Origin of the sequence: Deinococcus taeanensis, from assembly GCF_020229735.1 — a bacterium.
GTDB classification, from domain to species: domain Bacteria; phylum Deinococcota; class Deinococci; order Deinococcales; family Deinococcaceae; genus Deinococcus; species Deinococcus taeanensis.
The window spans coordinates 344,804-442,500 of record NZ_CP083456.1 but is presented as its reverse complement, the minus strand read 5'-3'; the positions used below and the strand labels follow the sequence as shown (position 1 = coordinate 442,500).

Genomic DNA, 97,697 nt, shown 5'->3' with positions numbered 1-97,697 from the left:
AAAACGTCTGGCACGTCCTGGGGTATATGCGGACGTCCCTGGAGATCCTGCCTGTGATTGATCCGACCAATCCCAACAACGTTATCTCCGACACGATGACCGCGCAGCAGAAGCAGGCCGCCGCGGCCGCCGCCGTTCATTCACGTCACGCGGAGGACTGGACCCACGTTCTCTGGTGATTACCATGGGGCGCCACACCCTCCGTCATGAGTATTCGCGGGGAACTGCCACATCTGGTTCAGACCTCTGAGACCTGACGGTCTGGTGTGTTCCACTTCATCCTGACGGCCCATCTGAAATGAGGTCTGGCCTGGGGCAGAGGCAGCGCTCTGTCACGGAACAGGAGAGGCGGTCGCCCGGCCGGAGGGCCGATGCTGAACGGCCGGGGGCTGGGCGGCGGGCTGAATAAACGGCGGTGATTTCAGGATGTCCCCCGCCGACAGCCGGCCGTCTTGCGGCGGCACATCCCTGCGGCACGCCTGCAGCACCTTGCAGTACCAGGACACGCGGCATCATGGCGGCACCAGCGTCTTCATGAGGGTGATCGCCCGGAACCCACGCCTGCAGGATTTGCGTACTGACTGCCAAGGTCGGCCGGGGGACCTGGGACGGCGCTGGCCAGCGTCCCTGGGTTCCCTGTTTTTTAGCTGGACCTGCCGCTTGATGGGGTTGGGATCGGAACTGCAGTCTTGGACATGCGGGAGGCACGTGTGCACGTGTGTGGCGCCGCCCATGGTCAGGGGTGTGGGGCCAGAGGGTTTCAGGCTCAGGGCAGGTGCCCGCATCAGCCTGGTGCGCAGCGGCTGTGCGCGGCGCTGGGGCACACCGGGCGGCGCAGTCTGAGCCGGACGGCCTGGAACGTCGTTTCACGCACCGGGGGAGGTTCGCCGTGACGTTGGCGCCCTCAGGACGGACGGCACCACGTCACTTCTGAGGGCGCCCGCTTCAGGGATGCTCAAGGCGGCCTGGCTGCGCTGGGTGATCCGCCTGACTGCCTGCGGCATATAGCCGTGTAGCAGCAGGGAAGGAAGTGTCCTCATCTGACTCTGCCGGAGGGTACTATGCGATTTTCCCCAGAACTTCACGGCCGGTCATCGTCGCGCACACCCGTTCAGAAGGGGTCTGAGTTTACGGCAGCCTTCAATCTGTATGAAGCCCGCCTTGTCGGCTGGTGGGCCAGGCACGGGATTACGCTGCTGCGTCTCTCGCTGGGACTGATCTTCTTCTGGTTTGGGGTGCAGAAATTTTTTCCAGGCATGAGCAGCGCCGAAGGCCTGGCAACCCACACCATTTCGGTCCTCACGTTCGGGCTGGTTCCTGCGCAGGCCAGCTTGCCTCTCCTGGCCACCTGGGAATGCGCGATCGGGCTGGGCCTGCTGAGCGGCAGGTTCCTGCGGGTCACGGTGCTGCTGCTCCTGCTGCAGATGGCCGGGACGTTCCTGCCCCTGATCTTTTTTCCCGAGGAGACCTTCAAAGTCTTTCCGCTGGTGCCGAACCTTGAAGGCCAGTACATCATCAAGAATCTGGTCCTGATCTCGGGTGCCCTGGTCGTGGGGGCCACCTCACGCGGCGGCGCCCTGATCGCGGATCCCAAAGCGGCCCGTTCAGCCGAGAGGATGCAGGCCGTGCATGCACGCTTCCGTCGCCGGTTCCACCGCGAACCTTAACCGCCGCGCCCAGCCTGCCCGGACCCTGCCCCGGGCAGACTGGACGCCCTGGGCGCCTCAGTGGGGTCACGGTTTCGTCTTGCGTTTCGGGGCGCCGCGCGGTTTGTGCGGCGCCGCTTTCATGCTCTTGCGTGGGCGGGCAGCCTGGCTGGTGTCCGGGTGCGCGGCGCCGCGCGGACGGCGCTGTTTGGGCGGGGTCCAGCCACCCTGCATGATGGCCACTGCCTCCGCTTCGCTCAGGTCGGCGGGAATCACCTCGGGCGGCAGGGGCGCGGCCTGCCCTCCGCGGACCAGGTGGGGGCCGGACGCCGCGGCGCGCAACCGGGTGCCCTCCAGGTGCGGCAGGGGCAGGCTGGGCGCCTCATGGGACGCCCGGCCAATGATGGGGGCGAGGCCTTCGGTCCAGAAGCGCGTGAGGTAATCCACGCGGGTGGTGTGTCCGGCGGCGACGTCATCGAGTCCGGTTTCCATGGTGGCCGTGAAGTCCCTGTGCATGACCGGCGGCACCTGCCGGGCGAGGTAGGTGGCGACCAGGAGACCGACGGCGGTGACCGCGAGGTGCCGCCCGGCGAGGCGGGCGTACCCGCGGGTCTGGAGGGTGCTGACGGTCTGGGCGTAAGTGCTGGGGCGGCCGATGCCGGCTTTCTCCATGGCCTGCACCAGCGTGGCTTCGGTGTAGCGGGTGGGGGGGGAGGTGGTTTTCCCCTCGGGCGGCCGGGCGCGCAGCGGCACCTGCTGACCGGGCGTGAGGGCCGGAAGGTTCTGGTCATCCGGGTCACCAGCGTCGTCCTGAAGGAGGCGGAGGTACCCGGCGTCTTTCAGGACGCGGCCCTGGGCACTGAGGGTGGCGGCGCCGCAGGTAAGGGTCACGACGGTTTTGTCGAAGACGGCGTCGTGCATCTGGGAGGCCACGGTCCGCTGGTAGATCAGGGTGTAGACCGCCAGGGTGTCGCCGGTGAGGCCCACGGTGTCAGGGGCGCGCCAGGTGGTGCCGGCGGGCCGGATGGCTTCATGGGCTTCCTGGGCGTTCTTGTTGCGCGTAGCGTACTGCCGGGGCTGTGAGGGCACGGCGCCGGGGCCGAACAGCCGGGCGGCCTCCCGCCGGGCTTCGCTCAGGGCCTCGTCCGACAGGGCGGGCGAGTCGGTGCGCATGTAGGTGATGTACCCGCCCTCGTAGAGCGTCTGGGCGACGTCCATGACACGCCTGGCGCTGAGGTTCAGGCGGCTTCCGGCCTGCTGGAGGGTGCTGGTGATCAACGGCGGGGCCGGGCGGGAGCGGGTTTCGGTGAGGTCCACCCGGGTGACCGTGGCGTCCTTTCCGTCGAGGTAGGCGCTCAGGGCGCTCGCCTGCTCGCCGGTCATGACGAGCACCTGCGCGCCTTCTTTCAGCACGCCAGCCTGGGTGTAGTCGCTGGCTTTGGCGATGGGCCGGCCGGCCGGGTGGTCCTTGCTGCGGACGTGCGTCACGGTGGCGGTGAAGGCCGGGCGGGTCTGCGCGGCCGCGCGGATCACCCAGAACGTGGCGGGGCGGAAGGTCATGCGGGCCATGTCGCGGGCGGCGAGGAGCATCAGGGCGGCGCTCTGCACCCGCCCGGCGCTGAGTTTGCTGCCGACGCTGTTCCACAGCAGCGGACTGACCCGGTAGCCCACCAGCCGGTCGATGACCCGCCGGGCTTCCTGCGCGGCCACGAGGCGCAGGTCCAGCGGCCGGGTGGTCTGCAGGGCGCGCTGCAGGGCGTCCTTGGTGATTTCCGTGAACACCATCCGCACCGGCTGGTCGACCCCCAGCAGCCGGCTGAGGTGGTAGGAGATGGCTTCGCCTTCGCGGTCCATGTCGGAGGCGAACAGCACCGCGTCGGCCGTCCGGGCCAGTTGCTGGAGTTCGCGGACGGTCTGGCGCTTGGCGGGCGGCACGACGTAGATGGGCGTGAAGGTCGCGGGGTTCACGCCGAGGGCCGCCCAGGGTTCCTGGCGGTAGCGCTCGGGGATCTCCCCTTTCGAGCCCGGCAGGTCGCGCACGTGCCCGAGGGAGGCGCAGACGACGTAGCCCTGACCGAGGTATCCGGCGATTTTTTTCGCTTTCGCCGGGCTCTCGACGATCACCAGGGTGGCCATGGCTTCAGGGTAGCGGCAGACGGGCGCGGCAGTGGAAGACAGGGCGCAATTGGGGTGGGGCGCCGTGAAGCCGGGCGGGCCAGCAGTGAAGCGTGCCCTTCCGGGCGGGGCTCAGCGGTCGTCGCCGTAGCGTTTTTCGAGCAGTTCGGCCAGCGCGTGCCACTCGTCCTGTTTGGCGGGGGGCAGCTGGCGGGCGAGGCCCTGCAGGTAGCGGCCCAGATGCTGGCGGGTGAGGCTGTCGGGGTCGAGGCCGAGTTCGCTGGCAGCTTCGGGAATCAGCACGTCGGCCATCGGGCCGATCAGGCGGGTGAGGTTCCAGTGGAGGTCCTCGAGGAAGTCGGCGCCCAGGGGCGGTTCAGGCTCGGCGGGCCGGCCCAGGGCGCGTTCCAGGGTACCGCCTTCGGTGGTCTGGTCGAGCATCCAGTCAAACGCCTGAATTGCGCCGGGGGCGTCACGGCGGATGATGCCGTGAATGATGTCGCGGTGCGTGTCGTACAGGGCGGGGAAACGGCCGCTGGTCAGCAGGTCGGTGCTGATGGCGCGCAGCAGGTTCGCCAGGGGCATGTGAATGGCCCGCAGGAGGCGGAGCACCACCGGGTTGCCGGCGGCCTGGGCGACCGCGAGGTGCAGGGCGAGGTCCGCCTGAATGAATCCTTCCGGGTCACCCTGAACGTCGCGCATGCGGTGCAGGTGCCCGAGCAGTTCGGCGTGCTGTTCGGGGGTGGCGACCCGCGCGGCCTGGGCGATGGTGTAGTGCTCGAGCACCTGGCGGGTGTCCAGGAAGGCGCGCGCTTCGGTTTCGTCGAGCACCGCCCCGAGCCACAGGTTGATGCTGGGGGCCTGCTGGGTGACGGGCAGCACGACCGTGCCGCGTCCCGGGCGGGCGTCCACGACGCCGCTGGCCGACAGGATGCTGATTGCTTCACGGACCGCGGCCACGCTGGTGCCGTAGCGCTGGGCGAGTTCGCGCTGGCTGGGCAGGGTGTCGCCGGGCCGCAGGTGCCCGTCGAGCAGCAGCGACTGAAGGTGGACCGCGATGTGTTCGCCCAGGGAGCGTTTCTCGAGCGGACCGGCGGGAAAGGTGTCACCGGGGGGCGTGGCGGTGCTCACCCGCGGCCTCCGGGCCGCAGGCGGCTCAGGGCCAGGTGCAGGCTGACCCTCAGCCGCTCGATGGCGCCGACGAGGTCGGTGAGTTCGTCGGGCCGGCCGCGGGTGCGGATACGGATGGGCTCACTGAGTTGTCCGAGACTGGCCTGCTGCGCGGCGTCGGTGATGGCGAGAATTACGTGCACCAGGCGGCGCACGGCGTGGTAGGCGAGCAGGGCGGCAGTGAGAGCGGTGACGGCGCAGGCCAGCAGGACCAGCAGCAGTTGACGCTGGAGGTCGGTGTTCAGGTGACCGAGGGTGACGCCGATGGCCACGTGGAACAGCCGGGTGCCGCGCGGGGCGGTTTCGCCGGGCAGGCGCAGGGCGCGGGTGCCGCCGGGCGTGTCGTACACGTCGAGTTGCGTGACTTCGTAGGTCTGCTGCTGGCCGAGTGTGGCAGACAGGGTGCGGATGGCTTCCTGTATGTGCTCGCGGACACTTTGAGGAGCGCGTTCGTCCAGGACGGCCTCGGCGGCGCGGTAGGCATCGACATGGGTGTCGCGCAGCGCAAAGTGGGTTTGCCCGGGCTGGTTGCGGAAGAAGGCGTCGAGTTGCGCGCGCAGCAGCCAGTCAGTCTGCGGGGTGTCGCTCGTGAAGTAACGCGGCGCGTCCCCGGCGGGCTGCACGTCGATGAAGGCGACGCTGGGTGAGGTGACGGCGGCGCGCAGCTGGGTGTTCACCTGGGTCAGGTCGGTGACGTCCAGCGTGCTGGCCAGGACGCTCGCTACTGAGGCGCTCAGTGAGCGGGAGATGGCGCGCAGTTCGGTGTGCCGTTGCGCCGTGAGGATCGCGCTCACCATCACGCCAAGAAGCAGGACGGGCAGCACGGTGATCAGCAGGGCTTTCGTGCGCAGGCCCAGGCGGCGCGGGGGGCGCCGGGCAGTGGGAACGGTGGGGGTGGTGGTCGCGGTCATGCGTTCTCCAGGGTGACACGTCACCGTGAATGAGAATCTTGTACCCGGTCTATTGATCTGACCATTCAAACAGTTGACTTGATCGGACGCTCAGCCTACACTCACGCTGTCCCACAACACAAGTCCGCCGCCCGGAGCGCCGCGGACCGGCGATGCGCCCTCGGCCGGAGACACCGGCGACGGCGGCACATCCCAAAGGAGCTTTGATGGCACGGATTTCCCTGAACGGCGCCCTGTGCGCCACCCTGAGCCTCACACTCGGCCTCGCCCACGCCCAGAAAGTCGACACCATCACCATCGGCGTGGCGGTGGCCCAGACGAGCAACACCGCCCTGCTCGGCCAGGAACAGGTCATCGGCGCCCGATTCGCCGAGAAGTACCTCAACGCCCGCGGCGGTATCAACGGCACGCCTTTCAAACTGGTGTTCCAGGACACCGGCGGTGACGAGGCCGGCGCCATCAACGCCTTCCAGACCCTGATCACCAAAGACCGCGTGATCGGAATCGTCGGACCGACCCTCTCGCAGCAGGCCTTCGCGTCCGACCCCATCGCCGAGCGCGCCAAGGTGCCGGTGCTCGGGCCCAGCAACACCGCCAAGGGCATTCCGCAGATCGGCAACTTCATCGCGCGCGTGTCGGCGCCCGTGGCTGTGGTCGCCCCGAACGCCGTGCGCCAGGCCCTGAAACTCGACCCCAAGATCAAAGACGTCGCCGTGCTGTACGCGCAGAACGACGCCTTCTCCACCAGCGAGACCGGCACCTTCCAGGAAACCGTCAAGGCGCAGGGCCTGAACCTCGCCACCGTACAGAAGTTCCAGACGACCGACACCGACTTCACCACGCAGGTCACGGCCGTGCTGAACGCCAAGGTGGACCTCGTGATCATCTCCGGCCTCGCGGCCGACGGCGGCAACCTCATCAAGCAGCTGCGCCAGCTCGGCTACAAGGGCCTGATCATCGGCGGCAACGGCATGAACACCTCCAACATGTTCCCGGTGTGCCAGAAACTGTGCGACGGCGTGATTATCGCGCAGGCCTACAGCCCCGCGCAGTCCAGCGCCGCCAACCAGGTGTTCGTCAAGGAATACAGCGCGCAGTACAAGAAAGCGCCCCCGCAGTTCGCCGCGCAGGCCTACGCCGGCGTGCAGGTCATGGTCGAGGCCCTGAAGGTCATCGACCGCAAGAAGAAGCTCAACACCTGGGACCTCGACGACCTGCGCGTGGAACTGAACAAACAGATTCTGCTCGGCAAGTACAACACGCCCCTGGGCCTGCTGGCCTTCGACAAAGAAGGCGAGATCATCCAGAAAGAGTTCTACGTGGCGCAGATCAAGATGAAAGACGCCAAGACCGGCTCCTTCGTCTACCTGAAATAACCTCCCGCCCGACCGCCGCCGTCAGCCTGCACCACACGCTGGCGGCGGTCGGCTGAAAAGGACTCCCATGGAACTGAGCGCACTTCTCCAGAACCTCCTCAACGGCCTGGCGATCGGCAGCGTGTACGCGATTTTCGCGCTGGGCTACACGCTGGTCTTCTCGATCCTCGGCATCATCAATTTCGCGCACGGCGCGGTGTTCACCCTCGGCGCGTACTTCACGTACACGCTGGTGGTCGGTCAGTTCGAGAACAACGGCCTGTTCAAGGGCGTCAACCTGTTCCCGGGCGGCTCGCCGCTGTCCGGACACCCGGTGACCTTCGCCCTGGCCACCCTGGTCGGCGCCGCCCTGGCCGGCCTGGTCGCCGTGCTGATCGAACGGGTCGCCTTCCGCCCCATGCGCTCCCGCGGCGCCGACCCGCTGCTGGCGCTGGTCAGTTCCCTCGGCGTGGCGCTGGTGATCGTCAACCTGATCCAGCTGCTCGTGGGCGCCGAAATCTACAACTTCCCCTCCGACGCCTACGGCGAGGTGCGCCCCGCACTGTCGTTCACGCTGGGCGGCAACGTGGTCATCATCCGCACCGTGCAGGTCGTCATCTTCGCTGTCAGCCTCGTGATGCTGGCCGTGCTCGGCTTCGTGATCGGGCGCACCAAGATCGGCAAGGCCCTTCGCGCCGTGGCCGAGAACCCGACCACCGCTTCTCTGCTGGGCATCAGCGTGGACCGCTTCATCGTGATCACCTTCTTCCTTTCGGGTTTCGTCGGCGGCCTCGCCGGAACACTGGTCGGCACCGCGTTCGGTGTGGCCGGACCCTACTTCGGCGTGGCGTACGGCCTCAAAGGACTCGCTGTGATCGTCCTCGGGGGGCTAGGCAGCATTCCGGGCGCCGTGCTCGGCGGCCTCGTGATCGGCCTGGCCGAGGCGTTCGTGCCGGCCGACTACTCGGCGTACAAGGACGCCGTGGCGTTCGCGCTGCTGTTCATCATTCTTCTCGTGCGTCCGCAGGGTCTGCTGGGGCGCAGCGCCATCCAGAAGGTGTAACGTGAGCGACTTCCTCTCAACCTACGGGTTCCTGATCGCCACGATGCTGCAGGCCAGCCTGCTGGGCCTGAGCCTGTACTTCCCCCTGCAGGCAGGCCAGCTGAGCCTCGCCAGCCCCGGGTTCTACGCCCTGGGCGGCTACGCCGCCGCCATTCTCCTCACCAATCCTGCCTTCGGCGGCCTGCGTGACGCGCTCGGCAACGGCATGTTCCCTCTCACGTGGCTGGCCGGCGCACTGATCGGCGGGCTGATGGGCGTCGTTGTGGGCGTACCCGCCCTGCGCCTGCGCGGCATCTACCTCGCGCTCGCCACCATCGCCTTCGTCGAAATTCTGCGCGTGGTGTCCCTGAACCTCACGGTGACCGGCGGCGCGGTCGGCATTTTCGGCATTCCGCAGACCTTCGGGTTTCAGGACCGCTGGCAGTACATCTTCCTGTTCGGGCCGCTGCTGGCCCTGACCCTGCTGTTCGCCCGCCAGCTCGAGCGCTCCCGGGTGGGCCGCGCCCTGCGCGCCCTGCGCGAGGATGAACTCGCCGCGGACGCCATGGGCGTGCCGCCCACGCAGTACAAGGTGCTGGCCTTCGTGATCGGCGCCGTCCTCGCCGGCCTGGTCGGCGCCATGAGCGCGCCGTTCCTGAACACCTGGAACGCCAAGCAGGGCACCTTCGATTCGAGCATCACCATTCTCGCGGCCGTCCTGATCGGCGGAAGCCGCAACATCTGGGGCCCCGTGGTGGGCGGCGCGCTGCTGGCGGCCATTCCCGAGGTCCTGCGCTTCCTGGCCGACTGGCGGCTGGTGCTCAACGGTCTGGTGCTCGTCGTCGCCAGCCTGTACCTCCCGCAGGGCATCGTGGGCGCCCTTGAGCGGCTCGGCCGGCCCCGGCCGCCGCAGCGGCCCGCGCCGCAGGGCCCGGCCGCGGCCGCCAAGGTGAACCCATGACGGCCGCTCCCTCCGCCCCGCCTGTGCTGGAGGCGCGCAACATGACCCGGCGTTTCGGCGGGCTTGTGGCCGTGAACGACGTGAGCTTCGACGTGTACGAAGGCGAGATCTTCGGCCTGATCGGCCCGAACGGCGCTGGCAAGACCACGCTGTTCAACCTCATGACCGGCCTCACGCCGCCCTCAAGCGGGACCCTGACCTACCGCGGCCAGCGGGTCACGGGCCTGCAGCCGCACCGGGTGGCTGCGCTCGGCCTGAGCCGCACCTTCCAGAACATCCGGCTGTTCCGCGGCCTGAGCGCCCTGGAGAACGTTCAGATCGCGCAGCACGCCCGCACGCACGCCGGCCTGTGGCGCGGCGTGTTCGGCGCGGCGCGCGCCGAGGAGGCGCAGGTGAACCGGCGCGCCTGGGAACTGCTGGACCTCGTGGGCATGGGCGACCGCGCCGGTGAACTGGCCGGGAACTTCAGCTACGGCGACCAGCGGCGCCTCGAGATCGCCCGGGCCCTCGCCACCGAACCGCGCGTCCTGCTGCTCGACGAGCCGGCCGCCGGCATGAACACCGCTGAGAAAGGCCAGCTGACCGGCTTCATCCGGCAGGTGCGTGACCAGTTCGACCTCACCGTGCTGGTGATCGAGCATCACGTGCCGCTGGTCATGGACCTGTGTGACCGCGTGGCCGTCCTGAACTTCGGGCAGCTGATCGCAGTGGGCGACCCCGCGGGCGTGCAGCGCGACCCCAGAGTGATCGAAGCGTACCTGGGAGGCGAGTGATGCCACTGCTCGAGATTGAGAACCTCAACGTGAACTACGGCGCGATTCAGGCGGTGCGCGGCGTCTCCCTGTCGGTCGAGGAGGGCGAGGTGGTGACCCTGATCGGCGCGAACGGCGCGGGCAAAACCACCACGCTGCGCGCCGTGTCGCGGCTGATGCGCCCCGCCGCCGGCCGCATCACCTTCGCCGGGCGGGACATCACCCGTGCGCCCGCCGATGAGGTCGTCCGGCTGGGCGTCGCGCAGAGCCCCGAAGGGCGGCAGGTGCTGGCCCGGCAGAGCGTGCAGGACAACCTGGAGCTCGGCGCGTACACCCGCCGGGACAACATCCGCGCGGACCTGAACCAGATGTACGAGCGCTTTCCGCGCCTGGGTGAACGCCGCGATCAGCTGGCCGGCACGCTCTCGGGGGGCGAGCAGCAGATGCTCGCGATTGCCCGGGCCCTGATGAGCCGGCCCCGGCTGCTGCTGCTGGACGAACCCAGCCTGGGCCTGGCGCCGATCATCGTGCGGGAGATTTTCGGCATCATCCGCGAACTGAACGAGCAGGGCGTCACGATCCTGCTTGTGGAGCAGAACGCCCGGCTCGCCATGAACGCCAGCCACCGCACGTACGTTCTTGAGGCGGGCCAGCTGACCTTCAGCGGCGTGAGTGCCGAACTCGTCAACGACGAGCGGGTGCTGCACGCCTACCTGGGCGGCTGAACAGACCGGAGAGCGGGCACGCGGTTCACGGGGACGGTCACGCGGCGTGACCGTCCCCGCGTGCGTCTGAACGCCGCGCCGGCCAGGGGGCCGCGGCGCCGGGGCGGGCCGCCCCTGCTGCTGACCTCCCTGTTCCCGGCCCCACCGCGCGCGGGAAGAGCCGTGCCCCCGGTCCATCCCGGCACGGGGCGCGCCCCGCCGGGTCACCGGCAGGGCGCGCCCCGTGCACTGATCAGAAGTTGAATTTGTCGATGTTGCTCTTGTCGAACACCGTCAGCGGCCCGAGGATGACGACGCCGTCCTTGCCGACGATGCGCTGACCGAGTTTCCCGGCGCTGAACTTCTCGCCTTCCTTGCCGGTGATCTGCCCGCTGACCAGCGCCGCGGCGGCGTAGGAGGCGAGGTAACCGAGGTCTTCGGGGTTCCAGAGGGCGAAGCCCTGCACGGTGCCGTTCTTCACGAATTCACGCATCTGGTTGGGCGTGCCCAGCCCGGTCAGGGCGACCTTGCCCTTGTAGGGGCTGCCCGACAGGTAGCGGGCGGCGGCGCTGATGCCCACCGTGGTGGGCGAGATGACGCCCTTGAGGTTCGGGTAGGCCTGCATCAGGCCCTGCATCTCGGTGAAGGACTTCTGGTCGTCGTCGTTGCCGTAGGCGATCTTGACGAGTTTCATGTCCTTGTACTGGGGTTTTTTGAGTTCGTCCTGCATCACCTTGATCCACGCGTTCTGGTTGGTGGCGTTGGGCGTGGCCGACAGGATGGCGATCTCGCCTTTGTTGCCGATCTGCCGGGCCAGCAGTTTGACCTCGTCGCGGGCGATGGTGTCGGCGCTGGCCTGACTGACGAACAGGTTGCGGCCGTCTTTGGCGACGTCACTGTCGTAGGTCACGACCTTGACACCCTGGCCCATGGCGCGCTTGAGGTACGGCACGAGGGCGTTGGCGTCGCTGGCGGACACCACGATGGCCTTCTGCCGCTGGGCGAGCAGGGTGTTGATGTAGCTGACCTGGCTGCTCGCACCCGCGTCGGACGGCCCGACCTGCTTGCCGACCCCGGCGAATTCCTTGATGGCGGCCTCCCCGCCCTTCCAGGCGGTGGTGAAGTAAGGGTTGTTCACCTGTTTGGGCAGGAAGGCGATGGTGATGCCTTTTTGCAGGGCCGGCTGGGCGAGCGCGGCGGCGCCGAGGGCGAGGGTCAGGGCGGCGAGCAGGGCTTTGCGGTGGGGCATGGGGGTTCCTCCAGGGTGAGGGGCGGCGGGGGCAGGGCGGGCGCGGCGGGGGGTAGGGGTCAGGGGGTCACGGCGCGCCTCCTCTGGCCGCAGCGGCGTGACGCTGCCGCTCGCGTGAGGCTTTGACCTGCGCGGCGAGGTTCGGCCCGAGGACCGAGAGAATCAGGAGCAGACCGGTCACGATGGTGAGAATCTCGTTGGGGACGTCCGCGAGGGTCAGGGCGTTCTGGATGATGCCGATCAGGAACACCGCGCCGATCACGCCGGTGACGCTGCCACGCCCGCCGAAGATGCTGACGCCGCCCAGCAGCACGGCGGCGATCACGGCAAGTTCGAGTCCAGCGGCGTTGTCGGCGCGGGCACTCGAGAAGCGGAAGGTGTAGATCACGGCGGCGAAGGCGCTCATCAGGCCTGACAGGGTGAACAGCAGCAGCTTGGTGCGTTCCACGCGCAGTCCGGCGAAACGCGCGGCGAGTTCGCTGGCGCCGATCGCGTACAGCGACCGGCCGAACGGGGTAGCGTGCAGGGTCACGGCGGTGACGACCGCCAGCGCGGCGAACGCCACGATGGGAATGGGAATCTGCGTGCCGGGCACGAGGCCGAACCCCAGGTTGGTCCAGAACGGCGGGAAGTCTGCCACCGCCCGGTCGCCGAGCAGCGCGTACGCCAGGCCGCGGTACAGGGCGAGGGTGCCGATCGTGACGGCCAGGGAGGGCAGGCCGAGGCGGGTGACGAGCCAGCCGTTGAACAATCCGGCGAGCGTGCCCAGGGCGAGGCTGGCGAGAACCGCCAGGGGCATGGGCACGTGCGCGGCCCACAGCACGCCGAGCAGGGCGCTGCACATCCCGGCGATGGACGCCACGGACAGGTCGATTTCCGCTGCGATGACGATCAAGGTCATGGTCAGGGCAATCAGGGCCACCTCAACGAGATTCGACGACAGGTTCGAGAGGTTCGCGCCAGTCAGGAACGCGTCCGAGAGGGTCGAGCCGATCAGCAGGGCCACGATGACCAGCGCGAGAATGGTGGTTTCCCAGCCGAGCAGGCTGCGGGCGGGCTTCTTGGAAACGCTCACCGGTGGCTCCTTTCCTGCAGCGCGCGCTCGGCGCGCCGGGCGAGAATGATGTCGATGCTGATCGCGAGCAGCAGCAGCGCGCCCTGGATGGCCTGCTGCCAGAAGGCCGGGGCGCGCAGGGCCACGAGGGCGCTGCCGATCACGCCGAGCAGCAGCGCGCCGATGCCGGCCCCGGCGATGGTGCCGACCCCGCCGGTGATGGCGACGCCGCCCACGACGGCCGCGGCGATCACCTGCAGTTCGAGGCCGGTGCCGGCCGCGGCGTCCACCGTGCCGAAGCGCGCGAGGTACAGCACGCCGGCCAGGCCGGCGATCGCGCCGGAGAGGATGAAGCCGGTCAGGACCCGGCGGCCGACGTTGATGCCGGCGAGGTTGGCGGCCTCGACGTTGGAGCCGACCGCGTAGTACTCACGGCCGGACCGGTAGCTGCGCAGGTACACGCTGAAGCCGACCATGACGGCCAGGACCAGCAGGACGAGGGTGGGCACGCCCAGGACGCTGCCACTCGCGAAGGCGCTGAAGGCAGGCGGGAGGTTGCTCGCGGTGATCTGCCCGCCGTGCACGACCGCGTAGTCCACGCCGCGGAACACGTACAGCGTCCCGAGGGTGGCGACCAGCGCCGGCACCTTCCCGTAGGCGACGAGCAGGCCGTTGACGGCGCCGAGCGCGGCGCCGATCCCGAGACCGGCGAGCAGGGCGAGCCAGACGGGCATGCCGGGGTGCGCGACAAACAGACTGCCTGACAGGAAGGCGGTAAGGCCCAGGACGCTGCTGACACTGAGATCCACGTGCTTCATCAGCAGCACCAGGGTCTGGCCGACCACCACGAGCGCGATGATGGCGACGTTCAGCGCGAGGTCACGCAGACTCTGGGCGCTCAGGAACCGCGGGTTGGCGGCGGTGGTGACGGCCACCAGCGTGAGCAGAATCAGGATCAGGCTCGCTTCGCGGGCGCGCAGGAGCCGCGCGAGCAGGTTCGGCGCAGGCGCGGCCGGCGTGCTGGAGGACGACAGATCGGTGGTCACGCCACGCCTCCCAGGCTGGCGGCCACGCGCCGGGGCACGCCCTGGCCGGTGGCGAGGTACATCACGCTTTCTTCGGTCGCGGCCGCGCGCGGCAGTTCGCCGACAAGCTCGCCTTCGCGCATCACGAGGATGCGGTCCGCCATGCCAAGCACTTCCGGCAGATCCGAGCTGATCATGACGACCGCGAGCCCGGCGGCGGCCAGGTCGGCCAGGGTGCGGTGCACTTCGGCTTTGGCGCCGACGTCCACGCCGCGGGTGGGTTCATCCACGATCAGAACGGCCGGGCCGGTGGCGAGCCACTTGGCGAGCACCACTTTCTGCTGGTTGCCGCCGGACAGGGTACTGACCGGGTCAGTCAGGCGGTGCGCCTTGAGCCGCAGGCGGCTGGTCCAGTCGCTGGCGGTGCGGTGCTCGGCGGCGCGGTCCATCAGCAGGCCGCGGCGCAGGCGGGGCAGAACCGCGAGGGTGGCGTTGCGTTCAATGGACATGTCCATCACCAGGCCCTGCTGCCGGCGGTCTTCCGGCACGAGGCCGATGCCGGCGCTCATCGCGGCGATGGTGTCGCCGCCGGGAATACTGCGGCCCTGCACCTGCACCACGCCGCCGTCACGCGGATCGATGCCGAAGATCGCGCGGGCGACCTCGCTGCGCCCCGCCCCGACGAGGCCGGCGAGCCCGACGATCTCGCCGCGGCGCACCTGGAAGCTGACGCTGCGGAACACGCCCCGGCGCGTGAGGTCGCGCACGTCGAGGACCACCTCGCCGGGCGTGACCGCCTGTTTGGGGTACAGCTCGCTGACGTCGCGGCCGACCATGCTGCGCACGACGCTGTCGATGGTGAACTCCGAAGCGGGGCCGGAGGTGACCCAGCGGCCGTCGCGCATCACCGTGAAGCGCTGGCATTCCGCGAACGCCTCCTCAAGGCGGTGCGTGATGAACAGCACGCCCGCGCCGCGGGCACGCAGGGTGCGGACCACCCGGAAGAGCCGCTCGGTTTCCTGGCCGGTGAGGGCGGCGGTGGGTTCGTCCATGATCAGCACGCGCGCCTGGAAGGACAGGGCCTTGGCGATCTCCACGATCTGCTGGTCGGCGATGGACAGGCCGCGCACGGGGCGGTCCGGGTCGAGCGGCACGCCCAGGTCACGCAGAAGCTCGCCCACCCGGGCGTTCATGGCGCGCCGGTCGATGCGCCCACCGCCTTTTAGGGGCTGGCGGCCCATCAGGACGTTTTCGGCGACGGTGAGGTCCGGGAACAGGGTGGGTTCCTGGTAGATGATGGCGATGCCGGCGGCGCGCGCCTCGGCGGTGGAGTGAAAGGTGCGGGGCTGCCCGCCGACGTGCAGGGCGCCGCCGTCGGCGCGGTGCACGCCGGCCAGGATCTTGACGAGGGTGCTTTTGCCTGCGCCGTTCTCGCCGAGCAGGGCGTGCGCCTCACCGCCGTGGAGGTTCAGGCTCACGTCGACAAGCGCGCGGACCGGGCCGAAGCTCTTGCTGGCGTGATGCAGGGCCAGGATGGGCTGGTCAGTCAAGGTGGAAGACCTCCTCCAGGGGCGTGAAGCCCTCGTCGGGGGTCTGCCCGCCGAGGCCGTCGAAGAAAGGAGCCATGGTGGCCTGCCAGCGGGCGTTGACGTCGCGCCCGGCCATGCCCTGCCGGGCGGCCTGCAGGTCGGGCGTCTCGAAGTAGCCGACGAGCAGGCCGTCGTGCTGCAGAAACAGTGAGTAGTTGTGCCAGCCGGTGTCGCGCAGGGCCTGGAGCATCTCGGGCCAGACGCGCTGGTGGTGGGTGCGGTACTCGTCGAGGCGGTCGGGGCGCACACGCAGCAGAAAGCAGACGCGGTGGTGTGGGGCAGCTGGCGGCATAGGTTCTCCATGGGGGTGCGCCACCGGGTCGGTCCCTGGGGCAGGTCAGGTTGGGTTTGTCTTCGTCATCTAACACGATCACTCAGAAAAATGCAAGCTCTTGTAATTTTTTGTTCGTATGGTGTTAGATTTAGGCATGACCACCGACCTGCCCAAGGTGAGCAGCGAGCGCCAGCACCTGATCCTGCGCCGCGCGCTGGCAGAGCGCGTCGTGAAGATCAAAGACCTGTCCGCCGAACTCGGCGTACACGAAATGACTGTCCGGCGCGACATCGACCAGCTCACCGAACAGGGCCTGCTCGAGCGTATTCACGGCGGCGCGCGCATCCTTGAGAAGACCAGCGAGGAAGTCGGGCACCAGCTGCGCGCCACCAAACACACCGAAGCCAAGGAAGCCATCGCCCGCGCCGCCCTGAACCTCATCGACGACGGCGACGTCGTCGCCCTCGACGCCAGCACCACCGCCCTCGCCCTGGCCCGCATCCTGCACGCCCGCAACGTCAGCGCCATCGTCAGCGGCCTCGACGCCGCGAACGTCCTGGCGGCCAACGGCGTGCCCTTCCTGATGGTCGGCGGCAACTTCCACGCGCCGGCCCGGTCCTTCGTCGGGGCGTTCTTCATGGACACCATGACCCGCCTGCACCCCGACAAGGTGTTTTTCTCCGCCAAGGCGTTCACGCCCGACACCGGCTTCACCGACCCTCACCTCCCCGAAGTGGGCGCCAAGCAGACCCTGATCCGCTCAGCCGGCACGGTCGTGGCCCTGCTCGACCACTCCAAGTTCGAGCGCCGCGCCCTGGCCACCATCGCCACCCTCGACCACGTCGACGTGCTCGTCACCGACCAGCCGCTCCCCGAGCGCATCCGCACCGCCGCAGAAGCGGCCGACATTCAGCTGATCGTCACCCAGGAGGCACCATGAATCCGGACCTGTTTTCCGCCCTCAGCGCCCAACGTATCGAAACGCCGTCGTGGGGGTACGGCAACAGCGGCACGCGCTTCAAGACCTTCAGCGCGCCCGGCGCGGCCCGTGACATCTACGAGAAGGTCGCCGACGCCGCCGAAGTGCACCGCCTGACCGGCATTGCGCCCAGCGTCGCGCTGCACATCCCCTGGGACGAGACCGGTGACTACGCCGAACTGCGCCGCTTCGCCGAGGAGCGCGGCGTGACGCTCGGCGCGGTCAACCCGAACGTCTTTCAGGACGACGCGTACAGGCTCGGCAGCATCGCGCACCCGGACGCCGCGGTGCGCCGCCAGGCCCTCGACCACCTGCTCGGCTGCGTGGAGGTGATGCGGCAGACCGGCTCGCGCGACCTGTCGCTGTGGTTCGCCGACGGCACCAACTACGCCGGGCAGGACGACCTGCGCGCCCGCAAGCGCCGCGTCCGCGAGGCGCTGCAGCAGGTGCACGACGTGCTGCCCGCGGGCAGCCGCATGCTCGTCGAGTACAAACTGTTCGAACCGGCCTTTTACGCCACCGACCTGTTCGACTGGGGCGCGGCCTACGCCCACTGCGTGGCCATCGGTGAGAAGGCGCAGGTGCTCGTGGATCTCGGACACCACGCGCAGAGCGTGAACATCGAGCAGATCGTCGCGTTCCTCCTGGACGAAGGGCGCCTGGGCGGCTTTCACTTCAACGCCCGCCGGTACGCCGACGACGACCTGATCGTCGGGACCACCAACCCCTTCGAGTTGTTCTGCATCTACGCCGAACTGGTGGCGGCGGAGCAGAGCCGCGACCCCCTGACCCGCACAACCGCGCAGAACATCGCGTACATGATCGACCAGAGCCACAACATTGAACCCAAAGTCGAAGCGATGCTGCAAAGCGTCCTGAACTGCCAGGAAGCCTACGCCAAGGCCCTGCTGATCGACCGGGACCGCCTGACAGCCGCTCAGCAGGCCGGCGACGTCCTCGAAGCGCACCGCACCCTGACCGACGCCTTCCGCAGCGACGTGCGCCCCCTGCTCGCCGAGTGGCGGCGCGCGCGCGGCCTGCCCGAGGACCCCATTCAAGCGCACCGCGCCAGTGGCCACCAGCAGGCCGCGGCGCAGGCCCGCGGCACGGCCGCCGCGGGCGGCGGCTTCCCCGTTAAACGCTGAGCCCCCTCCCCCACCCTGCGGCCCTTCCTGCAGTCCGTCCAGCCTGGCCGGGCCTGGCCCTCTCACACCCTGTCCCCGGAGGACCCCATGACCGCGACGCAACCCAAGACCGTCATCACCAACCGCTGGAACGACGCCGACGCCCCCCAGGGTGACGGCCTGGCCGCCCTGACCTACCGCTCGAACCTGCTTGGCGCCGACCGCACCCTGGTGAACATCTACGGCGGCAACACCAGCACCAAAAGCGTTGAGAAAGACCACCTCGGGCGGGACGTAACGGTGCTGTGGGTCAAAGGCAGCGGCTCGGACATCGCCAGCATCACTGAGAAAGGCTTCGCCGGACTGAAACTCGACGAGGTGCTGCCCCTGTTTGACCGTCCCGACATGACCGACGAGGAGATGACGGCCTACCTGGAACGCACCGTGTTCGAGCCGGGCCGCCCCCGGCAGAGCATCGAGACGCTGCTGCACGCCTTCGTGCCGGCCAAGCACGTGGACCACACCCACCCGGACGCGCTGATTGCCATTGCCTGCACGCCCAACGGGCTGGAGCTGACGCGCGAGATCTACGGCGAGCGCGCCGCCTGGGTGGACTACATCCGCCCCGGGTTCACGCTGTCGCAGCAGATCGGCGCGGCCGTCCGGAACAACCCGAACCTCGAGGCGGTCGTGATGGGCAAGCACGGCCTGGTCACCTGGGGTGACACCGCCAAGGAAAGCTACGAAACGACGCTGCGCATCATCGGGGAAGCGCAGGCGTTCCTGGACGCCCGCCAGGACGCGCAACCCTTCGGCGGCCCGCAGGTGTCCAGCCTTCCGGAAGAGGAAGCCGGCGCGCTGCTTGCCGAGGTGCTGCCGGTCCTGCGCGGCGCGATGAAAGGCGCCCGCCCCGTTATCCTGAACGTGGACCGCAGTCCTGAAGTCATGGAGTTCGTGAACTCCAGGGCGGCCGCGCAGTTGTCTCAGGTGGGCGCCGCCTGCCCCGACCACCTGGTGCACACCAAGCGCACGCCGCTGTTCCTGAACTGGACACCGGATCAGGGCAAAGAAGCGCTCCTGGACGCCGCCCGCAGCAGCGTCGAGCAGTTCAAAGCCGAGTACGCCGCGTACTTCGGGGAAAACAAAGTCGAAGGCGACGTCATGTTCACGCCCAGCCCCCGCGTGGTGCTGATCCCCGGCATTGGCATGGTGAGCAGTGGCCCCGACGCGCAGGGCGCGGACGTCTCGCGGCAGCTGTACCTGCGCGCCATTCAGGTGATGAAGAGTGCGAGCAGCCTCGGCGGGTTCGTCAGTCTCACCGCCGCCGAGTCCTACGCGGTGGAGTACTGGCCGCTGGAACTGTACAAGCTCGCCCAGAAACCCGCCCCGAAAGTTCTTGAAGGGCACGTCGCCCTGGTCACCGGCGCGGCGAGCGGCATCGGGCGCGCCATCGCGCGGCGCCTCGCCCAGGACGGCGCGCACGTCGTCATCGCGGACCTCAACGCCGAAGGTGGCCAGCAGGTCGCGCAGGAGATCATCAAAGAACGTGGCTACCAGCGCGCCGCCAGTACCGGCATGAATGTCACCAGCGAGGAGCAGGTGCAGGCGGCTTACCAGACGGCCGTCCTGCAGTACGGTGGCGTGGACATCGTCGTGAACAACGCCGGCATCGCGTCGAGCGCGCCCATCGAGGACACCACCCTGGAAATGTGGAACAGAAACCAGAGCATTCTCTCGACCGGGTACTTTCTGGTGGCCCGCGAGGCGTTCAAGGTGCTCAAGGCGCAGAACACCGGCGGGAACCTGGTGTTTATCGGCAGCAAGAACAGCCTCGCGGCCGGGAAGAACGCGGCCGCCTACAGCGCCGCGAAAGCCGCCGAGATTCACCTGGCCCGCTGCCTCGCTGAGGAGGGCGGCGCCCACGGTATCCGCGTGAACTCCGTGCTGCCCGACAGCGTGCTGTCCGGCTCCGCCATCTGGGACGGCCGGTGGCGTGCCGAACGCGCCGCAACGTACGGCATCCGGGAAGACCAGCTCGAGGACTTCTACCGGCAGCGCAACACCCTCAAGGTCAACATCCTGCCCGAGGACATCGCGGAGGCAACCTTCTTCTTCGCCACCCCCGCCGCCTCTAAAACCACGGGCGGCATCCTGACGGTCGACGGCGGCGTGCCGGTCGCGTATGTCCGCTGAGGTGCGCCGTCACGTCGCGGTCGACCTCGGGGCGTCAAGCGGCCGGGTGGCGCTCGGCACCGTGCACGGCGGCACACTGCGCGTGGAGGTGCTGCACCGTTTCGAGAACGGCGGCGTGCCCGTGCAGGGCGGCCTGTACTGGGACGTGCTGGGCCTGTGGCGCGAGATCCTGCGCGGCCTGCGCCTCGCCGCGCAGCACGGCCCGGTCGACAGTGTCGGGGTCGACGCCTGGGCGGTGGACTACGCCCTGCTCGACGAGCACGGGCAACTGCTCGGCGGCGTCCACCATTACCGGGACGCCCGCACCGACGGCGTCATGGACGCCGTCACCGCCCGGCTGGGGCGGGAGGCGATCTATGACGCGACCGGCATTCAGTTTCTGCCGTTTAACACCGCCTACCAGCTCGCCGCGCACCGCCGCGACGCGCCCAGTCACCTGAAGCGCGCCCGGCGCCTGCTGATGCTGCCGGACCTGCTGCACGCCTGGCTGTGCGGCCGGCAGGTGAGCGAACGGACGAACGCCAGCACCACGCAGCTGTTCGACCCCCGCCAGGACAGCTGGTCTGCGCCCCTCCTGCAGGCCCTGGACCTGCCGCCCGGCCTCTTCCCGGAGGTGGTCCCGGCCGGCACGGTCCTCGGGCCGCTGACGCCGGAAGTGGCGCAGCACACCGGCCTGCACGGCGCGGTCGTGATCGCGCCTGCCACGCACGACACCGCCTCGGCTGTCGCGGCCGTGCCCGCGCAGGGCGAGCACTGGGCGTACCTGTCGAGCGGCACCTGGTCACTGGTGGGCGTGGAAACCCCTCACCCGGTCATTACGCCCCGGACCCTGGCCCACAACCTCACGAACGAAGCGGGGGTGAACGGCACGACCCGGCTGCTCAAGAACGTCATGGGCCTGTGGATCGTGCAGGAATGCCGCCGCGCGTGGGGCCATCCGGACTTCGCGCAGCTGTACGCTGCGGCCGAAGCGGCGCCGGCCGGCGGACCGCTCATCGATCCGGACGACGCCCGCTTCCTGGCGCCCGGTCCCGACATGCCCGAGCGGATTCAGCGCTACTGTGAGGAGACCGGCCAGTTCATTCCCGTCACGCCCGCGGACATCACCCGCTGCGTGCTCGAGAGCCTCGCCCACCGCAGCGCGGAGGTCCTGGCGCAACTTGAGGAAGTCACGGGCCGGCCGGTCACCACGCTGCACGTCGTGGGAGGAGGCGCCCAGGTCCGGTTCCTGAACCAGCTGCTTGCCGACGTCACCCGCCGGGCCGTCGTGGCCGGCCCGGTGGAGGCGACCCTGATCGGGAACCTGCTCGTGCAGGCCGAGGCGTGCGGGCATATTCCCGCTGGCAGCGTCCGTCAGACGGTGCGGGCGTCTGAAGCGCCTGACCGTTTTGAGCCCGGACCGCTGGCCCCGCGTGAGCGTCAGGCCCTGTTCGCCCGCCTCGGCCACTCGCCCGCTGCGCCCACCTGACCGGGCACGTCCGATCCGGCGGGCCGCAACGTCCCGCCCCCCGCCCTGAGGTTTCCTGTGAAGATCGACCTGTTTATCACCTGCCTGAACGACGCGCTGTTTCCCCGCACGGGGGAGGCCACCGTGCGGCTGCTTGAGCGTCTGGGCCACGACGTGCGCTTCAATGAGCGCCAGACCTGCTGCGGGCAGATGCACTTCAATTCCGGCTACCAGCCCGAGGCGCTCGGGCTGGTGCGGCACTTCGTGGACACCTTCCGGGACGCGGACGCCGTCGTGGCGCCCAGCGGCTCGTGCGTGGGCATGGTGCGCGACCTGTACCCGAAAGCGGCCGAGTGGGCCGGCGATCAGGCGCTGCTGGACGACGTCAGGGCCCTCACACCCCGCGTGTTCGAGTTGAGCGAGTTTCTGGTGCAGCGTCAGGGCCTCGAGGACGTCGGCGCGTACTACCCGCACCGGGTCACCTATCACCAGACCTGCCACGCCATGCGGGTCCTGCGGGTCGGGGACGCGCCGCTGCGCCTGCTGAGGCACGTCCGCGGGCTGAACCTCGTCGAGCTGCCGGCCGTGGACCAGTGCTGCGGCTTCGGCGGCACGTTCAGCGTCAAGAACCCCGAGACCAGCACCGCGATGCTCGCGGATAAGGTGGCGAACGTCATGAGCACGAAAGCCGAGGCCTGCACGGCCGGCGACAACTCCTGCCTGATGCACATCGGCGGGGGCCTCAGCCGCCTGCAGAGCGGCACGCGGACCGTGCACCTCGCAGAAATTCTGGCCAGTACCGAGCGCGAGGTGTTCGCGTGAGCGCCGGCGGCATCAAACCCGACCGGACCTTCCCGGACGCCGCGCGCGTCACGCTCGCCAACCCGCAGATGCGCCGCAACCTGCGGCACGCGACCACCACCATCCGCGACAAGCGCCTGCGGGCCGTGGAGGAACTCCCGGACTGGGAAGGGCTGCGCGACGAGGGCGCCGCCCTGAAGGATCACGCGCTGGCAAACCTCAGCGAAGCGCTGCTGGACCTCGAAGCGGCCGTCACGGCCCGCGGCGGGCACGTGCACTGGGCGCAGGACGCCCAGGAGGCCCGGGCGATCGTCGCCGGTATTGCCGCGTCGCACGGCGCGCGTGAGGTCATCAAGGTCAAGAGCATCAGCACCGACGAGATCGAACTGAACGCCGCGCTGGAAGAGCGCGGCATTCACGCGATCGAGACCGACCTCGCCGAACTCATCGTGCAGCTCGCCGAGGACCGGCCCAGTCACATCCTGGTGCCGGCCATTCACCGCAACCGCGCGGAGATCCGCGACCTGTTCCGCCGCAAACTCGGCGCGGACCTGCTCACCGACGACCCCAAGGTCCTGGCCGAAGCGGCCCGGGTGTACCTGCGGGAGAAGTTCCTGAGCACGAAAGTGGCCGTGTCCGGCGCGAATTTCGCGGTGGCCGACACCGGCACGGTGTGCGTGGTGGAATCCGAGGGCAACGGCCGCATGTGCCTGACCCTGCCGGACGTGCTGATCAGCGTGATGGGCATCGAGAAGGTGCTGCCCACGTGGGCGGACGTCGCCGTGTTCCTGAGGCTGCTGCCCAGGAGCAGCACCGCCGAACGCATGAACCCGTACACCAGCTTCTGGTCCGGCGTGACGCCCGGGGACGGCCCGCAGGAATTTCACCTCGTGCTGCTCGACAACGGGCGCACGGACGTGCTTGCCGACGAGGTGGGCCGGCAGACCCTGCGCTGCATCCGCTGCTCGGCGTGCCTGAACGTGTGCCCCGTGTACGAACGCGCCGGCGGCCATGCGTACGGCAGCGTGTACCCCGGGCCGATCGGCGCGATCCTCACGCCGCAGCTGCTGCAGCTTGAGGACAAGAACGCCAACACGCTGCCGTGGGCCAGCACCCTGTGCGGGGCGTGTTACGACGCCTGCCCGGTGAAGATCAACATCCCCGAGGTGCTGCTGTACCTGCGCGGCAAGATCACCGGCGACAAACCCGTGAACGCCGAGGCGGTCGCATTCAAGACGGCGGCCTGGATCATGAGTGAACCCTTCCGGTTTGAAGGTGCCCTCAAACTCGCGCGGACCGGGCAGGGTCCCTTCGTCAAGCACGGCGCGATTCACGCCCTCCCGGGCCTGCTGAGCGGCTGGACCGACACCCGGGACCTGCCGGCCCTCCCCGCGCAGTCCTTCCGGGAGTGGTGGCGCGCGCGCCCCCTGCCTGGGGGTCACGCGGCCGGCGATGACGCGCAGACCAGCGAGGGCGAACGGCTCCCACCGCAGCGCGACGACCGGGGGCCGGCATGACCACAGCCGCGAAACTGGCCATCCTGACCCGCATCAACCGCGCGGCCGGGGGTGAGGCGGCGCCGCTCACCCGGGCCGCCGTCCGCCCGTCAGCGCGCGACCGTCAGGTGATCGTCGCGCAGTTCGCAGCGTACGCCGCGGACTACCGCGCCAACGTCATCCCCGTCTCCGCCCAGGACCTCGCGCCGGCCATCGGGGCGTGCCTCGCCCGCACCGGCAGTGAGCGCGTCGTCGTTCCGGCGGACCTGCCGGCCGGGTGGCTGCCCGCCGGGCCGGCCTTTGTCACCGACCAGCCGGGCGTGACGGACCTGACCGCGGCGCAGGCCGTGGTGACCGGCTGCGCCGCGGCCATTGCCGAGACCGGCACGGTCGTGCTTGATCACGGTCCCCGCCAGGGCCGGCGGGCGGTGACCCTGGTGCCGGACCATCACATCTGCGTGGTCTGGCACGACCAGGTGCTCGACAGCCTCCCGGAAGCGGTGGCGCACCTCACGGCCAGCGTCCGGGCCGGGCGGCCGCTGACCTGGATCAGCGGTCCGAGCGCCACGTCCGACATTGAACTCAGCCGCGTGGAAGGCGTGCACGGGCCGCGCGTCCTGGACATCCTGCTCGTGCACGATGAGGGGCCCGGGCCGGCCTGACGCCGCCCGGGTCAGACCGGCCCTGATCCGGCCGGCTCTTCGTCCTCCAGGAACGCGAAGTCCGGCAGGGCCGCCATCCGTTCGGTTACGCCGCTCAGGATTGCCAGGGCGCCGGCCGCGTCACGCAGGTCCGTGAGCTCGACCGGGGAATGCGAATAGCGCCGGGGAATGGTGAGTGAGCCGGCCGCGTACCCCAGGCCGGCCCAGGCCATGGCGGCCGAGTCGTTCGACCCACCGCTGAAGGTGCACAGTTGCAGCGGAACCTGCCGGTCCGCCGCGACCTGCACGAGGAAGTCGCGCACGCCGGGGTGCAGCAGGTTCGCCCGGCCGCCCGGCCCGGCCATCACCTGCAGGGCCGGGCCCGCCCCGAGCCGGACGTTCAGGTCCCGGTGTTCGCTCATGTCGGGCGTGTCCCCGCTGGGCATGGTGTCCAGCGCGAGGGCGAGGTCCGGCCGGAAGCGTTCGGCGGCGAGTTTCGCGCCTTTGAGGCCCACTTCCTCCTGCGCGGTGAAGGCCAGGACCAGGGTGCCGCAGGGGGGCGCGCACCGCCCGGCGAGTTCAAGCAGCGCGGCGCAGCCCAGGCGGTTGTCGACGGCCTTTCCAGCCACGAGGTGCGCGTGCGGACCGATCTGCACGAGCGGACTGACGAAGGTGACCGGGTCGCCGATCTGCACGCCGAGGGCGCGGACCTCCCCGGCACTCGCGCAGCCCAGGTCGATGTACAGGTCCGCGGCCCGGCGGCTCTGGGTGCGTTCCGCGTCGGTCTGGTAATGCCCGGCTTTGACGCCGATCAGGCCCTGCACGCCGCGGACCTGAACCACCCGGGCCGGCAGCAGGGCGTCGATCACGCCGCCGATCTTCTCGAAGCGCACGAAACCGTCTGGTTCGATGCTTTTGACCATCAGGCCGATCTCGTCGGTGTGCGCGGCGATCAGCAGGGTGGGTCCGGGGCGGGGGCCGCGCTTGACCGCGTAGCCGTTGCCGGCGGTGTCGACGGTGAATTCGTCGGCGTGTCCGGCCAGGGCCTGACGCAGGTGGCGGAGCATGGGGCGCTCGTCGCCGGAGACGGCATTGATCTCGCACAGGTCACGCACTCGGGCGCGCAGGGCGGTGATGAGGGCGGGGTCGGTCGTGTAGGTCATGGTTGGCCTTGTGAAGGGACCGCCCCACCCTGGTGGGAGCGCGCAACACGAAGGTGGGCGGCCGAGGGGTCCGTCACGGGCGGCCGGGGACGGCCGGAGCGGGCTGGGGGGTCCAGGTGGGGCCGCGCACCTGCGGGCCGTCGGGGGTCCACTCCACGGCGTCGATGCACATGCGCCGCGCGGTTTTCCCGGCGTCCCAGGCGTGGTAAACGAGGTAGTCGCGTCCGTCGGGGCCCCGCACGAGGGAGTTGTGGCCGGGGCCGACCACGTGGCCGGGGACGGACTGCAGCAGGGTGGGTCCGTCGGCGGCCGGTTCCGTCCAGGGGCCCAGCGGATGGTCGGCCACGGCGTAGGACACGCCGTAGTTGGGTTCTTCCCACGCGCCGCCGGAGTAGAAGCAGTAGTAGCGCCCGCCGCGCTTGACGACGAAAGGGCCTTCCAGGGTGTACCAGTCGTGCAGGGCGCCGTACATTTCGCGGTTGCGGCGGAAGATCTGCCAGTCGGCGGTGGCGCGCAGCACCGGGCGGGGTTCGCCGGCCAGCCGGGTCATGCTGCTCAGGCGGTCCACGGCCAGCGCGGTGCCCACGCGGTCGCCTTCGAGGTAGTCGCGCGCGTAGTACAGGTACCACTGACCGTCATCGTCCTGGAAGGGACTGGCGTCGATCGTGAAGGGGTCGTCCGGGGTGAGGACCACGCCGGCGTCGCGGAATGGCCCTTCGGGGCGCGGGGCGAGCGCGACGCGCAGCTGGTGGCCCTGGTCGCCGGTGCCGGCCGAGTAGTACATGTAAAACTGCGTGCCGTCGAAAGCAACTTCCGGCGCCCAGTAGTCCTGGGCACTTTCGTCGGCGAGCGGCTCAAGGGCGCCGCCCAGGGAAGTCCAGTGCAGCAGGTCGGGCGAACGCAGCACTTCAAAGGCGCGGCCCTGCTGCAGCGGCTGGCCGCTGGTGCCGTAGGCGTAGTACGCCCCTTCATGCTCGAGCACGAAGGGGTCGGCAAAGTAGTGCGGGTAGACGGGGTTGGTGTAGGTGGCGCCGCTGGATGGGGTGGGGGACATGCTTCCTCCTGAAGGTGGCCTTTCGGGAATTTCATTTTTTACGCTCCGGCGGCGCTGTGCCTGAACATGAAGCGTGTGTTAAATCTCACCTGTGATGGGCTGGGAAGGGAACTCAGGCGGAATGTTATGCTGGCTGACAAGCAACTCCTCTAGACCGGCCACCTGACCCCCGCGGCGCCCCTGTTTGTTCCCCTGTGTTCATGGGGTCTGACGGCTTGCGGAAGTTGCGAAACACCGCGTGATCCCTTCATGGAGGAACCTAGATGAAGACAGCCAAACTGACCGTGCTTCTGCTGGCCGCCGGCCTCGTGGGCACCACTGCCGCCCAGTCCTACAAGGGCCCGAAAGTGGCCCTGACCTACCTGCACGGGTTCACCGGCGCCGACCGGCCCGTCATGGAGAAGCTGATCGCGCAGTTCAACGCGACCCATCCCAACATTCAGGTCAAGGCCCAGGCGCAGCCCTGGGGCACGACCTGGCAGCAGCTGCCGTCGCTGGTGGCGTCCGGCCGGGCGCCGGACGTGGTCGTGATCAACGAAGACCAGATCACCAACTTCATCGCGCGCGGCGCCGTGTCGCCGCTGACCGACGCGGAACTCAAGGCGTCCGGCATCAGCAAGGCGCGCTTCTACGGGCCGCTGTTCAAGACCGCCGACTACGAAGGCAAGTCTTACGGCGTGCCCATCTCGTCGGTCGCGTACGTGATGTTCTACAACAAGGAACTGATGAAGAAGGCCGGCGTGACCAAGGTGCCCACCACCCGCGCCGAGTTCCTCGCGGCGGCGCAGGCGTGCACCACCGACAAGAGCGGCAAGAAGGCCGGGCAGGCCGGGTTCGATCCGAAAAACCTCGACACCTGGGGCGTCAGCCTGTACAACAACTGGGTGGGCGCCCGCATGGCCTACGCCGCGATTCTCCAGAACGGCGGATCGCTCGTCGACAAGCAGTTGAACGCGAACTTCAACTCGCCGCAGGCCGTGGAGGCCGTGCAGTTCCTCGTGGACCTCGTGCAGAAGCATGGCGTGGCCCGTCCCAACAGCACTGAGGAAGCCGAACTGGCCGCCTTCAGCCAGGGCAAGGTCTGCTTCTTCCCGTCCGGGCAGTGGTACCTCGACCGCTTCGAACAGCAGAAGATGGACTTCGGCGTGGCGTTCGTGCCGCGCATCGGCAGCAAGCAGGACGCCGCGTGGGGCGGCAGCAGCCACCTGACCCTGCCCAAGCAGCGCGCCGGGTACGACGCCAACAAGCGCCTCGCCGCGCTGGAATTCGTGAACTGGATGACGCAGCCCGCCCAGAACCTCAGCTGGACCGAAGCGGGCAGCCTGCCGGTCATGCCGGCGGTGGCCCGGGACAAGAAATTCGAGGGCCGGCCCATCTCGGGCGTGTTCGCCAAACTGAGCGGCATCTACGCCACGAGCGGCTTCCCCTGGGGCGGCCAGGTGCTGGGGCCGTTCGACAACGCCTGGGCCAACGCCTACAGCGGCAAGATGAGCGTCAAGCAGGCGCTCGACGGCGGCGTGAGCGAAGCCAACAAGCAGATCGAGCAGGCCCGCAAGACCTTCCAGTAAACCTGCCGGCGCGCCTCCGGGCCGCCTGAGGATTCTCACCACGCCGGTCAGGCACGTTGCACAGGACGAGCGTCACACGTCCGGAGTGGACGGCCCGACCGGCGGTTTCTCACCCACAGGACAGGTGCCCCCATGACTTCACCTTCTGCACCGGCCGCGCCCGGCCTGGCCGGCCCCGCCAGGCGACGGGCGCCGGCTGCCCGCCTTTTCCGCCGCGCCCCCATGGTGCGCCCATGAGTCTCAGCGTGCCGCGCCCCGCGGCCCCGCGCGCGCGGGGCCGGCAGAGCCTCGTGCCGTACCTGTACCTGCTGCCGTTCATGCTGCTGTTTCTGGTGTTCGTGGTGTACCCGGTCGGGTACGGCTTTTTCGTGAGCCTGCACCGCTGGGACCTGCTGGCCGAAACGCGGCCGTTCGTGGGCCTGGAGTACTACCGCAACCTGTTTGACGCCTCCACGCCGCAGTCGCAGTTCTTCTGGAATGCCATGAAGAACACCGCCTTTTTCACGGTGGTCAGCGTGCCGCTGCTTGTCGCCACGGCGCTCGGCCTGGCCCTGCTGCTGTACCGGCCGATCGCGGGCCGGGCGTTCTTCCGGGCCGTGTTTTTCCTGCCGGGCGTGCTGACCGTCTCGGTGATGGGCATCCTGTGGCGCTGGATGTTCGACAACCAGATCGGCCTGGTGAACGCGGTGCGCACCGACCTGCTGGGCCTGCAGCCCGTGCCGTACCTGTCCAGCGAAGGACTGGCCTGGATTCCCGTGATCGTGGGCACCCTGTGGTGGACCATCGGGTTCAACATGACCCTGTACCTCGCGGCGCTGGGCAACATCTCCCAGAGTCTGTACGAGGCCGCCGAGATTGACGGCGCCACCGCCTGGCCGAAATTCCGCTTCATCACCTGGCCGCTGCTGGGACCGGTGACGCTGTTCGTGTTCGTCACCACCGTGCTCGCCAGCTTCCAGCTGTTCGGGCAGACCCTGGTCATCACGAGCGGCGGACCCAACCGCACCACCCAGAGCGCCATTCAGTACATCACGGAAGAAGCGTTCAGCAACAACCAGTTCTCCAGCGCCTCGGCCATGGCGTTCATGTTCGGTCTGGCGATGCTGATCTTCACCTTCCTGCAGTTCCGGATCATGGCGCGCGACGCCCGCGGGGAGAGCTGACATGGCCGCGCCCAGCCGGCCCGCCGACCTCAACGCGCCCGTGACCGCCACCGCGTACCGGCCCCGGCGCACGCCGCGCGACATTCCGCGCTTCCTGCTGCTGTGCCTGCTGGCGATCATCTTCCTCGCCCCGATGTACTGGATGATCACCACGTCCATCAAACCGGAAACGGACGTGATCTCCACACCCACGCAGTGGTTCCCCGCGCGCCCCACCCTGGAAAACTACCGCGAGGTGCTCACCTCGCCGGACGGCAACATCCTGCGCTGGATGTGGAACTCGTTCTTCGTGGCGGCCGCATACACCGTCCTGCACGTGGTGCTGTGCGCCCTGACGGCCTACCCGCTGGCCCGCATGCGCTTCCCGGGCCGCGACGCGATCTTCTGGTTCATCCTCGGGTCGATGATGATTCCGGGCGTGATCACGCTGATCCCCACGTACCTGATGATGATCCGCTTCGACTGGATCAACTCCTTCAACGCGCTGATCTGGCCGGGGGTCGCGGGCGCCTTCGGGGTGTTCCTGCTGCGGCAGTTCTTCATGGCGCTGCCCAAGGAACTCGAGGAAGCCGCGCGGCTCGACGGCGCCAACAGCCTGCAGGTGCTGTGGCACGTGATCCTGCCGCTGAGCGTGCCTGCGCTCGTCACACTCGCCGTGTTCGCGTTCATGAGTTCGTGGAACAACTTCATCTGGCCCACCTTCGTCGTGACGGACGTGGACAAACTCACCCTGCCGGTCGGGGTGAACACCTTTTCCCAGCGGTATGTCACCGACTACGGCAAGCTGATGGCGTCCACCGCGATCGCCAGCGTGCCTGTCCTGATCGCGTACCTGCTCGCGCAGCGGTACCTGATTTCCGGCCTCTCCACCACCGGCCTGAAGGAATAAGGAGCCCATGACTGCACCACGACACCTGCTGGCCCTGCTGGCCCTGACCCTGGGCGCCGGCCCCACCCTGCCGCCGGCTGCGGCGCAGGGCGCGGCCACCGCCGCCCGCCCGGCCACGTACACCAATCCCGTGATTTCCGACGACTTTCCCGACCCGTTCATCCTGCGCGTCGACAAGACCTACTACGCGTACGGCACCAACAGCGGCGGAGTGGACCTGCCCGTGCTGAAAAGCACTGACCTCGTGACCTGGCAGCGCCTCGGCGAAGGCTTCGGCCGGCTCGGCAGCTGGGCCACGGGCGGCTTCACCTGGGCGCCCGAGGTCGCGCGGACCAGCGCCGGGTACGTCCTGTACTACACTGCCCGGCACACCGACAGCGGCCGGCAGTGCATCGGGGTGGCGTTCAGCACAAGTCCCGCCGGTCCGTTCCGCGACGAGCAGGCCACGCCCCTGGTGTGCCAGCTTGACCTGGGCGGCAGCATCGACGCGAGCCCCTTTACCGATAAGGACGGCAAACGCTACCTGTACTGGAAGAACGACGGGAACTGCTGTGGCGGCGCCACCGGCCTGTGGGTGCAGCCGCTGACGGCCGACGGCCTGAAGCTGACCGGCAAACCCAAGGACGTGCTGTACAACGGCGCGCTGTGGGAAGGCAACCTGATCGAGGCCCCTCACGTGTACAGCCGGGCCGGCAAGTACTACCTGTTCTACAGCGCCGCGGACTACAACAGCGACACCTACGCCGTCGGGTACGCCCTGGGCTTCAGCCCCACCGGGCCGTTCAAGAAGATGACGCGCGACGAGCCCTGGCTCGCCACGCGCGGCAAGGTCGCCGGCCCTGGCGGACAGGGCGTCATCAACGACGGCAAGGGCAACACGTGGCTCTACTACCACGCCTGGACGGCCGGACAGACCGGCTATCAGAGCGGCGGTCAACGGTCCATGCGCATCGACCCCCTGAACTGGGTGAACGGCATTCCCAGACTCAAGGGGCCCAGCCTGACCCCGCAGGTGGCGCCGGCCCGGCCCTGAGCCCCGGGAGGCCAAGTGGCGGTTCACGGCACCGGCCGTGACCGCCACGTGCCTCGAGCGCTGGCCGCGCGGCACGTTGGCCCGGATCACGGCGCCCGCGCACGCAGCGTCCAGCCGCCCTGGTCCGGGGGCAGCGCCTCGCCGGTGAAAAGAGGAGCCAGGGCACGCTCGCCGCGCCGCTGCACCTTCACGGCTGCGGCGGCCGCATCGCGCCGGGCCTGTCCGGGTGAGGCCGTGCCCAGCGACCGGCAGCGGCGACTCGTGACCGTGCGGGGGCGGTGAGGGGATCGGCTGGGAATCCGGGCTGCTTTTTGACGTGTCAGGCCTCGCCGCTCAAGCACCCGAACAGAACCTGCCGGGGAGGGCGCGTCCGGGTGGGCCGCAGTGGCGGAGGGGCCGCCCGGCCACGCGGGGCCTGCTGCGGGTGGGCGGGGGCGGTTCGGGTCGCAGGGCCGGTTGACAGCGGGGTCATTTCCCGTTACTTTACCGGTAAATACCTTTACCGATAAACCGTGCTCACCGAAGAGGACACATGACTGACCTGCCTGCCACGGTCACGCTGGCTGACGTCGCCCGAGAGGCCGGCGTGTCCAAAATGACCGTTTCGAACGTGATCAACAACAAGCCCGGCATGTCCGAAGACACCCGCCAGCGGGTCCGGCACGCCATCGACCGCACCGGCTACGTCGTGAACCCCGCCGCCCGGGCCCTGAGCAGCAAACGGCCACGCAACAACCTGATCGGCGTGCTCACACCGCAACTGAACTGGCCCTGGGTTGCCGAACTGCTGCACGGCGCGAGCACCACCGCCGAGGCCGCCGGGCTGAACCTCGCGATCTTCACCACCGCCAGCAACCCCACCCTCGAGCGTGAACGCGCCACGCTGCTGCGCACCCTCGCCGACGGCGTCCTGCTGGTTATCCCCTCCGCCGAGGAGCACAGCATCTTCGGCGACTCCGTCCCGGTCGTCACGCTTGGCGGACACGGACAGCACACCGTGCAGGTGGACAACTACACCGGCGGGTACCTCGCCACGAAGCACCTGATCGACCTGGGCCACACCCGCGTGGCGCACCTCGCCGGGCAGAACGACGACACGCCGCTGCGCGACGCCACCGACCGGCAGGCCGGCTACCACGCCGCGCTGCTCGACGCCGGCCTGCCGGTGCCTGACGCCTACGTGCAGAAAGGCGAGTACGCCGAGGACGTCGCCGAGCGCGTCACGCGCACCCTGCTGACCCTCCCCGAGCCGCCCACGGCCATCTTCGCCGCCAACGACCTCAGCGCCATCGGCGCGCTGCGCGCCGCCGCCGCCCTGGGCCGGCGCGTCCCGCAGGACCTGAGCATCGTCGGCTTCGACGACATTCACGCCGCGGCCGTCACCGACCCGCCCCTGACCACTGTGCGCCAGCCTCTCGAGGAGATGGGCCAGGCGGCCGCGCGCCTCCTGATTCACCTCACCCGCAACGAACCCACCGACTCCCACGTCCGCTTCCCCGCCACGCTCGTCGTGCGCGGCTCCACCGCCCCGCCCGGTCAGGAGGCCCACATGGACCCCTGATCAACGCCACCCGGACCTGCCCGCCCACCGTCACGCGCCCGCCCACGCGGCCGCGGCGGTGTCCCATGGCCTGAACCGGCCGCCGCCCCCACGTTCCCACCGAGGTCGAGATGAACCGTACTGCCGCCGTGACTGCCCTGCTTGCCGCCGCCCTGACTGCCACCGCTCTGGCCCAGCAACCCAAAACGGTCTTCACGGTCGTGCGGCCCACCCAGTGGGGTGCGCAGAACCTCAACCCGTTCACGCCGGGCGACCAGCATCTGCTGCCCACCAACAGCGTCATCTACGAGACGCTGTTCTACGTGAACACCCTGACCGGGAAGGCCACGCCGGTGCTCGGCACGAAATCCACCTGGAGCAAAGACGCCCGGACGCTGACCGTCACCATCCGCGACGGCGTGAAGTGGACCGACGGCCAGGCGTTCACCGCGCGGGACGTGGCGTTCACCTTCAACTACCTCAAGCAGTACCCGGCGCTGGACACCAGCGCGCTGTGGAAAAGCGGCCTGACCAGCGTCAAGGCCAGCGGGGACAGCACCGTGACCTTCACCTTCAGCAAGGCGAACGTCCCCACCTTCCAGTACATCGCGGCCACGCCCATCGTGCCCGAGCACATCTGGAGCGCCGTCAAGACGCCCCTGACCGAAACGAACCCGAATCCGGTCGGCACGGGACCGTTCGTGTTCGACAGTTACAGCCAGCAGGCGCTGCGGGTGCTGAAAAACCCCAACTACTGGATGAAAGGCCAGCCGTACGTGGACGCCATCGTCTGGACCGCCACGAACAGCAACGACGCCGCCCTGCTCAAACTGCTCAAGGGTGAAGCGGACTACGGCTACATCGGCGTGCCCGACCCGGAAGGCGGCTACGCCAAGCGCGGGCCGAACAACACCTACTTCTGGCCGGTCACGGGGGACAACTACCTGTACTTCAACACTGCTAAGGCGCCGTTCAACGACCCGGCCTTCCGCCGCGCCCTGGCTCAGGCGGTCGACACCAGCAACGTCGCGCAGAAGGCCTACGCCGGGGTCGCCAAGGCCGCCCACCCGAGCGGCCTGATTCCCGGGCAGCAGGACTGGCTGACGGCCAGCACCCGCGCCGGCGCCCTGCGGTACGACGCCGCGGCCGCCGACGCGGCGCTCACGAAGGCCGGTTACCGCAAAGACGCCCAGGGCCGCCGCCTCGGCAAGGACGGCAAGCCGCTGCCCGCCTTCAAGATTCTGGTCGGCGCCGGCTGGACGGACTTCATCACCATGGCCCAGGTGATCAGCGAGGACCTCAAGGCCGTCGGCGTGAGCACCCAGATCGACCAGCAGGCCTGGAGCAGCTACGCCGGCGGCCTGCAGACCGGCACGTACGACATGGGCATCAGCTGGGGCTGGGGCGGCGGGCCCAGCCCGTACTACCTGTACAACCAGAGCTTCGCCCCGGAATTCACCGCGCCCGTCGGGAAGACCGCCCCGTCGAACCTGGCGCGCTACACCAACCCGGCCATCACGCAGGCCCTGGCGCAGTTCCGCGCCAGCAGCGACGAGGCCACGCAGAAAAAAGCCATCAACACCATCGCCGCGACCGTCATGAAAGACATGCCGTGGCTGCCGCTCACGGACCGCTTCGAGTTCTCCCTGTACAACACCAGCCGCTTCACGGGCTTCCCGACCCGGCAGACCCCGTACAACCACGGCACCGCGGACGACACGGTCGGCGCGCGCCTGATGTACCTCAACGTCAAACCCAAGTAAACCCGCCGGGGCGGGGCGCTCCCATGGGGCGCCCTGCCCGCCCTGATCCGCCGCGCCCAAGGAGGGCCGCATGCCATACCTGCTGCGTAAATTCGGCCTTCTGGTGTTCACCCTGTGGGTGGCCGTCACCCTGAACTTCATCCTGCCGCGCCTCGTGCCCGGCGACCCGATCGGCGCGATGCTCGCCCGGTACCAGGGGAAACTCGACCCGGCGGCCGTCGAGGCCCTCACGGCCGCGTACGGCCTGGACCAGAAGGGCACCGCCCTGGGTGAATACCTCCGGTACCTCACGGACCTGCTGCGCGGCGATTTCGGGCGCTCCATCGGGCAGTTTCCCACGCCGGTCAGTGACATTATCGCGCTCGCCGCGCCGTGGACGATCGGCCTGGTGGGCGTCACGACCATCCTGGCGTTCGCGCTGGGCAGCGCGCTGGGGCTGTACAGCGCGTGGCGGCGCGGCACGCCGCTCGCCGACGCCCTGCCCCCACTGGCGCTGTTCCTGAACAGCATGCCGTACTTCTGGTTCGCCCTGCTGCTGCTGTACGTGCTGGCCTTCCGGCAGAGCGTCTTCCCGCTCGGCGGGAACCTCGATCCGTTTCTCACGCCCTACAGTTCCCAGTGGTGGTCATCGCTGCTGCGCCACGCGGCCCTGCCGGCCCTGACGCTGGTGGTCACGGCGTCCGGCGGGTGGCTGATCACGATGCGCAACAACGTCATGAGCGTCCTGGGGGAGGACTACATCGCGTTTGCGCGCGCCAAGGGCCTCAGTGAAGGCCGGCTCCTGAACCGCTACGTGCTGCGCAACGCGCTGCTGCCGAGCTTCACCGCGTTCGGCATGGCCCTGGGCTTCGTCGTGGGCGGCAGCATCCTCACCGAGACGGTGTTCAGCTACCCGGGCCTGGGCCTACAGCTGTACACGGCCGTCACCAATCTCGACTACCCCCTGATGCAGGCGATCTTCCTGTTTATTGCGCTGGCGGTCCTGATTGCCAACTTCATCGTCGACGCCCTGTACGCGCTGCTCGACCCACGCGTGCGTGACGGGAAGAGCGCGTGACGGGCCTCGGCCTGACCCTGAAGCGCTCGCCGCGCGCGGCGGCCGGCGCGGCGCTGCTGCTCACGCTGCTGCTCATGGCGCTGCTGGCCCCGCTTCTGACGCCCTACCGGCCGACCGCGCAGGAGTACGGCACGTTCCTGCCGCCCGGCGGGGCCCACCCGCTGGGCACGACCGCCCTCGGGCAGGACCTCTGGGCGCAGCTGGTGTACGGCGCGCGCCTCACCCTGCTGATCGGCCTGAGCGCGGGCGTGACCGCCACGGCGATTGCCACCGCCATCGGCCTGTGCGCCGCGTACTTCGGCGGCCGGACCGACGAGGCCCTGAACGTCCTGATCAACGTATTCCTGGTCCTGCCGGGCCTGCCGCTGCTGATCATCGCCAGCGCCTTCCTGCGCGGCGGGGGGTTTGGTCGATCATTCTGGTGATCAGTCTCACCGGCTGGGCCTGGGGCGCGCGCGTCATCCGCTCGCAGGCCCTCGCCCTGCGTCACCGGGACTTCGTGCACGCCGCGGTCGCCAGCGGTGAAGGCCCGGCGCGCGTGATCTTCGCGGAGATGCTCCCGAACCTCGCGGGCCTCATCGCCGCGAGCTTCTTCGGCACCGCCCTGTACGCCGTGCTCAGCGAAGCCGGCCTCGCGTTCCTGGGCATGGGCGACGTCAGCCAGGTCACGTGGGGCACCATGCTGTACTGGGCGCAGGCGCGCGGCGCGCTGCTGCAGGGCGCGTGGTGGTGGGTGGCCGCCCCGGGCCTGTGCATCGCGCTGCTGGGCACCGCGTTCGCGCTGATCAATTTCGGCATCGACGAGGTCACCAACCCGAAAGTGGTGCACGGCGCGCGGACCACGCGGGTCCTGCGCCGCCCCCGCCCCGCCGGGCCGGACCACGCGGCCCCGGACGCCCTGCTGTCCATCCGGGACCTCGACGCCGGGTACGTCACACCCGCCGGCCCGGTCCGCGCGGTCCGCGGCGTCACGCTGGACGTGCAGCCCGGCGAATTCGTCGGCCTGGCCGGGGAGTCCGGCTGCGGCAAAAGCACCCTGGCGTTCGCCGCCACCCGGCTGCTCGACGCGCCCGGCGCGGTGTTCGGCGGGCAGGCGATCCTGAACGGCCGCGACCTGCTGGACCTCACGCCCGAGGAGCTGCGCCGGGTCCGCTGGCGGGACTACTCGCTGGTGTTCCAGGCCAGCATGAACGTGCTCAACCCCGTGCTGCGGATCCGCGAGCAGCTGTTCGACGCCATGCAGGCGCACGGCGTGAAGGACCCCGAGGCGCTCAGCCGCCGCGCGCGTGAGCTGTTCAGCCTGGTGGGCCTGCGCGAGGACTATCTGGCCGCCTACCCGCACCAGCTGTCCGGCGGCATGAAACAGCGCGTCGTGATCGCCATCGCCCTGGCGCTCGAACCGAAACTCGTGATCATGGATGAACCCACCACCGCCCTGGACGTGGTGGTGCAGCGCCAGATCCTCCAGGAGATCGACGCGGTGCGCCGCCGCCTGGGCATCAGCGTGGTGTTCATCACCCATGACCTGTCGCTGCTGGTGGAGATGAGTGACCGGATCGCCATCATGTACGCCGGCGAGGTGGTTGAGGAAGCCCCGGCCCGCGAGCTGTACGCCCGGCCGAAACACCCGTACACCCGCCGGCTCATGGGCGCCTTTCCGCCGCTGGACGGGCCCCGCGAACGCCGCGACGGCATTCCCGGCCGGCCGCCGTCCCTGGCGCTTGACCTGAGCGGCTGCCCGTTCTTCGAGCGGTGCCCGCAGCGCATGCCGGGGGTGTGCGACGTCAAACCCCTGCAGCGCTACGAGCAGGCCAGCGGCCACCCGGTGGCGTGCTTCCTCTACGACCCCAGCGTGGACCCCACCTTCAAGGAGCAAGCGTATGCCCCGCTCGCCAGCGACTGACCCCGCCCCCACCGACGCCGCGCCGCCCACCCTGACCCTGAGCGGCCTCACCAAGGTGTTCCGGGTGGGGCGGTCCGGACAGGCCGTCACAGCCGTGAACGACCTCACCCTCCAGATCGGCCGCGGCGAGGTGCTCGGGCTCGTCGGGGAGTCCGGGAGCGGCAAAAGCACCGTGGCCCGCCTGATCGCCCGGCTGCACGACCCCACCGCCGGCACCACCCGCCTCGGCGGGCAGGAGGTGCCCCGCACCCTGCGCGGCGCGCCGCTGCGCCGCTTCCGGCGCCGCGTCCAGATGATCTTCCAGGATCCGTTCGCGAGTCTCAACGGCCTGCACACGGTGGGCTACACCCTCGCGCGCCCGCTGCGCATCCACGGCCTCGCCCGCGGCGCGGACGTGCAGGCGGAGGTGCACGCCCTGCTCGACCGGGTCGGCCTGTCGCCCGGCGCCGCCTACGCCCGCAAGAAACCGCATGAGCTGTCCGGCGGTCAGCGCCAGCGCGTCGTGATCGCCCGCGCGCTCGCCGCCCGCCCGGACCTGATTCTCGCGGACGAACCCACCAGCGCCCTGGACGTCAGCATCCGGCTGGACATCATGAACCTGCTGCTTGACCTGCGGGACACCGAAGGCCTGAGCCTGCTGTTCATCACGCACGACCTCGCCGGCGCGCGCTACATGAGCGACCGGATCGCCGTGATGTACGCCGGGCACCTCGTGGAGATCGGACCGGCCGAGCGCGTCATCGGCGACCCGCAGATGCCGTACACCCGGCTGCTGAAAGCCGCCGCCCCGAACCCTGAAGGTGGCGTGGGCGAACGCCTCGACGCGCCTGGGGAGGTGCCGGACCTGCGTCACCTGCCGCCCGGCTGTCCGTTCGAGCCGCGCTGCCCGCACGCGCGCGAGGCGTGCAGCGCCGCCCTGCCCCGGCTGTACGACGTCGGGCCCGGCCACCAGGCCCGCTGCGTCCTGCATGATCCGGTCCTCGCCGCGGCGCCGGCCCTGCGGCCCGCCGGGGTGGTCCCGGCCTCCGCCTGACCCACCTGCCCGCCTTCCCGCTTTTTCCCGTTGTGCCCGCGCATTTCTGCGCGGCGCGTGACGCCCGGCCCCCCGCGCCGCCCAAGGAGCCTCATGACCACGTCTCCCCTCACGTCCGACCAGCAGCAGTTCACCGAGCAGCTCCTCGCGCAGATGACCCTCGCGGAAAAAATCGGGCAGATGACGCAACCCGAGAAGAACAGCGTCAAACCCGGCGACGTCGCCCGCCTCGCGCTGGGCTCCGTGCTGAGCGGCGGCGGCGGCAACCCGGAGCCAAACACGCCCGCCGGGTGGCGCGCCATGGTGACGCAGTTCATCGCCGAAGCCCAGCAGTCCCGGCTGCGCATTCCCCTGATCTACGGGGTTGACGCCGTGCACGGACACAACAACGTCGTGGGCGCCACCATCTTCCCCCACAACATCGGCCTGGGCGCCACCCGCGACGCCGAGCTCGTGCGCCGCATCGGCCGCGCCACGGCGCTGGAGGTCGCCGCGACGAACGTCCGCTGGAACTTCGCGCCGGCCGTGAGCGTGCCCCAGGACATCCGCTGGGGCCGGACGTACGAGGGGTACAGTCAGGACCCGCGGCTCGTGTCGGACCTCGCCGTCGCGCTGATCCGCGGCTTCGAAGGCGACGGCTGGACGGCGCCCACCGCGGTGCTGCCCAGCGTCAAGCATTTTGTCGCCGACGCCGCCACCACCTGGGGCAGTTCCACCCGCGCTCAGAGCTTCGACCGGACCCTGTCGAACGCCACGATGACGCAGGACTTCCGGGAACTCCTCGAGCGCGGCGCGTGGCAGATCGACCAGGGCAACGCCGAAATTGACGAGGCGACCCTGCGCGCGGTGCACCTGCCGCCCTACCGCGCCGCCATCGAGGCCGGCGCCCTGAACGTCATGGCGTCCTACAGCGCGTGGCAGGGCCTGAAGGTGCACGCGCACCGCTACCTGCTCACCGACGTCCTGAAAGGTGAACTGGGCTTCCAGGGCTTCGTCGTCAGTGACTGGGAAGCGCTCGACCAGCTGCACCCGGGCGACTACGACCGCTGCGTCGTGGACGCCATCAACGCCGGCATCGACATGGTGATGGTGCCCTTCGACTACGAACGCTTCATCGGCAGTCTCACCCGGGCCGTGGACAGCTCGGCGGTGCCTCTGGCGCGCATCGACGACGCGGTCCGGCGCATCCTGACCGCCAAAGTCGCGCTGGGGCTGTTCGAGCAGCCCCACACCGACGAGCGCCTGCTCGCGCTCGTCGGCTGCGGCGCGCACCGCGACCTCGCGCGTGAAGCGGTGCAGAAGTCCCTGGTGCTGCTCAAGAACGCCGGCGCCCTGCCCCTCGACCCCCACGGTCCGGAAGTGCTAGTCGCCGGCGCGGACGCCGATGACCTGGGCGCGCAGTGCGGCGGGTGGACGATCAGCTGGATGGGCGGGCGCGGACCGACCACGCCGGGCACCACCATCCTCGAGGGGCTGCGCGCCGCCGCCGGGCCGGACCGCGTGCACTACAGCCCGGACGGACACGTCACGCGCGACTACCGCGCCGGCGTGGTGGTCCTGGCGGAAGAGCCGTACGCCGAGGGCATGGGCGACCGCGCGGACCTGACCCTCAGCGCCGAACAGGCCGCGCTGGTGGCCCGCGTCCGCGCCCGCTGCGAGCAGCTGACCGTGGTGCTCCTGTCCGGCCGGCCGCTGGTGATCACCGAGCACCTGCCGGCGTGGGACGCGCTGGTCGCCGCGTGGCTGCCCGGCACGGAAGGCCAGGGCGTGGCGGACGTGCTGTTCGGCCGCGTGCCCTTCAGCGGCCGCCTGCCGTTCGACTGGCCCCGCACGGCCGACCACCTGCGCCGCGGAGACGGACCGGCGCCCCTGTTTGCGCTGGGTGAAGCCGCGGCCGCCCTCGAACCGGTCATGGGGGACTGACCGCGCCGCGTGGTCCGGAGCGCAGGCCCTGAGGTGCACGGCCGCCCGGAACCCGGATCACGCCGGGCGGTCTCCCCCGTGGCGTGTCAGGAAGGGTGTGCCCACTTGACGCCCCTCACACGCGGGCACGCTCTGCCGTTCACGGTTGCCCGTCCGCAGGAAAAGTCGGGGCAACGACACGGTAAGGGAACCGGCCCGTTCCTCCGCCGTGACTGCCCCGTCATACCCGGCCGCCAGCATCAGCAGCACGGTGGTCAGGGTTCGCCTGTGCGCTGTTCCCGCGCGTGCCCGCACCACAGCAGCCTGCCTCCAGCGTCGGGGGTGACCCTGTGCCAGTCGCTGAGCACCAGGGGGACCGTCTGGCGTCGAAGCAGAGCCCAAGGCCGCCGGGCTGAGGCGTCAGGACTTCCGGTAAGATCGAGGGAGCCGTCCCGTCATGAAGCCGGCCCCAGTGGTGGAGAACGCCACGCCCTGCCAAGGAGACCCCCATGATCCTGACGCCTGGGAATCACACCTTCAGCGCCGACCACCTTGACCTCGCGTACACCGTTGCCGGGACGGGCCCCGCCCTGGTGGTCCAGCCTCCTGGCTGGGGCATCGGGGCGGGCCTCTACGAGCGCTCCCTCCAGCCGCTGGAGCGCGACTTCACCGTCATCTCCCTCCACCCGCGGGGGAGCGGCCGCTCTGCAAGCCCAACCGACGCGAACGACATCAACGTCGGTCGCTTTGTCGATGACCTCGAAGCGTTACGCCAGCACCTCCAGCTCGGACAGATGGCGCTGTTCGGGCATTCACATGGGGGATACATCGCGCTCAATTACGCCCTGCGATACCCGCAGCACCTGTCCCATCTGGTGGTCGTGGACGCGCAGCTTGGCGTGAAGGAACCAGGAGAGGACCTGCAGCGGACCCTGCCTGTTCTGGCGCAGGATCCCCGGCGTGCTGAGGCCGTCCAGGCCTTCAGTGAACCGCCGAACCTGAAGACGGATGAGGATATGAGCGTGTTCCTGGCGCGCATCGCGCCGCTGTACTTCCGTGATCCGCAGGGCGAGGGGGTGGCGCTGTTCCGTGCGTTTGTGCGGTCGAACCGGGTTTCGCTGGCCACCGATCAGGCTGCGGGCGCTTCGGACGGACGGTTCCTGGTGAGGGACCGGTTGAAGGCGATCACGACGCCCACGCTGGTGCTGGTCGGGCGTCACGACTTTATCTGCTCCCCGGTTCAGGCCGAGGTCATCCATCACGGCATCCCAGGATCACAGCTGGCAGTGTTCGAGGACAGTGGGCACCTGCCGTGGATAGATGAGCCTGCAGCGTGTTTCGTGACGATGACGCACTTCCTGAAAGGCAGCCGGCCTGAGCGCCCGGCCGGACCAGCAGGCGCCTGATTCGGAACTGCCGACGTTTCCCACCGGTCAGCACCAACGAAAACGCCGACGACTGGGGTGGTGACGCCCGGAGCCCAGCGCTGCGGACCGCTTCGCTTCTCCTGAGTTCACGGTGCCCCTGGGCCAGAGCGCAGTCATGGCCCAGGCGCAGCACATTTAAAGCAGGAGGGCAACGCTCCGGGAGGCGCACTTATGCGCCTCCCTGCCGGGCGCCGTGGTGTGAATGGCGCACCTGTCCTCCACCGCCGTTCATGGGTCGTGAACTGCCATTGGTGTCTGTTGTCATCAACCGACGTGGAATCCAGCGCGGGTGCAGGGGTCCTGACCCCTCGACCTGTACGCCGTCCTCTCTCCTGAGGCCGTCGTGTTCACCACCGCGCTCTACCATCTGCGGCCAACGACAGTCGTGGGCACTGAACTTGTGCTCCTCAACCAGTTGCGTCCCCAGCACCCTGACGCCGCAACGGCAGCCGTGACGTCCGTTCCCTCCCGCGGGGCGAACTGCGCGATCGTTGCGAGCCGGGTCGTCTTCCGAAGACGGTCAGGCCAGTCTGCACCCACAAGAGGCCTCGTGACCCAGCACGCCCAAGTGGACAACCTTTGCTGCCATGTGCGCACGCTTGCCGTCAGCGTCAGAAATAAGCGCCCGGGGCAGCGTCATGGCCGCAGGGGTGACCTGAAATTCAGGTCACCCCTGCCCTCCGCCTGCTGCGGGGCAAGCTCAGGCGCAACGCCACGCCCGGGGTGCGTCGTTACGGTGACTGCCCGCCGTGCCGTTCGTCGCGCACGCCCTGCCCCACGTGCTCAGGGTCGACGCTCAGGGTGTCAGCCCGGATCGCGAAACGCTTTTGAAAGTCAGCGTGCAGTGCACTGAGGTCGCTGCGCGCTGCGCCGCGCACAAGCAGGTGAAGCCGGTCCGTGCCGCTTGCGCCGGTGAGGTGCAGGGTGTGCTGGGTGTGGTCCAGACCGTGCCCCGCCAACCAGAAGGCCACTTCCCGCGGAAACAGCTTGACCCCTTTTACCTTGAGCATGCCGGTCACATTGCCGAACACGCCCGCAGGCAGAACGGTCCCCCCGGGCCGGCGCTCCAGCCGGGTGAGGTCGCCGGTGCGGAAGCGCAGCAGGGGCATGGCCCGCTTGGTGAGGTGGGTCACGACCAGTTCACCACGCACGCCGTCCTGGACAGGCTCGCCGGATTCCGGGTCAATGACCTCCACATGGATCCAGTCGTCCAGCACGCGCATGCCGCTGCGCTCAGGCGTTTCCAAGGCGATCAGCCCGGCTTCACTGGTGGCGTAACAATCCAGCGCAGGACAGCCCAGCGCCGCTTCCACCTGTTCGCGGCGGCCCTCGATGCTGCTCAGGGGTTCGCCAGCCGCGATGAGCAGTTCCGGGCGCGCACCGGCCTCGCCCAGCTTCTGCGCGAAGCTCGGGGCGCTGACCAGCACGCGGACGCCCAGGCGGCGCAGGGTGTCGAGTTGCGCGTCGGTTTCGCCGGGTCCGAACGGGATGGTCTTGGCGCCGAGCGTCTCCAGACCGTCCTGCATCAGCCAACCACCGGCAAACCGGTGGTAGCCGAACGCCACCTGAACATGGTCCCCAGGCGACACGCCGGCCCGTGCGAACGCGGCGGCGCCGGCCTGGCCGTGGCCTGTGATGTCAGCGCGGGTGGCGTATTCCGGCAGCCAGCCGCCGCCTGGGTGTGGCGTCAGGTGGACCCGCACGGCCTCCGGATGCATGAGTTCGCCGGCTTCGAAAGCGGCGCTCAGGCGCTCACGGGTCAAGAACGGCACCTCGCCCCAGCCGGCGGTGTCCGGCAGGTCGCGCAGGGCCTCACGGTAGAGCGGCAGGGTCCGCAGGCGGGAGAGCAGCGCCGGCGCGTCAGGCGGGCCAAGGTGAACTGAGGTCAGGAGGTTCGTCATGAAAGTCTCCGGCACAGCGGCTGGGTGGGGCGGGGGGCGGCGGTCACATCCAGCGTTTGCGGCGTTTGTAGCTTTTGACTTCCCGGAAGCTCTTGCGGCCACCGTGTTCCGTGACGCCCAGGTAGAACTCCTTGACGTCGGGGTTGTCGGCCAGCGCAGCGCTCTCGCCTTCCATCACGATGCGCCCGCCTTCCATGACGTAGCCGTAGTCGCTGTGCCGCAGGGCAATGTTCGCGTTCTGCTCCACGACCAGCACGCCGACGCCTTCCTCCTGGTTGATCTGCCGGACGTTGTCGAAAATCTCCGCCACCAGCAGGGGCGCCAGACCCAGCGACGGTTCGTCGAGCAGCAGCACCTTGGGGTGCGCCATCAGCGCCCGGCCAATAGCAATCATCTGCTGCTCGCCGCCGCTGGTGTAGCCGGCCTGCTTGTGCCGCAGCGCGCGCAGCTTGGGAAAGTAGCTGTAGATCCGTTCCAGGTCGCTGGGCCAGTGTCCGCGGCCCAGGATGGCGCCGGCGCGCAGGTTTTCCTCGACACTGAGGTGCTTGAACACCCGCCGGCCCTCGGGGACCTGGACCACGCCGGCTTTCACGACCTCGGTGCCGCCCAGCCCGGAAAGGGTACGGCCTTCGAAGCTGACCGTGCCCTCGCGGATCTTGCCGTTCTCCGGCTTGAGCAGTCCCGAAATGGCGCGCAGGGTGGTGGTCTTGCCCGCGCCGTTGGTCCCCAGCAGGCTGGTGACCCGTCCGGCACGGACGGTGAGGGACACGCCGCGCAGCACCTGAATGATGTCGTGGTACACGACCTCGACGTTGTTGATGGTCAGGTCGCTGCCCATGGCGGTCGGGCGTGCGGGAGCGGTGGGCGCCAGGGGTGCGGGGGTCGGCATGCTATTGGGCACGGTCAAGGGAATTGCCCTCCTTCAGGGATGGCGCCAGAGGTGACCGTTGCCGGGTGTCTTCTGGCGCCGAGCACTCACTTCAGCGGATGAACCAGCTGGAACATCTTGCTTCGCTGCGCGCCGGTGATGGCCTTGAAGTTCCCGGTCGCGTCGGCCTGCAAGAGGCGCAGGTTCTCGGCACCCACGTGGTCCTTGGCGCTGAAGGTCACGGGACCGACGGTGAAGCCGGGGTTGAAGGCGCGGCTGCCATTCATGCTGGTCAGGCCCTTGTAGACGCTGGCCGCCGTGATGGTCTTGCCGCCGCGTTTCATGGCCTCGATAGCGATAGACGCGGCGAGCATGCCGCTGGTGTAGTGCACGCTGCGGATGGTGTCGGCCTTGCGTTCAAACTGCGCGCCGATCTTCTTGACCAGCTGAATGCCGGGCTGGTCGCCCTCGTCGTACATGTAGTAGCTGGTGGCCCACACGAAATCCTTGGCGGCGTCACCGGCCAGTTTGGTCAGGTCCTCGCCGCCGGTATAGTGCGCCCCCATGAACTGCATCTTGCCCAGCAGCCCGAGCCGCTTGGCGTCCTTGAGGATGTTGGCCACCGGCCCGGCCGTGTTCTGGTTGATGATGTACTTGGCGCCCTGGGCTTCGAGGCGTTTGAGCAGCGCCGTGTTGTCCAGGTTGTTGCCGCCGACTTCCTGCACGTCGGTAATCTTGAGGCCGAGCCGTTCGGCGGCCTTGCGGGCATCCACCACGGGATCACGGCCGAATGGGCTGGGGTTGACGATCAGCGCCACCTTGGCGCCGCGCTCCTTGTTCGCCACCCATTCCAGCAGGGCCACGATGTTTTCGCTGTAGCTGCTGACGGGCAGGAACATGTACCCGTTGTTGGGCGGGTCGATGATCCCGATGTGATAGCTGGCGGGCAGGGTGGGCACCTTCGTTTCCTGCACCACGCCCTTGATCTGGAGCATGCCGCCGGTGGCGTAGCCCAGGAAGACCGGGACATTCTGATTGCCGACAAATTCCTCAAAGTTGCGCTGCGTGTTGGCGTTGTTGTACTGGTCGTCACGGACCACACAGGTGAGGGTCACGCTGAGCATCTTCTGGGCGTTGGCGTACCGGCAGTAGTCCTCCACGCCCGCGGCGTAGCTGGACCCGGCGTCGCTGGTGGGGCCCGTGATGGCGCCCGACCAGACCAGCGTCGTGTTTTTCTGAGCGGTGGCAAACGAAGACAGGGTGACGAGGGCGGTCAAGGCAAGCAGCTTGTTCATGGTGGGACCTCCGGAGAGAAAGGGGCGGGAGAAGGGCGATGGCATGAAGGACGGCTGGGTCGCTGGGCTGCGTTAAGGCGCGGGGTCAGCTCAGAATTTGTAGGGCCATTTCTTGAAATACAGCCGGACGAGCCGCCACCAGTTGGCCAGGCCGCGTGGCTCGAACATCAGGAACAGCACGATGGACAGCCCGAAGGCCAGGGGCCGCAGCGCGGTGGCGGCGTCGACCCCCTGCGGAAAGATGTTCTGGGCGCCCAGCCACTCGCTGGCGTTGCCCATGAAGCGGTCGAGCGCCACGATGAACAGCGGGCCAAGAAAGGAGCCGGGCAGGCTGCCCAGGCCGCCCACGATGGCCATGGCCAGCAGCTGCACGGAGGTGTGCAGGCCGTAATCCTCGATGACCACGGCTTTCTGGAAGTAGGCGAAGAGCCCCCCGGCGATGCCGGCGTAGAACGACCCGATCATGAAGGCGGTGAGCTTGGCCCGGCCGGGGTGGATCCCCATGGCCGCGGCGGCGCGGTCGTTGTCACGCACGGCGATGAAACTGCGGCCGTGACGGGTGCGCAGCACGTTGCGCCACAGCAGGCCCAGCCCCACCAGCACCGGCAGAATGAGGTAGTACCAGAAGCGGTTGTGGTTGAGGAAGCTGTCGCGGATGCCGAACACCTGCACGGTCGGCATGCTGATCGCGCCGCCCTGCGCCAGCACCGGCAGGTGCCCCACCAACCACTCGAAGATGATCTGGAACGCCAGCGTGGCCACCGCGAGGTACAGGTATTTGAGGCGCAGGCTGGGCAACCCGACGAAGGTGCCCACCAGGGCGCCGGCGACGCCACCCAGCGGAATGGCCAGGAAGAATGGAAGGTTGAGCCGGGTGGCGGCCAGCGCGGTGGCGTAGGCGCCGACCCCCATGAACGCGGCCTGCCCGATGTTGATCAGGCCGGTGTAGCCGGTCGTGACGTTGAGGCCAAGCACCGCCACCGCGAAGATCATGATCATGTTCACGTCGCGCAGCAGCGTCTTGGGGAGCAGAAGCGGCAGGGCGAGCAGCAGCAGCACGCCTACGATCAGGCTGGCCTGCTCGGCGGAGGTTGCAAAAATGGTCTGGTCCTGCTGGTAGCGCACGCGGTAGTTGCCGGTCTGGGTAAAGCGGGACGCGGGCATCAGCGGCTCCTCCAGGCGGAAGCGTGAGGGGCCTTAAACACGTTCAATCTCCTTCGTGCCGAACAGGCCGTAGGGCCGGAGCAACAGGACCGCGATCAGGACGATGAAGGGGAAGACTTCGCGTGTGCCGCCGCCGGGAACGAGCCCGTCGAGGTACCCGGCCGAGAGGTTTTCCAGCACGCCGATGAGCATGCCCCCCACGATGGCGCCGACCACACTGTCCAGTCCGCCCAGGATGACCACCGGAAACACCTTGAGGCCGATGCCGGCCAGGCCGCCCAGGGTCAGGCCGCTCATCAGCCCGAGGATCACGCCGGCGGCGGCGGCGGTCAGGGCGGCGGCCGCCCAGGCCAGCGCGAAGACCCGCTCCACACTGGTGCCCACGCTCATGGCGGCCATCTGGTCGTCGGCCACGGCGCGCATGGTGATGCCCAGGGTGGATTTGTTGAAGAAGTAGGTAAAGCCTCCCAGCAGGGCCAGCGCAGTCAGAACGCCGGCCAGTTGCGTGCGCGAAAGCTGCGTGCCCAGCACACTGAGCCCCTCGCCGCTCAGGACCGCGGGGGTCGTGAAGCTGAAGTTGCCGGCGCCGTAGGGTGTGAGGTGAATCAGGCCCTCAATCACGCTGCTCAGGCCAATGGTCACCATGATGACCGAGATGATGGGCTCTCCGACCATGCGGCGCAGAAACACCCGCTCGATCAGCATGCCCAACCCGAACGTGATCAGCATGGCGATCAGTCCAGCCAGCCAGAAGTTGAGGCCGCGCTGGGTCAGGGCGAACGCGATAAAGGCGCCGGTGGCGATGATCTGGCCGTGGGCGAAGTTAATCACGCGGCTGGATTTGTAGATCAGCACGAAGCCCAGCGCGGCCAGCGCATAGATCGAGCCGATGACCACGCCGGCAAGCAACAGTTGAGGAAGCAACTCCATAGCGAACGTCCTTTGAACTCAGGCGCCCAAGGGCGCGCGGCGAGAGGAGGTCTGGGGGGGAGTCTCCGCGCCCGCACCCGGCACGTCATGCACCTGAATGCTGGCGGTCACCCGCTGTTCCTGACCGTCCTGGTATTTAAAGGTGGCCTCGACCTGCCGGACCCGGCTGCCGTCGTACAGGGCCTCGATGAGGGGCGCGTACTTCTCGCTCACGGTTTTGCGGCGCACCTTGCCGGTGCGGGTCAGCTCCTCATCGTCGGCGTCGAGCAGCTTGTACAGCAGCACAAAGCGTTTGATGCGTTCATGCGGCTCCAGCCGGCCGTTGGCGTCCTGCACCTCGCGGGCAATCAGTTCGGCCACCTCCGGTTTGCTGCTCAGGTCCATGTAGGTGCTGTAGGCCAGCTGGCGTTTCTCAGCCCACTGCCCGACCGTCAGGGGGTCCACGTTGAGCATGGCGGTCACTTCCTCGCGGCCGTCTCCCAGCACCACCGCTTCTTTGATGTACGGGCTGAACTTGACGCGGTTTTCGATGTACTGAGGACTGAACTGCTCACCGCGCGCGCTGCGCATCACGTCGCTCAGGCGGTCAATCACCTGAAGGTGGCCGTCGGCGGTCAGGCGCCCGGCGTCGCCGCTGTGCAGCCAGCCCCCGCGCAAGGTTTCGGCGGTGGCTTCAGGTTTCTTGTAGTAGCCCTGGCACACGGCTGGGCTGCGGCTGACGATCTCGCCTTCTTCCGTGATGCGGCACTCGCCCCCGGGCAGCGGTTTACCCACGGTGTCGAAGCGGACGTCGCCGTCGCGGTGCACGTAGGCGATCCCGATATTCTCGGTCTGACCGTAGATCTGTTTCAGGTTGATGCCCAGGCCGTGGTAGAAGCGGAACACGTCCGGCCCCAGGGCGGCGCCGCCGGTGTAGGCGTGCGTGAGGCGCAGCAGGCCCAGCTGGTCGAGCAGGGGCCGGGTCAGGCCCCAGTAGGCCACCTTCCGTTTCAGGGCGGCCACTCCGCTGGGCCGCCGGCCACTGAGTGACGCGTCGGCCGCGTCGGTGCTCCACTTCAAGAGGCGGCGGTACAGCGCCCGGTTCAGGCCGTAGGACTCCTGCATGCGGATGAACATCTGGCTCTGGATGCCTTCCCAGACGCGCGGCGGAGCAAACATGAAGTGCGGGCCGATTTCCACCAGGTCCTGCATGGCGGTCTCGGTGCTTTCTGGGAAATTCACGGTGACTCCGTTGGCCAGTGCCACCGCGATGGTCATCATCTGTTCGCCAATCCAGGCCATCGGCAGGAAGCTCAGGTAGTCGTGTCCGGGCTTGAAGCCCTCGACCTGTCCGAGCGCCTGGCCCATGTAGAGCAGGTTGCGGTGCGACAGCATGGCCGCCTTGGGCAGGCCGGTGGTGCCGGAGGTCAGACTGAAGTGGCAGACATCGTCGGCCTGCCCTTGAGCGGCCTCACGCGTAAAGACGTCGCTGTCCTGCTGACGCCCGAGCGCCAGCAGGTCGCTGAAGCTCATGAACCAGTCGTCGTGGGCGTGCTTGCTCATGCCCCGGCCGTCTTCAAAGATGACTTTCCTAACCTGCGGAAGCTCGGCGCGGTGTTCAAGCAGTTTGTCGACCTGCTCTTCGTCCTCGGCGAGCACAATCACGGCGTCGGTGTAGTCCACCACGTAGCGGACTTCACTGGCCACGCTGCTCTGGTAGACCCCGACGCTGATGGCCCCCAGCGCCTGCGCCCCGACCTCCATGAACACCCAGGCGGGGATGTTCTCGGCCATGATGGCCACTTTGTCGCCCCGGCGCACGCCGAGCGCCCACAGACCGGCCGTCACCTCCTGGACGCGCTGGAGGTAGGCGGCGTAGGTGGTTTCATTCCAGATGCCGAATTCCTTGTGGCGGAGCGCGACGCCCTGGGGGGTCGCGGCCGCACGGTGAGCCAGCACCTGGGGAATGGTCAGGCTGCTGACGTCACCTGGGAGCGAGGCGGCACTCACGTGCTGGCTCCCTGGGCCGCCGGGACCGGGCCGGCGCCTTGCACGCCGGTATAGGCTTCAATCACGCGGGGATCGGCGCTGACCTCTTCCGGCGTACCCTCGGCGATCTTCTGGCCAAAGTCGAGGACATAGATCCGGTCACTGATGTCCATCACGACGCCCAGGTCGTGCTCGATCAGTACGACCGTGATGCCCTGTTCGCGCTGGATGTCCAGAATGAAGCGCACCATGTCTTCCTTCTCCTCGACGTTCATCCCGGCCATCGGCTCGTCGAGCAGCAGCAGTTGGGGCGCCAGCGTCAGGGCGCGGGCGACCTCCACCCGCTTCTGGATCCCGTAGGCCAGCGTCCCGACCGGGTGGTGCCGGTGGGCCTCAAGTTCCATGAAGTCAATCACCCGTTCGACGTAGGCGCGGTTTTCTGCCTCCTGCCGGCTGGCCTTCCCGTAGAAGAGCAGGCTGTCGAGCAGGCCGTAACGCAGGTGGGTGTGCCGGGCGAGCAGCAGGTTTTCAACGACGGACAGTCCCCGGAACAGTTCCAGGTTCTGAAAGGCGCGCGCAATGCCGTAGCTGGTGACCACGTTGGGCGCTGAGCGGCTGAGGTCATGGTCCCCGAAGGTAATGCGGCCCCGGGTGGGGTGGTAGAAACCACTGATGCAGTTGAGCAGGCTGGTTTTGCCAGCGCCGTTGGGCCCGATGATGCTGACGATCTCTCCCTCGGGAACGACCAAACTCACGTCGGTCAGAGCATTGAGCCCCCCAAAGGTCAACGTGACGTGTTCGACGTGTAGTTGCGGCATGGCACCTCCAGCAGAGCGGACGAAAGGAGCAGACCCCAGGCAGCACTGGGGCAGGGAAAGGGCTTGGGTTGTGGGTGTCCCGATTATGCGAGGACCCCAGCCGTGCCACTCCGCGACCTATCTAGACAGATGCATCCAAGGATGATGAGCAGGCTGGATGCGTATAGACAGGTTGACGAGCGAGGAGGCCGCTTCTCCGACACTTGGTGCACCCTCACCGCTCCACCTCAAGCCCACCCCAGGACGTCCGCCTTGAAGACCCCACTGACCCCATTGGAAGCTGTTCTCCGCACCCTGGCCGTGTACCGTGACCGACCCGCCGTCCAGCAGCTGCAGGGGCCGCAAACGAGCTACGGGGACTGGGGTGAACGCATCGCCCGGCTCGTCGCCCTGCTGCGGACCCGAGGTCTCCAGCCAGGGGGCCATGTGCTGCTGGTTTCTCTCAATACGCCGGACGCCCTGCTGGCCTTCCACAGCGTTCCACTGGCCGGCGGGGTCATTGTGCCGCTCAATCCGGCATTCGGGACCGAAGCACTGAACTTCCTGAGCGCCCACGCTGACCCGCAGGTGGCGCTCGTGGACGCGGCGCAGCTCGGCCGGGTGCACAGCACCCTGCAGGCCCTGAACGTGCCCGTCATCGTTCTTGGCGATCAAGCCTTCGAGGCCGCACTGTGCGGCGCCGAGCCCCACGGCCTGAGCCTGCCGGAGAACCTGGACGAAGACGCCCCCATCAGCATCAACTACACCTCCGGCACCACCAGCGACCCCAAGGGCGTGATGCTCACGCACCGCAACGCCTTCCTGGCCCTGAGCAACCTGCTGTATCACCTCAACCTGCGGCCCCAGAGCGCGCTTCTGCACGCCCTCCCCCTGGCCCACGGCAACGGTTGGGGCTGCGTCTGGGCCGCCACCGCGGCCGGGGCCACCCACGTGCCGCTCCCCGACCCGGGTGAGCTGCGCGCAGCCCTGAGCGACCCCGACATCGGAGCGACCCACCTGTACGCGTCTCCGGCCCTCCTCTGCGCGCTGACAGATCCAGCCACGCCCATCCAGTTGCCGCGGCCGGTGCAGTTGCTGCTGGCCGGCACCAGCCCGCCTCCACGGACACTGCGCGCCCTGCAGGCGCAGGGGTTCGGGATCCTGCACGGCTACGGCCTGACCGAGACCAGCGCGATCATGACCATCACCGACGCCGCCGACCTGCGCGACCTGAGCGACCCGGCGCCGGTCCTGGCGCGCCAGGGTCATCCCATGGTGTTCGGCGGGCAGGTGGCCGTGGTTCTCGAGAGTGGCCAGGCTGCGCCTCCTGACGGCCAGACGCCAGGTGAAATCATCATCCGGGGCAATCAGGTGATGAAGGGCTACTACAACAACCGCGCCGCCACCCGGAAGGCCATCAAGCATGGCTGGCTCCACACGGGCGACCTCGCCGTCAGGCACGGCGACGGACGCATCGAGATTCTGGACCGCGAGGGTGACCTGCTCAACCTCGGCGGCCATCCGGTCTCCAGCGCGCAGATCGAGGCCGTGCTCTACCGCCATCCCAGCGTGCGCGAAGCCGTGGTGGTGAGCACGCGGGGCGAGGGCGGTGAAGAAACGCCGGTGGCCTTCGTCACCCTGCATCCCGGCGCGCAGGTGCTCCCGCGTGAACTGCTGGGCTTCTGCACGCCCCACCTGCTCCCGCACGCCCTGCCGCGGCGCATTCAGCTGGTTCCCGAACTGCCCAAGACAGCCAGCGGCAAGGTTCTGAAACACGTGTTGCGCTCGCAGGTGGCAGGCAAGGCCAACGCGCTGTCCGCCGACGACTGAGCCGGCGCCTCAGACGTTGCCCGGCGGTTGAACCTACCCCGGCAGGGCTGCCGTCACTTCCGTGCGGCGGGGCAGACGGCGGGAAAGACGCGCTGGGGCCCTGTTCCGCACAGTCCACGCCCAGAGCTCTGGCGTTTGATCCGCTTGAACCTGTTCACGGTGCCTTCCGCCGGCCCAGTGCTCTGTGGCCCAGTGCTCTGCGGTCCAGTGCTCCGCGGCCGGGGGACCGCGGCCAGGAGCGCTCTGCGCTACCGGGGAGGCGGATCACCAGCGTCTGAAGGTCAGGCAAGCCGCGCCCTGCGGCTCGCTCGAACCAGCCCTCAAGCTGTTCGGCGGTCCTGTGCGCCAAAAGGCTGCGGAATGCCACAGCCAGGCACCGCATCCGGCGTCCCGGCCAGCACTTGTCCCGCAGCACAGCGTGCAGGCGGCGGCGCCCACCAGGCGCCGCCTCACCCTTCAGGAACCGCCAGGTCACCACGCCCGTGACGATTGTGTAGGCCACGCCCGGTATGGTGCAGGCATGACCACGACCGCGTACCACACCCTGAGTCTGCTCCAGCAGGGCCTCCAGCCGCGCCTGCCTCAGGCGGTCCTGGTGTTCGTGGAGGGCCGGCCGGAGGACCGCCGGGACACCTTCATCGTGACGCTCAAGCAGGTGCACCCGGACAGCGGCGAAGTCTTCGCCGTGGAGTTGCCGTTTCTGACGCAGGTCTGGGCCGATCTCGGCCTCGAGGTGCTGACCGGTGAACTGCTGCGCTTCATTCAGGCGGAGCTCGCGCAGGGCCTGCCGCCCGCCCTGAACAACGCGTACGTGCGCCGGCCCCTGCGCTGAGCGCCGTGACAGGCACGCCCGGCGGCGCGGCCAGGACCCTGCTTGACGCCCGCAGGTGTAAGGGCAGGCGGGCGACGGTTACAGTGCCCGCACCATGCACATGATTCACCGCGAATAGGGGTTGACCTGTAGGGTAAAAAATGCGAAGGGGACGGTACTTATGAGCCATCCCGATCTCACGTTACTGCCGCTGGGTGTTGCCGTCACCCTGCTAAGCCGCTCGATTCAGCCGCACATACCGCCGAAGCTTATCCATTCCCACGAGAAGATCTCCGATGCCGGCCTGCTGGCAGTCGCCCTGCTTCATAAGCTGCACAAGGTTCCATATTTCAGCCGCTGGTGGCGATTTCTCAAACTCAATCACTTTCCAGGCTTCCCCTCTGAGTCCCAGGCCCGTGTTCGGCTCGCCCGGTTGACCCCCGTCGTCGAGCAACTCGCAACTGAAGTCCAGTGCTTGGACTTTGTCGCGGTCGATTCGGAAACCCTGCCTGTCTCGACGTTCAAACGTGCGCCCCGGTGCAAATTCTGTGGTGCCCGTCACGGGTTCAGCACCGCTGGGCCAGTCTACGGCTTCAAGCTGGATGCCTGGTGCACCCTGAACGGGAAGATCGCGAAGTACGAGATCCGTCCAGCCAATCAGCACGACTTCACCGTGCTGTGCGAGATGAACAAAGATTGGCCCTCTAATGGAGGGCCACAGCAGATTGGGGATAAGGGGTATCAGTCGGCAACATGCCTGACCCCACCGAAAGCGAATGCCAGAAGGGTCGATTCGCGCTGGAGAGCCGAATACGGAGCCGCGAGGAAGTGCGTGGAGTCCGCGTTCTCCGTGCTGGTGGGTGCTGGACTGCGATGGGGTCAGGTCACGACGTATCTCAGCCTGCGGCTCAAGGTGGCACTGGGCGTCCTGGCGCATAACCTCAAATTCACCGACATCAGTGCCGGAGCGCTCAGGTGTACACCCCATTTCATGGCCCCCTGAAAGCAGGCTGGGTTGTGGCTATCAAATCTGAGGGGGGCAGGAAGAGGGGCGGTTCTGGGCGACTCCATTCCTTCACGCGTCACCCTGAGGCTCGTGTGTGCTGGATGGACATCCACACTTCCTCGGCAGCGTCATCTGGTGTGCGTGCGGCTGTATCGCACACCAGACGATCCTGGTTCCACGACTGATAGTGAGCCCTGCCTGCTTCCACTTGATCCCAGGTTGGCGGAGACCATGATGCATGGTGAGCAGACCCATCTTGATACCGTGCAGTGACGCGCCGCTCGTGTTCGGCCAGATCCGAGCAGATGACTTCGACATTCAGCAGTTGAACGCCTGCTTGCACCGCAATGTCCGACCATGCCCTTCTGGTTTCAGTTAGCGGATTCACGCAGTCGGCGATCACCGGTAATCCTGTTGCGAGATTGTCCGCCGCCATGGCATAGATGGCCGCATACCCTTCGACCGTTACCTTTGGCATACCAGCGTGAAGGAGGGCTGCTTCCACACTATCAACGCGGAAGTAGGCCGCCTGGAGCCGGTGGGCGATCAGCCGGGCGAGGGTACTCTTTCCCGTTCCTGGTAAGCCTGAAAAAACAACAAGCATCATGGAAAGTGTAGGGTAAGCCATCGAGAACAGCCCGTTCGTTTCAGCAGAAACATCACAGACCCTGTCGGTCGTCAGGTGACGCGTGGCCAGGCCGCAACAATCTCTTTCGCGCTGCTCCCGCCTTGAGTCAACCCCTATTCTCGGTGATTCAGTTGCTGCTGCCCCAGTACGACAATGACGGCCAGCCCTTCGCCCCTGCCCTGTTAGCCGAGGTGAAGCGCCGCCTCACCGACGAGTTCGGTGGCCTGACCGCCTACGTGCGCGCGCCGGCCGCGGGGCTCTGGAAGGATGGCGGGGACACCGTGCGGGACGACGTCCTCGTGTACGAGGTCATGGCCGGGCACCTCGACCGCGCCTGGTGGGCCTCGTACCGCGAGTCACTGCGGCGGGCCTTCCGGCAGGACGCCCTGGTCATCCGCGCGTACCCGGTCGAGGTGCTGTAGCCCGGCCAGGACGCCGGTGGTCCTGGCGCGCTCAGGCGGTGGAGCGGTTCAGGACGGCCAGGAGTTCGGTGGCAGCGGCGCGGCCGGCCCGGTTGGCGCCGATGGTCGATGCCGACGGGCCGTACCCGACGAGGTGAACGCGCGGGTCCCGCGCCACCTGGGTCGCGAGCCGGCCGGTCATGTGGACGCCGCCTGCGGGGCCGCGCAGGTTCAGCGGCGCGAGGTGGTCCAGCGCGCTGCGGAAGCCGGTGCACCACAGAATCACGTCGGCGCGCAGCGCGCCGCCGCCGGGCCAGCGCACGCCGTGCGGGGTGATTTCGCTGAACATCGGCTGGGGGGTCAGGACGCCCCTGGCGCGCATCGCCTCGGTCGCGGGCGTCACGGGAAGTCCGGTGACGGACACCACCGACTGCGGGGGCAGCCCGCGCCGCACCCGGTCCTCCACGAGCGCCACGGCGGCGCGTCCGGCGGCCTCATCGAACGCGCCCGCGTGGAACAGCGGCGGGCGGCGGGTGACCCAGGTGGTGGTCACCTGTGAGACCTCGTCCAGCAGCTGCAGGGCGGAAATGCCGCCGCCCACGATGAGGACGTGCCGGCCGGCGAAGTCAGTGGCGGCACGGTAATCGCGGGTGTGTAGTTGCTCGCCGCTGAAGCGCCCGGCGCCGGGCACCTCAGGAATGAACGGCGCTTCCCAGGTGCCTGTGGCGTTGATGAGCCCCCGCGCCGCGTAGTTGCCGCGGTCTGTTTCGATGTGCAGGCGTGGGCCGCGGTCGCTGACCCGCCGGACCCGTACGGGCCGGATGACCGGCAGGGCGAAGGTCTCCTCGTACGCCGCGAAGTAGCGGGGTACGGCGACCCTGGCCTGCGCGGTGGTTTCGCCTCGGCCGAGGGTGCGCGCGAACGGCAGGTCGTGAAGGCGGTTGACCGTGCTGAGCGTCAGGCCCGGCCAGCGGTGCTGCCACGCGCCGCCCGGTGCGGCGGCGGCGTCGAGCACAACGAACTGCTCCTGCGCGTGCAGGCCGAGCTGCTGGAGGTGGTAGGCCGCCGACAGGCCGGCCTGGCCGGCGCCGATGATGAGAACGTCGGTGTTCAGAACGACGCCGGGCGGGGCCAGGCGGGGCAGTGCAGTAGGGGCGTCGGGCATCATGTCGGCCTCAGGGGGCGGGCGGTGAGGGCCACTTTCACGCGGTTCCCGGCGCGGGTGAACAGTCCGGGTGAGCGCTGCGCCTGGTGTGCAAAGCGGGCAGGGTGAGGCCGGGCGGGCGCGGAGGGGGCGGTTGCCTCCCCTGTTCACTTTAGTGCTAAAGTGAAATCCAGTCAAGGTCAGGCAGGAGAATCCTGCCGCCAGTACACCCGCAGGAGATCCCATGGACATCGGCATCGACAGCTTCGCCGCCACCGTCACCGACCCCACCACCGGCCAGACCCTCTCCGGCGCCGACCGCCTCAACCACCTCATCGAGGAAATCGAACGCGCCGACGCCGCCGGTCTCGACACGTTCGGCATCGGTGAGCACCACCGGCGCGAATATCTCGACGCCGCCCCGGCCGTCATCCTGGCGGCCGCCGCCGCACGCACCACCCGCATCCGCCTGAACAGCGCCGTCACGGTCCTGTCGGCCGACGATCCCGTCCGCGTCTTTCAGCAGTACGCCACCCTCGACCTTCTCTCGCGGGGCCGCGCGGAAATGATTGTCGGCCGCGGCTCCTTCGCGGAAGCCTACCCCCTGTTCGGCCTCGACCTTCACCACTACGACGTCCTGTTCGCCGAGAAACTCGACCTGCTGCTGAAACTGCGGGCCGACACGCACGTGCACTGGCAGGGCACCTTCCGCGCGCCGCTCACCGGCCAGGGCGTGTACCCCCGCCCGCAGCAGGCGCAGCTGCCCATCTGGATCGGCGTGGGCGGCACACCCGCCTCCTTCGCGCGGGCCGGCACCCTCGGACTGCCGCTGATGGTCGCCATCATCGGCGGGGACTTCCGGCGCTTCCGGCCGCTGGTCGACCTGTACCGCCAGGCCGGCGCCGCCGCCGGCCACCCGGCACAGACCCTGCGCGTGGGCGTGCATGCCTTCGGCTTCGTGGCGCCCACGGCGCAGGCTGCGCGCGACGCCTTCTATCCGGGGTACGCCCGCATGCTCGACACCATCGGCCGGGAACGCGGCTGGGCGCCCCCATCGCGCGCCCGCTTCGACGCGGAATGCGGGCCGGCCGGCGCGTACCTGATCGGCGGCGTGCAGGACGTGGCGGACAAGGTCCTGCACCTGAACGCGGTTCTGGGCGGCGTGGACCGGCTGACCTTCCAGATGACGAACGTCCTGATGCCGCACGGCCGCATGCTGCGCGCCATTGATCTGCTCGGCCAGGAGGTGGCGCCCCTCGTCCGGGCGCGGCTCGCGCAGAACCACGCGGCCGGTGTTCAGCCGCCGTTCGCCTGAGCCGGCCCGACGAGCAGGTTCAGCCGGCGCCCCGCAGGGTCTGCAGGAGATGAAGCTCCGTCCACGCACTTCTTACAGGCGCGCTCCAGGCGGCGCCTACCCTGCACGGATGTCCCCCTACCGCGGCGTGATTCTCGACATTGACGGCACTCTGGTCGACAGCAACGACGCCCACACCCGCGCGTGGGTGCGCGCCTTCGCCGACCAGGGCTTTGACCTGGAGTTCGGGCAGGTGCGGCCCCTGATGGGCATGGGCGGAGACCAGCTGATTCCCCGCCTGACCGGTATCAGGAAGGGCGACGCGCGCTACGAGGCGCTGAGCGACGGCTGGAAACAGCACTTTCAGGACGAGGAACTCCCGCACCTTCAGGCCCAGCCTGGCGTGCGGCCTCTGCTCGAGGCGCTGCAGGCCCGCGGGTTGAAACTCATCGTCGGCACTTCCGCGGACGAAGCGCTGGTGCAGGGACTCCTGAAGATCGCGGGCGCCGACGACCTGCTGACGGCGTACACGACCGCCTCGGATGTGGAGGCCTCCAAACCTGAACCGGACATCGTGCAGGCGGCTGTGACGAAACTCGGTCTTCACCCGCACGAGGTGCTGATGGTCGGCGACACACCGTTTGACGTGCAGAGTGCGCAGAAAGCCGGGGTGGACAGCGTGGCCCTGCGCTGCGGCGGCGACCACCGTTTCGAAGGAGCGGCCGCCGTGTACGACAGCCCCAAAGACTGGCTGGATCACCTCGACTCGTCGCCGCTCGGCGCTGCCTCCGCCGCTTCGCGCGGACGCTGACCGCGTCCCCCCGGAGCGGCGACCCAGCCCCGGCCACTGGGGTTTGATGAACCTGCCGTGATGTTTCAGCAGTCCAGCCTGCCTCTTGGGCGGCTACGCTGGCACAATGGCTCACCCTCAGGCGCGCACCATGTTCAGTGATGAACTGCTTGCCGTGGGCCGGGCCCTGGGGCCCGTCCAGCCGAAAGAAGTCGTCACGGATATCATCCTGCGCCCCGCCATTTCGTCCCTCGGCGCGGTCGCGGGCGCCGTGCTGCTGATCAACGCGCGGCGCGACCAGCTGAAGCTGATCACCCGCCAGGGGTACGCCGAGGACGCCGTGACCATCTGGCAGGACGGCCCCCTGGACCGCTCACTGCCGGCCACCGACGCCATCCGCCGGCAGGAACCGCTTTTCTTCGGGAATTCAGACGACCTCAAACGGCTCTACCCGCAGCTTGAGGAGGAAACCGGCGCGGTCGGCCCGGTCGCGAGCGCCGTGCTGCCGATTCTGCTTGACGGCCAGGCGCTCGGGGTGCTCGTCCTGGATTTTCAGGAGCCGCACGTCTTCACGCCCGCCGAGCAGCAGTTCCTGGTGACTCTGGCCCTGCAGTGCGCCGCCGCGCTGGACCGGTCCGTGCAGCACGCGCGGGTGGTCTCGCAGCAGCAGGCACAGGTAGACATCCTTGAAAGCATCAGTGACGCGTTCTACGCCGTTGACGAGGCGTGGCGCTTGACGTACGTCAACCGCCGCGCCGAGGCGTTCTGGGGGCGCAGACGCGAGGACCTGCTGGGCAAGGTGTACTGGACGGAGTTTCCTCAGGCGGTCGGCAGCGAACCCTACCACGCGCACCTGCGCGCCGCGCGGGAGCGGCAGGTGGTGCGGCTCGAGGCCCAGTCCCCGATCACGGGCTTCTGGATCACCATCACCATCAACCCCACCGCGCAGGGCCTCTCGGTGTACTTTGCCGACATCACCGAGCGCAAGGCGCTGGAGGCCAAGGCGAACGAAGCGACCCGGACGCTGGAGCGGCGGGTCCTGGAACGCACCCGCGACCTGCAGGACCTCAACGCTGAGCTGCGCGCGTACGCCATCGGCATTTCCCGGGACCTGACCGAACCGCTGCGCCGGGTCAACGCCTTCGTGGGCCTGCTCGAAGGGCGCCTCAAAAGCCAGGTGGATGACCGGACCCGGCGGCTGTTCAAGCAGGTGCGCGAGGAGACCCGCCGGGTGGGAGACCGCATGGACGAGCTCCGGCACCTCGCAGCGCTGGAGCGGCGGGAACTCAGGGAAGAGCCGCTCGACCTGTTCCAGCTCGCGGTGCAGGTGCGCAGCGACCTCGAGCCCCTCGTCCGGGGCCGCAAGGTCGCCTGGTCCGTTGGCCCCCTGCCGCGCGTCCTGGGCGACCCGCTGCTGCTGCGGCTGGTGTTCACGGAACTGTTCGCGGTCGCCCTGGACGCCACCCAGGATCAGGCGGACGCGCGCATTGGGGTGGGCGGGGAAGTGCGGGGCGAGGAGGTGGTGGCCTGGGTCGAGCACAACGGGCGCGGCCTGACGCACGCCCAGGCCACGCGCATCTTCGACGTGTTTCAGGTTCCGCCCGCCGTGGCGGGAGCCGAGGAGCGGATCGGACTGTCCAACGTGCGCCGCATCGTGGCCCGGCACGGCGGGCAGGTGTCGGCCAGCAGCGACGGTCAGACGGGCGCGCGCCTGCTGATTGCCCTGCCGGACCGGCTGGGGGCCCGGGGGCCAGTGTGACCTTCAGGCTGCGGCGTCCCGGCGGCAGGATCGCCCTGCTGGGCTCGTCTGTTACTGTGACCTATGTTCCGTTCCCTGCGCGCCCGCCTGCTGCTGGTTCTGCTTGCCATGATCGGCAGCCTGACCGCGGTGACCGCGGGTTCGCCGGCGCCGTCACCGGCCCCGCTCGTCTGCCTGGACTGCTGACCTGAGCTGCTGACCCGGCCGGCCGGGCGGGGCGCGCCGCCCGGTGCGCCCTCTCTCCGGCCACGCCGTTCAGGGCCGGGTGAAGCGCACGCCAGCAACCGGGCGACACGCGACTTCCTGCCCCCGGCACTGCGGGAGATCGGGGACAGGCCGTTGCCAGCCGGCTCGCACTTCTCCCCCGGACCGGGAAACACGACCTGAGTCCCCTGGAACTGTCTCTCCGCGTCGTCAGTGCTCTTCAGCGTCCTGCAGTCCCCGCCCGACCGAGCAGCGGTCCCGCACCAGACAGCAGCCGGTGCCCAGCGAACAGTCTTCGCTGGGCACCGGCTCACGGTGGTTCGTTGGTGGCGCAGACCTGACTACCAGTCAAAACTGGGCATGAGGGTGCGTAATGCCCGCCAGGACGAAGGCGACGGGTGGAGTAAGAGATCTTGGAGATGATCGAGGCCCAATCGGAACACGGACACCGCACGGTGTCCGTGTGGCTTGCGTTTCACGGGCTGCTTGGCGGCCAGGACCTGACCGGTGACGCAGGCCCAGATGAAGGCGGCGGACACACAGGCAAGCAGAGTTGAGACACGTTCCGCCTGCGTCAGGCCGGTGTCCTCCAGATTGAAGCCTCTGGTTTTGAGGGCGGAGTGCAGGTTCTCCGCCTGCCAGCGCTGCGCATACCGGCGAAGATTCACCGAAGCGTAGCCACGATAGGCGAGGTACAGGATCTCGCCCGCCGCATTCTTGGTGGCACACCGGCGCAAGGACACGCCGGAGATAACCATGAGGCGGTGCCAGCGGCGAAGCTCGCCAATCTGGAGCTTTTTGAAGCAGGCCCAGACCGGCAGGTTGCCAGCTCCGATGGTGGCTGTGGCTGGAAGACGAAGACAAGGCGCGATGCCGTGCGCGTCCAGAAACGCGAACCACGTTTTGCCGATGAACTCGCCGCCCCTGCCAGCAGGCGCCCGATGCGTCGCTCGGGGCAGCATTGAAGGAATCGGGTCAGGAGCGATTCACGCACCTGTTGCGAACTGCTCCCCCCGTGGGGGAGCAGGGTCCACATCAGCGGCAGGCTGAACCCGTCCCAGACCGCTGACAGGAGAAGAATATTGATATCCTGCTTGCCCAATTTCCAGTTGGTGCAGTCCAGAATCAGATGCAGCTCGCCCTCCGGGAGGAAGGACAAGGCAAAGCGCGCAAACAAATGGTCAGGGAACGCGAAGCGGACAAAGCGCCGCAGGCGCTGGTATCGCGTCTCCAGCGAGCCGGGCAAGTCGACATGGGTCTTCAGCGTGTACAGCACGACGCTGCGCGCCTGAATCATCGCGAGGATCAGCGCCGCCAGCACCTCGAGGCGGCGCGCATCGATGGGAAAAGCAGACCGCAAGGCGGTCTGCACGGTATCGTGTGGGTGTCGGCTCGGTCGTGTCTTCATCGCAGAAAACACGCTACACGAGCCGACTTTTCCGTTGCTTCACGAGTTTTGACTGGTAGTCAGCTGCCGAGGACACTACCGCTTTAAGACCTCTTCTATAGTCATACCGTATTCCTCGACGTAAGCTGTATCATTTCTATGATCATTGACAAAGACATGTTCTTGATGGTCGAATGATTGCAAAAAGCAGAAGAGGATTTTTAATTTTACCAAAGGCTCTTGCGAGCGCTTATACAAACTGATCAGGTCTTCCGTGTAACCTTCAATTGCATAGCCCTCTAAATTCCAGAGCACTTTGTCGAGAATAATCTTGTCATTGCTCTGCCTCAAGAGATACCGCACTGCTCTATGAGAAATCGAGTCTCTTGGCGTCATAATGAGATCGATCAGGACTGGAACACTGTGAACATCTACTTTGCCAGCGACTAAGTCTGCGGCGAGTTCTTGAGTCGTTTGCTCTCGATTTTCGTCAACCCGAAAACCCTCGAAGAGCGCGCTCAAGTTGCCCGAATTTTGAAGAGAAAGAAAGTTATAGATTGCCGCAGTATCCAAGAGAGCTCCTCAACCTTCTCCGACTGGCTTCTCCAACAAAGCGATTCACCACATCCAGTCTTTGTAGAAGGTGACATATGCAGTGTTGGCAAGTGTGCCCTTGCAGGTATCGCAGGGTCCAGCAGGATTGCTAATGCCTATATCACGCTTATCCCCAGTTGCAGAGGGACCAAAGGCCTTGGCGAGCGCCGTTTCAGCATGATCATATCCCGCAGCAGCCAGATAGCCCCATCTCGAATTTGCAGCGGTCTGACGCACAAGGGCTTTCGTGATGTCATTTGCGCTTCCATTGACCGTCACGACTACGGTGCCATTTTTGTATGTTGCTCCGATTGTGATGTTGTATGCACCACCACCATTTCTAACCTCACGGTAGACATAGCCGACATAATCAACCAAGTCGCGTTGAGTTGCCGTACAACCCGAATTGGTTTGCCAGGACGTAGAAGTATAGCAATGGGCCTGTCAGTTGATTTGCTGTGGAACAATCAATCCTTTCTCGTCTGAAGAAGATGTGCCTTCAGGCCAGATGAGATCAGCATCTGTATATTCGGTGCCAGGAACAACTCTCTGATGAGACGCTGTGGTGTTCAGAACTTCAGGGGTTGCATTTGTTCCACAGGCAGCGAGGGTGACGGAGAGCAAAACGGCAAGCCATGTCTTTTTATTCATATGCTCTCCTGCTTGAGATCCTCGCACGTAAAAATTAAAGATGGACGGAACGGTTCCAAACAAAAGAAATGTATCCGTTAATTACGTGCAACGTGGCCGCAAGTGTGGCAACAGAACTTCATTGATATTTTAGCTTCACAAATCGAATCTCACTTGATTTCACACCACTCTCACTGATCGAGCTTCTTTTGTGAACCTTCCAGCGATCACCCTGGCCATCGATTGGCAGGCCGTTGTTACGCTCCATGATCGCTGAAGGTCAGATGAGTCCTCCGACCGGAGGTGAAGCTCTGTGCGACCTCGGGCCAGCTCCTGGCCACCAGGCAGCTCGTGAAACGCAAGAAACACGGACACCGTGCGGTGTCCGTGTTCCGACTGGGCCTCGATCATCTCCAGGATCTCCTGCTCCACCCGTCACCTGCGTCCTGGCGCGCACTTCAGGCCCTCATGCCTAGTTTTGACGGGTAGTCAGGGCGCAGACTCCTGGCGTCCGGGCACTCAGGCTTTCGCGCGGCGGCCCTGGTCCGCCACGTCTTCTTTCAGGTCCTTGGCCCGGTCCTGAACGGCGTCCATGGTCTTCTCGCCGGCCCGGCGCATCTCGCCGCCCGCGCGGTGCATCGCGTCACTGGGATTCTGCCCCTGCATGAGGTCCTGTCCGGCCGACCGGGCGGCGTCGCCGGCCCGGGTGAGGTTCCCCTCGGCGCCCGGGTTCATGCGTTTCATCAGGCCCTGCACGCGTTCCTGCACCGCGGGAATGTAGCGGTACGCGGCGTACGCTCCGCCGGCCATCAGCACCAGACCCCACGGGAAGCCGCCGCGGTGACGCGAGAGGTCGCGCAGGTCCTGTCTCAGTCCCGTCAGGTCCTGGGACTGCCGCTGCAGCGCGGCGCTGAGCGCGGCCTGTTCCTTGACGAGGGTCTTGATCACGCGGGGGCTGATTTCGGCGGGCTGCTCCGTTCGGTGCATGGTCTTTTTGGCGTCCGCAGCAAGATTGTGTACGTTCATGAAGCACCTCCTGAAGGATGGACGGGGCAGGTGCAGCTGACCTGCGCCCGGATCACGGCCGGGGAACCGGTGGTCCGCCCGAACGACCCAAGTGTGCGGCGGCTTGCTGTCGTTCTCCTGTGGAGGGCCTAAATACCGCCCGGGGAAGTGTTGCGCGTTCGTTCAGCTGAGCAGGCGCGGCCTGCGCCCAGGCCGGGTCAGGAGCGCCGCGTGCCGGGCCGTCACAGCCACCCTTTCTCGCGGGCGGTGCGCGCCGCTTCCACGCGGTTGTCGGCGCACAGCTTTCCGATGGCCCCGGACAGGTAGTTGCGCACGGTGCCTTCAGACAGGCCCAGCGCGGCGGCCATCGCTGCCGTACTCGCGCCGGTTTCGGCGGCGCGCAGCACCTGGCGTTCCCGTTCAGTGAGCGGGTCACACTCGCCCCACGCTTCGGCTGCCAGGTGAGGATCAATGGCCCGGCCGCCGGCATGCACGCGCCGGATCGCCTCGGCGAGTTCGCTGGCTGGCGCGTCTTTGAGCAGGTACCCGCGCGCGCCGAGGTCCAGCGCGCGGCGCAGGTAGCCGCCCCGCGCGAAGGTCGTGACGATCACCACGCGCGTGCCGGGCGCGTCCCGCTGCACCCGGCCTGCCAGATCGAGGCCGCTCAGGCGGGGCATTTCGATGTCGGTGACCAGCACGTCCGGCCGCAGGGTCAGCGCGGCCTCCCACGCGGCCTCACCGTCCGCGGCGGCGCCCACCACCGCCAGGTCGCCTTCGAGGGACAGCAGCGCGCTGAGCGCGCCGCGCACCAGCGCCTGGTCTTCGGCCAGCAGCACGCGGATCACGCGCTCCTCCCCAGGAGCGTCTCTGGGCGCCCGGTCATGCTGTCACCAGGGAACCGCCCGCGCGTCGCGGCGCTTCGGGGGCAGGGTGGCCGTCAGGGTGGTGCCGCGGCGGCCGTCGCGGTGCAGGCTGCCGCCCAGCGCCCGCAGGCGCTCGCGCATGCCGGTCAGGCCGGTGCCTTCAGGACCGCTGCCGCCCACACCGTCGTCGCGGATGATCAGCTGCCAGCCGCCCCGGCCGGCGGGGGTCAAGCTCACCGTCACTTCCCGGGCGTGGGCGTGCCGGACGACATTCGTGACCGCTTCGCGCAGCAGCATCGCGGCGGCGGTTTCCGTGGCGGGCGGCAGGGCCGGGATGCGGCTGGTCACCGTGAGGCGCACGCCGCTGGCGTCCAGGGCCACCTTCGCGCGGGCGAGTTCGGCGTTCAGGCCACTGCCCTGGTACCCGCTGACGGCGGCGCGCACTTCGGTCAGCGCTTCGCGGCTGATGCGTTCCACCTCGCGGATCTCGGCGGCGGCGCGGGCCGGGTCACGTCCGGCGAGTTTACCGGCCAGTTCGCTTTTGAGCACAATCACGCTCAGGGTGTGGCCGAGCAGGTCATGCAGGTCACGCGCGATGCGTTCACGTTCCGCCTCGGCCGCCAGCCGTTCCTGCTCTGCGCGCGCCTGCGCGAGTTGTGCGTTCGCCACGCGCTGGCGGTAGGCGCCGTGACTGCCGTACGCGGCGACCAGGGTCAACAGCAGGTTCGGGGCGAGCCAGCCCAGGTCGCCCTGACCGTACGTGCCGTTCCAGAAGGGGATGAGCATCAGCAGGACGTTCAGGACCGCCAGCCACGCCGCGAGGGCCGTGTTGGGCTGGAAGCCGATCAGGCTGCCGCCGTAGATCAGGTACGCCCCCGCGCCGCCGGGCGCCAGCGGAAACAGCAGGCTGTACGTCGCGGCGCTCAGTGCCCAGCCGCCCACACTCCAGCGGGGGTCGGGGGGTCCCCAGAAGACCCGCAGAAACACGCCAGTGAACAGGGCGTTGAGGCCCCAGAACACCGCGGTCTCGTGCGGGAGGTGCGGCGCGTCCAGGAAAGCCTGGACCGGGTAGGCCAGGAACGTCAGCCACAGCACGGGGAACAGGTCCCAGAACCACCGGGCGCGTCCCGTCCGGCCTGGGCGGCGGGCAGGACCATCACGCTGCGTCACGGGTCACCTCCTCGCGAACAGCATGCCTGAACGGCGCAGCGGGCGGGACCGCAGGTGCGGTCCTGCCCGCTCGTTCACACCTCGCGGCTCTCGTCGCGTTTCAGACCCCAGGCGGCCAGCGCGCCGAACACCACCGTGAACGCCAGCAGGGCCAGCCAGTGTCCGGCTTCGCCGGCAGTCTGCCCGGCCACCGTGCCGCGCGCAATGGCCCCGAGGTGGGCGGCCGGGAGGAACGGCGCGACCGAGCGCACGAACGAAGGCAGCTGGTCCAGCGGCGTGAACAGCCCCGACGCGAAGGACATCAGCACGCTCACGAGGTTCGCGGCGACCTGCGCCCCGGTGGGCGCCACGAGAAACCCGATGCTCAGGCCCAGGGCGATCAGCGGCACCATGCCGAGCAGCAGCTTTCCGAGCAGCAGCAGCGCAGTGGCGGCCGGCAGGGTCACGCCTCCGGCGAAGTGCGCGAAGGCGTACAGCACGCTCAGGCTCAGGGCGCTGAAGGTCAGGGCCGCGATGACCTTGCCCGCGAAGTACACGCCCGCCGGGAGTGGTGAGGCGCGCAGCAGCCGCAGCCACCCGCCGGTGCGTTCCAGCGCGACCGCCGCGCCGAACGAGAACATGGCCAGAGACAGCAGCGAGTACGCGCCGAAATTCACCAGGATCAGCGGCCCCACCTTCAGGCCGGCCGCGGTGGTGTCGTTCACGGCGCTCAGGCCGAACAGCGCGAAGAACAGCACCGGAAAGCCGATGGTGCCGACCGCGAACATGGGATGGCGCCGCATGCGGCGCAGTTCGGCGCGCGTCACCTGAACCAGCGCGTTCAGGCGCGGCGCACGCGCGGTCGTCACGGGGGCGGGCAGGTCGGTGCGGAGGGTCCGGGTCATGCGGTCACGTCCTTCCCGGCAGGTCCGGCCGGGGCGGTCAGGGTCAGAAACGCGTCTTCGAGACTGGCGCGCGTCACTTCCAGGTGCGTGAAGGGCACGTCGCGGGCGTACAGGGCGCGCAGCAGCGCTTCCGGCGTGGCCGTGCGCAGCTCCGCGTGCCCGCGGGCGTCCACCGTGACGCTCTCCACGCCCGGCAACCGCTGCAGTTCGGTGAGCACCAAATCACTTGCGAAGCGCACGCGCGCGCCGCCCGCCTGCGCCCGCAGGGCCTCGGGCGTACCGTCGGCCAGCACCTGCCCGGCCCGCATCACCACGACCCGGTCCGCGGCGCGCTCCGCTTCCTCGAGGTAGTGGGTGGTGAGCAGGATGGTCCGCCCGGCGGCCTTGAGCTCCGTCACGGCGTCCCAGAACGCCAGGCGGCTCTGGGCGTCCATGCCGGTGGTGGGCTCGTCGATCAGCAGCACCTCCGGGTTGCCCACCGCCGCCAGGGCGAACGCCAGGCGCCGCTTCTGTCCACCGGAGAGCGCGCCGGCGCGGCGCTCCGCCACGCTGTCCAGGTCCGCCAGGGCCAGCGTACTGGAGACGCTGAGCGGCGCGGGGTACAGCGACGCGAACAGCGCCACCGCTTCCCTGACCTTCAGGGCCGGGGGCAGCGCACTTTCCTGCGGCATGGCGCCGATCCGGGCGCGCACCGCGCCGCGGCGCGGGTCGCCGCCCAGGACCCTGATCTCGCCGGCGCTGGGTGCGGCGAGGCCCTGCATCAGGCTGATCGCCGTGGTCTTGCCCGCCCCGTTCGGGCCGAGCAGCGCCGTGAGTTCCCCGGCCCGGACGCTGAGCGTCAGGTCGGCGAGGGCCGTGACCCGCCCGAAGGTCTTGCTTACCCGGTTCAGCTCGATCGCGTTCATGCGTTCAGCCTGCCGGATGAAGCGCGCCCGCCCCAGTGCAGGGTGTCAGGCGCGTGAGGTGACACCTGTCACCCGCGGCCCACCCAGGCCTCCGGTGAGGGCCGCACGCAGAGCGGCCAGCTGCTTGCTAGCCTGCAGCCATGACGGGGCAGGTAGTGGCGGGATGGGCCATGACGCTGATACTCGGGGTGACGGGGTTGCCCGTGGGTGCCCAGGGCGCAGACCTGCAGGAACTCGCAGGGCGGATGTTCCGGGACGCCAGCGGCGGGTCCCTCAGCGAGCTGAAGACCTGGCTGGCGCAGGGGGCAGACATCAATGACCAGCTGCCGGGCGGCGGGCAGACGGCCCTGATGGGCGCGGCGTCCAACGGCCAGTATGGGGTCGCCCAGTTCCTGATTGACCGGGGCGCGGACCTGACCCTGAAGGACGACGCGGGGCGCACCGCGCTGGACCGCGCCCGGCTGTTCGGGGACCGCCGCATGGCCGCGCTGCTCGAAGCGGCCGCTGCCCGGCAGGGCCCGGCCACCGCGGGCACGCCGCCCCTGAAAACCCCGCTGCCGAAGCCCGCTGCGCCGGCGGCCGCACCGAAACCGGCGGTGCCGGCCGCGGCCGGCGCACGGCCCTGGACGGACAAGACCCGGTGGCCGGCGGCCGGGCACTTCCGGGTGGGTGAGGCCGTGCAGTTCTGGACCCCCACCGGCTGGCGCCGCGGCGTGGTGCAGGAGGTGCGCCTTCAGGACCGCAAGTCCCTGATCGCCCAGCACGATCAGCCCACCTGGCGCGATGACTATCCGTGGGGTGAGGTGGCGCATGTCGCGCGCAGCGGGTACTGGACCGGTTTTTTCGTCGGCGACTGGCGGCTGGGCGAGGTGATGGCCGTGAACACGCGCGTGGCGGGCACCGACGTGGACCGCGAGTCCTCGTCCGCGGCGGCCAGTGAGGCGCTGCGCGTCAATGCGGACGGCACGTCCCTCTGGAAGGCCGGCGGCAAGGTCACGACAGGCCGCTGGACGCCCGCGGCGGACGGACCGGGCGTGGTGGTCCGGGACGCAGCCGGAACCGCCTGGACGCTGCGCAACCACACCAATGCCGCCGAACAGTCCATCCGGGGGCTGGAAACGGCGCGCCTGTACGCGGCCGGGAAAATGAGTGTCGCCGCGAACCGGCCGGTGAAGCGCTGACCGGCCTGACAGGTGCCCCGGGGCGTCACTGCCGCCGGTGGCCGAGGCTTAAGGTTGCCTGAAGAACCGGCGCGGGAACCGCGGTTCGCGTCAGGTGGCCCTGGCCATACTGGGCCCCGTGACGTTGTTCCGGACTGTCCGTGCCCTCGCCCTGCTCAGCCTTCTCTCCGCGCCCGGTCTGGCCGCCTCCGACCTGCTCGTCTCCCCCAGTGGCAGCGTGACGCTCGGTGGGCGCAGCGTGCAGCTGCGGACCGCTCCGCAGGTCAGCGGGGAGACGGTGCTGCTGCCCCTGCAGGAAACCGCGGCGCTGCTCGGCCGCCCGGCGCAGGTGAGCGGCCCTCTGGTGCAGGTGGGCCGCCTGGTCGTGCAGCTCAGGACCCGCAGCATGACCATCGACGGGGTGCCCTACGCCGGGCCGCTCGTCATCACGCCAGGCGGCGAGGCGCTGGTGGACGCCAAACTGCTTGCCTACGCCCTGGACGGGCAGGTGCTCGTCCGGCCGGGCGGCGTCGCCATCACCGGCGTTCCCGCCGGCGCGGCGCCGGCCACCGCGGCGCCCGCCCCGCCCACGCCCGTCCCGGCACCCCGCAGTTCCCCCGCCCCGGCCTCGGCGGCGCAGTCCACACCTGGCGGGGTGCCTGAGGCCCGGTTCGCCACCAACAAGGCGGTGTACGCGCCTGGGGAACGGGTGACGTACACCGACTTCTCGTTCGACCCGGACGGACTGAACCTCGCGCGCCAGTGGGACGGCATGAACGACGTGTTCTTCACGCCGGGTGAGCACCGGATCACGCTGGTGGTGACGAACAGCAAGGGCCGCGTCAGTGCGCCGTACGCCCGCGTCATCCGGGTGGAGGGCGCGCCGGTGAACACGCCGCTGTCCTACGCGCTGCGCTACGCCCCGCTCGGCTCGACCTTCCAGGACACCCGCAACCCGGCCTACCCGGCCCTGCTGCCCACCACGCGGCCCGGCGCGTCCTATCCGCTGCTGTTCAGTGACTCCCCGGAAGCGCCGTCGCGCAGCGGCGTGCTGTACCAGGACCGGGCGTCCGGGCGGGTGCGGGTGGTGGCGTACCACCTTAACCGGCTGGGCCGGCCGGCGCGCCTGTACGTGCTGGCGCGCGCACGCAGCGCCGGCGCCTCGGTGGAGGTGCTGCGCGAAGGCAGCGCGGGCGGCACCGGCATCGAGAGCGTGCTGGGGCAGGTCAGCGTCCTGGATTTCATGACCGGCGCGGGCCGCGCGCCGCAGCCCCTGCCGGCCCAGGGGGTCACGGCGCTGTACACCAGTCCGCCGCTCGCGCCGGAGCAGGGCGCGAAGGTCCTGCTGGACCTGCAGGTGTCGGGGGACGCGGACCTGAGTGTCGTGATGCTCGAAGACGGGCAGCCGCTGACCGACGAGACCCTGCGGGCTCTGCCGGTGCTGGCCCCGGACGCCCAGCATCAACGCGGCACGTTCCCCGGCGCCGTGCGGAGCCTGACGGTCCGCCTGGGCGCCGCCCCGGCGCGGGTCACGCTGGGTGACAGCCAGAGTGACCCGGCCCTGAGCGGTGTGGACGTCCTGACCGGCGCGCCGCAGCGCCTGAGCGGCAACTACGGCGTGCAGTACGACATCACCGTGGAGAACACCGTGCCGGGCACCAGCACGGTGGCCACCTTCGTGCCGCGCGGCGGGCCGTACCGCGGCGGGCTGGTGGTGGACGACGGCGCGGACCGTCAGGTGCTGCGCATTCCGGGCTCCGGCGTGCTGTCCAACGGCGACGCGCCGTTCGTGCTGTGGCGCACGCCGTCCAGGGCCTTCCAGATGAGCTTCATTCCGACGGGCGGGTCGTTCCTGCCGGTTTCCCTGGTGTTCTACCCGCATCCGGGCGAGCTGCGGCCCTGAGACCCGGCACGGCCCCGCGCAGGTTCGCCGGGCGGCCCATCACGCCACAGGCGGCGTGATGGGCCGCAGCCGGAACCGCCGGCCCTTGATGCTCAGCGCGCCGGACCCTGCCGGCGCCGCTCCGTTCAGCCGTCCGAGCGCCGCCGGCGCCGCCGCGCGGTCCACGGCGACGTAGGTGACGCTGCCGGACACCGTGATCCGGCCCACCTGGGTGCGGCTGAGGCCGGTTTCGCCGGTCAGGGCGCCGAGCACGTCGCCCGGCCGGAGCTTGTCCCGGCGGCCACCCAGAATGCACAGCGTGACCATCGGCGCGGGACGGGCGCCGCCTGCGCGCAGCGCACTGAGGTCGTGCCAGGCCACGGGCGCCCCCCGCCGGTCCTCCAGCAGCTGCACGAAGGGCCGGTCGTCCGGCGTGCACAGCGTCAGGGCGAGGCCGCTCTCACCGGCGCGTCCGGTGCGGCCCACGCGGTGAATGTACACGTCCGGGTCGCGGGACATGTCTGCGGTGATCACGGCGTCCAGCTGGGCGATATCCAGGCCGCGCGCGGCCACGTCCGTGGCGACGAGCACCGCGCAGCTGCGGTTGGCGAACTGCTCGAGCGTCTCGTCGCGTTCGCGCTGGTGCAGGTCGCCGTGAAGGGCCAGCGCGTCGAAGCCCTGCGCCCGCAGCTGGGCGGCGAGCGCCTGGCAGTGCGCCCGGGTGTTGCAGAACACCAGCGCGGAGCCCGGCTGGACGTGCCCGAGCAGGCGCCCGACCGCCGCGTCGCGCCCGCGCGGCTCCACCTCGTAAAAGCGCTCCTCGATCCGGTCACTGGTGGGCTGCGCGTCCACCCGCACCTCCACCGGGCGGTGCAGGAAGGCGGCGGTGGCCTCCCGGATGTCGTCGGGATACGTGGCGGAAAACAGCAGGGTCTGACGCTCCGGGGGGCAGGCCCGGACGACGCCGTGAATCTCGTCGTAAAAACCCATGTCCGTCATGCGGTCCGCTTCGTCCAGCACCAGGGTCCGCACTTGCGTGAGGTCCAGCGTGCCGCGGCTCAGGTGATCGCGCAGGCGCCCGGGCGTGCCGACCACCACGTGCGCGCCGTGTGCCAGTGACGCCGCCTGGGGCCGCAGCGGAATCCCGCCGGTGAGGGTCAGCACCTTGACGTTGCCTTCCGCGCGCGCCAGGCGCCGCACCTCGGCTGCCACCTGATCGGCGAGTTCACGGGTGGGGCACAGCACCAGGCCCTGCACTGCCGGCCGCGCCGGGTCGAGCCGCTGCAGCAGCCCCAGCCCGAAGGCCACGGTCTTGCCGCTGCCGGTGCGGGCCTGCGCGATCAGGTCCCGCCCCGCCAGCACGTGCGGCAGGCTCTGCGCCTGGATGGGCGTCATGGTGTGGTACCCCAGCGCCGGCAGCGTGGCGCGCAGGCTGGCCTTCAGGGGCAGGGTGTCAAAGGAAGCGGCCGTCACGGCGCGCTCCAGTGAGGGAACGGGGAAGCAGGCGGGAGACAGGGCGGCATGACGCCATTATCCGTGGCGCCGGCTGGCCTCAGAGCCGGGTGAGGCATTCAGCCCGGCCCGGCCGCGCCCTGCTCCGGCGACGGCTGGTAGTTGAGGATCTGCTGCCAGACTCCGTCCACGTCGGTCGGCATGATCACCGCCAGGTCACCGGCACGAGCCGCGCGCAGCGTCGTTTCGACCGCGTCCCGTTCTTCCAGCACCAGCTGAATCCGGGCGGCGGGAAAGCCGGCCTGCAGGGCGCCGGCGCGCAGCAGCGCCATCACCTCGCCGCGCGGGCGGCCGCGGCCGTCACTGCCCTCCCGGAAGATCAGGTCATCGAAAATGCCGGCCGCCGTGGCTCCCAGCGTCTGGATGTCCTCGTCGCGGCGGTCGCCGGGAATGCTCACCATTCCGATCAGGCGGGCTCCGGCCGGCCGCAGGTGCCGGAGCGCGGCCCCCTGGGCCTGCAGGCCCGCCGGGTTGTGCGCGTAATCGAGAATCACCCGGAAGGGATGCCCGTCAAAGACGTTCATGCGGCCCGGATTCTGCTCGAAACCCGTGCCGAACGACTGCAGCGCCTCACGGATCACGGTGAGCGGCACGCCCAACCCCCGGCAGATGGCCGTGACCGCCAGGGCGTTGGCGACGTTGAACAGTGCCTGCCCGCCGAGGGTCGCGGGAATGGCCGCCGCCGCCATCAGCACGCTCTCCTGGCCGCCTTCCACCACGACGATCTCGTCGCCGTCCGGCCCGCTGCGGCGCAGCACGGTCAGCCCGCCGGCGTCCAGGTGCGCGTTCACGGCTGCCGGCAGGTCATCGCCCGCCAGGCTGAACAGCGCCACCGGCGCGGCCGACTGCGCGTTCATCCGCAGGGTCAGGGGGTCGTCGGCGTTCAGCACCGTCAGTCCGTGCGGGCTGACCACCCGCACCAGCAGGGACTTGACCCAGCTCAGGTCCTCGAGGGTCTCGATGCCCCCCAGGCCCAGATGGTCGGCGTCCACATTCAGCACGGCCGCCACGTCACACCGCCCGAAGCCCAGACCTTCCCGCAGCAGGCCGCCGCGCGCCGTTTCCAGGACCGCGGCCGTCACCTCCGGGTGGCGCAGCGCCATCCGGGCGCTGCGCGGGCCGGTCGCGTCGCCGGTATAGATGCGCCTGGCCCCCACGTACACGCCGCTGGTGGTGGTCAGTCCCACCCGCTCCCCCGCCGCGCCGAGCACATGCGCCGCCATGCGCGCCGTGGTGCTTTTGCCGTTCGTGCCGGTCAGGGCCACCAGCGGCACCCGGCTGGGCGCGCCGGGCGGGTAGAGCCGGTCCATTACCGCCCCGGTGATCCGGCGCGCCGAGGCCGGCGGGCCCGCCAGGTAGGGCCCCAGGTCCGGACCGGCCCGCAGCGCCACAATCCCGCCCCCGGTGTCCCGGACGCTCCGGCGCAGGTCCGGCGCCACGAGGTCCACTTCAGCGGTGTCCAGGCCCAGGGCCAGCGCCGCAGTGCGCGCCAGGGCCGCATTCTCAGGATGAACGGCGCCGGGGTCCGGCCTCCCGCTCAAGGCGGGTGAGGGCGCGGCGTCCCGCTGGCCTTCACGGGCCTCCCGGACGCCGGCGACTTCTCCCCCGACGACCAGGAGGTGGTGGAGCACGCCGGGCAGGCATTCCTCGACCAGCGCCGCTGGACCCTGCGCCCCTGGACGCTGGGCCACCTGCTCGAACGCCCGGCGGACCACCTCCTCGCCCGCCAGCGGGTGCGGAGCGCCGCGGCCCGCCGCTGGCCCCAGGGCCCGGACGAGCACGCGCCCGCCCAGGCGCCGCGCGGCGCGCGCGGCGTCCTCGGCTGAACGCACCACCCGGCCGTCCGGCACCGGCACGCCCAGCTGCTCGAGCCGCTCCCGGGCCGCTGGGAGGTCCTGCGCGGTCACCACTGCCAGGTGCGGCGTGTCGCCCGTGAGACTGCCCAGCAGCCGGCGGGTGTGGCGGCCCTGCCCGAGCACCACCGCGCCCAGCCCACCGGACCAGCTGACCGGAATGTCGCGCCGGTGAGCCTCGTCCAGCAGTGCGGCCGTGACCGGGTCCGGCGTGGCGTCACGCACGTGCCGCCGCAGCTGGCCAAAGGCGCCCGGCAGGTCGGCCGTGAGCCCGGCGCCGGGCTCGCCCGTCACCAGGTCCAGGCCCACGGGACCGTGCCCGCCGCCGGTCAGCAGGCGGTCGATCAGCGCCAGGGCCAGGCCGCCGGCCAGCAGCCCGGCCGGTTCACTGTGGTACTCGAACAGCACCTGAACCACGTCCGGCGTCCCGGTCACCGGCCGGCTCAGCCCCCCGGTGACCACGGCCCCGGCGCGCCGCTGCAGCGCCAGCGCCGTGTCCTGAATCAGGTCGCCCAGGGTCACCGCTTCCGGCGCCGGGACCCCCGGGTCAGGGAGCGACCCGAGCGCCAGGGCGTCCAGCGCAGCCTGAACGCGCCCGCCCAGTGCGCGCACCTGCGCCGCGGGCCAGCCGCCCGCCTCGCCCAGCTGCAGGGCCAGGCGGATCATGGGCGTCAGGGCGTAGATGTGCGGTCCGCGGTACACCGCCCGCTCCAGCACCCTCATGGACAGGCCCGCGTGAGTGCGTGAAATGGAAAGCAAGAGCCGGGAGCGCGCCTTAAGCCTGACATGGTGCCTTTCACCCTAAAGCCCGCGCCGCCCGGCTGGTCCGCAGCTGCGTTCAGCAATTGCTGAGCGTCGCCGCTGCCGTTCCCATCAGCACCCCTGGCCGCGCGCTCAGGGGGCGGACCCGGCGGCCCAGGTCCGGTCCGGCGAGGTGCGCGCCGGGTGCCCGGCTTCAGCGCTGCGCGCCCGCCTGGTACGGCCGGTCCAGCCGCCGCTCGACCTGCCGGAACAGCCGCGCCGCCACGTTGGACAGCACGAAGTAAATCAGCCCGACCGCCAGGTACAGCGGCACGGGCTGATACGTGACCGACACCAGCCCGCGGGTGGTCAGCAGCAGCTCGGTCACCGTGATCACGCTGGCCAGGCTGGAGTCCTTCAGCAGGCCAATGAACTGGTTGCCCAGCGCCGGCACCGCGGTTCGGGCGGCCTGCGGTACGAGCACCAGCCGCAGAATGTCCCAGGGCCGCAGCCCGAGGGCCCGGGCGGCTTCCGCCTGCCCGCGGGCCACGGCGTTCAGGCTGCTCCGGAGAATCTCGGCGGCGTACGCGCCGGCAAACAGACTCAGGCCCACGACCGCCGTGTTGAACGGGGAGAGCCTCGCCTGCGGGACAAGCTGCGGCACGGCGAAAAACAGAAAGAACAGCTGAACCAGCAGCGGCGTGCCGCGGAACGTCTCGATGTAGCTCCCGGCAAGCAGATTGAGGGCCTTGACCCGTGACAGCCGGCCCAGCGCGGCCAGCGCGCCCAGCGCCAGCCCGAACACACTGGAGAGCAGCGTCAGCGAGAGGGTCAGCTGCGTGCCGCGCCACAGGGCGCGCAGCGTATCCGGCGTAAACACATCAGCCCACATGAGCGCGCTCCTCCGGGCCAGGACGCTGGCCGCACGGAGCGTCGTGCGGCCAGCGGCTCAGGCCCTTACTTCCCGGGGGTGGTGATGTCCGCGCCGAGATACCTGACGCTGATCCGCTTGAGCGTGCCGTCGGCGCGCATCGCCGCGAGGGCCTGCTCCACCGCCTTTTTCAGTTGCGGCTGGTTCTTCCCGAGGGTGATGTACGGGTTGTCCTGTTGAAGCACCGGGCCGCTGGCCCGCAGTTTCTGCCCGTTCTTGATGGCCATGTTGCCCACCGTCCGGGTGGTGATCATCCCGGCAGCGCGGCCAGCGGCGAGCGCCAGGAAGATTTCCTGCTCGCCGCTGTACGTGGCGATGGTGGGGTACTTGCGGTCCCGGAGGAACTTCTCGAACACCGTGCCCTGCGCCACAGCCACGGGCGCTTTCCCGAGGGCCGCGAGGCTGCCTGCTTTCGAGGACGCCGGCACGAACAGCTGGAACCCGTCGTAGTAGTACGGCTGGCTGAGGAAATCAACCGCGCGCGCCCGTTCCGGCGTCTTGCTCTGCGACGCGACCGCCAGATCAAACTGTCCGGCCTGCAGCCCGGCGATGATCGAGGGGAATTCCGTTTTGGTGATGCGGACCTTCACGCCCAGACGGCGGGCTATTTCGCGCGCGACGTCCACGTCGAATCCCACCAGATCGCCGTTGGGGCCCGGCTGTGAGAACGGGGGGTACTCGCCGCTCATCACGACGCGCAGTTCCCCCCGTTTTTTGATGTCTGCCAGTTCGGCGTGACCGACGGAGAGCAGGGTCAGTGCGGCGGTCGCGCCCGCGAGCAGTGTGCGTTGAATCATCAGAAGTCCTCCTTGGTGGCTGGGGTACCTGGAAGGTTCAAGCTAACCCGGCGCCGGAGGACCTCATGCACAGCGTTCGTTTACAAAGAGCTCGCTCGGGCGCTGTTCAGGTCCGGCGGATTCCGCCGACGCGGCCTGCCGTCAGCCAGTGCGCGCGGGCCGGTGTCAGGCGCGGCCCAGGAGTTGCATCCGGAACTCGCGCGCGTGCCCGCCGAGGTCTTCCGTGACCGACACCCGGAACCGGGCGCCGTCGTGCATTTCCAGCACGCACTCGGTACCGGGGGCCAGGGCCGTCAGGGGGTCACGCAGCGTCACGCGCATCACGCCGCGGCCGCCTTCCAGCGCCGCGAGACGCCCCGGCACGGCCTGCGCGCCGAGGTGGGCCACCACGTCGTTGAAATCACGCATGCGCTCAGGCGTCTCCCATCATCAGGCCCTCGATGGTGTGGCCCTGAACAATCGGTTCGAGTTCATCCACCACCCGGCAGATCAGGTGCGCCCGGACCGACTCCGGCAGCTGCTCGTAGTACGCCCGCGTGAACTGCAGGTCGTGAAACTCATCGTGACCGGCGCCCGGCGCGTCCACGCCCAGCACCAGCACCGGGCGCGGCTTGTCGCTGACGTTGGCGGTGCCGCGGTGAATGGTGAGGGCGCTGCGCACCGAAATGTCACCCATTTTCGGGAGTTTGCGCTGTGCGAGCGCCTGGTACCGGGGGAACAGGGCCACCGGCGGGAACATGCCGTGATCGTAGTCGGTGGGGTCATCCCACTGGGTGCCCGGGGCAATCTCAAAGGGCCCCATGTCCTCTTCGACGTCCACGGTGGTGAGGTTGAACGCCAGGGAATTCAGGCGCCGGTCGACGAGCGTTTCCTTCCCGGCGCGGAAATCACGGTGCCACGGCTGGTCGCGCGCGCCGGGATTGGGCACGTCGAAGCCGATCTCGACAATCTTGTAGTCCGGGCCGAGCACACTGGCGCACACGGTCTGCACCCACGGGTGGGTGATCAGGTCGAGAAAGCCGCTGATGTCCTGCGGGTGAATCTCCACGTAGTGGCGGTTGGTGCCGCGCCCGACCGCGCCGCCTGGACGGGCCAGGGCCTGCTGGTAGAGCGGCGCGAGCTCCTCCCCCAGCCGGGCCGCCCACTCGCGCGAAAAGGCGCCTTTGAGGCCGAGGATGCCGTCGCCGTACAGCGCGGCCATGATGGCCGGCACGTCGTACTCCGGCGAGGCGTACGGGGTGGCGTTGATCTGGGACTGAGGGGAAACAGCGGGGTCTGCGGTCATCCGGTCCTCCTGCGAGGGGTCATGGGTGTGGGCGGTGCGGATACGGGCATGCTAGTCCGCCGCCTGGCCCGTCCGGGTGAGCCGGCATTGAGGATTCTCCGCCCCAGGTGAGCGCCCGCGGGCCTGCCCGGCCAGGGCGGCCCGGCAGGGCGCCCGGCGTCGCCGCCGGACGTCAGGCCCGCAGTGGTGGTCAGCGTTCACGCCTGCACGGGCAGCGCCCCGCTGACCGCCAGTGAGGCGCCAGCAGGCAGGGCAGCCGTGCGGCCGGTCTCCAGGGACAGCGGACCTTCCCGGCCCGGCGGCCTGTGACGCACCGGGGAGGACCGGCCAGAGCACGGAGGGGACGGCCAGGGGGCCTCAGCAGCGGGCGCCGCTGGCCGGCCGCAGCCGCTCGGCGCGGGCCACAGCTCGCCCCGCGGGTGCCGGGCGCCGCGCACCTGCGCGCACGCAGCGCCGGCCGGCGTGCCAAGCTCGGCTGCGTGAGCGCACATGACCAGGCGAACCAGGCACTGATCGAACTGCTGCGGGAGCATCTGCCCGCCAGCGCCGCGGCGGCCCCGGACCGGCCCCCGGCGTCTTCCCTGCCGCCCGCCGGCGCTGACCCCAGCGAGGCGCGGCGTGCCCGGGGGGGCTCAGCGTTTGGGCAGCGTGAACCCGAACGTGGCGCCGGCGCCGGGCACGCCCATGGCCGTGACCTGCCCGCCGTGCCGGTGAATGATGCGCCGCACGTTCGCCAGTCCAACCCCAACCCCTTCGAACTCGTCGTAGCGGTGCAGGCGCTGGAAGACCCCGAACAGCTTCGTGGCGTACCGCGGGTCGAAGCCGGCGCCGTTGTCCCGCACGAACACGGCCCACTCGTCCGGCCGGTTCTCCGCCCAGACCTCGATCACCGCGGCGTCGCGGGCCCGGGTGTACTTCAGGGCGTTTGACAGGAGGTTGAGCACCACCTGACGCAGCGTGTCGGCGTCGCCCATCACCACCGGCAGCTCACCCACCGTCCACGTGACCGCGCGGCCCTGGCCTTCCGGCCGCAGGTCCTGACGCACCTGCTCCACCACGGCCCTCAGGTTCACCGGCGTCACCTTGAGCGGCAGCCGGGACGTGCGCGACATGTCGAGCATCGCGTCGATCAGGGTGTTCATCCGCCGCGCGGCGTCCTCGATCACCGTGAGATGCCGCGCGGCCCTGGGGTTGAGGCCGTCGCCGAGCTGCCGGCGCAGCAGTTCGTTGAACCCGATGATGTGCCGCACCGGCGTGCGCAGGTCATGCGACACCGAGTACGCGAACGCTTCGAGTTCCTCGTTCGCGTCTTCCAGCTTCCGGCGCTCCTCGAGCAGCTGAACGACCCCTTCGCGCCCCTCGAGGGCCAGCCCGAGACTGCGCACGGTGGTTTCCAGCACCGCGCGGTCCGCGGCGTTCCAGCGCCGCGCTTCAAACAGGGTGACGTTAAAGGCGCCGGCCACCTCGCCGCGCACCAGCACCGGCAGCGTCGCCACGGCCTGCACCTGCCGGAAGAGACCCGGCGGCTCCGGCGTGGGCGCCGGCGCGTCCCCGAGGCGCTCGTGGAACAGCGGCTGGCCGGTCCGGTCCGGTTCGTCGAGCACCGGCGCCTCACCCACCGGGAAGCCCGCGTCGATCACGGCCTGAAGTGCCGGGGAGACCGGCGCGCCCACCTGCGCCGTGGCGTGCCAGTGGCCGCCGGATTTCTGGTAGTACAGCGCCAGGCTGCGGGGCAGCAGGGACTGCACCATCGTCAGCGCCCGGTCGATCAGCGCCGCCGGGCCGTTGGACTGGGTCAGGTCGCGGCTGAGTTCCGCAAACGCCTCGAGCGCCCGCGTGCGGGCCTCGAGTTCCTCGTTCTGACTGCGCAGGAAGCGCGCGGCTTCAGCGCGGTCGAGCGCGAGCGTCAGGCCCCGCCCGACCGCGCGGACCAGCGCCCGGTCGCGTTCCGTCCAGTGGTGCGTGTTTCGCAGCCCGAAGATCATCAGGTGATCGGCCTTGCCGTTGACGATCAGCGGGGTGGCCGCGGCCGCGCCGTACGACCCGGTGTGCGGAATGCCTTCACGGTCCGGGTCCCACGCGTCCGTGAACACCGCTCCGCCCGCCTGCAGCGCCCGCTCGATCACCGGCGTGCTGCCGGGAAGGCCGGAGCGGAGGTGGTCGAGCAGCGGTCCGGTGAGGTCCTCACTCCAGACCTGGGCGACCCACCGGTCATCCCGCCGGGTGTAGTAGGCGATGCTGCCGTCCTGAAAGCGGGTCCGCAGCAGCGTCACGGCCTGGCGCGCCAGGGCCAGCACGTCCGTCTCGGTGCCCACGGCCTCCGTGAAGGCAACGAAGGCGTCGAGCGCCGCGGTCCGCGCGTTGAGTTCCTGTTCCGCCGCCGCGCGCTCAAGCGCCAGACCCAGCGTGCCGGCCGCACGCCGGAGCAGGTCGCGCTCCCCGTCACGCCAGTCGCCCGCCGGACTGCGCCACACGGCCAGGAGTCCGGCCAGCGCGCCGCCGGGAATGCGAATGGGTTCCACGGCAAACGCCATGGGCGGCAGGCCGGCCACACCGCCGCCGGCCGCGGAATACTCCGCGTAGTACCCGGCCTCTCCGGTGCGTGCGCACGCGGCGAGCAGCGCGGCCCCGGCCAGCGGAATGCCGCCGTCCAGAAACGCCGCCATGCCGGGCCACACCTTGCCCCACACGGTGGGCGCGCGCAGGACCCCCTGCTCCAGCATGACGACCATGGCGGTGCGCGCCTTCAGGATGTCCCCCAGCAGCGGCAGGGCCAGGTGCCCGACGTCGCCGGGCCGCCTCGCGGACTGCAGGGCGTCCCCGAGTGCGGCGAGCGTGTCCGCCCGGGCGCGCTGAGCGGCGAGTCGCGCCGATTGCGCGGCGACCTGCCCGTTGAGGCCGGTCAGCAGCCGGGCCCGCCCGAAGCCGATGGCGCACTGCGCCGCGAGCGTGCGCATGAAGCGCCGCTCGTCCTCAGAAAAGGTGTGCGGTTCCAGGAAGTCGATCACCAGCACCCCCAGCGGCTGCTGGTCGAGGTACATCGGCAGCACGGCGGTCGCGGCCACCGGGGCGGTCGCGCCGGTCCGCCGCTCCACGTTCGGGTACCGGCGGGCCAGCTCGCGGTCCTCCTCGAAGTACAGGGGCGTGCGGCGCGTGATGGCGTCCGCGGCGGGTCCATCATCATCCGTCAGGGCGCCCTGCCAGACTGTGGCGGCGCCGTCGGCGTACCCGACCGTGGCGCCCAGACGCAGCGCGTTCCCGTGCTCCGTGGCCAGCAGCACGGTGGCCGCCGACGCCTGCAGGGCCTCCACCGCCGGGTGCAGGATCACGTCGAAGACTGCTTCCTCGGTGTTCGCCCAGGCCAGCGCCTCGGTGACGTCCTGCAGGCGCAGGGCCAGAGCTGTGGGGGGAGCGGTCACCCGGTCAGCATACGGAAGCGGCCGCGGCCGTGGGCTCACCGATCTTCAATGAACCTGCATGTCTGCGTCTGCCGGGCGAACGCGCCGCGCCTGCCGCCATGACCAGGGGCCTGAGCGCGGGCCTGCACTTGCCAACGCCTCAGGGGGGCGCACGGCCACGGCCGAGGTTCCATCTGGCCCGCCTGAGCCGCGCGGTCAGGCCGTCAGAATCAGAGGCTGGTCGCGGGTGATCATGACCGTGTGCTCGAAGTGCGCGGCGAGGCCGCCGTCCGTGGTGCTAAGGGTCCAGCCGTCACGCCGCGTCCGGACGCGCGGTGACCGGCCCGTGGACACCATCGGCTCCACCGCGATCACGAGCCCTTTATGCAGGGTCTGGCGGTCTTTCGCCCGGTAGTAGTTGGGCACATTAGGCTGCTCGTGAAGCGCGCGGCCCACGCCATGACCGAACAGTTCGCGCAGAACGGTGAAGCCGCGCCGCTTCACTTCACGCTCAATCGCCTGGCCGATGGCGTTCACCGGCCGCCCAGCGTTTGCCGCCGCCACGCCCGCCCAGAACGCCGCTTCGGTGCACTCGATCAGGCGCAGGGCGACCGGGGCCGCCGGGGGCACCGCCACGGTCACCGCCGCGTCCGCGATGTACCCGTTCACGAACGGCGTGACGTCCAGACTCACCACGTCCCCGGCGGCCAGTGCGCGCCGGGTGGGCAGGCCATGCACAATGTCGTCGTTCACGCTGATGAAGACGTTCACCGGGGCGTTGTACGTCATGCGGGGCGCCGACCGTGCCCCGTGGTGCCGGAACACCTGTCCGGCCAGAGCGTCGAGCTCGGCGGGCGTCACACCCGGACGAATGGCCGCCTTCAGGGTCCGGAGGGTCTGCGCGACGACCTGCCCGGCCCGCTGCATGCCCTGAAGTTCAATCTCAGTGGTGATCGTCATTCCCCAATGTACGGCGCCGTGCCCGCGCGGCACCTTCGCTTCGTCAACGCCGCCTGACCCTGGTGCCAGTGGGACCGGCGAACGCTGGTCGTGACCCACCGGCAGGGAAGAAACGTGAAGTTCCGGGGGTACGGCGACGGCCGCAAGCAGGGCCTCAGGAGGGGCCTCACGAACCACGCGGCCAGCGGGAGCTGGGTGCCGACCTGCAGCCGGGCGGCCCTTTACCCTGTTGCTGCGCGCAATCTCCGCCCCTCAGACGCGACCAGACAACCAGACAGGCGCCGGGCCACGTTCACGCTGCGGCTCGCCTGGACCGGGGCGCGCTCCCACCGGACCGTCATGACCGCGTGCAGCCCCCATGACCGCGTCACGCGCGTCAACAACCGGGACCGGCGTCCACTGCCCACGGCGCGGCCGGGCATGGGGGGACGAGGGGTTTCCCCTCGCTGGAACGCGGACTCCACGGCCGGCACCTCCACCGCGCTGTGCGCGGCAGCCGCGGCGCTCTCCAGGCCGCGCCCGGTGAGCCCCCCGGGCCTGGTGATCCCCCCGCAGAAGGACCGCCGCGCCGTGGGCACGACCGTGAAGTCTGTCTCAAGGGCGTCGGGAGGCGCGCAGCGGAGCAGGCCGCAAAGATGACCTATGACTGCGTGGGGAGCGCTGCTGGTGACAGTGATCTGGGGCAGCGTGGCCGCGGCGGCCGTCCCGGCGGCCGTTACCCTCAGGAACATCCGGCATGAGCCTCAGGCGCGGAACAACTGCGGGCCGGTGACGGCGCTGACGGTGCTCGGGTACTACGGCACCCGGGTCACGCAGGCGCACGCCGCCGCAGCCCTCAAGGACAGTCCCAGCGACCCGCAGGTCACCAGCCTGGAGCTCGCCGCGTACTTCGGCCGCGCCGGGTTGCGGAGCGTGATCCGCTCGGCTGGTGATGCGCCGCGGCTCCGGGCGCTCGTGGCCGCCGGATTTCCGGTGGTGCTGCAGCAGCGGCTGCGCGAGGGCAGCGCGGTCGCGCATTTCCGCACCGCGTACGGCTACCGCGCCGGCCACTTCCTCATCAGCGATCCCCTGCTCGGCCCCGCCCTGCGCCTCACGGACGCGCAGCTGATGGCCTTGTGGGCGTACTACAACGGGGAGTACCTCGTGGCGTACCCCCCCTCCCGCGAAGGGGACGTGCGGCGGATTCTGGGCGAGGATTACCGCGCGGCCGGGAACTGGCGGCACCTCAGGGCGCACGCCGGGGAGGACGTGAAACGCCGTCCGCAGGACCCGTACGCGTGGTGGGGTCTGGCGAAGGCGCAGCTGCGGCTGGGTGACCTTCACGCGGCCGTAAGCGCGTTCGACCGCGCCGTGAACCTCGGCGTTCCCGCAGCGTACTTCCTGTACCGGCAGGAGGCGTTCGAGGCGTGGACGCAGGCAGGGCAGCACCAGAAGACGCTGAACGTCACGGAACGGGCCTTGAACCTCGACCCAGGCAGCAAGGAACTGCGCCGGTTCGACGCCCTGGCCCGCGCCGCCCTGAGGCGCTAGTGGGGGGTCAACTTTGGTTTGTCAGAGCTCCAGAATCCGGTTCACGAAAGCCGTGAAGCGGGTTTCATCGGCTTGGGCGTGTGGATGCCGCCAATCGACGAGCCGTACTGCCACCAGCCTCGCCTCACGGTTCACCACCAGATGCTGCCCCAGTGACCCGTCATGCCTGAACCCCACAAGGGGACCGGTGCGGACCGCCACCCACTTCGTTCCTTTGGGAAGTGCGGGCGGGACCAGGCCCGTCACGTTCATTCGAGCCACCAGACTCCCCTGCGTGGAAAACGTCCCCACCGTCTCCGCCAGAGCGCGCACCTGTTCATCGGTCCCGCCAGCCTCCTGTACCGCCTGAACATGCTCCGGCGTAATCTCATAGTGCGTCCAGGTGGGTAAGGTCCACCACAGCAGGCCGATACTCTCCGTGAGCTTGGTGGCCGGTTGGGTGCTCAGGCGCATCCAGGCCGGGTCGATCAGAACCGTTTGTTCGAACGCGCCGTCATTGCGGGCCAGTTCCCCAAGCCGGGCGAGATCCAGAGGTCTCAGGCGCAGGCCACTCATTCCATGCGGATTTCCGGCAGTGTCATGGTCCCAGCCCCAGTCCTGGATGCCAAGGGGAGTGAACAGCTCCTCGCGAGCGAACTCATCCGCTTTCCGACCCGTCGCCTGCTCAAGCAGGCCCAGGATCAGATTGACTGCTTTGTTGTTGTAGGAGAACACGCTTCCTGGAGCGTGTTCGAGTTCTGCACTCAAGGCCAGCTGCACGAAATCCGGGCTGGGGTAGATCTCTGTACCGGCGTCCGGCGTGTTCTGCAACCCACTCGTGTGCGTCATCAGGTGGCGGAGAGTGATGTCTCGCTTCTGTCCTTGTCGCCACTCGGGATAGAACTTGCTGACCGCCACGTCGGTGCTGGGGAGCAGCCCCAGGGTGAGGGCCCGGCCGACCAGCAGGCTGACGATGGCCTTGGTGAGGCTCATCGTTTCAATCGCGCGGTCGCCTTGCCCGTCGAGAATTTCATTCACAAGAGGCTGACCGTTGTGAAGAAGCACCAGGGCGCTGGTATTGGTGCTCCGGGCTTCATTGAGCAGGGCCGTGAGCTGATTCGTGGCGAAAGGCATCATCCCACTGTAAGGAGGCCTGGGGAGAAGCGCAGTCCACTCTGTGGAGAATGGTGATCGGTCCCACCCTCACAAAACAGACAGACCAGTGCTGACACTCCACTCATTCAGTGCCCAGCTCGCTTTGATGAAAAGGAGTGTAGAAGATAAGCTCTGGCAGCTGAAGTCTGGAGTAACCACCCGACATGCTTGGAGACATTGACAGTGAACAGGTGGCCCTAACCGAACACGAGCAGCAGCCTTGGCATCACCATCCCTACTGGCAGGTAGCCCGTCGAGACCTGATTGGTCCTCTGTCCGGGGCGCAGCACTGCGAACTCTCGGAGCAGCGGGCCGAACCAGGCGGATACGTTCCGATCCATCACCATGACGTAGAAGAAATCATCACCGTCGTCAGTGGAACCCTAAGCGTCATGGTGGGCGGCCAGTACTTCGAGATGCCTGCCTCCACCAGTGTGGTGATCCCCCCTGGAGTCGAGCACGGCTGGCGGAACAAAAGCCAGTCATCCGCGATATTCCTGGTGTATTTTCCGGCGCTTGACCCTGCGTCACACTGGCGCGAGCCCAAAAGCAAGATTTGAGGCGACGACGCCTCAAAGTGAGCTGGACAGCGGACTGGTGGCCTCCCCCCTGCCAGCGGGGCCACTCGGTCCTGCGGCGCAACCGGGCCGGGAAGGGTGCTGCGGGGCCCCGGGATGGGGGCAAACGGACCTGGACGGCCGTTTCAGAAGCGCAGCGCCACCCGTGCGGTCAGGCGGGCAGGGTCACGGCGACGGGTCGAGCAGCACGACTTCTGTTGCGCCAGGCATGCCGGCCTGCGCGGCGGCCAGTTCCTCGAGCGTGCACGCGGGCGGCAGGAGCGGCGAGGCGTGAAGCGCCAGAGCAATCCTCTCCCGGGCGCGGTCGATCAGGCTGTCGCGCGTGGGCGCCGTCACGCGGAAGTGCAGTGACGGCACCAGGGCCACCCACTGCGGCCCGTCAGGCGACAGCAGGGTCAGGAACGGCGAGGTGAGCATCTTCTCACTGTGCACTTAATCTGCTCTGAACCCTATCCCCCAGGGTCGTCCCCCGGCGGGGGGGGCGGTGTGGGGGTGCGGCTGGCCCAGCGGGTGCATCCAGGTGGGGGGCTGACGGCGCCGGGGCGAGCCGTTCACCCGGCCGATGGTCTTCTCACGCTGTTCAGGGGGCCGCGCGGCGGCCGGCCCCTGCGCCCGCCCAGCCCCCCGCTCCGCGCCGCCGTTCGCTGCGCCCTGCGCGCATTCTCTAAGCTGAGGCCCATGCTGCTAAGGCGCGCCGTCACCACTCTCGGGTGGAGTGTCCTGACTTTCGGGACCCTCGCCACCGTCAACTCGTACCGGTTTGTGACCACCGTCCACCGTCTGGAACTGCCTGGGCTGACCCGCCGGGTGCGCGTCGCGCACCTGAGTGACCTGCACTACGGTCTGTTTGTCGGGCGCGGCACGGTCCGCCGCTGGGTGGACGCTGTGCTGCGCGCCCAGCCGGACCTGATTGCCATCACCGGCGACTTTCTGGATAGCGGGGTCGGCAACCGGCGCCACCGCAAACTGATGCAGGAACTCGCCCGCCTGAGGGCGCCGCTGGGCGTGTACGCCGTGTGGGGCAACCACGACTGGACCAGCCTGAACACCAACGCCACCCGCACGGCCTTCGCCGAGCAGCTGCGCCTGCATGGCGTGCGGCTTATCAACAATGCCGGCCTGCAGGTGCGTGAGGACCTGTACGTCGCGGGCGTCGACGACTGGTGGTTCGGCACGCAGGACCTCACCGCGGCGCTTCAGGGGCACACGGGCGGCGCCGTGGTGCTGCTCGCCCACAACCCCGACTACCTGACCCAGGTGCCTGCCCAGGTCAGCCTGACGCTCAGCGGCCACACCCACGGCGGGCAGATCCGCCTGCCTTTGTTTGGCCCGCTCAAACGGCGCTCGACCCTGCTCAACGTCCTGCGGGGCTGGGTGAGGGGGACGCGCATCGTGCAGTCACCGGATGAAGGAACGCCGGCCGACACGCCGGACGGCCAGGCGCTGGGTTTCGTGTCGCAGGGCCTGGGGGTGACGGGGGTGCCCATGCGCTGGGACTGTCCCGCCGAGCTGGTGATCCTGGACCTGAACCCTGTGGATTGCTGATCCGAGCATCCGTCTGGAGCAACCTGACGGTCAGCAGGCCCGAAGACTCGACGTCTCAGTGCTGACCAGCCGTGGCCGGTCGAAGGTTCGCCCGGTGCCCTCCACCGCTCCAGCGCAAGCCATGGACCAGGACTGGTGCCGGCGCCACGGGACCCCAGCCTGGCCGGGTGCCCTCACGTCACATCGGCCTGCTGCCCCGCCCAGAGGATGAATGCCTGGGCCTGCGCATTGAGCGCCGCATCGAACGTCCCGTCCGTCTTCCACTCGGGGACACGCTGGGCCAGTCCGGCCCACGGCTCTGGCAGGGCCATGCGGCCCCAGCGGACCGCGGCCGGCTTGCTCAGCAACGCGCCGCTCTCCAGCGTCGCCAGCATCCGGCAGCCCGTCTCGATCACATAGGCCGCATGCGAGCGGGGCGATTGCCAGGCCGGATCATCCGGCGTGCGGGCAAACCCCACCCAGTCCCGCAGCCGTTCCCTCACCGCGCCACGGCATGCGGACGGGGGGACCGGCGCGATGAACGTGTCCGGCGGGGGCCCGGACAGGGCCTGCATCCCCTGGAGCACCGCCCACCGTTCCAGCAACCAGTTCGCCCCGTGCGCCCTCCACGCCAGCGTCTCGCCCCGCCCCAGGGTCGGGTGCTGTTCGCCGGGTCGCCACGCCCACGCGGCGGACCGGGGCAGGTACGCCAGCTCGAGCTCGTGGGCGAACGGATGCGCCAGGGTGGCCACGCGCTGGTGCATCGCCTTCACGGCTTCGAACGCCCGCTCGCTCAGGGGCCGGTCCACCACGCAGAGCAGGTCGATGTCACTCGTCTGAGGGTCGAAGTCACCCAGCACCAGGGAGCCGCGGAGGTAGACACCCAGCAGCTGACGGCCCAGGACCGCACGCTGCTCGCCGATGAGGTGGGTGATCAGGGAGGCGATGTCGGCAGGGAGCATGGCACCAGTGTGAAGGGGGCTGACCGTCCGGCCGGGCCACACTTCTGCCCGGGTCAGTCGGCCCTCCCGGGGTGCACGGGGGACCGCCTGACAGGCCGCCCGGTGCTTCCGGGGCCGCCTGCGCCGCCCGGTCCTTGAGACCGCGTCCGGCCGCGCCGGCCCTTTCGCCGCTGGGGCGCGGGCGCCGCAGGGCCGGCCAGGAGGCTGGACACTGGCCTCACGGGCGCTCCCGAACCCGACGCCAGAGCACGCAAGTGTTAGGAAACACTCGTGACCAATCAGACGGCAGCCATCACCTCGGCGCGGCACCATGGGGCATGCATGTTTCCAACCATCCTGAGCCGCTTCTCGAACGTGCTCACTGGCGCAGCCTGGACGGTGAGTGGCGCTTCGCCTTTGATGACGCCGCCGCCTGGCAGCATCCGGACGACGTGGTCTTTGACCGGGTCATTCAGGTGCCGTACGCCCCGGAAAGCATCCGCAGCGGCATTCACGACACGGGGTTTCACCCGGTGGTGTGGTACGGCCTGAGCCTGCAGGTGGAAGACTGTGAGCAGGTGAGCACCTGCGGCTCGGACGGCCGCCTGCTGCTGCATTTCGGCGCGGTGGACTGGCAGGCGTCGGTGTGGGCGGACGGGCAGCTCGTGGTGACCCACGAGGGGGGCCATACGCCGTTCGTGGCGGACATCACGCGTCAGGCTGGCGTCGCGGCGCGCGAAGGCCGGCCGCTGGAGCTCGTGGTGAGAGCCGAGGACGACCCGCACGACCTGGCCAAACCGCGCGGCAAGCAGGACTGGCTGCCCGAGCCGCACTCCATCTGGTACCTGCGCACCACCGGCATCTGGCAGACCGTCTGGCTCGAACGCGTGCCCGCGAGTTACCTGCGGCGCCTGAAGCTGACCGGCGACATGGAAGGCTGGAAGATCACCCTGGAAGCCGACATTGCCGGGCAGTGGACGCCCGGCACGCTGCTGCGCCTTCAGCTCAAGAACGGCGAGGACATTCTTGCCGACGACCGGTACTACCTGCAGCGGCCGGACATCTCGCGCGTCATTCCGCTGCCGGACCCCGGCATCGACGACTTCCGCAACGACCTGCTGTGGAATCCCGACCATCCCCGGCTGATCAGCGCGGTGGTGGAACTCCTGCGGCCCGACGGCACGGTGATCGATCAGGTGCGCAGCTACACCGCGCTGCGCACCGTTGGCGTGCGCGGCGGGCGGTTCATGCTCAACGGCCGCCCGTGGTACCTGAGGATGGTCCTGGACCAGGGGTACTGGCCTGAAGGGCTGATGACGGCCACGGACGATGAACTCCGGCGCGACGTCGAACTCAGCCGGCAACTCGGATTTGACGGCGCCCGCAAACACCAGAAGATCGAGTCCCCCCGCTACCTGTACTGGTGCGACGTGCTGGGCCTGATGGTGTGGGAGGAGATGCCCAGTCCCTACCGCTTTACGCCGCAGGCGGTGCGCCGGCTCAGCCGCGAGTGGGAGGAGGTGCTGGAACGCGACTACACGCACCCGTGCATCGTTGCCTGGGTGCCGCTGAACGAATCGTGGGGGGTGCCCAACCTGCCCACCAACCCGGCCCACCGCGATTACGTGCAGGGCCTCTACTACATGACCCGGACGATTGACCCCTCGCGGCCCATCATCGGAAATGACGGCTGGGAGCACGTCGCGACTGATATCGTGACGATCCACGATTACGCGGCTGACCCCAAGGTCCTTGAGCACCGCTACGGGACCCTGGCGCGGACCACCACGACGCTGCAGGGCCTCGACCCGGCCGACCGCGCCGTTCTGCTGCCCGGCTTCAAGGCCGCCGAGCACCCGGTGATGCTCTCGGAATTCGGCGGCATCGCCTTCCTGCCCGAGGGCACGCCAGGCGGCGCCGCGTGGGGCTACAGCCAGGTGGACAGCCGCGAGGACTTTACGGAGATGCACCTGTACCTGATGGCCGCCGTGCACGCCTGCAAGGGCCTGTCCGGGTTCTGCTACACCCAGCTGACCGATACGTTCCAGGAACGCAACGGTCTGCTCAATGCCGACCGGTCACCCAAGGCGGACGTTCCCACGCTGGCCCGCAGCAACCAGGGGCTGCGCAACCCGCGGGACACCGGCGTGGACCCCCTGGACAACCCGGCCGGGTCCGAGGAGAGCTGGAGTGACCGCCTGCTTGAAGGCCTGCTCGGCGACGACTGAAGCTGGCGCCGGCCCGCTGTGGCCGGGGGCCTGAGGGCACCAGCGTCGGTGCCACCGGCGGGCCAGCGGGTCCGCCTGGGCGGGTTCATTCACCGCGGGTCTTTCGCAGCTGCAGGCTTCCCTCCTGCGCGCCGGGCCGGGCAGTCCGGCGGGGTCGTGAAGCCGCCTCACGCCTGGAACGGCCGAGTAGGAGCCGTTCCTGCGCGCTGGCGCTCATCTGAGGCACCACGGCGCCATCCACCCGTGTAGCGTGCAGCGATGAACACGACGCTGAACCTTTCGACAGCAGGGTTAAGCCTGGGCGTTCTGGCCGCGGGCCTCATTTTCGCGTACGGGGTGTGGCTGGGGCGCCGGGAGACCGGCTGGAGGGCGGCTCAGGGAGTTCTGGCAGCTGTGGTGCTGGGCTCCCTGCTGCCGCTGCCGTTCCTGTTGGGCGTGCCCTTCATGCCGGGGGGGCAGTTCACGACCGTCAGCGGCGCGTTTATGCTCGCTGCGGCGAACATCGTCCAGGTGGGCCTCATGTTCCTGCCGTGGCTGGTGGCCGGCAACTGGCTGGAGATTCTGCGCCGCGAAGGCTCACGCGCCTGAAGGCATCGCCTCCGCTGCCGGCTGCGGCCCGAGCCGGGGCGTGATCCGGCGGACGCCCGCCGCCTGAGCGCGGCGCCGGTGGCGGCTCATCCCCGGGACGTGTACGTGCATTTCGACAATGACATCGGGGCCCACGCCCCGGCCGACGCGCTTGCCCTGGCCCGGTTGATGAGCGGCGGCGCAGGGGCCACCGCCGGCTGACCGGACCCGACCCCAGCCTGAGGAGCCTCGGCCGGGCAGCCGCCGCAGGGGAAGCGGCGGCCGCTCTACAGGTCCGCCTGCAAGCCGAGCCGCCCGCCTGCCCGGAGCGGCCCCCGGAGGGTCGTGACCTGCACGTTCCGGCCCCTGCGCCCTTCGTGGCCTGCGCCGTCCCTTCAGCCTTCCAGGGCAGGGAGGGACGCGTACTGCGGTCGGCGCGCGTGCCGGCAGAACCGGACGAGGGCCTCGATCTGATGGACCAAGTCGTCGAACTGCAGGCCTTTGACCCAGTAGGCCCCCACCAGCAGGTCGTACGCCTGCTGGATGTCGGCCGGACTTTCCGAGGTGGAGAGCATCACCACCGGCTGCCCGCGCAGCTGAGGGTCCTCGCGGATGGCGCGGAGCACGTCCAGGCCGTTCATGACCGGCATGTTGAGGTCGAGGATCACCACGTCGGGCCGGTCGGCCGAGTGGCGGCGCAGCCACGCCAGGGCCTCCAGGCCACTCTGGCAGAGGTGAAGCTTCACGGCCTGCGCGATGCGGCCGAACGCTTCTTCGGCCAGCAGGCAGTCGGCGAGCTGGTCTTCCACAAGCAGCACCTTCAGTGGCGCCTGAACAGTGGTGGGCATTGGCTTATGATGGCACGTCTGGCCTCATGGGCGGCCTTTATGGAAGCGGGCGTGCTGCCAGAAGCCCACGAAGTCCTCGATCTGCCGCACGAAGCCCGCGAAATCCGCCTGCTTGACCCAGTAGGAACTGACGACCAGTTCATACGCCTGTTGGATGTCACCCGGCTGATCGGAGGTGGTCAGCATCACCACCGGGAGCGGCCGCAGCACCGGATCCTCGCGGATGGCCCGGAGCACGTCCAGGCCGCTCATGCCGGGCATATTCACATCCAGGACGATCACGTTCGGCAGCGGGTTGCCCGGGTCGCGCAGCCAGGCCAGGGCCTGGTCGCCGGTCGCGCACAGGTTCACCCAGACCTTGGCTGGCAGCAGGTCGAAGGCTTCCTCGGCCAGCATCCGGTCAGCTTCATTGTCGTCCACCAGCAGGATGGAGAGGGAATCCGGACGAACATTAAGCATAGGTTCATGATGGCAGGGTTGCCGCCCCGGCGCATCGGCTTGTCAGCGTAGGCCCGCGCCGGCCGGCCGGCGCGTCAGCTGAAATGCCCAGCCAGCCGCCCCACGCGCCAGAGCTTACCGGCCAGACCCGGCGGGGACCACATGCCCCAGCGATCACCCGGGGGACGCAGCTGCCTCAGCTGCTCAGGCGTGTCGATGCCCCCCGCGGTGGCCATCAGGTCCACTGCCTGCGCGAGGTGCATGGTGGCCTGAACCGGGGAGGAAGCGGCCGGCGCCGGCAAGCAGGGCTCGGCGCCGGCCCGGGTGGTGCAGCAGATCGCTCACCACGTGCGGGTCTGCCCGCATGATTCAGGTACGCTGAGCGCCGCTGGCCCACGGGGCAGGGCGATGGGTCGGAGCGGGGCGGCGGCGCCTGGATGATGCCGATTTCACCCGCCCCCATCGGCCTGAGCGGCTCACAGAACCGCGGCCGGCCCAGACCTCGCCCGCCGGAACAGCTGGTCAACGCGGTCCGGCGCGCCTGCTCACTCCCGACCGCGTTGCGGGGGGCTTCCCCTGGCGCGTGACGGATTCACTGTCTGGCACGCCTTTCACAGTGAACGGTACCCGAGGGGCACGGGTCTGAGGGCCCCCACCGGGTGCTTCCCGGCTTGCATCTGAGCTGTGCATCACGTCACACTGTGCGCATGACCAAAAAGACGACGAAAGCGCCCGCTGCCAAAGCTGCCGGGAAAACCTCCACGAAAGCGGCGGCCAAAGCCCCCGCCAAAGCCGCGGCCGCGGCGCAGCCCGCTGCCCCCACCAAGGTCGCCAAGACCCAGATGGTCGACCAGGTGGCAGAGAAGACCGGCCTGACCAAGAAGCAGAGCGAAGAAGCCGTGAGCGCCATGCTGGAAGCCATCGTGGGCGCCATCAAGGGCGGCCAGAGCGTCGGCCTCCCCGGCCTGGGGACCCTGAGCGTCCGTGAAACGGCCGCGCGCACCGGCGTGCGTCCCGGCACCAGCGAGAAAATCCAGATTCCCGCCGGCAAGAAGGTCGCCTTCAAGGTCGCCACGACCCTCAAGGGCAGCCTCTAAGCACCGCAGCGGCGTCAGAGGGGAGACCGCGTTGGTCTCCCCTCTTTAATGTTCTGGGAGGCCGGGTGGCGTGCCCGGGGTCGCCCGGCCGGGGCGGGTCACCCGCCGACGTGAACCAGCGGGCACTTTCTCACGTCTGGGGCCACCCCCGGCAGAAGTTCCTGCGTGCGCAGCGGAGTCTCCTCTTCCCCAGCGAGCAGGACGCGCAGGCCGCTCGGGGCGGGTGCTTGTGCATCCGAAGGCGCCGTGCTGCGGCGCACCCGTGACCTCCCATCCATGCAGCGCGGCGGTGCGGTCCGCGGGGGGCGCTTCCACTCCCGGGCGCGCTGAAGTCGACGGCCGCCCGGCACCGGACCGTTCCCCCGGCGTTCGGGCGGCTGGCGATGAGGCGCGTGGGGGGCCAGCGTGCGCCTGGGCGGCGATGCCGAGGCTCACCCGCTGGTCACGGGGAGGTGGCGCAGCGGTCACCGCGCAGGATGACGCGCCGTACCGCCCAGGTGCGCGGCGGCCCAGTGCGCTCCCCGCATGGTCCACGCCTAGCGTCTCTTTCCCTGACCCGGCCCCGTTCTCATGACGGAGCGCCTCCAAGGAAGCCCTGGGCCGGCTGGCCGGAACATTGGCCGCTGTCATCGAAACCGGCCGGGCGGGTCCGGCCTTCAGAGCGGGGACGACGTCAAGCGGCGCGGCGCCGGTCTCCGGATGGTCATGCTCAGCACTCGTGACCTGCGCGATGAGGGGGTTCGCGGCGCGGGTCTTCGGCGCGGACGCCTCCCGCCTGAACAGCGTCTCATTGGAGGCGGCCTGCGCGACGGGGACATTGGGGCTCAGCGTGCGCGGCCCAGGTCACGCGGCGCCCGGGCTGCCCAGCCCACTGCATGTTTTCCTGGGCGCTGCCGGCCACGCTTGCGGCGCATTCACCCGACCCACACCCGGCGCGCGGCGTCAGGGCACCGCGAGCAGGGTGACACCCACGTCCCGCACGACGCGCATGGCGGCGCCTGCTCCGGCTTCGCCCAGCTTGCGTTTCAGCATCCGGAGGTGCCCGTCCACGGGATCACCGGCGGAGCCCTGCTCACGCCACAGGCTGCGCTGCAGCTCGTCGCGGCTGTGCAGGTAGCCGGGCCGCTGCGCGAGCAGCCACAGCAGGTCAAATTCAGGGCTGGACAGCGGGACGTCCTGGTCGCCGGACACGCACCGCCGCGTGTCCGGCAACAGCCTCAGCCGTCCGACGGTCAGGGGCGCGTGCTGCGGCGCCGCGAGGGCCACGTGAACGCGGTCCGTGAGATCGGCAGGGTCGAACGGCTTGGTGACGTAGGCGTCCACACCGGCGCACAGCAGTTCGATTTTCCGCTCCACGCCGTCCAGGGCCGTGAGCACCACAATCGGAACGCTGCTGGTGCGGCGCACCTGACGGGCCACGGTTTCACCGTCCACGTCCGGCAGGCCCAGGTCGAGAATCACCAGGTCCGTGGCGTGCTGCTCCAGGGCCTGCAGGCCCGCCGCGCCGTCCACCGCTGTCACCACGCGGAAGCCGGCGTCTTCCATATCCAACTGGACGAGCCGGGCGATGTCCGGGTCATCCTCGATCACCAGGATGGTGCGCTGCCTGTTTTCACTGTGCCTGTCTGCCTTCACACTTCAGGCAATCACACCCCGGGGGAGCGCTGGGGCCAGAGGTGCTCAGGTGACCTTGTGGTTCCAGGGGCGGCCGGGGTGGGGGCCGGGGGGGCGCCGGCGCCGGAAAGTCCGGGACGCGGGCCGTTACTCGCGGGCGTGGTCCAGGGCGTTGCCGAGGGTCGTGGTGACGTGATGGTCGAGCAGGCGGTAGTACGCCACCCGGCCTTCTTTGCGGTACGTCACGATGCGTCCGGTACGCAGCAGACGCAGCTGATGGCTGACGGCGCTTTCGCTGATGCCCACCACGGCGGCGAGGTCACAGACGCACAGCTCGGTGGCCTGCAGGGCGCTGAGGATCCGGATGCGGGTGGGGTCCGCCATCAGTTTCAGGAACGCGGCCGCCTGCTCGATGCAGGCGTGGTCAGGTTGGTGCGTGCGGGCCAGGTCGACGGCCTCCGGGTGCAGGCAGTTCACGTCACACACGTCATCCTGAGTGGCGGCTTTCACGCTGTCAGTGTAGGGGGCGCCGCGCCGGATGAGCGTCCCTGCGTCACTGTCCGGTGGCCCGCGCCGCAGACCAGCGCGGCCGGGCCCCGCTCAGGCGGGGTGGGGCGCAGGGCTGGCCGGAACAGGCGCGGAACGGTGAGGGGCCCAGCGGAGCAGGCGCAGGGCGTTGGCCGTGACCAGCGCCGTGGCGCCGGTGTCGGCCAGGACCGCCATCCAGAGATTGGTGTGGCCCAGCAGGGTAGTCACGAGGAAGATGGCCTTCAGGCCCAGGGCGAACGCAAGATTGATCCTGATGTTGCGCATGGTGGCGCGCGAGAGACGCACGAGGTCCGCCACGCCGGTTACGCGTTCGTGCAGCAGGGCGGCGTCGGCCGTTTCGAGGGCCACGTCGGTGCCGCCGCCCATGGCGATGCCGACGTCACTGTGCGCCAGGGCGGGCGCGTCGTTGATGCCGTCACCGACCATCGCCACGCCGCCCTGCGTTTTGTACCCGTCGATCACGCGGAGCTTGTCTCCGGGCAGCAGGTCGGCCTGCACCTCCAGGCCCAGGTCGCGGGCGATGGCCTGCCCGGTGCGGGCGTTGTCGCCGGTCAGCATGACGGTCCGCACGCCCAGCGCGCGGAGTTCCGCGATGGCGCTGCGGGCGTCAGCGCGCGGTTCGTCGCGGAGGGCAAGAATGCCGAGAGGCTGGGCGCCGTCCAGCAGCAGCACCGCGGTGCGCCCCTGTTCTTCCAGGCGGGTGAGGCGGGCCTGCAGGGCGGCGCTCAGCGGCGCGAGGCTGGCGGCGTGGCGGGGCGAGGCCACGCTCAGGGCGCGGCCTTCGGCGGTCGCGGTGACGGCCCGGCCGGGAATCGCCTGCGCGTCCATCACATGGGGCAGGGTGAGGCCCGCCTGTGCGGCCCTGGCGGTGATGGCGCGCGCCAGAGGGTGGCTGCTGCCGGTCTCGACGGCGGCGGCCAGGCGCAGGACGTCCTGCGTAGGGAGGTTCAGGCCGATGATGTCGGTCACCTGGGGCTGCCCGGCGGTGAGGGTGCCGGTCTTGTCGAACGCGACGGTGCGGACGCGGCCGATGGTCTCCAGGGCGCCGCCGCCTTTGACGAGCAGGCCGCGGCGGGTGCCGGCGCTGAGGGCGCTGGTGATGGACGCGGGGACGCTGAGCACCAGCGCGCAGGGGCAGCCGATCAGCAGCAGGCTGATTCCCTTGTACAGCCAGTCGTGCCACGCCCCGCCCAGCAGCGGCGGAAGCAGCGCGACGAGCGCGGCGACGAGCACGACGCCCGGCGTGTAGGACCGGCTGAACCGGTCGATGAAGCGCGCGGTGGGCGCCTTGTTGCCCTCAGCTTCCTCGACCAGCTGAATGATCCGGGCGATGGTGTTGTCGGCGGCCGCGGCGTTCACCTGCACCCGGAGCACGCCGCTGGCGTTGATGCTGCCGGCGTACACGTGGTCGCCGGGACTTTTGGTGACCGGCACGCTTTCGCCGGTGACGGGGCTGTCGTCGAGACTGGAGGTGCCGCTCACGATGGTGCCGTCGGCCGGAACGCGGCCGCCGGGGTTGACCTGCACGGTCTGCCCCACCTGCAGCTCTGCGGCGGGCACCTCTTGCAGGCCGGCCGCGCCGACGAGCAGCGCAGTGTTCGGGGTGAGAGCGGTGAGCGCCTGAATCCCTGCCCGGGCACGCCCGGCGGCGACACCCTCGAGCAGTTCCCCGACTGCGAAGAAGAACACCACCACCGCGCCTTCCGGGGCTTCGCCGATGGCGACGGCGCCGATCGCGGCGAGGCTGACGAGCATGTTGATGCTGAACGGATCACCGAGGCGCGCGCTGGCGAGCGCTTTCCGCGCCAGGGGCCACACGCCGAGCAGCGCCGCGGCGACGTAGCCGGCCGTGGCGAAGCGGGGTTCGGCGAAGCCGAGG

Annotated in this window: 86 protein-coding genes and 2 pseudogenes (2 of these 88 running past the window's edge); 44 read left to right on the top strand and 44 right to left on the bottom strand. The window is 69.2% G+C overall.

Going from position 1 to position 97,697, the window contains the following annotated elements:
• On the top strand, window positions 1-179 hold the 3' end of the coding sequence (locus LAJ19_RS15725; RefSeq protein WP_225523452.1) for a nucleotidyltransferase family protein. The gene continues 616 nt to the left of window position 1, outside the view; 179 of the gene's 795 nt are visible here — the last part of the coding sequence; its start codon lies off the left edge, out of view; it ends in the stop codon at window positions 177-179.
• Between the two features lie 882 nt (window positions 180-1,061).
• Entirely contained in the window at window positions 1,062-1,667 is a 606-nt protein-coding gene (locus LAJ19_RS15720) for a DoxX family protein (RefSeq protein ID WP_225523451.1), read from the top strand.
• 66 nt (window positions 1,668-1,733) lie between these two features.
• Here LAJ19_RS15720 and topA read toward each other — a convergent pair whose 3' ends face one another.
• From topA to LAJ19_RS15705, 3 genes are all read right to left on the bottom strand, one after another.
• Window positions 1,734-3,782: a type I DNA topoisomerase gene (gene topA / locus LAJ19_RS15715; protein WP_225523450.1), complete on the bottom strand. Its 2,049-nt coding sequence runs from the start codon at window positions 3,780-3,782 to the stop codon at window positions 1,734-1,736.
• A gap of 111 nt (window positions 3,783-3,893) precedes the next feature.
• The gene (locus tag LAJ19_RS15710) at window positions 3,894-4,892 is read right to left on the bottom strand and encodes a FadR/GntR family transcriptional regulator (RefSeq protein WP_225523449.1); all 999 of its coding nucleotides are present in this window, start codon (window positions 4,890-4,892) and stop codon (window positions 3,894-3,896) included.
• Entirely contained in the window at window positions 4,889-5,842 is a 954-nt protein-coding gene (locus LAJ19_RS15705) for a hypothetical protein (RefSeq protein WP_225523448.1), read from the bottom strand. The genes LAJ19_RS15710 and LAJ19_RS15705 overlap by 4 nt, the downstream gene beginning before the upstream one ends.
• Window positions 5,843-6,048: 206 nt before the next feature.
• Between LAJ19_RS15705 and LAJ19_RS15700 the strand changes: the two genes are divergently transcribed.
• The 5 genes from LAJ19_RS15700 to LAJ19_RS15680 all read left to right on the top strand — a co-directional run bounded on the left by LAJ19_RS15700 (window position 6,049) and on the right by LAJ19_RS15680 (window position 10,677).
• Window positions 6,049-7,218 carry an ABC transporter substrate-binding protein gene (locus LAJ19_RS15700; RefSeq protein ID WP_225523447.1) on the top strand — a complete coding sequence of 390 codons (1,170 nt, stop codon included), beginning with the start codon at window positions 6,049-6,051 and terminating at the stop codon, window positions 7,216-7,218.
• 67 nt (window positions 7,219-7,285) lie between these two features.
• Window positions 7,286-8,260: a branched-chain amino acid ABC transporter permease gene (locus LAJ19_RS15695; RefSeq protein ID WP_225523446.1), complete on the top strand. Its 975-nt coding sequence runs from the start codon at window positions 7,286-7,288 to the stop codon at window positions 8,258-8,260.
• A gap of 1 nt (window position 8,261) precedes the next feature.
• Entirely contained in the window at window positions 8,262-9,200 is a 939-nt protein-coding gene (locus LAJ19_RS15690; RefSeq protein ID WP_225523445.1) for a branched-chain amino acid ABC transporter permease, read from the top strand.
• A complete protein-coding gene (locus tag LAJ19_RS15685; protein ID WP_225523444.1) occupies window positions 9,197-9,973 on the top strand; it encodes an ABC transporter ATP-binding protein in 777 nt (258 codons plus the stop codon). Before LAJ19_RS15690 ends, LAJ19_RS15685 begins: the two co-directional genes overlap by 4 nt.
• Window positions 9,973-10,677, top strand: coding sequence for an ABC transporter ATP-binding protein (locus LAJ19_RS15680; protein WP_225523443.1), 705 nt, complete (start codon window positions 9,973-9,975; stop codon window positions 10,675-10,677). The genes LAJ19_RS15685 and LAJ19_RS15680 overlap by 1 nt, the downstream gene beginning before the upstream one ends.
• Window positions 10,678-10,909: 232 nt before the next feature.
• On the opposite strand, the gene rhaS is transcribed toward LAJ19_RS15680, so the two are convergent.
• The 5 genes from rhaS to LAJ19_RS15655 all read right to left on the bottom strand — a co-directional run bounded on the left by rhaS (window position 10,910) and on the right by LAJ19_RS15655 (window position 15,865).
• Entirely contained in the window at window positions 10,910-11,905 is a 996-nt protein-coding gene (gene rhaS, locus LAJ19_RS15675) for a rhamnose ABC transporter substrate-binding protein (protein WP_225523442.1), read from the bottom strand.
• Between the two features lie 67 nt (window positions 11,906-11,972).
• Entirely contained in the window at window positions 11,973-12,980 is a 1,008-nt protein-coding gene (locus LAJ19_RS15670) for an ABC transporter permease (RefSeq protein ID WP_225523441.1), read from the bottom strand.
• Window positions 12,977-14,005, bottom strand: coding sequence for an ABC transporter permease (locus tag LAJ19_RS15665; RefSeq protein ID WP_225523440.1), 1,029 nt, complete (start codon window positions 14,003-14,005; stop codon window positions 12,977-12,979). The genes LAJ19_RS15670 and LAJ19_RS15665 overlap by 4 nt, the downstream gene beginning before the upstream one ends.
• Window positions 14,002-15,534, bottom strand: a complete 1,533-nt coding sequence (locus tag LAJ19_RS15660) for a sugar ABC transporter ATP-binding protein (RefSeq protein WP_225523439.1) — start codon at window positions 15,532-15,534, stop codon at window positions 14,002-14,004. Before LAJ19_RS15660 ends, LAJ19_RS15665 begins: the two co-directional genes overlap by 4 nt.
• Entirely contained in the window at window positions 15,527-15,865 is a 339-nt protein-coding gene (locus LAJ19_RS15655; RefSeq protein WP_225523438.1) for an L-rhamnose mutarotase, read from the bottom strand. Before LAJ19_RS15655 ends, LAJ19_RS15660 begins: the two co-directional genes overlap by 8 nt.
• A gap of 136 nt (window positions 15,866-16,001) precedes the next feature.
• Here LAJ19_RS15655 and LAJ19_RS15650 point away from each other — a divergent pair, with 136 nt between their 5' ends.
• From LAJ19_RS15650 to LAJ19_RS15620, 7 genes are all read left to right on the top strand, one after another.
• A complete protein-coding gene (locus LAJ19_RS15650) occupies window positions 16,002-16,787 on the top strand; it encodes a DeoR/GlpR family DNA-binding transcription regulator (RefSeq protein WP_225523437.1) in 786 nt (261 codons plus the stop codon).
• Entirely contained in the window at window positions 16,784-17,971 is a 1,188-nt protein-coding gene (rhaI, locus tag LAJ19_RS15645; RefSeq protein ID WP_225523436.1) for an L-rhamnose isomerase, read from the top strand. The genes LAJ19_RS15650 and rhaI overlap by 4 nt, the downstream gene beginning before the upstream one ends.
• Before the next feature lie 87 nt (window positions 17,972-18,058).
• The gene (locus tag LAJ19_RS15640) at window positions 18,059-20,143 is read left to right on the top strand and encodes a bifunctional aldolase/short-chain dehydrogenase (RefSeq protein ID WP_225523435.1); all 2,085 of its coding nucleotides are present in this window, start codon (window positions 18,059-18,061) and stop codon (window positions 20,141-20,143) included.
• Window positions 20,133-21,611, top strand: coding sequence for a rhamnulokinase (locus LAJ19_RS15635; RefSeq protein WP_225523434.1), 1,479 nt, complete (start codon window positions 20,133-20,135; stop codon window positions 21,609-21,611). Before LAJ19_RS15640 ends, LAJ19_RS15635 begins: the two co-directional genes overlap by 11 nt.
• 57 nt (window positions 21,612-21,668) lie before the next feature.
• Entirely contained in the window at window positions 21,669-22,412 is a 744-nt protein-coding gene (locus LAJ19_RS15630; RefSeq protein WP_225523433.1) for a (Fe-S)-binding protein, read from the top strand.
• A 68-nt stretch (window positions 22,413-22,480) separates the two neighbouring features.
• A complete protein-coding gene (locus tag LAJ19_RS15625) occupies window positions 22,481-23,908 on the top strand; it encodes a LutB/LldF family L-lactate oxidation iron-sulfur protein (protein WP_349774843.1) in 1,428 nt (475 codons plus the stop codon).
• Complete coding sequence (locus LAJ19_RS15620) at window positions 23,905-24,549, top strand: LutC/YkgG family protein (RefSeq protein ID WP_225523431.1); 645 nt, start codon at window positions 23,905-23,907, stop codon at window positions 24,547-24,549. The genes LAJ19_RS15625 and LAJ19_RS15620 overlap by 4 nt, the downstream gene beginning before the upstream one ends.
• An 11-nt stretch (window positions 24,550-24,560) precedes the next feature.
• On the opposite strand, the gene LAJ19_RS15615 is transcribed toward LAJ19_RS15620, so the two are convergent.
• A complete protein-coding gene (locus LAJ19_RS15615) occupies window positions 24,561-25,691 on the bottom strand; it encodes a M42 family metallopeptidase (RefSeq protein ID WP_225523430.1) in 1,131 nt (376 codons plus the stop codon).
• 73 nt (window positions 25,692-25,764) lie between these two features.
• Window positions 25,765-26,745 carry a glycoside hydrolase family 43 protein gene (locus LAJ19_RS15610; RefSeq protein WP_225523429.1) on the bottom strand — a complete coding sequence of 327 codons (981 nt, stop codon included), beginning with the start codon at window positions 26,743-26,745 and terminating at the stop codon, window positions 25,765-25,767.
• Between the two features lie 263 nt (window positions 26,746-27,008).
• On the opposite strand from LAJ19_RS15610, the gene LAJ19_RS15605 reads away from it, so the two are divergent.
• From LAJ19_RS15605 to LAJ19_RS15550, 12 genes are all read left to right on the top strand, one after another.
• The gene (locus LAJ19_RS15605; RefSeq protein WP_225523428.1) at window positions 27,009-28,313 is read left to right on the top strand and encodes an ABC transporter substrate-binding protein; all 1,305 of its coding nucleotides are present in this window, start codon (window positions 27,009-27,011) and stop codon (window positions 28,311-28,313) included.
• A gap of 233 nt (window positions 28,314-28,546) precedes the next feature.
• On the top strand, window positions 28,547-29,476 hold the full coding sequence (locus LAJ19_RS15600; protein ID WP_225523427.1) for a carbohydrate ABC transporter permease: 930 nt from the start codon (window positions 28,547-28,549) through the stop codon (window positions 29,474-29,476).
• 1 nt (window position 29,477) lies between these two features.
• Complete coding sequence (locus LAJ19_RS15595; RefSeq protein ID WP_225523426.1) at window positions 29,478-30,365, top strand: carbohydrate ABC transporter permease; 888 nt, start codon at window positions 29,478-29,480, stop codon at window positions 30,363-30,365.
• A 7-nt stretch (window positions 30,366-30,372) separates the two neighbouring features.
• The gene (locus LAJ19_RS15590) at window positions 30,373-31,398 is read left to right on the top strand and encodes a glycoside hydrolase family 43 protein (RefSeq protein ID WP_225523425.1); all 1,026 of its coding nucleotides are present in this window, start codon (window positions 30,373-30,375) and stop codon (window positions 31,396-31,398) included.
• A gap of 532 nt (window positions 31,399-31,930) precedes the next feature.
• Window positions 31,931-32,959 carry a LacI family DNA-binding transcriptional regulator gene (locus tag LAJ19_RS15585; RefSeq protein ID WP_225523424.1) on the top strand — a complete coding sequence of 343 codons (1,029 nt, stop codon included), beginning with the start codon at window positions 31,931-31,933 and terminating at the stop codon, window positions 32,957-32,959.
• A 128-nt stretch (window positions 32,960-33,087) separates the two neighbouring features.
• Window positions 33,088-34,701 (top strand): ABC transporter substrate-binding protein, encoded by a 1,614-nt coding sequence (locus LAJ19_RS15580; protein WP_225523423.1) that lies wholly within the window; start codon window positions 33,088-33,090, stop codon window positions 34,699-34,701.
• A gap of 70 nt (window positions 34,702-34,771) precedes the next feature.
• On the top strand, window positions 34,772-35,758 hold the full coding sequence (locus tag LAJ19_RS15575; RefSeq protein WP_225523422.1) for an ABC transporter permease: 987 nt from the start codon (window positions 34,772-34,774) through the stop codon (window positions 35,756-35,758).
• The gene (locus LAJ19_RS15570) at window positions 35,755-36,183 is read left to right on the top strand and encodes an ABC transporter permease (protein ID WP_225523421.1); all 429 of its coding nucleotides are present in this window, start codon (window positions 35,755-35,757) and stop codon (window positions 36,181-36,183) included. The genes LAJ19_RS15575 and LAJ19_RS15570 overlap by 4 nt, the downstream gene beginning before the upstream one ends.
• Entirely contained in the window at window positions 36,180-37,661 is a 1,482-nt protein-coding gene (locus LAJ19_RS15565; protein WP_255639858.1) for a dipeptide/oligopeptide/nickel ABC transporter permease/ATP-binding protein, read from the top strand. Before LAJ19_RS15570 ends, LAJ19_RS15565 begins: the two co-directional genes overlap by 4 nt.
• Window positions 37,639-38,694, top strand: a complete 1,056-nt coding sequence (locus LAJ19_RS15560; RefSeq protein WP_225523420.1) for an ABC transporter ATP-binding protein — start codon at window positions 37,639-37,641, stop codon at window positions 38,692-38,694. Before LAJ19_RS15565 ends, LAJ19_RS15560 begins: the two co-directional genes overlap by 23 nt.
• Before the next feature lie 93 nt (window positions 38,695-38,787).
• A complete protein-coding gene (locus LAJ19_RS15555; RefSeq protein ID WP_225523419.1) occupies window positions 38,788-40,617 on the top strand; it encodes a glycoside hydrolase family 3 protein in 1,830 nt (609 codons plus the stop codon).
• Window positions 40,618-41,105: 488 nt separating this feature from the next.
• The gene (locus tag LAJ19_RS15550; protein ID WP_225523418.1) at window positions 41,106-42,002 is read left to right on the top strand and encodes an alpha/beta fold hydrolase; all 897 of its coding nucleotides are present in this window, start codon (window positions 41,106-41,108) and stop codon (window positions 42,000-42,002) included.
• Between the two features lie 752 nt (window positions 42,003-42,754).
• Here LAJ19_RS15550 and LAJ19_RS15545 read toward each other — a convergent pair.
• The 7 genes from LAJ19_RS15545 to LAJ19_RS15515 form a co-directional block, all read right to left on the bottom strand.
• Window positions 42,755-43,924: a phenylacetate--CoA ligase family protein gene (locus LAJ19_RS15545; RefSeq protein WP_225523417.1), complete on the bottom strand. Its 1,170-nt coding sequence runs from the start codon at window positions 43,922-43,924 to the stop codon at window positions 42,755-42,757.
• A 43-nt stretch (window positions 43,925-43,967) separates the two neighbouring features.
• Window positions 43,968-44,762, bottom strand: coding sequence for an ABC transporter ATP-binding protein (locus LAJ19_RS15540; RefSeq protein ID WP_225523639.1), 795 nt, complete (start codon window positions 44,760-44,762; stop codon window positions 43,968-43,970).
• 137 nt (window positions 44,763-44,899) lie between these two features.
• Window positions 44,900-46,087, bottom strand: a complete 1,188-nt coding sequence (locus LAJ19_RS15535; protein ID WP_225523416.1) for an ABC transporter substrate-binding protein — start codon at window positions 46,085-46,087, stop codon at window positions 44,900-44,902.
• A gap of 90 nt (window positions 46,088-46,177) precedes the next feature.
• On the bottom strand, window positions 46,178-47,251 hold the full coding sequence (locus LAJ19_RS15530) for a branched-chain amino acid ABC transporter permease (RefSeq protein WP_225523415.1): 1,074 nt from the start codon (window positions 47,249-47,251) through the stop codon (window positions 46,178-46,180).
• A 33-nt stretch (window positions 47,252-47,284) separates the two neighbouring features.
• Window positions 47,285-48,181: a branched-chain amino acid ABC transporter permease gene (locus LAJ19_RS15525; RefSeq protein ID WP_225523414.1), complete on the bottom strand. Its 897-nt coding sequence runs from the start codon at window positions 48,179-48,181 to the stop codon at window positions 47,285-47,287.
• 18 nt (window positions 48,182-48,199) lie between these two features.
• A complete protein-coding gene (locus LAJ19_RS15520) occupies window positions 48,200-50,170 on the bottom strand; it encodes an AMP-binding protein (protein WP_225523413.1) in 1,971 nt (656 codons plus the stop codon).
• Window positions 50,167-50,967: an ABC transporter ATP-binding protein gene (locus tag LAJ19_RS15515; protein WP_225523412.1), complete on the bottom strand. Its 801-nt coding sequence runs from the start codon at window positions 50,965-50,967 to the stop codon at window positions 50,167-50,169. The genes LAJ19_RS15520 and LAJ19_RS15515 overlap by 4 nt, the downstream gene beginning before the upstream one ends.
• 252 nt (window positions 50,968-51,219) lie before the next feature.
• Between LAJ19_RS15515 and LAJ19_RS15510 the strand changes: the two genes are divergently transcribed.
• From LAJ19_RS15510 to LAJ19_RS15500, 3 genes are all read left to right on the top strand, one after another.
• Window positions 51,220-52,776, top strand: a complete 1,557-nt coding sequence (locus LAJ19_RS15510) for an AMP-binding protein (protein ID WP_225523411.1) — start codon at window positions 51,220-51,222, stop codon at window positions 52,774-52,776.
• 520 nt (window positions 52,777-53,296) lie between these two features.
• Window positions 53,297-53,608 carry a hypothetical protein gene (locus LAJ19_RS15505; RefSeq protein ID WP_225523410.1) on the top strand — a complete coding sequence of 104 codons (312 nt, stop codon included), beginning with the start codon at window positions 53,297-53,299 and terminating at the stop codon, window positions 53,606-53,608.
• A 160-nt stretch (window positions 53,609-53,768) separates the two neighbouring features.
• Window positions 53,769-54,590 carry an IS982 family transposase gene (locus LAJ19_RS15500; RefSeq protein ID WP_225523409.1) on the top strand — a complete coding sequence of 274 codons (822 nt, stop codon included), beginning with the start codon at window positions 53,769-53,771 and terminating at the stop codon, window positions 54,588-54,590.
• Between the two features lie 79 nt (window positions 54,591-54,669).
• On the opposite strand, the gene LAJ19_RS15495 is transcribed toward LAJ19_RS15500, so the two are convergent.
• Window positions 54,670-55,200: a P-loop nucleotide/nucleoside kinase family protein gene (locus tag LAJ19_RS15495; RefSeq protein ID WP_225523408.1), complete on the bottom strand. Its 531-nt coding sequence runs from the start codon at window positions 55,198-55,200 to the stop codon at window positions 54,670-54,672.
• 122 nt (window positions 55,201-55,322) lie between these two features.
• Between LAJ19_RS15495 and LAJ19_RS15490 the strand changes: the two genes are divergently transcribed.
• Window positions 55,323-55,643 carry a hypothetical protein gene (locus LAJ19_RS15490; protein ID WP_225523407.1) on the top strand — a complete coding sequence of 107 codons (321 nt, stop codon included), beginning with the start codon at window positions 55,323-55,325 and terminating at the stop codon, window positions 55,641-55,643.
• Window positions 55,644-55,674: 31 nt separating this feature from the next.
• Here LAJ19_RS15490 and LAJ19_RS15485 read toward each other — a convergent pair whose 3' ends face one another.
• Window positions 55,675-56,787: an NAD(P)-binding domain-containing protein gene (locus LAJ19_RS15485; RefSeq protein WP_225523638.1), complete on the bottom strand. Its 1,113-nt coding sequence runs from the start codon at window positions 56,785-56,787 to the stop codon at window positions 55,675-55,677.
• 223 nt (window positions 56,788-57,010) lie between these two features.
• On the opposite strand from LAJ19_RS15485, the gene LAJ19_RS15480 reads away from it, so the two are divergent.
• The 4 genes from LAJ19_RS15480 (at window position 57,011) to LAJ19_RS21725 (ending at window position 60,795) form a co-directional block, all read left to right on the top strand.
• Complete coding sequence (locus LAJ19_RS15480; protein ID WP_225523406.1) at window positions 57,011-58,081, top strand: Atu2307/SP_0267 family LLM class monooxygenase; 1,071 nt, start codon at window positions 57,011-57,013, stop codon at window positions 58,079-58,081.
• 109 nt (window positions 58,082-58,190) lie between these two features.
• Window positions 58,191-58,871 (top strand): HAD family hydrolase, encoded by a 681-nt coding sequence (locus LAJ19_RS15475; RefSeq protein WP_225523405.1) that lies wholly within the window; start codon window positions 58,191-58,193, stop codon window positions 58,869-58,871.
• Between the two features lie 106 nt (window positions 58,872-58,977).
• Complete coding sequence (locus LAJ19_RS15470; RefSeq protein WP_225523404.1) at window positions 58,978-60,609, top strand: sensor histidine kinase; 1,632 nt, start codon at window positions 58,978-58,980, stop codon at window positions 60,607-60,609.
• Window positions 60,610-60,672: 63 nt separating this feature from the next.
• Complete coding sequence (locus tag LAJ19_RS21725) at window positions 60,673-60,795, top strand: hypothetical protein (protein WP_255639857.1); 123 nt, start codon at window positions 60,673-60,675, stop codon at window positions 60,793-60,795.
• Window positions 60,796-61,154: 359 nt separating this feature from the next.
• Here LAJ19_RS21725 and LAJ19_RS15465 read toward each other — a convergent pair.
• From LAJ19_RS15465 to LAJ19_RS15450, 4 genes and pseudogenes are all read right to left on the bottom strand, one after another.
• Window positions 61,155-62,221 (bottom strand): annotated as a pseudogene (locus LAJ19_RS15465) (IS4 family transposase).
• Window positions 62,222-62,296: 75 nt separating this feature from the next.
• A complete protein-coding gene (locus tag LAJ19_RS15460; RefSeq protein ID WP_225523403.1) occupies window positions 62,297-62,773 on the bottom strand; it encodes a hypothetical protein in 477 nt (158 codons plus the stop codon).
• Window positions 62,774-62,818: 45 nt separating this feature from the next.
• Complete coding sequence (locus tag LAJ19_RS15455; RefSeq protein WP_225523402.1) at window positions 62,819-63,172, bottom strand: hypothetical protein; 354 nt, start codon at window positions 63,170-63,172, stop codon at window positions 62,819-62,821.
• Between the two features lie 66 nt (window positions 63,173-63,238).
• Window positions 63,239-63,445, bottom strand: a complete 207-nt coding sequence (locus tag LAJ19_RS15450) for a putative periplasmic lipoprotein (protein ID WP_225523401.1) — start codon at window positions 63,443-63,445, stop codon at window positions 63,239-63,241.
• A 306-nt stretch (window positions 63,446-63,751) separates the two neighbouring features.
• On the opposite strand from LAJ19_RS15450, the pseudogene LAJ19_RS15445 reads away from it, so the two are divergent.
• A pseudogene (locus tag LAJ19_RS15445) lies at window positions 63,752-63,913 on the top strand (IS4 family transposase); the annotation flags it as partial.
• 30 nt (window positions 63,914-63,943) lie between these two features.
• Here LAJ19_RS15445 and LAJ19_RS15440 read toward each other — a convergent pair.
• The 5 genes from LAJ19_RS15440 to LAJ19_RS15420 all read right to left on the bottom strand — a co-directional run bounded on the left by LAJ19_RS15440 (window position 63,944) and on the right by LAJ19_RS15420 (window position 68,251).
• Window positions 63,944-64,450: a hypothetical protein gene (locus LAJ19_RS15440; RefSeq protein ID WP_225523400.1), complete on the bottom strand. Its 507-nt coding sequence runs from the start codon at window positions 64,448-64,450 to the stop codon at window positions 63,944-63,946.
• Window positions 64,451-64,671: 221 nt separating this feature from the next.
• Window positions 64,672-65,274, bottom strand: a complete 603-nt coding sequence (locus tag LAJ19_RS15435) for a response regulator transcription factor (protein WP_225523399.1) — start codon at window positions 65,272-65,274, stop codon at window positions 64,672-64,674.
• A gap of 42 nt (window positions 65,275-65,316) precedes the next feature.
• Window positions 65,317-66,462, bottom strand: a complete 1,146-nt coding sequence (locus tag LAJ19_RS15430) for a sensor histidine kinase (RefSeq protein WP_225523398.1) — start codon at window positions 66,460-66,462, stop codon at window positions 65,317-65,319.
• 74 nt (window positions 66,463-66,536) lie between these two features.
• The gene (locus LAJ19_RS15425) at window positions 66,537-67,346 is read right to left on the bottom strand and encodes an ABC transporter permease (protein WP_225523397.1); all 810 of its coding nucleotides are present in this window, start codon (window positions 67,344-67,346) and stop codon (window positions 66,537-66,539) included.
• Window positions 67,343-68,251 carry an ABC transporter ATP-binding protein gene (locus LAJ19_RS15420; RefSeq protein WP_225523396.1) on the bottom strand — a complete coding sequence of 303 codons (909 nt, stop codon included), beginning with the start codon at window positions 68,249-68,251 and terminating at the stop codon, window positions 67,343-67,345. Before LAJ19_RS15420 ends, LAJ19_RS15425 begins: the two co-directional genes overlap by 4 nt.
• A 140-nt stretch (window positions 68,252-68,391) precedes the next feature.
• Between LAJ19_RS15420 and LAJ19_RS15415 the strand changes: the two genes are divergently transcribed.
• Together LAJ19_RS15415 and LAJ19_RS15410 are read left to right on the top strand one after the other, a co-directional pair.
• Window positions 68,392-69,432, top strand: coding sequence for an ankyrin repeat domain-containing protein (locus tag LAJ19_RS15415; protein ID WP_225523395.1), 1,041 nt, complete (start codon window positions 68,392-68,394; stop codon window positions 69,430-69,432).
• Window positions 69,433-69,550: 118 nt separating this feature from the next.
• Window positions 69,551-71,314, top strand: a complete 1,764-nt coding sequence (locus LAJ19_RS15410; protein WP_225523641.1) for a hypothetical protein — start codon at window positions 69,551-69,553, stop codon at window positions 71,312-71,314.
• Window positions 71,315-71,353: 39 nt separating this feature from the next.
• Here LAJ19_RS15410 and dbpA read toward each other — a convergent pair whose 3' ends face one another.
• The 8 genes from dbpA to map all read right to left on the bottom strand — a co-directional run bounded on the left by dbpA (window position 71,354) and on the right by map (window position 82,770).
• Window positions 71,354-72,766 carry an ATP-dependent RNA helicase DbpA gene (gene dbpA, locus LAJ19_RS15405; RefSeq protein WP_225523394.1) on the bottom strand — a complete coding sequence of 471 codons (1,413 nt, stop codon included), beginning with the start codon at window positions 72,764-72,766 and terminating at the stop codon, window positions 71,354-71,356.
• A gap of 98 nt (window positions 72,767-72,864) precedes the next feature.
• Window positions 72,865-75,381: a Mur ligase family protein gene (locus LAJ19_RS15400; protein WP_225523393.1), complete on the bottom strand. Its 2,517-nt coding sequence runs from the start codon at window positions 75,379-75,381 to the stop codon at window positions 72,865-72,867.
• A 232-nt stretch (window positions 75,382-75,613) separates the two neighbouring features.
• Complete coding sequence (locus LAJ19_RS15395) at window positions 75,614-76,291, bottom strand: amino acid ABC transporter permease (protein ID WP_225523392.1); 678 nt, start codon at window positions 76,289-76,291, stop codon at window positions 75,614-75,616.
• A 65-nt stretch (window positions 76,292-76,356) separates the two neighbouring features.
• Entirely contained in the window at window positions 76,357-77,127 is a 771-nt protein-coding gene (locus tag LAJ19_RS15390; RefSeq protein WP_225523391.1) for a transporter substrate-binding domain-containing protein, read from the bottom strand.
• Window positions 77,128-77,292: 165 nt separating this feature from the next.
• Entirely contained in the window at window positions 77,293-77,535 is a 243-nt protein-coding gene (locus tag LAJ19_RS15385; protein ID WP_225523390.1) for a hypothetical protein, read from the bottom strand.
• 4 nt (window positions 77,536-77,539) lie between these two features.
• On the bottom strand, window positions 77,540-78,412 hold the full coding sequence (locus tag LAJ19_RS15380; RefSeq protein WP_225523389.1) for a phytanoyl-CoA dioxygenase family protein: 873 nt from the start codon (window positions 78,410-78,412) through the stop codon (window positions 77,540-77,542).
• 632 nt (window positions 78,413-79,044) lie between these two features.
• Complete coding sequence (locus LAJ19_RS15375) at window positions 79,045-81,831, bottom strand: GAF domain-containing protein (RefSeq protein ID WP_225523388.1); 2,787 nt, start codon at window positions 81,829-81,831, stop codon at window positions 79,045-79,047.
• 195 nt (window positions 81,832-82,026) lie between these two features.
• Window positions 82,027-82,770 (bottom strand): type I methionyl aminopeptidase, encoded by a 744-nt coding sequence (gene map, locus LAJ19_RS15370; RefSeq protein ID WP_225523387.1) that lies wholly within the window; start codon window positions 82,768-82,770, stop codon window positions 82,027-82,029.
• Between the two features lie 642 nt (window positions 82,771-83,412).
• On the opposite strand from map, the gene LAJ19_RS15365 reads away from it, so the two are divergent.
• The gene (locus tag LAJ19_RS15365; protein WP_225523386.1) at window positions 83,413-84,300 is read left to right on the top strand and encodes a C39 family peptidase; all 888 of its coding nucleotides are present in this window, start codon (window positions 83,413-83,415) and stop codon (window positions 84,298-84,300) included.
• Window positions 84,301-84,321: 21 nt separating this feature from the next.
• Here LAJ19_RS15365 and LAJ19_RS15360 read toward each other — a convergent pair whose 3' ends face one another.
• The gene (locus LAJ19_RS15360) at window positions 84,322-85,413 is read right to left on the bottom strand and encodes a serine hydrolase domain-containing protein (RefSeq protein ID WP_225523385.1); all 1,092 of its coding nucleotides are present in this window, start codon (window positions 85,411-85,413) and stop codon (window positions 84,322-84,324) included.
• 185 nt (window positions 85,414-85,598) lie between these two features.
• On the opposite strand from LAJ19_RS15360, the gene LAJ19_RS15355 reads away from it, so the two are divergent.
• Window positions 85,599-85,994: a cupin domain-containing protein gene (locus LAJ19_RS15355; protein WP_225523384.1), complete on the top strand. Its 396-nt coding sequence runs from the start codon at window positions 85,599-85,601 to the stop codon at window positions 85,992-85,994.
• 183 nt (window positions 85,995-86,177) lie between these two features.
• On the opposite strand, the gene LAJ19_RS15350 is transcribed toward LAJ19_RS15355, so the two are convergent.
• Window positions 86,178-86,429, bottom strand: a complete 252-nt coding sequence (locus LAJ19_RS15350) for a hypothetical protein (protein ID WP_225523383.1) — start codon at window positions 86,427-86,429, stop codon at window positions 86,178-86,180.
• A 261-nt stretch (window positions 86,430-86,690) separates the two neighbouring features.
• On the opposite strand from LAJ19_RS15350, the gene LAJ19_RS15345 reads away from it, so the two are divergent.
• Entirely contained in the window at window positions 86,691-87,557 is an 867-nt protein-coding gene (locus LAJ19_RS15345) for a metallophosphoesterase (RefSeq protein ID WP_225523382.1), read from the top strand.
• A 173-nt stretch (window positions 87,558-87,730) separates the two neighbouring features.
• Here the strand turns inward: LAJ19_RS15345 and LAJ19_RS15340 are convergent, their stop codons facing one another.
• Window positions 87,731-88,498, bottom strand: coding sequence for an aminoglycoside adenylyltransferase domain-containing protein (locus LAJ19_RS15340; protein WP_225523381.1), 768 nt, complete (start codon window positions 88,496-88,498; stop codon window positions 87,731-87,733).
• A gap of 317 nt (window positions 88,499-88,815) precedes the next feature.
• Here LAJ19_RS15340 and LAJ19_RS15335 point away from each other — a divergent pair, with 317 nt between their 5' ends.
• The 3 genes from LAJ19_RS15335 (at window position 88,816) to LAJ19_RS15325 (ending at window position 91,494) form a co-directional block, all read left to right on the top strand.
• On the top strand, window positions 88,816-90,705 hold the full coding sequence (locus LAJ19_RS15335) for a glycoside hydrolase family 2 protein (protein WP_225523380.1): 1,890 nt from the start codon (window positions 88,816-88,818) through the stop codon (window positions 90,703-90,705).
• A gap of 258 nt (window positions 90,706-90,963) precedes the next feature.
• Window positions 90,964-91,293, top strand: a complete 330-nt coding sequence (locus LAJ19_RS15330) for a hypothetical protein (RefSeq protein ID WP_225523379.1) — start codon at window positions 90,964-90,966, stop codon at window positions 91,291-91,293.
• 78 nt (window positions 91,294-91,371) lie between these two features.
• Window positions 91,372-91,494, top strand: a complete 123-nt coding sequence (locus tag LAJ19_RS15325) for a DUF72 domain-containing protein (RefSeq protein WP_225523378.1) — start codon at window positions 91,372-91,374, stop codon at window positions 91,492-91,494.
• A gap of 173 nt (window positions 91,495-91,667) precedes the next feature.
• Here the strand turns inward: LAJ19_RS15325 and LAJ19_RS15320 are convergent, their stop codons facing one another.
• Window positions 91,668-92,120 carry a response regulator gene (locus LAJ19_RS15320; RefSeq protein WP_225523377.1) on the bottom strand — a complete coding sequence of 151 codons (453 nt, stop codon included), beginning with the start codon at window positions 92,118-92,120 and terminating at the stop codon, window positions 91,668-91,670.
• Window positions 92,121-92,144: 24 nt separating this feature from the next.
• Window positions 92,145-92,579: a response regulator gene (locus tag LAJ19_RS15315; RefSeq protein WP_225523376.1), complete on the bottom strand. Its 435-nt coding sequence runs from the start codon at window positions 92,577-92,579 to the stop codon at window positions 92,145-92,147.
• Window positions 92,580-93,265: 686 nt separating this feature from the next.
• On the opposite strand from LAJ19_RS15315, the gene LAJ19_RS15310 reads away from it, so the two are divergent.
• Window positions 93,266-93,655, top strand: coding sequence for an HU family DNA-binding protein (locus LAJ19_RS15310; RefSeq protein WP_225523375.1), 390 nt, complete (start codon window positions 93,266-93,268; stop codon window positions 93,653-93,655).
• A 942-nt stretch (window positions 93,656-94,597) separates the two neighbouring features.
• Here LAJ19_RS15310 and LAJ19_RS15305 read toward each other — a convergent pair.
• The 3 genes from LAJ19_RS15305 to LAJ19_RS15295 form a co-directional block, all read right to left on the bottom strand.
• A complete protein-coding gene (locus tag LAJ19_RS15305) occupies window positions 94,598-95,290 on the bottom strand; it encodes a response regulator transcription factor (RefSeq protein WP_225523374.1) in 693 nt (230 codons plus the stop codon).
• A gap of 126 nt (window positions 95,291-95,416) precedes the next feature.
• Window positions 95,417-95,779 carry an ArsR/SmtB family transcription factor gene (locus LAJ19_RS15300; RefSeq protein ID WP_225523373.1) on the bottom strand — a complete coding sequence of 121 codons (363 nt, stop codon included), beginning with the start codon at window positions 95,777-95,779 and terminating at the stop codon, window positions 95,417-95,419.
• A 90-nt stretch (window positions 95,780-95,869) separates the two neighbouring features.
• Window positions 95,870-97,697 carry the 3' portion of a heavy metal translocating P-type ATPase gene (locus tag LAJ19_RS15295; protein ID WP_225523372.1) on the bottom strand. It continues 401 nt past the right edge of the window, so the window shows 1,828 of its 2,229 coding nt (coding positions 402-2,229); its start codon lies off the right edge, out of view; its stop codon occupies window positions 95,870-95,872.

Coding starts and splice junctions, on each gene's coding strand:
- LAJ19_RS15590 (WP_225523425.1), top strand. CDS start 30,373: ATGACTGCACCACGACACCTGCTGGCCCTGCTGGCCCTGACCCTGGGC.
- LAJ19_RS15440 (WP_225523400.1), bottom strand. CDS start 64,450: ATGAACGTACACAATCTTGCTGCGGACGCCAAAAAGACCATGCACCGA.
- LAJ19_RS15320 (WP_225523377.1), bottom strand. CDS start 92,120: ATGCCCACCACTGTTCAGGCGCCACTGAAGGTGCTGCTTGTGGAAGAC.
- LAJ19_RS15585 (WP_225523424.1), top strand. CDS start 31,931: ATGACTGACCTGCCTGCCACGGTCACGCTGGCTGACGTCGCCCGAGAG.
- LAJ19_RS15315 (WP_225523376.1), bottom strand. CDS start 92,579: ATGCTTAATGTTCGTCCGGATTCCCTCTCCATCCTGCTGGTGGACGAC.
- LAJ19_RS15515 (WP_225523412.1), bottom strand. CDS start 50,967: ATGCCGCAACTACACGTCGAACACGTCACGTTGACCTTTGGGGGGCTC.
- LAJ19_RS15385 (WP_225523390.1), bottom strand. CDS start 77,535: ATGCGTGATTTCAACGACGTGGTGGCCCACCTCGGCGCGCAGGCCGTG.
- LAJ19_RS15695 (WP_225523446.1), top strand. CDS start 7,286: ATGGAACTGAGCGCACTTCTCCAGAACCTCCTCAACGGCCTGGCGATC.
- LAJ19_RS15720 (WP_225523451.1), top strand. CDS start 1,062: ATGCGATTTTCCCCAGAACTTCACGGCCGGTCATCGTCGCGCACACCC.
- LAJ19_RS15605 (WP_225523428.1), top strand. CDS start 27,009: ATGAAGACAGCCAAACTGACCGTGCTTCTGCTGGCCGCCGGCCTCGTG.
- LAJ19_RS15705 (WP_225523448.1), bottom strand. CDS start 5,842: ATGACCGCGACCACCACCCCCACCGTTCCCACTGCCCGGCGCCCCCCG.
- LAJ19_RS15650 (WP_225523437.1), top strand. CDS start 16,002: ATGACCACCGACCTGCCCAAGGTGAGCAGCGAGCGCCAGCACCTGATC.
- LAJ19_RS15555 (WP_225523419.1), top strand. CDS start 38,788: ATGACCACGTCTCCCCTCACGTCCGACCAGCAGCAGTTCACCGAGCAG.
- LAJ19_RS15360 (WP_225523385.1), bottom strand. CDS start 85,413: ATGCCTTTCGCCACGAATCAGCTCACGGCCCTGCTCAATGAAGCCCGG.
- LAJ19_RS15395 (WP_225523392.1), bottom strand. CDS start 76,291: ATGTGGGCTGATGTGTTTACGCCGGATACGCTGCGCGCCCTGTGGCGC.
- LAJ19_RS15685 (WP_225523444.1), top strand. CDS start 9,197: ATGACGGCCGCTCCCTCCGCCCCGCCTGTGCTGGAGGCGCGCAACATG.
- LAJ19_RS15595 (WP_225523426.1), top strand. CDS start 29,478: ATGGCCGCGCCCAGCCGGCCCGCCGACCTCAACGCGCCCGTGACCGCC.
- LAJ19_RS15655 (WP_225523438.1), bottom strand. CDS start 15,865: ATGCCGCCAGCTGCCCCACACCACCGCGTCTGCTTTCTGCTGCGTGTG.
- LAJ19_RS15355 (WP_225523384.1), top strand. CDS start 85,599: ATGCTTGGAGACATTGACAGTGAACAGGTGGCCCTAACCGAACACGAG.
- LAJ19_RS15495 (WP_225523408.1), bottom strand. CDS start 55,200: ATGATGCTTGTTGTTTTTTCAGGCTTACCAGGAACGGGAAAGAGTACC.
- LAJ19_RS15610 (WP_225523429.1), bottom strand. CDS start 26,745: ATGTCCCCCACCCCATCCAGCGGCGCCACCTACACCAACCCCGTCTAC.
- LAJ19_RS15415 (WP_225523395.1), top strand. CDS start 68,392: ATGACGGGGCAGGTAGTGGCGGGATGGGCCATGACGCTGATACTCGGG.
- LAJ19_RS15635 (WP_225523434.1), top strand. CDS start 20,133: ATGTCCGCTGAGGTGCGCCGTCACGTCGCGGTCGACCTCGGGGCGTCA.
- LAJ19_RS15620 (WP_225523431.1), top strand. CDS start 23,905: ATGACCACAGCCGCGAAACTGGCCATCCTGACCCGCATCAACCGCGCG.
- LAJ19_RS15680 (WP_225523443.1), top strand. CDS start 9,973: ATGCCACTGCTCGAGATTGAGAACCTCAACGTGAACTACGGCGCGATT.
- LAJ19_RS15345 (WP_225523382.1), top strand. CDS start 86,691: ATGCTGCTAAGGCGCGCCGTCACCACTCTCGGGTGGAGTGTCCTGACT.
- LAJ19_RS15500 (WP_225523409.1), top strand. CDS start 53,769: ATGAGCCATCCCGATCTCACGTTACTGCCGCTGGGTGTTGCCGTCACC.
- map (WP_225523387.1), bottom strand. CDS start 82,770: ATGACGATCACCACTGAGATTGAACTTCAGGGCATGCAGCGGGCCGGG.
- LAJ19_RS15480 (WP_225523406.1), top strand. CDS start 57,011: ATGGACATCGGCATCGACAGCTTCGCCGCCACCGTCACCGACCCCACC.
- LAJ19_RS15530 (WP_225523415.1), bottom strand. CDS start 47,251: ATGCCCGCGTCCCGCTTTACCCAGACCGGCAACTACCGCGTGCGCTAC.
- LAJ19_RS15470 (WP_225523404.1), top strand. CDS start 58,978: ATGGCTCACCCTCAGGCGCGCACCATGTTCAGTGATGAACTGCTTGCC.
- LAJ19_RS15535 (WP_225523416.1), bottom strand. CDS start 46,087: ATGAACAAGCTGCTTGCCTTGACCGCCCTCGTCACCCTGTCTTCGTTT.
- LAJ19_RS15330 (WP_225523379.1), top strand. CDS start 90,964: ATGAACACGACGCTGAACCTTTCGACAGCAGGGTTAAGCCTGGGCGTT.
- LAJ19_RS15365 (WP_225523386.1), top strand. CDS start 83,413: ATGACTGCGTGGGGAGCGCTGCTGGTGACAGTGATCTGGGGCAGCGTG.
- LAJ19_RS15350 (WP_225523383.1), bottom strand. CDS start 86,429: ATGCTCACCTCGCCGTTCCTGACCCTGCTGTCGCCTGACGGGCCGCAG.
- LAJ19_RS15340 (WP_225523381.1), bottom strand. CDS start 88,498: ATGCTCCCTGCCGACATCGCCTCCCTGATCACCCACCTCATCGGCGAG.
- topA (WP_225523450.1), bottom strand. CDS start 3,782: ATGGCCACCCTGGTGATCGTCGAGAGCCCGGCGAAAGCGAAAAAAATC.
- LAJ19_RS15575 (WP_225523422.1), top strand. CDS start 34,772: ATGCCATACCTGCTGCGTAAATTCGGCCTTCTGGTGTTCACCCTGTGG.
- LAJ19_RS15550 (WP_225523418.1), top strand. CDS start 41,106: ATGATCCTGACGCCTGGGAATCACACCTTCAGCGCCGACCACCTTGAC.
- LAJ19_RS15640 (WP_225523435.1), top strand. CDS start 18,059: ATGACCGCGACGCAACCCAAGACCGTCATCACCAACCGCTGGAACGAC.
- LAJ19_RS15525 (WP_225523414.1), bottom strand. CDS start 48,181: ATGGAGTTGCTTCCTCAACTGTTGCTTGCCGGCGTGGTCATCGGCTCG.
- LAJ19_RS15390 (WP_225523391.1), bottom strand. CDS start 77,127: ATGATTCAACGCACACTGCTCGCGGGCGCGACCGCCGCACTGACCCTG.
- rhaI (WP_225523436.1), top strand. CDS start 16,784: ATGAATCCGGACCTGTTTTCCGCCCTCAGCGCCCAACGTATCGAAACG.
- LAJ19_RS15540 (WP_225523639.1), bottom strand. CDS start 44,762: ATGGGCAGCGACCTGACCATCAACAACGTCGAGGTCGTGTACCACGAC.
- rhaS (WP_225523442.1), bottom strand. CDS start 11,905: ATGCCCCACCGCAAAGCCCTGCTCGCCGCCCTGACCCTCGCCCTCGGC.
- LAJ19_RS15700 (WP_225523447.1), top strand. CDS start 6,049: ATGGCACGGATTTCCCTGAACGGCGCCCTGTGCGCCACCCTGAGCCTC.
- LAJ19_RS15625 (WP_349774843.1), top strand. CDS start 22,481: ATGCGCCGCAACCTGCGGCACGCGACCACCACCATCCGCGACAAGCGC.
- LAJ19_RS15505 (WP_225523410.1), top strand. CDS start 53,297: ATGACCACGACCGCGTACCACACCCTGAGTCTGCTCCAGCAGGGCCTC.
- LAJ19_RS15485 (WP_225523638.1), bottom strand. CDS start 56,787: ATGCCCGACGCCCCTACTGCACTGCCCCGCCTGGCCCCGCCCGGCGTC.
- LAJ19_RS15400 (WP_225523393.1), bottom strand. CDS start 75,381: ATGAGGGTGCTGGAGCGGGCGGTGTACCGCGGACCGCACATCTACGCC.
- LAJ19_RS15420 (WP_225523396.1), bottom strand. CDS start 68,251: ATGAACGCGATCGAGCTGAACCGGGTAAGCAAGACCTTCGGGCGGGTC.
- LAJ19_RS15310 (WP_225523375.1), top strand. CDS start 93,266: ATGACCAAAAAGACGACGAAAGCGCCCGCTGCCAAAGCTGCCGGGAAA.
- LAJ19_RS15450 (WP_225523401.1), bottom strand. CDS start 63,445: ATGAATAAAAAGACATGGCTTGCCGTTTTGCTCTCCGTCACCCTCGCT.
- LAJ19_RS21725 (WP_255639857.1), top strand. CDS start 60,673: ATGTTCCGTTCCCTGCGCGCCCGCCTGCTGCTGGTTCTGCTTGCCATG.
- LAJ19_RS15475 (WP_225523405.1), top strand. CDS start 58,191: ATGTCCCCCTACCGCGGCGTGATTCTCGACATTGACGGCACTCTGGTC.
- LAJ19_RS15600 (WP_225523427.1), top strand. CDS start 28,547: ATGAGTCTCAGCGTGCCGCGCCCCGCGGCCCCGCGCGCGCGGGGCCGG.
- LAJ19_RS15380 (WP_225523389.1), bottom strand. CDS start 78,412: ATGACCGCAGACCCCGCTGTTTCCCCTCAGTCCCAGATCAACGCCACC.
- LAJ19_RS15560 (WP_225523420.1), top strand. CDS start 37,639: ATGCCCCGCTCGCCAGCGACTGACCCCGCCCCCACCGACGCCGCGCCG.
- LAJ19_RS15615 (WP_225523430.1), bottom strand. CDS start 25,691: ATGACCTACACGACCGACCCCGCCCTCATCACCGCCCTGCGCGCCCGA.
- LAJ19_RS15545 (WP_225523417.1), bottom strand. CDS start 43,924: ATGACGAACCTCCTGACCTCAGTTCACCTTGGCCCGCCTGACGCGCCG.
- LAJ19_RS15425 (WP_225523397.1), bottom strand. CDS start 67,346: ATGACCCGGACCCTCCGCACCGACCTGCCCGCCCCCGTGACGACCGCG.
- LAJ19_RS15335 (WP_225523380.1), top strand. CDS start 88,816: ATGCATGTTTCCAACCATCCTGAGCCGCTTCTCGAACGTGCTCACTGG.